Annotated in this window: 89 protein-coding genes, 1 tRNA gene and 3 pseudogenes (1 of these 93 cut by a window edge); 47 read left to right on the top strand and 46 right to left on the bottom strand. The window is 60.5% G+C overall.

The annotated features are described in order from the left end of the window. The first annotated feature begins 51 nt into the window (after positions 1-51). Positions 52-3,411: a YncE family protein gene (locus AC3WP7_RS03880; RefSeq protein WP_492599323.1), complete on the top strand. Its 3,360-nt coding sequence runs from the start codon at positions 52-54 to the stop codon at positions 3,409-3,411. Positions 3,412-3,528: 117 nt separating this feature from the next. Here AC3WP7_RS03880 and AC3WP7_RS03875 read toward each other — a convergent pair whose 3' ends face one another. Together AC3WP7_RS03875 and AC3WP7_RS03870 are read right to left on the bottom strand one after the other, a co-directional pair. Then, positions 3,529-5,787: an autotransporter outer membrane beta-barrel domain-containing protein gene (locus AC3WP7_RS03875; RefSeq protein WP_102593052.1), complete on the bottom strand. Its 2,259-nt coding sequence runs from the start codon at positions 5,785-5,787 to the stop codon at positions 3,529-3,531. Between the two features lie 252 nt (positions 5,788-6,039). Further along, positions 6,040-7,833, bottom strand: coding sequence for a hypothetical protein (locus AC3WP7_RS03870; protein ID WP_102593053.1), 1,794 nt, complete (start codon positions 7,831-7,833; stop codon positions 6,040-6,042). 483 nt (positions 7,834-8,316) lie between these two features. Here AC3WP7_RS03870 and tnpA point away from each other — a divergent pair, with 483 nt between their 5' ends. From tnpA to AC3WP7_RS03850, 4 genes and pseudogenes are all read left to right on the top strand, one after another. Next, on the top strand, positions 8,317-8,643 hold the full coding sequence (gene tnpA, locus AC3WP7_RS03865) for an IS66-like element accessory protein TnpA (RefSeq protein WP_092247174.1): 327 nt from the start codon (positions 8,317-8,319) through the stop codon (positions 8,641-8,643). Beyond that, on the top strand, positions 8,640-8,975 hold the full coding sequence (tnpB, locus tag AC3WP7_RS03860; protein ID WP_139212834.1) for an IS66 family insertion sequence element accessory protein TnpB: 336 nt from the start codon (positions 8,640-8,642) through the stop codon (positions 8,973-8,975). The genes tnpA and tnpB overlap by 4 nt, the downstream gene beginning before the upstream one ends. Before the next feature lie 59 nt (positions 8,976-9,034). Further along, a pseudogene (gene tnpC / locus AC3WP7_RS03855) lies at positions 9,035-10,560 on the top strand (IS66 family transposase). 184 nt (positions 10,561-10,744) lie between these two features. Further along, a pseudogene (locus tag AC3WP7_RS03850) lies at positions 10,745-12,075 on the top strand (IS4 family transposase). Positions 12,076-12,117: 42 nt separating this feature from the next. On the opposite strand, the gene AC3WP7_RS03845 reads toward AC3WP7_RS03850, so the two are convergent. Beyond that, positions 12,118-14,124, bottom strand: coding sequence for a hypothetical protein (locus AC3WP7_RS03845; protein WP_139212835.1), 2,007 nt, complete (start codon positions 14,122-14,124; stop codon positions 12,118-12,120). A 170-nt stretch (positions 14,125-14,294) separates the two neighbouring features. Next, a complete protein-coding gene (gene ung, locus AC3WP7_RS03840; RefSeq protein WP_092241372.1) occupies positions 14,295-14,987 on the bottom strand; it encodes a uracil-DNA glycosylase in 693 nt (230 codons plus the stop codon). Positions 14,988-15,123: 136 nt separating this feature from the next. Between ung and dspII the strand changes: the two genes are divergently transcribed. Next, positions 15,124-16,236, top strand: a complete 1,113-nt coding sequence (dspII, locus tag AC3WP7_RS03835; protein WP_102593054.1) for an enoyl-CoA hydratase/isomerase DspII — start codon at positions 15,124-15,126, stop codon at positions 16,234-16,236. 56 nt (positions 16,237-16,292) lie between these two features. Here dspII and AC3WP7_RS03830 read toward each other — a convergent pair whose 3' ends face one another. Continuing rightward, positions 16,293-16,658: a hypothetical protein gene (locus tag AC3WP7_RS03830; protein ID WP_083351549.1), complete on the bottom strand. Its 366-nt coding sequence runs from the start codon at positions 16,656-16,658 to the stop codon at positions 16,293-16,295. A gap of 262 nt (positions 16,659-16,920) precedes the next feature. Here AC3WP7_RS03830 and AC3WP7_RS03825 point away from each other — a divergent pair, with 262 nt between their 5' ends. The 5 genes from AC3WP7_RS03825 to AC3WP7_RS03805 all read left to right on the top strand — a co-directional run bounded on the left by AC3WP7_RS03825 (position 16,921) and on the right by AC3WP7_RS03805 (position 21,001). Further along, on the top strand, positions 16,921-18,543 hold the full coding sequence (locus AC3WP7_RS03825; protein ID WP_102593055.1) for a methyl-accepting chemotaxis protein: 1,623 nt from the start codon (positions 16,921-16,923) through the stop codon (positions 18,541-18,543). 74 nt (positions 18,544-18,617) lie between these two features. Next, on the top strand, positions 18,618-18,830 hold the full coding sequence (locus AC3WP7_RS03820) for a cysteine-rich CWC family protein (RefSeq protein ID WP_071488921.1): 213 nt from the start codon (positions 18,618-18,620) through the stop codon (positions 18,828-18,830). Beyond that, a complete protein-coding gene (locus AC3WP7_RS03815; protein ID WP_102593056.1) occupies positions 18,830-19,522 on the top strand; it encodes a pseudouridine synthase in 693 nt (230 codons plus the stop codon). Before AC3WP7_RS03820 ends, AC3WP7_RS03815 begins: the two co-directional genes overlap by 1 nt. 305 nt (positions 19,523-19,827) lie before the next feature. Further along, positions 19,828-20,712, top strand: a complete 885-nt coding sequence (locus tag AC3WP7_RS03810; protein ID WP_102593057.1) for an alpha/beta fold hydrolase — start codon at positions 19,828-19,830, stop codon at positions 20,710-20,712. Between the two features lie 215 nt (positions 20,713-20,927). Continuing rightward, a tRNA-Gly gene (locus tag AC3WP7_RS03805) sits at positions 20,928-21,001 on the top strand. A 404-nt stretch (positions 21,002-21,405) separates the two neighbouring features. Here AC3WP7_RS03805 and AC3WP7_RS03800 read toward each other — a convergent pair. Together AC3WP7_RS03800 and AC3WP7_RS03795 are read right to left on the bottom strand one after the other, a co-directional pair. Beyond that, complete coding sequence (locus AC3WP7_RS03800; protein ID WP_102593058.1) at positions 21,406-22,575, bottom strand: MFS transporter; 1,170 nt, start codon at positions 22,573-22,575, stop codon at positions 21,406-21,408. Further along, positions 22,572-23,735, bottom strand: coding sequence for an MFS transporter (locus tag AC3WP7_RS03795; RefSeq protein WP_102593059.1), 1,164 nt, complete (start codon positions 23,733-23,735; stop codon positions 22,572-22,574). The genes AC3WP7_RS03800 and AC3WP7_RS03795 overlap by 4 nt, the downstream gene beginning before the upstream one ends. Before the next feature lie 95 nt (positions 23,736-23,830). Between AC3WP7_RS03795 and AC3WP7_RS03790 the strand changes: the two genes are divergently transcribed. The 5 genes from AC3WP7_RS03790 (at position 23,831) to AC3WP7_RS03770 (ending at position 26,606) form a co-directional block, all read left to right on the top strand. Continuing rightward, positions 23,831-24,724 carry a LysR family transcriptional regulator gene (locus tag AC3WP7_RS03790; RefSeq protein WP_093119191.1) on the top strand — a complete coding sequence of 298 codons (894 nt, stop codon included), beginning with the start codon at positions 23,831-23,833 and terminating at the stop codon, positions 24,722-24,724. A gap of 168 nt (positions 24,725-24,892) precedes the next feature. After that, positions 24,893-25,075, top strand: a complete 183-nt coding sequence (locus tag AC3WP7_RS03785; protein WP_003189411.1) for a type II toxin-antitoxin system HicA family toxin — start codon at positions 24,893-24,895, stop codon at positions 25,073-25,075. Positions 25,076-25,097: 22 nt separating this feature from the next. Further along, positions 25,098-25,508, top strand: coding sequence for a type II toxin-antitoxin system HicB family antitoxin (locus AC3WP7_RS03780; protein WP_102593060.1), 411 nt, complete (start codon positions 25,098-25,100; stop codon positions 25,506-25,508). 90 nt (positions 25,509-25,598) lie between these two features. Next, the gene (locus AC3WP7_RS03775) at positions 25,599-26,099 is read left to right on the top strand and encodes a methylated-DNA--[protein]-cysteine S-methyltransferase (RefSeq protein ID WP_092241352.1); all 501 of its coding nucleotides are present in this window, start codon (positions 25,599-25,601) and stop codon (positions 26,097-26,099) included. An 81-nt stretch (positions 26,100-26,180) separates the two neighbouring features. Beyond that, complete coding sequence (locus AC3WP7_RS03770) at positions 26,181-26,606, top strand: low affinity iron permease family protein (protein WP_092241350.1); 426 nt, start codon at positions 26,181-26,183, stop codon at positions 26,604-26,606. A 55-nt stretch (positions 26,607-26,661) separates the two neighbouring features. Here the strand turns inward: AC3WP7_RS03770 and AC3WP7_RS03765 are convergent, their stop codons facing one another. The 6 genes from AC3WP7_RS03765 to AC3WP7_RS03740 all read right to left on the bottom strand — a co-directional run bounded on the left by AC3WP7_RS03765 (position 26,662) and on the right by AC3WP7_RS03740 (position 32,548). Continuing rightward, positions 26,662-27,189 (bottom strand): DUF4142 domain-containing protein, encoded by a 528-nt coding sequence (locus tag AC3WP7_RS03765; protein WP_071488912.1) that lies wholly within the window; start codon positions 27,187-27,189, stop codon positions 26,662-26,664. Between the two features lie 164 nt (positions 27,190-27,353). Beyond that, positions 27,354-28,685, bottom strand: a complete 1,332-nt coding sequence (locus tag AC3WP7_RS03760; protein ID WP_092241348.1) for an MFS transporter — start codon at positions 28,683-28,685, stop codon at positions 27,354-27,356. Positions 28,686-28,744: 59 nt separating this feature from the next. Then, positions 28,745-29,686 carry a hydroxymethylglutaryl-CoA lyase gene (locus AC3WP7_RS03755; RefSeq protein WP_093119197.1) on the bottom strand — a complete coding sequence of 314 codons (942 nt, stop codon included), beginning with the start codon at positions 29,684-29,686 and terminating at the stop codon, positions 28,745-28,747. Beyond that, positions 29,683-30,876 carry a CaiB/BaiF CoA transferase family protein gene (locus tag AC3WP7_RS03750; RefSeq protein WP_102593061.1) on the bottom strand — a complete coding sequence of 398 codons (1,194 nt, stop codon included), beginning with the start codon at positions 30,874-30,876 and terminating at the stop codon, positions 29,683-29,685. Before AC3WP7_RS03750 ends, AC3WP7_RS03755 begins: the two co-directional genes overlap by 4 nt. An 89-nt stretch (positions 30,877-30,965) precedes the next feature. Continuing rightward, positions 30,966-31,874: a LysR family transcriptional regulator gene (locus tag AC3WP7_RS03745; RefSeq protein ID WP_092241342.1), complete on the bottom strand. Its 909-nt coding sequence runs from the start codon at positions 31,872-31,874 to the stop codon at positions 30,966-30,968. Further along, positions 31,874-32,548 (bottom strand): NAD(P)H-binding protein, encoded by a 675-nt coding sequence (locus AC3WP7_RS03740; protein WP_093512101.1) that lies wholly within the window; start codon positions 32,546-32,548, stop codon positions 31,874-31,876. Before AC3WP7_RS03740 ends, AC3WP7_RS03745 begins: the two co-directional genes overlap by 1 nt. A 337-nt stretch (positions 32,549-32,885) precedes the next feature. Between AC3WP7_RS03740 and AC3WP7_RS03735 the strand changes: the two are divergent. Then, positions 32,886-33,638: pseudogene (locus AC3WP7_RS03735) on the top strand (PLP-dependent aminotransferase family protein); the annotation flags it as partial. A 178-nt stretch (positions 33,639-33,816) separates the two neighbouring features. Next, on the top strand, positions 33,817-34,974 hold the full coding sequence (locus AC3WP7_RS03730; RefSeq protein ID WP_093527587.1) for an MFS transporter: 1,158 nt from the start codon (positions 33,817-33,819) through the stop codon (positions 34,972-34,974). Here AC3WP7_RS03730 and yiaY read toward each other — a convergent pair. After that, positions 34,971-36,119, bottom strand: a complete 1,149-nt coding sequence (gene yiaY / locus AC3WP7_RS03725; protein WP_092241334.1) for an L-threonine dehydrogenase — start codon at positions 36,117-36,119, stop codon at positions 34,971-34,973. The genes AC3WP7_RS03730 and yiaY overlap by 4 nt on opposite strands. A gap of 123 nt (positions 36,120-36,242) precedes the next feature. Between yiaY and AC3WP7_RS03720 the strand changes: the two genes are divergently transcribed. After that, positions 36,243-37,259 (top strand): DUF4917 family protein, encoded by a 1,017-nt coding sequence (locus AC3WP7_RS03720; RefSeq protein WP_093119206.1) that lies wholly within the window; start codon positions 36,243-36,245, stop codon positions 37,257-37,259. Here the strand turns inward: AC3WP7_RS03720 and AC3WP7_RS03715 are convergent, their stop codons facing one another. Then, complete coding sequence (locus tag AC3WP7_RS03715) at positions 37,260-37,787, bottom strand: helix-turn-helix domain-containing protein (RefSeq protein WP_102593062.1); 528 nt, start codon at positions 37,785-37,787, stop codon at positions 37,260-37,262. Between the two features lie 159 nt (positions 37,788-37,946). On the opposite strand from AC3WP7_RS03715, the gene AC3WP7_RS03710 reads away from it, so the two are divergent. Both AC3WP7_RS03710 and AC3WP7_RS03705 read left to right on the top strand, forming a co-directional pair. Continuing rightward, positions 37,947-38,729, top strand: coding sequence for an aldolase (locus tag AC3WP7_RS03710; protein ID WP_071488901.1), 783 nt, complete (start codon positions 37,947-37,949; stop codon positions 38,727-38,729). A gap of 28 nt (positions 38,730-38,757) precedes the next feature. Next, positions 38,758-39,636: a dihydrodipicolinate synthase family protein gene (locus AC3WP7_RS03705; protein ID WP_092241328.1), complete on the top strand. Its 879-nt coding sequence runs from the start codon at positions 38,758-38,760 to the stop codon at positions 39,634-39,636. 51 nt (positions 39,637-39,687) lie between these two features. Here AC3WP7_RS03705 and AC3WP7_RS03700 read toward each other — a convergent pair whose 3' ends face one another. Then, on the bottom strand, positions 39,688-40,020 hold the full coding sequence (locus AC3WP7_RS03700) for a YegP family protein (protein WP_093119210.1): 333 nt from the start codon (positions 40,018-40,020) through the stop codon (positions 39,688-39,690). A gap of 175 nt (positions 40,021-40,195) precedes the next feature. Between AC3WP7_RS03700 and AC3WP7_RS03695 the strand changes: the two genes are divergently transcribed. From AC3WP7_RS03695 to AC3WP7_RS03680, 4 genes are all read left to right on the top strand, one after another. Next, positions 40,196-40,735: an RNA polymerase sigma factor gene (locus tag AC3WP7_RS03695; protein WP_102593063.1), complete on the top strand. Its 540-nt coding sequence runs from the start codon at positions 40,196-40,198 to the stop codon at positions 40,733-40,735. Next, entirely contained in the window at positions 40,732-41,700 is a 969-nt protein-coding gene (locus AC3WP7_RS03690) for a FecR family protein (protein WP_102593064.1), read from the top strand. The genes AC3WP7_RS03695 and AC3WP7_RS03690 overlap by 4 nt, the downstream gene beginning before the upstream one ends. Positions 41,701-41,828: 128 nt before the next feature. Then, a complete protein-coding gene (locus AC3WP7_RS03685) occupies positions 41,829-44,381 on the top strand; it encodes a TonB-dependent receptor (protein WP_102593065.1) in 2,553 nt (850 codons plus the stop codon). Positions 44,382-44,481: 100 nt separating this feature from the next. Further along, complete coding sequence (locus tag AC3WP7_RS03680) at positions 44,482-45,384, top strand: DMT family transporter (protein WP_071488895.1); 903 nt, start codon at positions 44,482-44,484, stop codon at positions 45,382-45,384. Here the strand turns inward: AC3WP7_RS03680 and AC3WP7_RS03675 are convergent. From AC3WP7_RS03675 to AC3WP7_RS03660, 4 genes are all read right to left on the bottom strand, one after another. Next, positions 45,372-46,574, bottom strand: coding sequence for a class I SAM-dependent methyltransferase (locus tag AC3WP7_RS03675; RefSeq protein WP_093119218.1), 1,203 nt, complete (start codon positions 46,572-46,574; stop codon positions 45,372-45,374). The genes AC3WP7_RS03680 and AC3WP7_RS03675 overlap by 13 nt on opposite strands. Before the next feature lie 174 nt (positions 46,575-46,748). Then, positions 46,749-47,366: a TPM domain-containing protein gene (locus AC3WP7_RS03670; RefSeq protein WP_071488893.1), complete on the bottom strand. Its 618-nt coding sequence runs from the start codon at positions 47,364-47,366 to the stop codon at positions 46,749-46,751. Between the two features lie 28 nt (positions 47,367-47,394). Continuing rightward, the gene (locus AC3WP7_RS03665; protein ID WP_092241318.1) at positions 47,395-48,123 is read right to left on the bottom strand and encodes a TPM domain-containing protein; all 729 of its coding nucleotides are present in this window, start codon (positions 48,121-48,123) and stop codon (positions 47,395-47,397) included. 18 nt (positions 48,124-48,141) lie between these two features. Then, entirely contained in the window at positions 48,142-48,753 is a 612-nt protein-coding gene (locus AC3WP7_RS03660; protein WP_058425190.1) for a LemA family protein, read from the bottom strand. 226 nt (positions 48,754-48,979) lie between these two features. Between AC3WP7_RS03660 and bglX the strand changes: the two genes are divergently transcribed. Then, the gene (gene bglX / locus AC3WP7_RS03655; protein WP_102593128.1) at positions 48,980-51,271 is read left to right on the top strand and encodes a beta-glucosidase BglX; all 2,292 of its coding nucleotides are present in this window, start codon (positions 48,980-48,982) and stop codon (positions 51,269-51,271) included. Between the two features lie 113 nt (positions 51,272-51,384). Here the strand turns inward: bglX and AC3WP7_RS03650 are convergent, their stop codons facing one another. The 9 genes from AC3WP7_RS03650 to AC3WP7_RS03610 form a co-directional block, all read right to left on the bottom strand. Beyond that, the gene (locus tag AC3WP7_RS03650; RefSeq protein ID WP_071488890.1) at positions 51,385-52,542 is read right to left on the bottom strand and encodes a phospholipase D-like domain-containing protein; all 1,158 of its coding nucleotides are present in this window, start codon (positions 52,540-52,542) and stop codon (positions 51,385-51,387) included. Between the two features lies 1 nt (position 52,543). Further along, the gene (locus tag AC3WP7_RS03645; RefSeq protein WP_092241316.1) at positions 52,544-53,134 is read right to left on the bottom strand and encodes a YceI family protein; all 591 of its coding nucleotides are present in this window, start codon (positions 53,132-53,134) and stop codon (positions 52,544-52,546) included. A gap of 52 nt (positions 53,135-53,186) precedes the next feature. Further along, positions 53,187-53,945, bottom strand: coding sequence for an IclR family transcriptional regulator (locus tag AC3WP7_RS03640; protein WP_092241314.1), 759 nt, complete (start codon positions 53,943-53,945; stop codon positions 53,187-53,189). Between the two features lie 64 nt (positions 53,946-54,009). After that, positions 54,010-55,452, bottom strand: a complete 1,443-nt coding sequence (locus tag AC3WP7_RS03635) for an amidase (protein WP_093119224.1) — start codon at positions 55,450-55,452, stop codon at positions 54,010-54,012. Beyond that, positions 55,449-56,759: a citrate-proton symporter gene (locus AC3WP7_RS03630; protein WP_102593127.1), complete on the bottom strand. Its 1,311-nt coding sequence runs from the start codon at positions 56,757-56,759 to the stop codon at positions 55,449-55,451. The genes AC3WP7_RS03635 and AC3WP7_RS03630 overlap by 4 nt, the downstream gene beginning before the upstream one ends. 59 nt (positions 56,760-56,818) lie before the next feature. Continuing rightward, a complete protein-coding gene (locus AC3WP7_RS03625; protein ID WP_092241308.1) occupies positions 56,819-57,994 on the bottom strand; it encodes a M20 aminoacylase family protein in 1,176 nt (391 codons plus the stop codon). A gap of 108 nt (positions 57,995-58,102) precedes the next feature. Beyond that, positions 58,103-58,417 carry an amidase gene (locus tag AC3WP7_RS03620; RefSeq protein ID WP_092241307.1) on the bottom strand — a complete coding sequence of 105 codons (315 nt, stop codon included), beginning with the start codon at positions 58,415-58,417 and terminating at the stop codon, positions 58,103-58,105. Further along, on the bottom strand, positions 58,414-59,487 hold the full coding sequence (locus AC3WP7_RS03615) for a serine hydrolase domain-containing protein (protein WP_102593126.1): 1,074 nt from the start codon (positions 59,485-59,487) through the stop codon (positions 58,414-58,416). The genes AC3WP7_RS03620 and AC3WP7_RS03615 overlap by 4 nt, the downstream gene beginning before the upstream one ends. Before the next feature lie 39 nt (positions 59,488-59,526). Continuing rightward, positions 59,527-60,324, bottom strand: coding sequence for a hypothetical protein (locus tag AC3WP7_RS03610; RefSeq protein WP_146012710.1), 798 nt, complete (start codon positions 60,322-60,324; stop codon positions 59,527-59,529). 250 nt (positions 60,325-60,574) lie between these two features. On the opposite strand from AC3WP7_RS03610, the gene olsB reads away from it, so the two are divergent. Next, positions 60,575-61,330 (top strand): L-ornithine N(alpha)-acyltransferase, encoded by a 756-nt coding sequence (gene olsB / locus AC3WP7_RS03605; protein WP_003172415.1) that lies wholly within the window; start codon positions 60,575-60,577, stop codon positions 61,328-61,330. Beyond that, complete coding sequence (locus tag AC3WP7_RS03600) at positions 61,330-62,121, top strand: lysophospholipid acyltransferase family protein (RefSeq protein ID WP_071488882.1); 792 nt, start codon at positions 61,330-61,332, stop codon at positions 62,119-62,121. Before olsB ends, AC3WP7_RS03600 begins: the two co-directional genes overlap by 1 nt. Positions 62,122-62,240: 119 nt before the next feature. Here AC3WP7_RS03600 and AC3WP7_RS03595 read toward each other — a convergent pair whose 3' ends face one another. After that, entirely contained in the window at positions 62,241-62,819 is a 579-nt protein-coding gene (locus AC3WP7_RS03595) for an acyl carrier protein phosphodiesterase (RefSeq protein ID WP_093512125.1), read from the bottom strand. A gap of 154 nt (positions 62,820-62,973) precedes the next feature. Here AC3WP7_RS03595 and AC3WP7_RS03590 point away from each other — a divergent pair, with 154 nt between their 5' ends. The 4 genes from AC3WP7_RS03590 (at position 62,974) to AC3WP7_RS03575 (ending at position 68,893) form a co-directional block, all read left to right on the top strand. Next, complete coding sequence (locus AC3WP7_RS03590; protein WP_016975101.1) at positions 62,974-63,300, top strand: ArsR/SmtB family transcription factor; 327 nt, start codon at positions 62,974-62,976, stop codon at positions 63,298-63,300. A gap of 13 nt (positions 63,301-63,313) precedes the next feature. Further along, positions 63,314-64,480: an MFS transporter gene (locus AC3WP7_RS03585; RefSeq protein WP_102593124.1), complete on the top strand. Its 1,167-nt coding sequence runs from the start codon at positions 63,314-63,316 to the stop codon at positions 64,478-64,480. 30 nt (positions 64,481-64,510) lie between these two features. Continuing rightward, positions 64,511-65,566, top strand: coding sequence for an alkene reductase (locus tag AC3WP7_RS03580; RefSeq protein WP_102593123.1), 1,056 nt, complete (start codon positions 64,511-64,513; stop codon positions 65,564-65,566). Between the two features lie 279 nt (positions 65,567-65,845). Beyond that, positions 65,846-68,893, top strand: a complete 3,048-nt coding sequence (locus AC3WP7_RS03575; RefSeq protein WP_158243793.1) for an autotransporter domain-containing protein — start codon at positions 65,846-65,848, stop codon at positions 68,891-68,893. 276 nt (positions 68,894-69,169) lie between these two features. Here the strand turns inward: AC3WP7_RS03575 and AC3WP7_RS03570 are convergent, their stop codons facing one another. Then, complete coding sequence (locus AC3WP7_RS03570) at positions 69,170-69,802, bottom strand: TetR family transcriptional regulator (RefSeq protein ID WP_071488878.1); 633 nt, start codon at positions 69,800-69,802, stop codon at positions 69,170-69,172. A 265-nt stretch (positions 69,803-70,067) separates the two neighbouring features. On the opposite strand from AC3WP7_RS03570, the gene AC3WP7_RS03565 reads away from it, so the two are divergent. The 6 genes from AC3WP7_RS03565 to AC3WP7_RS03540 all read left to right on the top strand — a co-directional run bounded on the left by AC3WP7_RS03565 (position 70,068) and on the right by AC3WP7_RS03540 (position 79,823). Further along, positions 70,068-71,216: an efflux RND transporter periplasmic adaptor subunit gene (locus AC3WP7_RS03565; RefSeq protein WP_058425202.1), complete on the top strand. Its 1,149-nt coding sequence runs from the start codon at positions 70,068-70,070 to the stop codon at positions 71,214-71,216. 3 nt (positions 71,217-71,219) lie between these two features. Then, positions 71,220-74,381, top strand: a complete 3,162-nt coding sequence (locus tag AC3WP7_RS03560; protein WP_071488877.1) for an efflux RND transporter permease subunit — start codon at positions 71,220-71,222, stop codon at positions 74,379-74,381. After that, positions 74,378-75,835 (top strand): AdeC/AdeK/OprM family multidrug efflux complex outer membrane factor, encoded by a 1,458-nt coding sequence (adeC, locus tag AC3WP7_RS03555; RefSeq protein WP_071488876.1) that lies wholly within the window; start codon positions 74,378-74,380, stop codon positions 75,833-75,835. Before AC3WP7_RS03560 ends, adeC begins: the two co-directional genes overlap by 4 nt. Positions 75,836-76,008: 173 nt before the next feature. Then, a complete protein-coding gene (locus tag AC3WP7_RS03550) occupies positions 76,009-77,259 on the top strand; it encodes an OprD family porin (RefSeq protein WP_102593121.1) in 1,251 nt (416 codons plus the stop codon). 91 nt (positions 77,260-77,350) lie between these two features. Beyond that, on the top strand, positions 77,351-78,805 hold the full coding sequence (locus AC3WP7_RS03545; protein WP_102642514.1) for a M91 family zinc metallopeptidase: 1,455 nt from the start codon (positions 77,351-77,353) through the stop codon (positions 78,803-78,805). Between the two features lie 118 nt (positions 78,806-78,923). After that, positions 78,924-79,823, top strand: a complete 900-nt coding sequence (locus AC3WP7_RS03540) for a polysaccharide deacetylase family protein (RefSeq protein WP_093512149.1) — start codon at positions 78,924-78,926, stop codon at positions 79,821-79,823. A 3-nt stretch (positions 79,824-79,826) separates the two neighbouring features. On the opposite strand, the gene pcaC is transcribed toward AC3WP7_RS03540, so the two are convergent. The 11 genes from pcaC to pcaR form a co-directional block, all read right to left on the bottom strand. Next, a complete protein-coding gene (pcaC, locus tag AC3WP7_RS03535; RefSeq protein ID WP_028619276.1) occupies positions 79,827-80,219 on the bottom strand; it encodes a 4-carboxymuconolactone decarboxylase in 393 nt (130 codons plus the stop codon). A gap of 10 nt (positions 80,220-80,229) precedes the next feature. Then, on the bottom strand, positions 80,230-81,021 hold the full coding sequence (gene pcaD / locus AC3WP7_RS03530; protein ID WP_092241285.1) for a 3-oxoadipate enol-lactonase: 792 nt from the start codon (positions 81,019-81,021) through the stop codon (positions 80,230-80,232). A 10-nt stretch (positions 81,022-81,031) separates the two neighbouring features. Then, positions 81,032-82,387, bottom strand: coding sequence for a 3-carboxy-cis,cis-muconate cycloisomerase (locus tag AC3WP7_RS03525; protein WP_092241283.1), 1,356 nt, complete (start codon positions 82,385-82,387; stop codon positions 81,032-81,034). 10 nt (positions 82,388-82,397) lie between these two features. Next, positions 82,398-83,693 carry an MFS family transporter gene (locus AC3WP7_RS03520; RefSeq protein WP_102591658.1) on the bottom strand — a complete coding sequence of 432 codons (1,296 nt, stop codon included), beginning with the start codon at positions 83,691-83,693 and terminating at the stop codon, positions 82,398-82,400. Positions 83,694-83,881: 188 nt separating this feature from the next. Then, positions 83,882-84,448, bottom strand: coding sequence for a protocatechuate 3,4-dioxygenase subunit alpha (gene pcaG / locus AC3WP7_RS03515; protein ID WP_093527630.1), 567 nt, complete (start codon positions 84,446-84,448; stop codon positions 83,882-83,884). A gap of 1 nt (position 84,449) precedes the next feature. Further along, entirely contained in the window at positions 84,450-85,154 is a 705-nt protein-coding gene (gene pcaH / locus AC3WP7_RS03510) for a protocatechuate 3,4-dioxygenase subunit beta (protein ID WP_102591659.1), read from the bottom strand. A 17-nt stretch (positions 85,155-85,171) separates the two neighbouring features. Beyond that, positions 85,172-86,374, bottom strand: a complete 1,203-nt coding sequence (pcaF, locus tag AC3WP7_RS03505; RefSeq protein ID WP_170856036.1) for a 3-oxoadipyl-CoA thiolase — start codon at positions 86,372-86,374, stop codon at positions 85,172-85,174. After that, a complete protein-coding gene (locus tag AC3WP7_RS03500) occupies positions 86,371-87,150 on the bottom strand; it encodes a CoA-transferase subunit beta (protein WP_092241272.1) in 780 nt (259 codons plus the stop codon). The genes pcaF and AC3WP7_RS03500 overlap by 4 nt, the downstream gene beginning before the upstream one ends. Further along, positions 87,150-88,007: a CoA transferase subunit A gene (locus AC3WP7_RS03495; RefSeq protein ID WP_102591660.1), complete on the bottom strand. Its 858-nt coding sequence runs from the start codon at positions 88,005-88,007 to the stop codon at positions 87,150-87,152. Before AC3WP7_RS03495 ends, AC3WP7_RS03500 begins: the two co-directional genes overlap by 1 nt. 193 nt (positions 88,008-88,200) lie before the next feature. After that, entirely contained in the window at positions 88,201-89,541 is a 1,341-nt protein-coding gene (pcaK, locus tag AC3WP7_RS03490; RefSeq protein WP_102591661.1) for a 4-hydroxybenzoate transporter PcaK, read from the bottom strand. A 144-nt stretch (positions 89,542-89,685) separates the two neighbouring features. Beyond that, complete coding sequence (pcaR, locus tag AC3WP7_RS03485; RefSeq protein WP_071488865.1) at positions 89,686-90,528, bottom strand: pca regulon transcriptional regulator PcaR; 843 nt, start codon at positions 90,526-90,528, stop codon at positions 89,686-89,688. Positions 90,529-91,087: 559 nt separating this feature from the next. Here pcaR and AC3WP7_RS03480 point away from each other — a divergent pair. Further along, entirely contained in the window at positions 91,088-91,288 is a 201-nt protein-coding gene (locus tag AC3WP7_RS03480; protein ID WP_093512157.1) for a hypothetical protein, read from the top strand. Between the two features lie 314 nt (positions 91,289-91,602). Continuing rightward, positions 91,603-93,078 carry an inorganic phosphate transporter gene (locus AC3WP7_RS03475; RefSeq protein ID WP_102591662.1) on the top strand — a complete coding sequence of 492 codons (1,476 nt, stop codon included), beginning with the start codon at positions 91,603-91,605 and terminating at the stop codon, positions 93,076-93,078. Between the two features lie 138 nt (positions 93,079-93,216). Here the strand turns inward: AC3WP7_RS03475 and ccoM are convergent, their stop codons facing one another. Further along, positions 93,217-93,333: a cytochrome c oxidase subunit CcoM gene (ccoM, locus tag AC3WP7_RS03470; RefSeq protein WP_010212341.1), complete on the bottom strand. Its 117-nt coding sequence runs from the start codon at positions 93,331-93,333 to the stop codon at positions 93,217-93,219. A 143-nt stretch (positions 93,334-93,476) separates the two neighbouring features. Next, complete coding sequence (locus AC3WP7_RS03465) at positions 93,477-93,638, bottom strand: hypothetical protein (RefSeq protein ID WP_092241264.1); 162 nt, start codon at positions 93,636-93,638, stop codon at positions 93,477-93,479. A 129-nt stretch (positions 93,639-93,767) separates the two neighbouring features. Here AC3WP7_RS03465 and AC3WP7_RS03460 point away from each other — a divergent pair, with 129 nt between their 5' ends. The 3 genes from AC3WP7_RS03460 to AC3WP7_RS03450 all read left to right on the top strand — a co-directional run bounded on the left by AC3WP7_RS03460 (position 93,768) and on the right by AC3WP7_RS03450 (position 96,373). Then, a complete protein-coding gene (locus AC3WP7_RS03460) occupies positions 93,768-94,634 on the top strand; it encodes a LysR substrate-binding domain-containing protein (protein ID WP_093527636.1) in 867 nt (288 codons plus the stop codon). A 90-nt stretch (positions 94,635-94,724) separates the two neighbouring features. Beyond that, positions 94,725-95,195, top strand: a complete 471-nt coding sequence (locus AC3WP7_RS03455) for a RidA family protein (protein ID WP_071488861.1) — start codon at positions 94,725-94,727, stop codon at positions 95,193-95,195. Then, positions 95,192-96,373 carry an aminotransferase class V-fold PLP-dependent enzyme gene (locus AC3WP7_RS03450; RefSeq protein WP_093512161.1) on the top strand — a complete coding sequence of 394 codons (1,182 nt, stop codon included), beginning with the start codon at positions 95,192-95,194 and terminating at the stop codon, positions 96,371-96,373. Before AC3WP7_RS03455 ends, AC3WP7_RS03450 begins: the two co-directional genes overlap by 4 nt. On the opposite strand, the gene AC3WP7_RS03445 is transcribed toward AC3WP7_RS03450, so the two are convergent. Continuing rightward, positions 96,370-96,711 (bottom strand): aspartate-semialdehyde dehydrogenase, encoded by a 342-nt coding sequence (locus AC3WP7_RS03445; RefSeq protein WP_092241258.1) that lies wholly within the window; start codon positions 96,709-96,711, stop codon positions 96,370-96,372. The two genes, AC3WP7_RS03450 and AC3WP7_RS03445, sit on opposite strands and share 4 nt — an antisense overlap. A 219-nt stretch (positions 96,712-96,930) precedes the next feature. Between AC3WP7_RS03445 and rapA the strand changes: the two genes are divergently transcribed. Continuing rightward, a complete protein-coding gene (gene rapA, locus AC3WP7_RS03440; RefSeq protein ID WP_071488858.1) occupies positions 96,931-99,777 on the top strand; it encodes an RNA polymerase-associated protein RapA in 2,847 nt (948 codons plus the stop codon). A gap of 168 nt (positions 99,778-99,945) precedes the next feature. Here the strand turns inward: rapA and AC3WP7_RS03435 are convergent, their stop codons facing one another. Continuing rightward, positions 99,946-101,292, bottom strand: coding sequence for a spinster family MFS transporter (locus tag AC3WP7_RS03435; RefSeq protein WP_093119266.1), 1,347 nt, complete (start codon positions 101,290-101,292; stop codon positions 99,946-99,948). Between the two features lie 251 nt (positions 101,293-101,543). Here AC3WP7_RS03435 and AC3WP7_RS03430 point away from each other — a divergent pair, with 251 nt between their 5' ends. The 3 genes from AC3WP7_RS03430 to AC3WP7_RS03420 form a co-directional block, all read left to right on the top strand. Beyond that, positions 101,544-101,909 (top strand): YkgJ family cysteine cluster protein, encoded by a 366-nt coding sequence (locus AC3WP7_RS03430; RefSeq protein WP_071488855.1) that lies wholly within the window; start codon positions 101,544-101,546, stop codon positions 101,907-101,909. A 139-nt stretch (positions 101,910-102,048) separates the two neighbouring features. Next, a complete protein-coding gene (locus AC3WP7_RS03425; RefSeq protein ID WP_092241250.1) occupies positions 102,049-104,313 on the top strand; it encodes a putative bifunctional diguanylate cyclase/phosphodiesterase in 2,265 nt (754 codons plus the stop codon). Positions 104,314-104,517: 204 nt separating this feature from the next. Further along, positions 104,518-106,620 carry the 5' portion of a hypothetical protein gene (locus tag AC3WP7_RS03420; protein WP_071488853.1) on the top strand. It continues 75 nt past the right edge of the window, so the window shows 2,103 of its 2,178 coding nt (coding positions 1-2,103); it begins with the start codon at positions 104,518-104,520; its stop codon lies beyond the right edge, outside the window.

The raw sequence follows: 106,620 nt of genomic DNA, 5'->3' as shown, positions 1-106,620 counted from the left end.
CCCAACCTCACCCCCATACCTGGCACCGACGGCGCCCTCAACAAAGCCGCCTTGACGGTCAGCGCACTCGGCGTCATCTACATCCTCTATGCCTGGTTCGAACAGGCCGAGAACGACTTTGTCTGGGTTGAGCTCAATGGTGAAACGGTCGCTCACTACACCGTCTCCGCTGATGATGCAGTCCTCGGCAAGGACATTACCCTGACGATTCAGTCCGTTCGGTTTATCGACCAGGCTTACAACAAATTGCAAGGCTTCGTCAAACGCTTGAGCGGCGTCACGGACGAGACCACAGCCTTGAACATCTGGGTAGACCAAAAAGAACCTGGAGGCGTTGACCCACAGGTCAGTACCCCCCTCATCAATGAAAACCTGGGGCGTATCCGCTTCGTAGACTCCAACATCGAAGCCTTCGGCATCATCACCCAGGCCGCCGCTCAAAACGGCATCAAAATATTCATTGATAGATACCCGGTGAATCCGCTGGTGGATCCGGTGCACGACCGCAAAGAAGGTGATGTGATCTTCGTGAGTATCGGCGGTGTGCTCGTCACCCATAAAGTCACCAGCTTTGAAGCCTCCAGCAATGCGCCTATCGTTATCACGATCAACTACGGTACTTGGCTGCAGGTAACGCTCGGTGTAAACATTTTTGAATGGTTTGTAAGGGATAAGGCAGGCAATCAATCCAACGGCTTTTCAGTTCCACGGCTCATACAAAACAACGTGAACGGGAGCACCGGCCCGTTGCTGCCTGCGGCACATGTACTTGAAGCCGATTACGATGGGGATTCAGACGAAGACTTCATTGATACAGATGTACAATCGAAGGACTTGAGAGTTGAAATACCCATCAGAATTTACGGTTGGCTTTCGTACGACAAGGCATTTGTCACCTACCTCGGGCTGACCGCAACAGGTGAGACCCTCAAACATACCGAAATGGCTGACGTGCCACAGCCCAACGCACTGCGCATTTACGTTCCCCTGCCATTGGAGTTTGCCAAAAAGCTGGCGGGCGGCCGCTTGTTGATTACTTACGAACGGGTACGGGAGGGCGAAGTGAATACTCCCTCCAATGCCGTCATTTACAGCATGCGAGGCACACCAGTCGACAACAGTCGGCCAGCCCCCATCGTCCACGGGCTCGAGGGCGGAGTCCTGCCGCTAGGTACCGATCCAGTAGAAATTACTGTGCGCTTCTTCGGACAGAATCCCAGTGACAAGCTCGACCTGATCATCGAAGGCACGGCGCTCGACGGCACCCCTGTGTATGCGAAATACACTGACAGCGCAGGTACTGGAGCAATCGATTTCTTTCTGGACTACCAAAGCGTATTCGCCCTTCTGGAGGGTTCCACTTTCAAGGCGTATTACGTAGTCAATAACGACACCTCCCGCCCCTCGAAATCGGTGACCGTCTCCGTGGGTGACATTACGGTGACACTACCCCCTCCTACATCAGACGATTTAAGGCCTGGACATGTGTTTGACGAACTCTTCAGCAAAGGCAACCTGAAGGCGCTTGTCCATCCACATTCAAGCATTGCCCTGAACGACGAGGTGCGAGTTGTTGCCACTGGCAGCAAACCCGGTGGCAGTTTCACCACCGCGTGGCTGGAAGTGACGTCCATCTGGTTTGGCTCTGCGCTGACGTTCACGATTCCACGCGCTATTGTGCTGGCAAACAAAGACAGCACCATGGCAATTCACTGGGAAGTCAGGACACTGCCTACCGATACTCCGCTCAAATCCCTGCCATTGATCGTCAATGTAGGCGCGAAATTAAAACTCACCGAATGCCCGAGTCTGCTCGAAGGCACCTACGTGTCACCTTGCCTCACACAACTTAACCCGCTGCACGTCTGGACGCCTTCCCCTCGTACGGTCACGTTCAGGATCAAATACCCGATGCTGGCCACAGACCTTGTGACACTGGTGATACAGGGCAAGCCAGGCCTGGGTATGCCCTCTATACCAGCGAAGCCTGGTGTTCCAGATGCGGGGCATGACTACATCACGTTTGCCTTGCTCAGTAACTTTGTCGCGGCTTATGTGGGTGACTCCTTCACGGCGTATGTTGAAGTGCTGCGTAACGGCGAGGTTTTCAAGTCGCCTGCACTGACCGTTAACGTGGATGCGCTGTCTGCGCAAACCCTTGATCTGGTCAGCGTACCGGAAGCACTCGGGGGCGTGATCGATACCAGCCAGTCGAACTCTGTGGAGGTCAAGGCGTGGCCCTTCTTCAATCGGCAACAAGCGGTTTTCATTCGCCTGAAAAGTTCTACTGACTTGTTCCTGCGCCCAGGCATCAAGGTGAGCGCCGCCGAGTTTACGGCACAGCGTACGCATGACTTGATACATGACTCCTATTTGAAAGGGCTAGCCAATGGCGCTACTGTGACCGTCGACACGAGCGTTTCACTGGACGAAGCGGGGATTGAAAACAGTGCGATCAAGCTGAAGTCGGTTGCTTACAGGATTAATCGCCAGCCTGTGGTGTCAAAACACATCATTGTGGGGGCCGGTGAGCACGAGATTGTGATAACTAAAGACAGCAAAACTGCGTTTGTAAACAATCGCCAGTCAAAAACAGTGAGTGTTATTGACATAGAAAAAGCACTGGTCGTACATACAATACAAACGCCGAAAAGCTTTGCAATCTCCTTAAACAATGACGACACTAAGCTTTTAATAACAGTAATAACAGGCTACACGTCAGCCTCTAATCTTGTTGCCGCTTACGACACCGCCTCCTACGCTTTGCTTAAACAAACTTTGCTACACTACAAAATGCCATATGGCATTACCGGAATCAAGGGTACAGGCACTTATGCTTACACTTCAACCCAGTACTTTAATGATAGTGGTGGTTCACTTTATGAAATTGCAAAAATCAATACGCAAACCGGCAACGTTGAAAAATACATTCCTACGGGCACGGGGGAGGCAAGTAGCCGGCTCTGGATATCGCCCGAAAATGTCATTTACAGTTGGCTCGGCAATTGGGGGGTACGTCGACTCGATACAAGCTCAGACGCATTCATTTCCAGTGCACCTTTCCCCTCTCCTGTCAGCGACATTGCCTTCTCTAACACCGACAATAAAGGCTTCTACGTGTCGGGTTCTAGCGTGGGCACCTTTGATCGCCTGCTCAACAAGATAATAAATACAAATCAAGGCTTTAACTACGCTGTAGGAGTAGCCACTCACCCTTTTGAGGCGCTACTTTATTTAACAGAGAACGGCACTGATAAAGTACACATCTTCGACACCTCAGAAGACCAACCGAAACTTGTGAACACGCTAAGCGGCTTCAACGGCCCCCAATTTTTACAAGTGACGCCCAACGGAAAGCATCTGCTAGTCTCAAACTACCGATCGAGTACCATTGCGTTGGTCGACCTCTGACCTCCTATATGCTTGTACTCCACAATAATAGCCCGCCCAGGACGGGACACCGCTAATAAATAAAGCCCCGTATCAAAAGATACGGGGCTTCTTTACAGGTGGTGAGTTTAGGCACTCTTAGAAGTCATATCGCACCCCCACATTCACCCCCCACGGCTGGTCAACGCTCTTGCCCATGCTGCGCTCTACATCGGCATGGACCTTCCAGTTCTTCGACACGGCCATGGCCAGTCCAGCTGCTATTTCAACCCGGGTACCCGACAGGTCGTTGTTGAAGCTGTTGCCGTTCACCGACACCTTGTTGCTCTGGTTGAACTCATGGGCAACGGCAGTCCGCAAGTACGGCTGCAGCACACTGCCTCCGTCCAGTTGGATGTCACGCCCGGCGGTCACACCGGCCTTGCCCACCACCGAAGCGGTACGCGCGCCCTTGGCTTGCAGGCCGTTATCCAGCTCGTAGCTCTGGCGCTGGATGATCGCCGTGGCCAACTGGCCGTAAGGTTCCACGAAGAAGCCGTCGTCCAGCTTGATGTGGCGGCCCACCTCTGCCGAAGCAGTCACTGCGTTTTGCGTGTAGTTGCCCTTGGCTTTCCTGCCGTCGCTCATCGCCACGTTGGACTCGTTGTGCAAGCGGTTGAACTTGAGCACGCCGTCGAAGTAGAAGCCGCTCTCAGCGTCCAGCCACGTGGCGTATCCACCGGCGTAGTAGCTGTTGACGGTGGCTTTGCTGCCACGGTTCAGGTCCAGGTCTGAGGTGCTGTGACCGGCCAGGAAGCCTGCCAGCCATTGGCCATCGCCACCGGACAACGGTACGTCGGCACCCAGGGTGAAACCACGCTGTGCCTGGTTGTACTGCACACCTTTATCGCGGTTGTTCACTTCAAACTTGTTGCCGTACGTTCGGCTCCACATGCCGCTCGACTTACCATCGCTGTGACGCAACTCACCCATGCGGGTACGCAGGTTGGTCATTTCACCGTAGAGCACGCTCGGCGCTGCGTTGGCCAGGGCCAGTACGGAGTGGGTGCTCGGGCTGATGACTTTATTGTCCGGGTCCAGGTACCAATCGTGGTCGCGGTTGTCACTGACCAGTCCGTAGGAATAGGTACCGACGTCCACACGACCACCGACCAGGCTGAAGCTCGCACCGCCATCGGCAGTGCGCACGACATGCAAACGATCATCGGACAACGGGTCAGCACCGGTGCTGGCGATCAACAACTGGTGCGCGCCGGAGGAAGTACCGGTGACATTGAGAAAATCGCCGGTCAACGTCGAGAAATCCGCCTTCATGATGAAGGTACCGCCGGTGCCATTCAGGTTCGTCACGTTCAGTTGGTAAAACGCACCCGAATCGCCGAACTTGACGTTACCGCCATTCATCGACAGTTCCTTGAGTTCATCCTGGCCATCCACCAACACCCAGGTGGCGTCGCTGTTGACCGACAGCTTGTCGACGTTTTCCAGGCGACCGGTCAGGACCGCACCGTTGTTCAGGCCCGCATTGGCGGTGCCACCGTTGTTGATGATGTCGCCTTTCATGGCGGCGAAATCCAGATTCAGGTCCAGGGCACTGCCGCTGCCTACCTGGATATTGCCGGCCAGGTTGCTGTTGTTGACCAGTACGTCAGCTGCGCCACCGTTGATCACCTCCAACATGTTGCCGTTGCCACCCTCCAGCGTGGTGCCATTGGCGATGGTGATAGGCGTAGTACCAACCCCCGGTGAATCCACCACGATGGCGGCACCGGTTTCCCCAACTACCCGGGTACCTTCAAGGTGAAAGCTGGCGGGTGTCGTGCCATCGGCAGTGCGGTACACATAGAGACCATTGGTGCCGCCAGTGATACTGCCGCCCTGGGCGGCCAGGTTGCCGTCGATGGCCAAAATACCGAATTCGCCACCAAGAACATCGGTACTCGTCATCTGCAGCGTACTTTCCCGCCCCAGGTTGACGCCATAGGTGGCACCTTCTATCCGGCTGTTGGACACTTGGGCGTGACTGCCTGCGGCAGCGTGCTCGCCCACGATCATCCCAATACCGCTCGCGCTGGAAATGTGAGCATCACGAATGGTTGCCTGGCTGCCGTACAATTGGACTCCGTGTTCGGAACCCGCTACGACCTCGCCGCCATTCATCTCAAAGGTCGAATTCTGCGAAGCGACGCTGAGAATCGCCGCCCCGTTGGAAATCAGTTGTGCACCGTCTTTCAAGGTGTAGCGATCAAAGTCGCTGCCTGCATCAATGACAAGCTTCTGACCTGCTCCAAGGTCCACGGCGGACACGTGAGTTGCCACCAGTGAAAAAGGCGCGATCGCCAGGATTTTGATTGCGGCAGACAAGCGCGAACGCTTGAAAAGTACATGGGTATTCATAGGGTAGAACCTCTAGTCGGATGACTGAACAAGCCAATCGATTACAGGACTCATCGACTCAGGCTTTCAGAGGCGCCGAGGTTACGTACCCGAGGAGGAACTTCATGTAGGCCGAATCTACGGCCTTGTAGGACTTTCCTTAATGAAGGATGGGCAAAGCGTTGACGCGAACCGTCAGGGCAAAACCAATAACCCCTGAGGCATTGACCTCAAGGGTTATTGGGAACGACTCAGTACATTCAGAACAGCTCGTCAGCCACAAGTACCACCGCCCAGGAGCTTACGGGTGATGTACAAAATGGAAGGATCGGACTCTCCCGGAGTGCCACCCGCTCCGACCACTTTGTAGTAAGCCTCGACACGCCCCTCGGTGACTGGGGAGATATAGGTGGCGAAAGGCACCGTAAACTCTTCGCCAGGGTGCCCGGCAAAGTGATCGATGGTGACCGTCACGGGAGGGAACTCGTATTCGTTTACTTTGACGTTCGAGTAGTAGTCATTAGGCCCATAGATCACCCACACCACGCTTACTTTGTCATCTTTCTTCAACTTGCCCGGGCTGATGATTTTGGTTTTGATACCTGACGCAACGCCATGTGCGCAATTCATGAAGCGGGTGTCGTCGCCGATACCGGAATCTATCGAATCTGGGTATTCAAGCAGTGCCAGATCTTCAATCACGAATGCTTGCACATCGATCTCGGTTGGCAATGAGTCGGTGACGTTATTGTTGGTTCCGTTATTGAGGCTGTAATGGGCGTCGTGCTCTCCATTACCGACCAAGGCAATGCCTGAGGCGGGAACCGTAATACTGAACTGTGTAGCCGTCTCATCCGGCAACGTGACGGTATAAGGCGGTGTCAACAGGGGGATGCCCTTCAGGTAGATCTGAATGCGATGACCCGCCGTTGCGCCGGTATACACATCAAAAGTGACCGTGGCATCACCCGTATCACCCGGGCCAATTTTGTTGGTCAGGCCGCCTGCCGAGGTGAGTGTGAGCAGGCCAAGGTTAGGGTTGACCGGCCCAGGGTCGCCCGGATCGGGTATCAGGCCCGGTGCTGTAAGGTCCACTGAAACGTCGATCGTGGTGGAGTTCGGAGAGGGAGTACCGTTTCGAACGACATAGTAAAAAACCGCGGCAACATAGGGGGCAGTCACGCCTCCAGACGACAAAGCGGCCCATGTTATTGGAACGTCTTTAGGGAAATTTAGGTTGTTCACGGTTAAATAGAGCAGCTGCCCGTTAAAGCTGACAACGAGTTGATCGCCAATTTCATAGTTGTCGTAGCCCGTGATTTGAACATAGGCGCGATTGAGCTGAGCATCTTCCCGATCCAGCGGCGCTTCGGGCACGACAGGGTCTTGCAGGTTTGCAGGGTTGGGCTCAAGGGAAAGCGTTACATCCGTGAGGTACGGGGGAAAGGTCGTTTCATTGCCGGCGCGGTCGAGGTAGGTATACGCCATCTGATAGACGCCTGAGGACTTGGTCATTATGTCCGCGAGGGGCACGGTAACGTCTACCGGTGAATGATTGACGGGCAAATTGGTGAGAGTGGCAATCGGCGTCGAATCCGTGTAATGCCAGTAGACACGCACGCTATCGCCCACTTGAGGATCAAGCCGACCGCTGCAGGTTGCAATGAATGTGTTACCCGGCACCGCGAGCAACTCAACCGTCACTTTGCCATCGACTACCCAGGGCGGAAGCGTCGCTTTCGAAGGCCGGATCCTGGCGTGTGTGTCGTATCGGTCAATTGTAACGTTCACCGGCTCCCTCGAACTGTTAGTCGCCGGATTAAAAAACACCTCATAGGTCAGACTTTTGACACCGTGATCACCCACTTGGGCTTGAGTGAGCGTGTAAGGACGAGGCCACTGCAGGCTGGGATCGTTCAGGTTCGTGCCGAGGTCTTCACGTGGCATGATGAGCACATTATTGAGCCTGACCTCCAGTTGGTGACGCGCTCCCGGAGCGCCACCCCCTATGGTCCATTTGGGGATCTCGAACTTCAATCCTTCCAGGTAAAGCTTCTCGATATTCATCAGATTGGACTGGCCACCGGGTACATCATCCTCCGCATTCAGCACCGTTATTGGCGCAAGTGTCCCTGCTCGCGGGGCTCGGCGCGTGGATCGGGGCTCTGTCAAAACCGAGCGAACAGCCGTTTTGGAGTTTTTAGCTGCGTTGGGTGCCTTTGTACTCTTGGGTTTCTTTAAACTTGCCATCTCGGTTGACTCCGGAAGTTTAGATAACTTGTCCGTCTTGCTAACAGGTGCAAGGCCATTTCTATTAGGCACCTCCAGCATCCTTCGCACACCTGTCAACATTGACAGTTTTGAGTGTTATCGACTCAAGCATCGTCGCTGATGTTTCGCCGCACACCTTCGCAAAACGCCAAAAACAATAAGAACGTGCGCTATTTCTTTGTAAGGGGCCGGCAAACACACCTACCGAACCCCAGCATTAAGGTCGATTGTGTCCGCGTAATTTAAGCGGACGCAATTACCCTTAATATCAGGATCGCCATGCGTGAACGTAAGTCCTACTCAAAATCCTTTAAAGCCCAAGTGGTTCACGAATGCCAACAGCCCGGTGTTTCCGTGGCGGCCATCGCGATGAGTCACGGCATCAACGCTAATGTCGTGCGCCGTTGGTTACCGCTTTTTCGTGATCAGCAGGCAGTCGTGCTGCCTGCGTTTGTTCCCGTGAACGTCGCACCGGTAAATCCCAAGCCAAAGGCTCAAGCGTCGGCGGTTATTGAACTGCCATTTGGCGAGCAAACCATCACCGTGAAATGGCCTGCTTCCGACCCTGAGGGCTGCGCTCAGTTTGTCCGTGGACTTGCCCTATGATCCGCATCGACAGCATCTGGCTCGCCACCGAGCCCATGGATATGCGTGCTGGCACCGAGACCGCTCTGGCCAGGGTGATTGCGGTGTTCGGTGCGGCGAAGCCGCACTGCGCTTATCTGTTCGCCAATCGCCGTGCTACCCGCATGAAAGTCCTGGTGCATGATGGAATTGGTGTCTGGCTGGCCGCACGACGGTTGAACCAGGGTAAGTTTCACTGGCCAGGTATTCGACAAGGTTGCGAAATGGAACTGGACGCCGAACAACTTCAGGCCCTGGTGCTTGGCCTACCTTGGCAGCGTGTCGGCGCTGGAGGCACCATCACGCTGCTTTAAAATGTAATTCGCGTCTTGGCGAGCTGTCGCCAGCGATCTGCTTTGGTAAAATCCAGGGCATGACTTCCTTACCCGACCTCGACCAAATGACCCCCGACCAACTGCGTGCGTTAGCAGCGCAGTTGATGTCGAAGGTCGACACCATGGGTAGGAAGATCCATCACGATCAGACCCTCATCGAACAGCTGACTCATGAAATCGCCGTCCTCAAGCGACACCGGTTTGCCAAGCGCAGTGAGCAGATCAGCCCGGAGCAAGGCCACTTGCTCGACGACTTGCTCAATACTGATCTTGAGGCTATCGACGCCGAATTGAGCGCACTCTTGCCGGCCCCGGCGCCAGAGCAAACACGTCAAAAACCCAAGCGTGCACCGCTGCCAGCGCAGTTTCCACGTACCGTGATTCATCACGAACAGGAAAACACGCAGTGCTCTTGCGGCCGCCAGCTTCAGCGCATCGGCGAAGATGTGAGCGAGAAGTTGGATTACACACCGGGCGTGTTCATCGTCGAACAGCATGTGCGTGGAAAATGGGCCTGCCGTCAGTGCGAAACACTGATCCAGGCGCCAGTTCCAGCTCAAGTGATCGACAAGGGGATTCCGACCGCAGGTTTGCTGGCTCATGTGATGGTGGCGAAGTTCGCTGATCACTTGCCGCTGTATCGGCAGGAGAAAATCTTTGGACGCGCCGGTTTAGCGATCCCGCGCTCAACACTGGCCCAATGGGTCGGACAGACCGGTGTACAGCTTCAAGCACTGGTTGATGCTTTGCGAGAAGCGGTTCTAGCGCAACGAGTTGTCCACGCCGACGAGACGCCGGTGCAGATGCTTGCGCCCGGTGAAAAGAAAACCCATCGAGCCTACGTTTGGGCTTACTGCACTACACCGTTTTCGGCACTTAAGGCAGTCGTCTATGACTTCAGCCCGAGTCGCGCCGGTGAGCATGCGCGTAACTTTCTGGGTTCCTGGAATGGCAAGCTGGTGTGCGATGACTTTGCTGGCTACAAAGCCGGTTCGAGAAGGGCATGACCGAAATTGGCTGCATGGCTCATGCGCGCCGCAAGTTTTTCGATCTGCACGCGGCGAATAAAAGCCAACTGGCCGAACAGGCACTGCACTCGATTGGCGGCCTGTACGAAGTTGAGCGCCAGGCACGTGAGATGAGTGACGAGGATCGCCGCCGAATACGGCAAGAAAAAGCAGCGCCGTTGGCGAAAGCACTGCACGAGTGGATGCTGACTCATCGCGATCTTGTGCCCAACGGATCAGCAACAGCCAAAGCCTTGGATTACAGCCTTAAACGCTGGGTAGCGCTGACGCGCTACTTGGAAGACGGTGCTGTGCCTATAGATAACAATGCCGTCGAAAACCAGATCAGGCCATGGGCTCTTGGGCGCTCCAACTGGTTGTTCGCCGGCTCGTTGCGCAGCGGTAAGCGGGCGGCGGCGATCATGACTCTGATCCAATCGGCGCGTATGAATGGGCATGATCCGTATGCTTATCTCAAAGATGTGCTGACGCGGCTACCGACACAGCGGGCGAGTGAGATTGACCAACTGCTGCCGCATCAGTGGGTATCTGCCTGAGTCATGCAAGGTGACTTCGGCAGACGCTTACATTTCTTTTATTAGCTCTAATGCTGCTAGTGCCGGCCCTGATTGATAACAACAAGGGGGCCTTAAGCCTAATGCCGATCAGTTAAGCCTTCTCGCTTGACCTTTGGCCGCAAGAAATCAAAATCCGATGCCTGTACTGGCATCGGATTTTTTTATGCGTCTCGCTCGGGCACTGGAACTGACCCACAACATCGCCTCCACTCCCCACTCAATCGAGGGTTTGGATTCTTTGCTCGATCCTTCTTTGGTCGAGCAGGCACTTGAGCAGGCCGGCGTAGCGACCCTGCGCAAGCGGCGCTTGCCGCTGGAAGTGATGCTTTGGTGTGTGATTTCCATGGCGTTCTTCCGGCGCATGTCGGCGTGGGATGTGGTCAGTCGCATGAACATCATGCTGCCAGGCCAGCGCCCGCTGGTTGCGCCCAGCGCCGTAGTCCAAGCCCGCCAGAGACTGGGCAGTGAGGCCGTACGACAAGTCTTCGATTTGACTCAGAAAAGTTGGCATGAGGCGGCTGGCCATCCCACTTGGGCCGGTTTGCGCCTGCTGGGTGTCGACGGGGTCGTCTGGCGAACGCCTGACACCCCCGAAAATCGAGCACGCTACGACTCGGCCAGCAACCAGCACGGCGACACCGGGTTCCCGCAGGTGCGTATGGTCTGCCAAATGGAGTTGACCAGCCATATGCTGATCGGCAGCGCGTTTGACGGTTACCGCAGCAACGAAATGAAGCTGGCTGAGCAATTGATCGAGACTACGCCAGATCACTCGCTGACTTTGTTGATCGCGGCTTCTATTCTTTGGGGCTGTTGCACCAATGGCAACAAGCGGGCACCGAGCGTCATTGCTTGATGCCACTGCGAAAAGGCGCGCAGTACGACGTTGTTCAGCGTTTGGGTCGTCAAGATGCGGTTGTCTCATTAAGCACATCGCCACAAGCCCGTAAACAATGGCCGGGGCTGCCGGAGCGTCTGATGGCGCGCCTCCTGAGCAAAACCGTCAAGGGCAAGGTATGTCAGATCCTGACGTCGATGGCCGATCCGCTGCGTTTTCCATCCGACGAAATCGTTGACCTGTACAGCCAGCGCTGGGAGATCGAGTTAGGGTTTCGGGAGATGAAGCAGACGCTGCTCAACAGCAGCTATACGTTGCGCAGCAAGACGCCCGAGATGATTGAGCAAGAGCTGTGGGGAGTGTTGCTGGGCTACAACTTGTTGCGCTATCAGATGGTGGAAATGAGTCGCCACTGTCCGGGAATCTACCCGTGTGAAATGAGCTTCACCGCATGCACCTGGGCAATTTTAGGCTTCATCAACAGTGTATCGGCCGACCGTTCCGGGAACATCCCAAAATACCTGGCCGAGCTGCATGCCTCTGCCCCGCATTATGTTCTTCCCCATCGACGGGAAGAGCGCATTTATCCTCGATCTATCAGGCTGAAATCGCCGAAATACCCGATCAAAAATAAAAATGCCAGTCAGCTTAACTGACTGGCATTAGGCCTTAAGCCCCCCTGTCATTCAACCTGTTTTCTATTGGGATTTTGATTTGCCAGGCTTCGACCGCTTACCTGCGGGCGGAGCGAGACACGTCGATCCACTAGGCCGGATAAGGTCAATCCGCGAGGGTCTGGCTGCTGACCTCCCAGTTGGGCCAGAGGCTTTATACAGGCGGTAGTAATGCAACCCAGAACCATTGGTTGGAATCAGCCCTGGCACCGTGATCAACGGGTCGAAAGGTTGGATATCCACCTCTACTACGCCGGCAATTCTGTGGGCGTCTGTCAGCTCCACTTCAAACCAGACCTGAGTCCCCGGAATAGGCGTCCCCCCACCATGGGTCGTGCGGTGACTGCTCCAGAACAACCTGACCTTATCCCCGACTTCAAAGTGAGTCGTGCTCCAGGGAATCCCCACAATGACCGCCTCATAGGGCTGAGGGACGGTGTCGCAGGTGATCCACTTATTCGGGTGATCGTTCAGCACGTTGGCTGCAAGCAGCCCCGTTAGCGTGTCCAACTCAACCCGCACTTCGGTGGCAGGGCTACGTTGATAATTGACGCCGTTGTAGGTCCAGTAATAAACGTCTACCAGTCCACCACCCGCTACGATCAAGGCCCATGGCACATACAACCGCACGTTCTGCCCGGCGACATCTCCGGGATCAACCACTTTGATATCGGCAAATGCACCGTCATTGCCCCAGAAAAGGCGCAGGTTTTCCCCCACCTCCGGATCGACGAACAAAGGCACCTCAACCAGAACAGGGCCGGGTGAGTCTGCCGGAGTGATCACGTTATCCTCAGTGACCCCTTTGACCGTTACACGCGGCAACATGGGGTTGATCGGATCGGGGCCGACCGGAGGATCACCTGCCACCGTAGCATCGACCTCAATGAAGGTGTCCGGTGAGTTTTTGGTGAGCGAACCGCGCGCAAACTGGTACCAGACCCGTACCGGGTACCGAGCGTCAAACCCGCCCGCCAGGAATATCGGCCACGCGACCTCCACAGGGATGGGCCAGATCTGTAGCGGACCTACGGTAATCGTCGCCAACACATGGGTGTTCCAACGCAGAGTAATGATATCTCCCTGCTCTGCGTCTACCACTTCGCGGATGGAGACGCTAACGCCTTGGCGGATATCATCCAGATCAATCAGGCCATCAGTTTCTGCCCGAGGCACCAAAGGCCGGAGCAAGTCTGGCAAGGAAACAAGGTTGATATCGAGCTTGACCGGATCGGAAAAAGGCCCAATGTTGCCGACACGGTCCATCAGCCGATACGACACCCACCGCTCACCGCCCCCACTGTTGCGAACAAAATCTTCGGGTATCAAGAACTGCAGCGGATCACCGTCTTCAATATGGCGCCGTTCAACGACCAAGCGGTCGACGTAATTGATATGGGGGAGGACTCCAAAGTAAACCATGACCACGTCCTCAGTGCGCATGATCATGTATCGCGGAACTTCACAGGGGATACCTGCGTCGGCGGTGAGTTCGGCATCACTCACGCCATCAAGCGTGTAGTCGTTGAATATCAATTCGGTACCCGGGTTATCCAGGTTGGGGGGGCTATCATCGACGTCAATCAGGGTTCGCTCAGACTCTCCCGTCGGCAACAATACCCCACTGATTTCGTAGTACAGCAGGCTGATACCGGGAGAATCCAACAACCATGCCGGCAGCTCTTGGGTGTAGGGGAACAGGACGGCAGGATCATAGGGACCGAAAATCTGCGCGGTATGCACATGATCGCCCTTCCAGAAGTATCGAATGTCGGTGCGCACGTTAGTGGCTGCATTATTGGGCATCCACACGCTTGGAATGGTAACTTTGAAGGGCTGGCCCCGAACTGAGAGGGGAATTTTGTGAGCGGCTTCGTCCCATAACAGCGGAAGGCCATCTTCCGGTAGTGGGCCGACCACCCCGGGTGAGGGAGCGGCACGTCCCGCTGCAGGAGTGTTCTTTTTTCTTTTGTTGGGACGGGTGTTTTTAGCGACGTTTTTTTTCTGTTGGCGCACCTTTGAGTCAGTCATCTCATTCTCCCAACGCAACCCATGATATGGCGACCTTGGGCTACTGCGCTGGCACGCACCCGCCGCCTACGGTCAGGAGAACAGTTAAAACAGAAATCGACGCCTTGGATACTGTCAGAACTAACAGGGTCCTACGGCGAAAACCTCGCTTGCGTCGTACCCAGGCGGACTCAAAGCTGCGGCACTACCCAATCAATTGCCGTTTCGCCATTCTGCTCAAGAAACTTGTTGGTCCGGCTGAAATGCCCGCAACCCAAAAACCCGCGATACGCCGACAACGGCGACGGGTGCACCGACGTCAGCACCAGGTGCTTGGTCGCGTCGATCAGCTTCTGCTTGCTCTGGGCATGCGCGCCCCACAGCAGAAACACCAGGTGCGGCTGATGTTCGCTGACCACTTCGATAATCCGATCGGTAAAGAACTGCCAGCCCTTGCCCGCATGGGCGTTGGCATTGGCGCGCTCGACGGTCATGGTGGTGTTGAGCATCAGCACGCCCTGGTCGGCCCAGCTTTGCAGGTAGCCGTGGTTGGGGATGTCGATGTTCAAGTCGCGCTTGAGCTCTTTGTAGATATTGAGCAGCGACGGCGGCGTCGGGATGCCCGGTTGCACCGAGAAGCACAAGCCGTGGGCCTGGCCGGGACCGTGGTACGGGTCCTGGCCGAGGATCACCACCTTGACCTTGTCCAGTGGCGTGGAGTTGAGCGCGTTGAAAATCAGCGGGCCGGGCGGGTAGATCTCTTTGCCGGCGGCATGTTCCTGGCGCAGGAACTCGCGCAACCGGGCCATGTACGGCAGCTCGAACTGATCCCGCAGGGCGTGTTTCCAGCTGGGTTCGAGTTTGATACGGTCGTCGTCGGTCATGGTTGAATGGTCTTGTCAAAAAGAATGAGGCGAACCCTAGGAAAGCCGACCCCGCTTGTCAATTGATCTGACACATCGACGCCACTTTCCTGCGAAGCGATCATACTCATCCTTCACCTTCTCGATTGAGGTCACGATGAACCTGCACTTCGAAGAGCTGACCGGCAGCGACGGTGCCCGCATCGGCATCGCCAGCCTCGACGCTGAAAAGTCCCTCAACGCCCTTTCCCTGCCGATGATCCTCGCCTTGAGCAGTCGCCTGGACACCTGGGCCAAAGACCCGAATATCGTCTGCGTGCTGTTGCGCGGCAACGGCCCCAAGGCCTTTTGCGCCGGTGGCGAAGTGCGCAGCCTGGCGCAGGCTTGTCGCGAAGAGCCCGGTGTGGTGCCGGCGCTGGCGGCGCAATTTTTTGCGGCGGAGTATCGCCTTGATTACCGCCTGCACACCTACCCGAAACCGGTGATTTGCTGGGGCCACGGCTATGTGCTGGGCGGCGGCATGGGTCTGCTGCAAAGTGCCGCGATCCGCATCGTCACCCCCAGCAGCCGGCTGGCCATGCCGGAGATCAGCATCGGCCTGTACCCGGACGTCGGCGCCAGTGAGTTCCTGTCGCGCCTGCCGGGCAAGCTCGGGTTGTTCCTCGGACTCACCGGTGCGCATATAAACGGGCGTGACGCGTTGGACCTGGGCCTGGCCGACCGTTTCCTGCGTGACGACCAGCAGGACGAATTGCTTGATGGCCTGCTGCAACTGAACTGGCAGGAACAGACCCCGATGCAGCTCAACAGCCTGCTCAAGGCGCTGGCCCAGGAAGCCGCCAGCCAGCAACCCGAAGCGCAATGGCTGCCGCGCCGGGCACAGATCGACGAATGGCTGGATGTGGGCGACGTGCGGTGTGCCTGGCGCGCCTTGAGCCTGCTGAGTGAGCATACCGATCCACTGTTCAGCCGTGCCGGCAAGACGTTGAGCGAAGGCTGCCCACTGACCGCCCATCTGGTGTGGGAACAGATCCAGCGCGCCCGTCACCTGTCGCTGGCCCAGGTGTTCCAGATGGAATACACCCTGAGCCTCAATTGCTGCCGTCATCCTGAATTCAGCGAAGGGGTGCGCGCGCGTTTGATCGACAAGGACCAGGCACCCCATTGGCATTGGCCGGATATCAACGCCGTTCCTGAGGCGGTGGTGCAGGCCCACTTCGACAAGGCGTGGGAAGGTCGCCATCCGCTGGCCGACCTGTCCGATTACTGACGGCTGCGCCCCCAAAAAAAAGCGGCGCTTCATGCGCCGCTTGCCGTACAGGCCCGTCAACGGTGACCGCCGCGGCCACCTCCATGGTCGGAACCGCGACCGTGTCCACCACCATTCCCCCAATGACCTCCGCCCCAGCCCTGGTTTGGATACGGCCGGTAACCGGCACGCGGCCCGTAGTAACGCGGCGCCGGCTGGTAATAACGCGGGGCCGAGTAGTAGCGCGGTTGTGGCGCGTAGTAGCGCGGCGCGGGGTAGTAATCACGGCGGTACTGATACGCCGTGCCGCCGCCGTAGTAATACACCGGTGCCGGTGAGGTATAGACCTCGGATCGATAGTAGCTCTGGCCTCCATCGTAATAGGGCACGCAAGCGGAAAGGGTTAGACCGAGTAAAGCGCTGAGCAGCAGTCGTCGATACATGGCGGCCTCCTGGACCGCGGAAGAGCGCCTCCAGCGACGCTGGAGGGCGGCACTCAACTTTCATTGAATGACGAAATATCTGACATCAAAAACTGAATCTGGTGCGTTTTCGTAATAGGTTGAAACATCTACGTGCGCTTTATCGATTCAGTAAATTTATCTGGCTCGCAACTTTCTCAATTGCGATGATGTCACTATGACATCGCCAAGGGCCAGGGAGGCTCTAGCGTGCACCCTTCGCTACCCTGCCCGGACCTGACTCATGAAAATCTCAACCAAACTGCTGCTCTCATTCCTACTGTGCGCGCTGGTCACCCTGGGGGTGGGCCTGCTGGGGATCAAAGGCGTGGTTCGCCTCTCCACGGCGTTGGAGTCGACGTTCTCCAACAACCTCGTCTCGGTAAGCACCACAGCCGCCACGCTCAACGGTCTGGTGGCCCATAACCGCGGCCTGTACCGCTTGCTGGACGCCAGCAACGGTGACGTTTCCACCCAGGATCGCGACCGTGTGCGCCAGGATATCGCCCAGGAACTCAAACGCAGCCAGTCGTCCTACTCCACCTACCGCGCAACCCCGCTGGAAGACGACGAACGGGCAGCCGGCGACAAACTCGACCAACTCTGGCCCACCTACATCAGCAGTTCGGACCGCATCATGGCGCTGCTCGACGGTGGTCAGCTCGATCAGGCCCGCACCGAGCTCAATACCACCAACAATGAGCTCTTCCGCCAGGCGCGCGAGCTGATCCGCGTGATGGTCGAATCCAATAACCGCCAGATCAAGGAAGGCGCCGCCGCTGCGGATGAACTGCGCAGCAGCGCGTTGACCTGGATGATCAGCGGCATTGTGCTGGCCTTCATCATCGCCCTGACCATTGGCGTGTTGATCACCCGCCTGATCACCCGCCCCATCGCCCAGGCCGTGGCAAGCGCCCAACGCATCGCCCAGGGTGACCTGACCCAAGCCATCATCACCGAACGCACCGACGAGGCCGGGCAACTGCTGATGGCCCTCTCGGATATGCAGGGCGGCCTGAAAAGCACCCTGGTGGAAATCGCCAACGCGTCCGACCAGCTTGCATCGGCGGCTGAAGAACTGAGTGCGGTCACCGATGAAAGCAGCCGTGGCCTGACCCGCCAGAACGATGAGATCCAACAGGCGGCCACCGCCGTCAACCAGATGACCGCCGCCGTGGACGAAGTGGCCAGCAACGCCGTCTCGACCTCTGAAGCCTCGCGCCAGGCCACCACCGAAGCCGAAGAGGGTCGCCAGCAAGTGGAACAGGCGGTGTCCGGCATGAGCTCGATGGTGGTTGAGATCAATGACTCCACGCAGTCGGTGGCAGACCTCGCCGGGCAGGTACGGGAGATCGGCAAGGTGATCGATGTGATCCGTGGCATCGCCGACCAGACCAACCTGCTGGCGCTCAATGCGGCCATTGAAGCGGCCCGTGCGGGTGAGCAAGGTCGCGGTTTTGCCGTGGTCGCCGATGAAGTGCGCGCCCTGGCCCATCGCACCCAGACGTCCACGGTCGATATCGAAAAGATGATTGGTGAAGTGCAGACCGGTGCCGACGACGCCGTCGCGGCGATGAACAAGAGCCTGACCTGGGCTAACAACACCCAGACCCTGGCGCAGAACGCCGGCGAAGCGCTGCAACGGATCACCACCAGCGTGGCGAAGATCAATGAACGCAACCTGGTGATCGCCTCGGCCTCGGAGGAACAGGCCCAGGTGGCCCGCGAAGTGGACCGCAACCTGCTGAACATCCAGGACCTGTCCACCCAGACGGCCGCCGGCGCCCATCAGACCAACGCCTCCAGCCAGGACCTGTCGCGCCTGGCCACCTCGTTCAACGTGCTGGTCAGCAAGTTCCAGCTCTGAGTGGCCTGGGCGGGGACGGCCCTGTATCGTACAGGGCCTGGCGGAATCATCCGCAACCTTGCCCGAACCAGCCCATGACCACACCCACCCTTTGCCCCGCCTGCGGTGCACGCAACGACTGCAGCCTGGCTGACCCACGTACGGTTGACCAGGCCTGCTGGTGCTACAGCGTCACCATCGACCCGGCGGTGCTCCAGGCCCTGCCCGATGAACTGCGCAACCAGGCCTGCCTGTGCCCGCGCTGTGCCCAGGTCGATGAGCAACTGCGTAGGGTTGAGCCGACGTAATGCGGGTGGATCGTTTCCTCAGTAACCTGCCGCGCTTCAATCGCAAGCAAGTGCGCCTGCTGTTGGTTGAGCGGCGTGTGGCGGTGGATGGCGTGGCCGTCAGCGACCCCCATCACGAGGTGCGGGAATTCAGCCGAGTGAGCGTTGACGATGAGGTGCTGCAGGCAGGCAAACCAGCGCGTTACTTCATGCTGCACAAGCCCCGGGGGTGCGTGAGCGCCACGTCTGATCCGCAACATCCGACGGTTCTGGATTTACTCGATGAGCCGGACAAAGGCGAATTGCACATTGCCGGTCGTCTGGACTTCAACACCACCGGCCTGATGCTGATCACCAACGACGGCCAATGGTCGCGGCGCCTGACGCAACCGCAGACCAAGTTGCCCAAGATCTATCTCGTCGAGACCGAACAGGCTATCGGCCCCGAGTACGCAATGACATTTGCCAAGGGGATGTACTTCGCCTTCGAAGACCTGACCACCCAACCCGCCGAGTTGGAGTTGCTCGGGCCGAGACGCGCTCGCTTGAGCATCATCGAAGGGCGTTATCACCAGGTGAAGCGCATGTTCGGGCACTTTGATAACAAGGTCATCGGCCTGCACCGCGAGCGCATGGGCCCCCTGGTGCTGGATGCGACCCTTGCGCCTGGCCAGTATCGGGCGCTGACTGACGACGAAATCCGACAGGTCTGACGACCGTTCAGCCGGTGATAGCAAAAAACCGCCAGGTCACCTTGCGAGGTACCGACTCGACTGCTTGAATCAGGATCACCAGTTCAAATATGACTGGCGAGTCGCCTATAACCTCCAAGAAATACCTTGCCCCGCCCGCGCTTGATCTACGGGCCTTCCAGGCAAACAGCCCGTCACAACAACACCCGTCGGCCAGCCGTCATCGGATCGACATGGGCCCTCCTTTTCCAGGCGTATGCCTACCTGTCACAAAGCTCGTGCAGAGTGATCTGCGCGCCCTACCCGCTTGCCAGGAGTCTTACGACATGAGGCCAGAAATCGCTGTGTTGGATATACAGGGTCAGTATCGGGTTTACACGGAGTTCTATCGCGCGGACGTTGCTGCAAAGACCATCATCCTGGTCAACGGCTCCATGGCCACCACGGCATCCTTCGCCCAAACCGTGAAAAGCCTGTACCCGCAGTTCAATGTGGTTTTGTACGACCAGCCCTACGCCGGTCGCTCCAAAATCCATAACCGCCATGAGCAGATGCTGACGAAGGAAGTCGAAGGCCAGCTCCTGCTGGAGCTCATCGACCACTTTGCCGCTGAACATGTGCTGTCGTTTTCCTGGGGCGGTGCCGCCACCCTGGTCGCCCTCGCCCACCGGCCACGTCGCGTGGAAAAAGCCGTGATCAGCTCGTTCTCCCCAGTGATCAACGCGCCCATGCGCGACTACCTGGAACGCGGCGTCGACTACCTCGGCAACCTCGACCGCGACCGCGTCGGCCACCTGGTCAACAGCACCATCGGCAAACACCTGCCGTCACTGTTCAAGCGCTTCAACTACAAGCACGTGAGCAGCCTGGCCGAGCACGAGTATGGGCAGATGCACTTCCACATCAGCCATGTGCTCAACAGTGACCGCCTGTGCTACCTCAAGGCAGCCAGGCAGATCGACATCCCGGTGTTGTTTTTGAACGGTGAATGGGACGAATACACCAGCGCCCAGGATGCCAAGCTGTTTGGCCAGCATGTGGCAAAAAGCAGCTTCAGCACGATCCAGGCCACGGGGCATTTCCTGGACATGGAGCACAAGGCCGCCTGTCGGGACAGCCGGGATGCGGTGGTGGGCTTCTTGAAACCGGAGCGCCAGGTCAGCCGATTGCGTTATCAGACCGGCCCGGCACAACATGCCTTTGCACTCTGAAACACGCCCCCTTGCAAGAGCGGGCTTGCCCGCGAAGAACGTCAACGATAACGCTCGTCTCCTGAGAGAACGTGGCGCTCTTGAGTCTTTCGCGAGCAAGCTCGCTCCTGCAATGGGTTCGCTTGTCGATGTGTGAGACATCTGTAACCCACACATTTTTTTGAAGAAAAACTTCAAATTCCGGCGAACTTCTGGTACAAAGTCAGCCGCTCTGAGCGGGTATAGTTTAATGGTAGAACAGTAGCTTCCCAAGCTTCCGACGAGGGTTCGATTCCCTCTACCCGCTCCACTCGGATTCTCGTTCCGCGTCAGGTTGTCTCTGACGAGGGATGCAAAAAACCGGTCCTTTGGTGGCCGGTTTTTTTATGCGTTGAATTTGATGGGAGGGTGGCAACTGCACGCAGGCGAGTGAACCGGGTAGCTTTCGGGATACCGGCACACTTTATGCGTTGCGTGCAGTTGCCATCGAGCATGTAGCGGCTGACAAACCATAAATAGCCTTCCCATGGTGTACAACCCAACGCGTTCCGATGAGCGTGTAGGCAACTTCGCAAGATCAGACTTCAGCCGTCAACGCGTAGATGCACATTGTGTTTTTCGGCTTTCCTCCCCCGTGGTATGGGCGGCCTGGAGTCTGTACAAGGCGTTGGCTCCTGGACCAACGCCGCCCGAGCTGGACATACCGCCAGACACTCAATCGCTTGAGTGAATTCCCCGCTGCACCACCCACGCCAACGGCAACGTCACCCCCAACATACCGGCCAGCAGCATCACCGCCACCGTCACGCCCAGCGCATCCCCCACCCCGCCGAACACCATCGGCGCCAATGCCCCGCCACCAATCGTGCCGGTGTAGAACACGGCGAACGCCTGTTCGCGTTTCTCTGCTGGTGCCAGATCGGGCACCGCACCGTACAACACCGAAGACGTGCCGTTGAGCACCAGCCCCAGCACCGGCAACATCACCATCAACCCGCTCAACGGCAGGTACACCGCCGCCACGATCAGCAGTGCCGTGCTGCCCTCCGTCAACCACACCGTCTTCATCATGCCGATGCGTGCGCCCAGGTAGCCGCAGAATAATTTGCCGAACGCGCCGCCGATAAACAGCAGGGTCAGGGCCAGGCCAATACCGGCGGTGCCGGCCCCCTTGGCCTGCAGCAGAAACGGCAGGAAGGTGAGAAAACCCATGCGCACGGCGCTGTCGAGGGTGCCGGTGAGGATCAGTGCGCGCAGACCGGTGACGGAGCCTGTTCCGGTGAAGGGTTTGGCTTTTTTGGTCGAGGACGCTTCGGATGTTTGCGCAGGAATAAGCCACCACAGCAACCCCGCCGCCGCCAACCCCAGCAACCCCAGCAACGTGGCACTGGCGCGCCAACTGATCAGCGTGAGCAACAGGCCGACCAGACCGGGGATCAGGGTTTTGCCGATGTCGCCGGAGAAGTTGTACTGGGACAACGCCTGCTTGATTCCGCCACCGTCTTCGTAGGCATCGCTGATCATCGAAGACGCCAGCGGGTGTTGGCTACTGGCCCCCAGCCCACCGAGCAGCAGCGCCAGCAATAGCATCACCAGCCCGGTGGCCTGGCCCACCAACAGGTAAGCCGTGCCGGCGAGCGCGGTTCCGCCGACCAGCATCGGCACTCGACCCCAGCGTTTTGCGGCGCGGCTGGCCATGAGCTGGAACACCGCCATTATCCCGGAATAGGCACCGCGCAACAGCCCGACCTGGGCGTAGGACAAGGCGAACTGTGTTTGCCAGATCGGCAGCAGCACGTAGATGACATCGGTCAGGCCATCATGCACGGCGTGGGCGCTGCAGCCGGCGATCAGCGTGCGACGGCGGGGTGGGATGGCATTCATGGCGTCGGGATCAGTTGAGGTTTGGCGGGCCTCCAGCCGGTCAGGGCGATCAGCAAGGTCAACACCTGGAAGGTGATAATCAGCGCCACACACCCGGCCCAGCCCCAGCGTTCCCAGATCAATGCCGGGACAATGGCGCCGCAACTGCCGCCCAGGTAGTAACACGTGAGGTACACCCCCACAGCGCCTGCCTTATTGTCACGGGCCGTTACCGTGGTGAACGCGTTGGCTGCCGACTGCGCGAGGAATACGCCGGTAGAACTGAGGGCCAGGCCCACCACGATGCACCACAAGGAAGGCACCAGCGTCAGCGCCGAGCCGCTGATGCCCAGCAGCGCTGCCACACTCAGCAGTTCGGCGTGGGGCCGGGATTTGCTGAGGCGCCCGGCAATGGGGATCACGATCAGCGCCAGCAAAAACACCATATACAGCGTGCCCAATGCCGCAGGCCCCAGGCTGAAGGGCGGTAATCCAAGGTACAAACCTGCGTAGGTAAACGCTGCGACCTGTGAGAACAACACACAAAATCCTACGGCGTAGGCAGCCAGCAAAGGCTTGCTAAAAACCGCCGAGAACGAGGGTTGAACCTTCTCTGATCGCGCACGACTCATCGGCAACAGAAACTGGATAAACCCACCCACCATCAGACTCAGCACCGCCAGCCATTCAAAGGCTTCGCGCCAGCCGACATATTCAGTCACGACGCCGGTGATGAAACGCCCGGCGAACCCACCCAGCACGGTCCCTGCCACATACAGGCTGGTGACTTCCGTCAGCGTACCGCCACGCCAGCGGTCGCCGATATACGCCACGCTGGTGGCGAACACCACCGGGATCAACACCCCCGCCACACACCGCCACACCAACACTTCGGCAAAGCTGTCGGCCCAGGCGGTCATCAGTGACGGCAGCGCCAACAGCAAAGCCGCTGTGCTGATCACCGTGCGTGGTTCGAAGCGCCCGGTCAGGCGGCTGACGAACGGCGCAGTGATCGCCACGGCCAGCGTCGTCACGGTGATGCTCCACCCCGCCGCCTTGGCGCTGATGTGAAACTGCGTAGCAAATGTCTGGAGAATGCTCTGTGTGGCATACAGGTTGAGGAACGCCGCGCAGCCACACAGGAACAGGGCAAGACGGGCACAATGCAGGCGCGGTTTCATGAAACCTCTCGTTTTATTTTGTGAGGTCTTTATAGAATGGCCGGCAGGTCTTGAACCAATACCGATTTCGGACCGATCGATACCCAAGGACCAGGATGCTCGACCTACGCAAGCTGCGTTACTTTCTGACCGTCGCCGAAGAATTGCACTTCGGCCGCGCAGCCATTCGTCTGCACCTGGCGCAACCGCCGCTGACGCGACAGATCTCGGCGCTGGAAACCGAGCTGGGCTTCAAGCTGTTCGACCGCACCAGCCGCACGGTCACCCTCACCGCGCAAGGCCGCTCATTCCTGCCCTATGCACGCGGCGTACTGGAGCAGGTGGAATTGGCACAGGTGATCGCCGGCAAACTCGCGGCAGGTACGGCCGGGCAACTGGCGTTAGGCTATGTCAGCTCGATCGCACTGTCGGACCTGTTCAGCCAGGCGATCCAGGCGTTTGCCCAACGCTTTCCCGATGTGCAATTGACCCTGGTGGAATGCGCCTCGGGCAGCCTGGGTGCGCAGGTGGCAGATGGGCGGCTGGATATCGGCCTGAGTCGCCTGTTGCCCCAAGGCGAAGCGGTGCAAGCGCTGTCCCTGGGTGAAGAACGCCTGGTGGCCGCTGTGTCCAGCGACAGCCCGCTGGCCAGCCTTTCTAACGTCAGCCTGGCGCAGCTCTGTGCCTACCCGTTGATTCTGTTTCCAGCGGATTATGGCTCGGGGCTCAACCAGTCCATCGAACAGCTTTACCGGCACCACGGCCAGCCGCTACGCCCAGGCCCGACCGGGCGGCAGATCACCTCGATCATTGCGCTGGTGGCCGCCGGACAAGGCGTGGCGTTGGTGCCGGCGTGTACGCAGAGCCTGATGAATAAAGGCGTGACGTACAGGCCGTTGGTGGAAGCGGATGCGTGTGCGCAGCTGTTGGTACTGACCCGAACAGAATCAAAAAGTGTACTGGTTGATGCGTTTCTCGCAGTCATTGCACAGACGCTAAAGGTCCGGTAACGCCGCTGCAAAACCTCGCAATACCTCCTTGCGGCGCCATTCCGCCGCGCTCATACACTCTCTTGACCACCTGCCAAAACGCCGGTCATCGACCACTGGTAGGTAGAGTGTTGATAATTTCATTTCAGTGGTTATAGTCGCCACCATCACACACCACACGGAGGTGTTGTGGATAGCCGATATTTGATAGGTCACATCGTTGCGGACGGTTGGTATCTGGTACGCATCAGAGGCAGCCATCACCACTTCAAGCACCCGACAAAACCGGGGCTGGTGACGATTCCCCATCCAAAGAAGGACCTGTTGGACAAGACCGCCAAGAGCATTTTGAAACAGGCTCTGCTGAGTTAACCGTCCGTGGAGGACAACAGACATGCTTTACCCGATTGCAATTTCAACCGGCGACGACGACCACGCCTGGGGCGTGGAAGTCCCGGATATTCCCGGCTGCTACTCCGCCGGCGATGACCTGGACGACGCCATGGCCATGGCCCGCGAAGCCATTGAAGGACACTTCGAGATCCTGGCGGAAGACGGTGCACCGATTCCCAGCGCGCAAAAGGTCACCTTGCACGCCACCAACCCTCAATATGCAGGTTGCACCTGGGCGGTGGTGGACATTGATGTCACCAAGTACCTGGGCAAGGCGCAGAAGCTGAACATCACGCTGCCCGGTTATCTGCTGAACCGCATCGATGAATATGTGCTGCACCACCCGGAAGAAAAAAGCCGTTCCGGCTTTCTGGCTTCAGCGGCACTTAAAGTGTTACAGCAGGACCACTGAACAAACCGAATTCAATCGCAAGAAACGTAGTTTCCAGTTGGGCGGCGTGGTCTAGATTCAACGCTACCCCGCCTACCCAGGAGCCCGCTCATGTCCTACGAATACAAGCTCATGCCTTCGCCTGTCGGCGTACTCACCCTCGTGGCGCGTGCTGGCAAACTCAGCGCCATCCTCTGGGCAGAAGAACGCGCCAACCGCGTGCGCCTGGGTGAACTGCACGAGGCCAATGACAGCCCGGTGTTGCTGGAGACCGAACGCCAGTTGCACGAGTACTTTGCCGGCAACCGTAACCAGTTCGAACTTGAGCTGGACTTTACCGGCACCGATTTTCAGAAGCAGGTCTGGCAGGCGCTGCTCACCATTCCCTTTGGCGAAACCCGCAGCTACAGCCAAATTGCCCAGCAGATCGGTAACCCTAAAGCCGTTCGCGCAGTGGGCGCGGCCAATGGACGTAACCCGATTTCGATCATTGCGCCGTGCCATCGGGTCATTGGCGCGTCGGGCGGCTTGACCGGGTTTGCCGGAGGGTTGAAAGCCAAGCAATATTTGCTCGCGCTTGAAGGTACTGGCCAGGTCGAATTGGCGTTTTAAGAAGCGTCGGTCAAATGTAAAAAGAAATTTCAAAGATTCCCTGCGGTCCATAACTTCATCACCCTTCCAAGGAAAACGGTCATGAAATTCTCCGCAGTCTCCCAATCCCTGTCCCGCTGGGCCGGCAGCCCGCGCACGTTCTACGCGGCAGTGGCGCTGATCCTGGCGTGGAGCTTGAGCGGGCCGTATTTCCACTACAACGACACCTGGCAACTGATCATCAATACCTCGACCACCATCATCACCTTCTTGATGGTGTTCCTGATCCAGAACACGCAGAACCGCGATAACGACATCCTGCATATCAAGATCGACGAGCTACTGCGTGTGTCCAAGGATGCACAGAATGCGGTACTTAGCCTGGATGGGCTGGATCGCAAGGAACTGGAAAAACTGCGCCAGGAATATCGCAGCATCGGCAACGCCGGCACGGTAAGCCTGAACAGCAGTTGTGGTCATGCCGCCGACGATGCGGCAGCGACCAAGACCGATTTGAACCAGGCATGAAAAAACGGCGGTTGGAGAAGATCCAGCCGCCGTTTTTTCAGTTCAGGAGACAGGCTCAACCGTCGCCTTGATGACCTTTGCCATAGGTCGACGCCAATTCACGGGCTTTTTGCAGACGCTCCTCCAGCTTGGGCAGCGTCTCATCGACCAGGGCTTTGATTTCCGGCACATCCGACGCCGCACCTTCCTGCTTGAACAGGGCGATGGCGTCTTCGTTTTCCTTCACTTGCTGCGCAGTGTAGGCCGCATCGAAGGAGTCGCCGTCCTTGAGTTCGGGCATCAGGGTTTCGGCTTTATCGACAATCTTCTCGCGCGGCGCCACGGGCAGGTCGAGCTTCTTGGCGATGGCCGCCAGGTGCTGGTTGGCCAGGGTGCGCTCGTTGATCACCTCGATGGTGTAGTCCTTGATTTCCTGGGACGAGGTCTTGGCGTGGGCCATGCGGCTGGTTTCGATATCGGCCATGCCTTTGGCCGAAGCCTGCTCGATGAATTCAGCAGGCGACTGGGCGAAAGCATTGCTGGCGCCGAGGCCCAGCAGCATCGCGAAACTGGCGGTGCGTAACCGGATAGCCATGCGGCTCATGATGGGTTCCTCCAGGGCAAAAATAGGGGCGAGGAATACACCCCGCCCTCATTTCGAATTTTGAGGGCGGTAAAGGTTTAGAAAAAACTTGTCAGTGCGACGAACGGTCGTCACCGAATCAGGCGGGCTTGCCACCGTTGCAGTGTTCGCCCTCAATGGGCCGATCAGCCTTTATCGAGGGTGCGCAACTTCTGCGGCAGCCCCCACAGCAACAGCGCCGCCGCCAACAGCGCGCACACGCCGATCACGTAAAGCGCCGGGGTGGTGCTGCCGGTGAGGTCCTTGATCCGCCCTACCATCACCGGGCTGACAATGCCGCCGAACTGCCCGAGGGTATTGATCACCGCAATGCCTCCCGCCGCGCCTGCACCGGCGCCGGCCAGCAACTTGGGTGGCAGGGTCCAGAAGGTCGGGATCGAGGCGATGATACCCGCGCCCAACATGCCCAGGGCGATGATCAGGAAGGTGGTGTGGTCGGCAAAAATCCCGGCACTGAAAAAGCCTATCGCCCCCAGCACCACCAGGCCGCAGACAAACTTGCGCCGCTCGCCGGTGGCATCCGACAGCCGCCCGATTACCACCATGCTGATGGCGCCGCACACATAAGGAATCGCCGTGAGCAGGCCGATCATCACCGGGCTCTGGGTGCCGGCGCTGCGGATCAATTGCGGCGCCCAGAAGTTGAGGCCGTAGGACGCCACCTGGATCAGGAAGTAGATAAAACCGAGCATCAGGAACCCGGGGATGCGGATCGCCGACAGCAGCGAACCGCCGTGCTGGTTCGGCTCGTGCTTGGCGATACGGCTTGCCAGCAACGTCTTCTCCGCCGGCGTCAGCCAATGGGCGTCTTCGATGCGATCCTTGAGCAACGTCAGCACCAGCAAACCCAGGCCAATGCAAGGCAAGCCGCCGAGCAGGAACAGCCAGTGCCAGCCGCGCATTTGCAACACGCCGTCGAGGTGTTCCAGCACCAGGCCGGAGAACGGTGCACCGACCAGACCGGCAAACGCCGAGGCCAGGAACAACATCGACGTGATACGCCCACGGAAGTGCTGCGGGAACCACAACGTCAGGTAATACAGCACGCCCGGCGCGAACCCCGCCTCCATCGCACCGATGATGAAACGCAGCCCGTAGAACTGCCATTCGGCCGTGACAAACACCATGGCCGCCGTGGCCAGGCCCCACGACATCATGATCCGCGCAATCCAGCGCCGGGCGCCGACCTTGTACAGCATCATGTTGCTCGGCACTTCGAAGATCACATAACCCACCACGAACAGCCCGGCCCCCAGGCCATAGGCGGTGTCGCTCAGGCTCAGGTCGGCTTGCAGCTGGAACTTGGCGAAGCTGATGTTGATCCGGTCAAAAAACGCGAACAGGTAGCACACCATGATCAGCGGCATCAGGCGCCAGGCGACCTTGCTGACCAGGGCTTTTTCGGCATTGATTTCTGCGGCCGGGCGCGCGCCGGCCTGCAACGTATGAGTGCTCATGGTTTCTCTCCAGCGGGCTGCTCAGCGGCGCCCGATTGTTTTTGTTGTCTGGTACGGCGTTACAGCGTGGCGATGTAGGCCGGCGGCGCATGCAGGTCGCCGTTGCGCCCGGCCTTGGCGACCTGGCCGGGCAGGTCGTGGCCCAGCAGGGCCGGCAAGCGGCGGGACATGTGCAGCAGGTGCGGCAGATCGATCCCGGTGTGAATCCCGACTTCGTCGCACAGGTTCACCAGGTCTTCGGTGCAGATATTGCCCGACGCCCCCGGCGCAAACGGGCAGCCGCCCAAGCCGCCGAGCGCCGCGTCAAAGCGACGGGCACCGGCCTCATAAGCGGCCAGCACATTGCACAAACCCAGACCGCGAGTGTTGTGGAAATGCAGGGTCAGGTCACGGGCGGATACGCGCTGCAACACGCGCTTGACCAGGCGTTCGACCTGACGCGGATTGGCCATGCCCGTGGTGTCGGCCAGGCTGATGCCCTGGATGCCCAATTGGAGATAAGCGTCAACGATGCGCAGCACGCGGTCTTCATCGATCCTGCCCTCGAACGGGCAACCGAAGGTGGTGGCGATGCTGCCGTTGAGCCTTACCGGATGGTCGGCGGCAAAGCGCGTGATATCGCCAAACGCCGCCAACGACGCTTCACAACGCATACGCATATTGGCCAGGTTGTGGGTCTGGCTGGCGGACATCACCAGGTTCAATTCATCGGCACGGGACTCGATGGCGCGCTGGGCGCCCTTGAGGTTGGGGATCAGCGCCACGTAGATCACACCCGGTTTACGGTCGATGCCCTGGAACACCTGCTCGCCATCACGCAACGCCGGGATGGCCTTGGGCGACACGAATGAACCGGCTTCGATCCGTGAGAAACCGGCGAGGGAAAGCTGATCGATCAAGGCGATCTTGTCCGCTGTTTCGACCCAGGTCGGCTCGATTTGCAGGCCATCGCGCGGGGAGACTTCCTGCACGATCAGCGGGTCGCAATAGTCTGAAATCATTGCACCACTCCCGAGGTTTTCAGGCGTTGGATATCGGCACCGGCCAGGCCCAGGCTGCCAAGAATTTCGTCGGTGTGCTGGCCCAGGGTCGGGCCTTGCCAGTTCACGCCGCCGGGGGTTTCCGACAGTTTGGGTACGATGCCCGGCATCTTCACCGATACACCGCCGGGCAGCTCGGCATTGAGCAACATCTCACGCGCCTGGTAATGCGGGTCGCTGACGATATCCGCCACGGAGTAGATGCGTCCGGCCGGCACTTCGGCGGCTTCCAGGGCGCTGAGCACCTGCTCGATGGGCAGGCTGCTGGTCCAGTGGGTAATCGCGGCGTCGAGCAAACCGCTCTTGGCGGCGCGGCCATCGTTGTGGGCGAACTCGGGCGCTTCGGCCAGGTCGGCGCGGCCGATGGTGTGCATCAGGCGCTTGTAGATCGGGTCGCTGTTGCCGGCGATCACCACGTAGGCCCCGTCGGCGGTCAGGTAGGTGTTGGACGGCGCAATGCCCGGCAAGGCGCCGCCGCTGCGTTCACGCACATGGCCGAGCATGTCGTATTCCGGCACCAGGCTTTCCATCAGGTTGAACACGCTTTCGGCCAGAGACACATCGACAATCTGCCCATTGCCCTGGCCGGTCTTGACCCGCAGCAGCGACATCAGTGCGCCGATCACGCCGTGCAGCGAAGCCAACGAATCCCCCAGGCTCACGCCGACCCGCGCCGGTGGCGAGTCCGGGTTGCCGGTGGTGTAGCGGATGCCGCCCATGGCTTCGCCGATGGCGCCGAAACCCGGACGGTCGCGGTAAGGGCCGGTCTGGCCATAGCCGGAGATACGCACCAGGGTCAGCTTCGGGTTGAGAGCGTGCAGCACGTCCCAGCCGAGGCCGAGCTTTTCCAGGCCGCCGGGGCGCAGGTTTTCGATGAGCACGTCGGCGTCGCCGAGCAATTGCTTGATCAGGTCCAGGCCTTCCGGGGACTTGAGGTCCAGCGCCAGGGACTTCTTGTTGCGCGATTGCAGGTACCACCACAGCGACGTGCCTTCGTGCAGCTTTCGCCATTTGCGAAGTGGGTCGCCCTGGCCCATGGCTTCGATCTTGATCACCTCGGCGCCAAACTCGGCCATCAGCCGGGCGGCGAACGGCGCGGCAATCAGGGTGCCGATCTCGATCACCTTGATACCGCTCAGGGGAGCCGTCATCGGGTGTACCTCTTATTCTTGGAATGTGCCGCCAAGACTAGAGGGCCGATGCAGGAGAAATCCAACCGTCAGTTGGCAAGCAGCGTTCGCTAAACGCGAACGCTCAAATAATCGAACAACAGTCGACTGACCGGTGACAGTTGGGTTTCATCGCGCACCACCAGGATCAGGCTGCGATCCGACCAATCGTCCGTCAGTGGTACGGCATGCAAACCCAGTGCGCGACCAAATAATTCATAGGCTTTCTGCGGCAGGATGCCGATGCCCATATTGGCCTGCACCATCCGGCACATCGCATCAAACCCCGGCACGTGAATGCGCAGGCGCAGCAGCTTGCCCGCCTCGCGTGCAGCCGCGTGGGTGCGCATATTGATGGAGCTGGCGGCGTGCAGGCCGACGTAGTCGCTGTCGAGGGTTTCGGCGAAGGCCAGGCTTTCGCGGCTCGCCAGTGGATGATCCTTCGGCATCAGCACCACCAGTTTGTCGTGGCGATAGGTCACGCTGGGCAGGCCTTTGGTGTCGGTGTCACTGGAGCAGATCCCCAGGTCCGCGACGCCATCCAGTACGCCCTGCACCACGCCTTTGCTGGGGCGTTCTTCCAGATCGGTTTTGACTGCGGGGTGCAGTTCGGAAAAGTCCCGCAGGTCTTCCGGCAGGAACTCAATGATCGCCGACAGATTGGCCAACATCCGCACATAGCCGCGCACGCCATGGCTGTGTTCGCCCAGTTCCAGGCCCATCTTCTCGACGTTGAACAGCATCTGCCGCGCATGGTGCAGCAGGGTTTCACCGGCAGCCGTCAGGTCCATGCCCTTGGCCCGCCGCACGAACAGGCTCACGCCCAGCACCTGCTCCAGTTCCATCAAGCGCTTGCTGGCGGCGGACACGGCGATGGCTTCGCGGTTGGCGGCACGGGTCAGCGTGCCTTCCTCGAACACCGCTACGAACAACTGCAGCGTGATCAGGTCCAGCCGACGCACCAGACTCTTGTGCAGCATCAGCGACGCTCGCTGGCCAGCCGGTTGATCCCGGCCTGTTCCACCACCGGCTGCGGTGCGCCGTGGCTGGCCGCCTGCAACATGGCCCGGCCCACCGTCTCGGTACTCACCACCCAACCCGGTTTCAGCCGCCGTACAAACGACAGCAACGGCCCAAGCACGGAATAAAACCACTGATACAACGGCGTCTTCGAGCGCACGCCATGCAGCGGCTGGATCACCCCCGGCCGAAACACATACACCGCCTTGAACGGCAGGCGCAGCAAAGCGTTCTCGGTCTTGCCCTTGACCCGTGCCCACATCGACTTGCCCGCCTCGGAACTGTCGGTACCGGCGCCGGACACATAGATAAAGGTCATCTGCGGGTTGAGCCGCGCCAGGGTGCTGGCGGCGACCAGGGTGAGGTCGTAGGTGAGGTGGGTGTACCTGGCTTCATTCATGCCCGCCGATGAAACGCCGAGGCAGAAGAAACACGCATCAAAGCCTTGCAGCAGGTTTTCCAGGGGTTGGAAATCCAGCATGTCGCTGTGCAACACCTGGTGCAGCTTGCCGTGTTCCTGGGTCAGGGGCGTGCGACCGACGGCGACCACTTCCTGCACGTCGGCGGCCAGCAGGCACTCCCGCAGCACGCCCTGGCCGACCATGCCGGTGGCACCGAATAACAGAACTCTCATCCACTACTCCCTTCATCCCGCTGGTTTTGACTACCTGAGAGACAGGTCTTCGGAGGCTATCGTCACATTAGGCCCTTGCACTACCACCTTACTCAATATGGTGACAGGTGACTTCATCAAATCGTACGACGCCTCTGGGTATAGCTCGAAACACCACGATAAAAAACGCCTTGATCTCGTTACCCATTCAGTGCAGATGAATACACGCCAATGAAAATTGTAGGAAGTTACACACATCAAAATATCCGCCGACTGTCACCTCAAAAAGAAAGTCCTGACTTAACCTTCAAAAAAATTCCCATTAGTGTTATTTCTCTCCATCGCCAAGGACAGAAAAATGGAAAGCTCCAGGTCAACCAACAAATTCTCAAACTATAAAAAAATCATTCAAACCTCCAACCAAGACTGGGAATCGGCCAAAGAAGGACTAACCTGTGAACTTAATGCAATCATCAAAAGCAACAACTGCTTTGTCGACCAATACGGCCGTGAACTTCAACATTTCTGCACCACCTCCTACCTCGGACTTGATTACAACCAGCAAATACTGGATGGCGCTATCGAAGGGATACTCAAAGCCAAGACCCTGCGAGTAGCGAACTCAAAAAATAGATGCAAGCTGGACATGCTCGAACAATATGAAACAGCGCTTTCAACGCTCTTCGACTCAATCTGTCTGAGCACCTTATCTTGCAGCGCGGCCAGCGCTGGATTACTGCCCTTACTTGCCAGCGGAGCGTTTACCAAAAACGTCCCCCCTACGATGATATTCGACAGACATTCTCACTATTCAATGAACTATATGAAGGCCTCGTGCGCGGATGAAACAGAAGTAATAACAGCGCCGCATAATGACATAGACTTCATTGAAGAATCATGTAAGAAACACAAGAAAGTCGCCTACGTAGCCGATGGCATCTACAGCATGGGTGGAAAGGCGGATATTGACGGTTTGATCTACCTTAAATCCCGCTATGGTCTATTTTTATATCTGGACGACTCGCATGCTCTGTCGGCTTTTGGGGAGAAAGGAAAAGGCTTCATCCGCCCTGATTTTCAAACGCTAGACGATCAAACCTTAATCGTTGCAAGATATGACCCATGAAACAATACGTTTATTTTGCTCAAGGCTCCTGAGTCTGATAGAAGAAAATAAACGTGCTCGCTGAATTACACACGTTTCAAAAATGAAGAGTTTCAAACGGCACGATTCATATAACCCGACTTCCGACGATTTGTTCAGAACTCACGCTGGCGGTTTCCTCGTCTTGAAAAATACCACCACCCTTGTCATAGCCTGCAGTGCCGCCTTCCTCGCCCAAGTCGGCATCAGCAGCTACCTGCCCGCCGTCCCCACGATTGCAAATGCACTCCCCGCCGCCGAAGACCACGTCGCGCTGGCGCTGGCGATCTACTTGGTCGGCATGGCATTGCCGATGTTGCTGTGGGGCAGCCTGGGCGAACGCTTTGGGCGTAAGCCGGTGCTGTTGGCGGCGCTCTGCGTGTATGCGCTAGCGAGTGCGGCGATTCCCTCGGCGTTCAGCGTTGAAGTCTTCTTGGCGTTGCGGCTGGTTCAAGGGTTGGGGGCAGGCGGTGTTTCGGTGATGGCGCGGGTGTTGGTGCGTGACAGCTTCAGCGGTGCATTGCTGGCAAAAGCGTTGACATGGCTGGGCATGACTTTCGTGATTGCTTTGGGCATCGGTCAATTCGTTGGGTCGTTGTTGCAGGTGGTCTTCGGCTGGGAGGCGATCTTCTACGGATTGGCGATTGGCGCAGTCGGTTTGATGCTGGTGTTGAACCGGGTGATATTCCCTGCACGGGTAAAGGTCGATACATCGGCATCTGCCTGGCGTATCTACGCCATGATCATGCAGCATCCGCCGTTTCTGCACGCGGCGTTGGTCGGTGGCCTGGGTTATGGGGTGATCATCGCCTTCAACACCTGTGCACCGTTGATTCTGCAAGGGCGTTTCGAGTGGAGCGCGGCGCAATATGGCTGGCTGGGTTGGCCAATCAGCGTGGCGTATCTGGCGGGGGCATTAATGGTCAATCGCTTCGTCGCTCGCACGGGGCGGCTGAAAATGATGGGTTGGGGCATGACCCTGGTTCTAACGGGAACGGCTGTGATGTTGCTGAGCAGTGTGTTTGCTGGCGGAATCGCTGTCTTGCTGTGGCTGCCTTACTGCGTGGCGGTGCTGGGCCAAGCGATGAGTTACCCGATCAGTTTGTCCCTGGCCAACGATGCCTCACCGGTGAGCGGCTCCTACGCCATGGCGTTGAGCGGCTTCATGCATCAGTTGATGGCCGCGTTGATCGGCGGCGTGGCGAGCCTGCTGGTGAGTCAACAGGCCTGGCCGTTGGCGGTTTTATGTGTGGTGTTGGCGGGCGCCGCATCGATATGCGTCGCCCGTTGTCGGATGGATTAAAACGCGCTGCGAAAGATCTCCTCGATCTGCCGCTGGTCCGCGCGGCGTGGGTTGGTGAGGCCGCATGCATCCTTCAACGCGTTGGTCGCCAGCAGTGGAATGTCCTGCAGTTTGGCGCCGAGTTCGCGCAACCCCGCCGGGATTTCGACGTCGTGGGCCAGGCTGCGAATCGCGGCGATGGCGGCCTGGGCGCCCTCTTCATCGGTGATGCCCTTGATGTCCGCACCCAACGCTCGGCCTACGTCGCTCAGGCGTTTGGCGCTGACGCTGGCGTTGAAGCTTTGTACGTGGGGCAACAACACCGCATTGCACACGCCGTGGGGCAGGTCGTAGAAACCGCCCAGTTGGTGGGCCATGGCGTGTACGAAACCCAGGGATGCATTGTTGAACGCCATGCCGGCGAGGAACTGCGCGTACGCCATGTTTTCCCGTGCGGCCTTGTCGGTGCCGTCGCGAACGGCCAGGCGCAGGTTGGCGCTGATCAGTTCGATGGCCTTGATCGCACAGGCGTCGGTGATCGGTGTGGCGGCGGTGGACACGTAGGCTTCGATGGCGTGGGTCAACGCGTCCATGCCGGTGGCGGCGGTGAGGCCCTTGGGCATGCCGACCATCAGCGCCGGGTCGTTGACCGACAGCAGCGGCGTGACGTTGCGGTCGACAATGGCCATTTTCACGTGGCGGCTTTCGTCGGTGATGATGCAGAAGCGGGTCATCTCGCTGGCGGTGCCGGCGGTGGTGTTGATGGCCACCAGCGGCAGTTGCGGTTTGCTCGATTGGTCGACGCCTTCGTAGTCGCCGATATGCCCGCCGTTGGTGGCGCACAGCGCAATACCCTTGGCGCAGTCGTGGGGCGAGCCGCCGCCCAGGGACACCACGAAATCGCAGGCGCTCTGCTGCAACAGCGCCAGGCCTTTCTCGACGTTGTCCACATTGGGGTTGGGCTTGGCGCCGTCGTAGATCACCGAATCGATGTCCTGCATCGCCAGTTTCTCGGCGATCATGCTGGCTACGCCGGCCTTGGCCAGACCGGCATCGGTGACGATCAACGCCTTGCGAAAACCATAGTTGCGGATGGCGATCATGGCTTCGTCGAGGCAGTCGGTGCCCATGATGTTGACGGCGGGGATGAAGAAGGTGCTGCTCATGGTCAATCCTCAGAGGCTTTATGCCTACAGAATCAACCGATGACGCGTTCTGCATCTTGATCAGGATCAACGCTCGCTCGTGATAAAGTCACCGTTCAGCCGATTTCGAGTAGACCCGCCCCGATGAAGGATTTCCAGGATATAGACGCCCACCTTGAAGACTGGAGCGCACTGCGCGCGAGCCTCGACTTCAGCGGGATTCTGATCGGCAACGGCGCCAGCCGCACGATTTGGGAAGACTTTGCCTACGACTCGCTGTTCGAAAACGCTCGCACCGTCGAAGAAAAACCCCTCGGCCAATCCGAACTCAGCGTGTTCGATGCCCTGCAAACCCGCAGCTTCGAGCAGGCCCTGGGCGCGTTGAAGACCACCAGCCGGGTCAACAAGGCCCTGGCCGTCAGTTCGGCGGCACCGCGCAACCGCTATTACGCGATCAAGGAAGCGTTGATCAATACCATCCACGCCGTGCATATCCCCTGGCGCCTGGTGCAACCGTCGACGCTGGCGACCCTCAACACGGAGTTGCAGCACTACGCGACGGTGTTCACCAGCAACTACGACTTGCTCAACTACTGGGCGACCCTGCACGCGCCGGGCATCGACGATCTGTTCCGCAGCGCCGACGCCAGCTTCGACCTGCGCAACACCCGTACCGACGCCACGCGTATTTTGTACCTGCACGGCGGCCTGCACCTGGTGCGCAACCTCGACGGCACCGCGCGCAAACTGCCGACCACCGACAGCACCTTGCTCAGCAGTTTTGCGATCAACAACACCATCAAGACCCTGGACGATGTGCCGCTGTTCGTCAGCGAGGGCAAGGTGCAAGAGAAGCTCAAGACCATCCGCAGCTCGGATTACCTGTCGTTCTGTTATGAGCAACTGCTGAACCACCAGGGCGCGCTGTGCATCTTTGGCCACGAGCTGGGGGAGCAGGATCAGCACTTGGTGGATGCGATTCGCCAGGCCGATGTGACAACCCTGGCAATCTCGGTGTCGGGGCGCAGCGATGGGTTTATTCGTCAGCAGAAGCGGCGGTATTCGCAATTGTTCGATGGGGCTGGAGTGGCGCTGAAGTTCTTTGCGGCGCGTACCCATCCATTGGGTAATCCGGCGCTGTCAGTTCCTGTCGAACGCTGATCACTCTTGGCCGCTGTGCACCACCACCAATAGCTGCGCCTGCACCGGCCCCACCGAACGCAACCGATGGGGCTTCTGCGCATTGAAGTGCAATGCATCGCCCCGCTTCAGGATCACCCGTTCATTCATGAAGTCCACCTCTACCTGGCCTTCATGCACGAACAGAAACTCTTCGCCCAGATGCTCCTTGAAGGTCTTGTCGGTGAACTCCGCCGGCGGGTAGATGATGAACGGCAGCAGGCTGCGTTCACTGACCTGATGGGCCAGCACCGCATAACCGGGCGAGGTGTCGGGCCGCTCATGGCTGCGCACCAGGCTGTAGCTGTCCAGGCTGACGCTGTCTTCGCTGAACAGTTCCTCGACCTTGACGTTCAATGCCTTGGCCAGTTTCAGCGCGGCGGCAATCGATGGCGTGTTGAGCCCGCGCTCGACCTTGGACAGATAACTCTTGGTCATCCCGGACTTTTCGGCCAGGGCCTCCAGGGTGACGCCAAGTTTTTTTCTCAATAATTTCAAACGGATAGACATGCGCTGCGGTTAATCCATGCAGTAAGCGATGAGCTGTGCTTGCCAATGACACAAAGTGTCATATAGCATCTTTAGTGTCATTTGCCTTCACCCAACGACCTTGCGAGCAGCGGGAGACAGCAAATCCGACGTCCATTGAACCCTCCAAAGGACACCGATATGGCCAAGACATTAGCACTCCCGAAAGACCAACTGGTCAAGCAAGCGCTGACCCAGATGCAAAACACCCTGGCGGATAATACGTGGACCGACCGGCAAAAGCTGGCGCTCACGTGTCGCATCCTGTTCGAGAACGGCCACGACTCCGGCCTGGCCGGGCAGATCACCGCGCGCGGGCCGGAACAGGGCACCTATTACACCCAGCAACTGGGCCTGGGGTTTGACGAGATCACCGCCAGCAACCTGTTGCTGGTGAACGAGGATCTTGAGGTGCTGGAAGGCCACGGCATTCCCAACCCGGCCAACCGTTTTCACAGCTGGGTGTACCGTGGGCGGCCGGATGTGAACTGCATCATCCACACGCACCCCACGCACATCGCCGCGCTGTCGATGCTGGAAGTCCCGTTGCAGGTGTCCCATATGGATCTCTGCCCGCTGTACGAAGACTGCGCGTTCCTGGAGACCTGGCCGGGTGTGCCGGTGGGCAACGAAGAAGGTGAAATCATCACCACGGCTTTGGGTGACAAACGCGCGATCCTGCTCTCGCACCACGGCCAGTTGTCCACCGGGGCGAGCATCGAGGAAGCCTGTGTGATCGCGCAGTTGATCGAGCGCGCGGCCAAGTTGCAGTTGCTGGCGATGGCGGCCGGCACCATCAAGCCGATCCTGCCGGCGCTGGGTCGCGAGGCCCATGCCTGGATTTCCCGGCCCAAGCGCCATGGCGCCGCGTTCAACTACTACGCACGGCAGAACCTGCGCCAACACGCCGATTGCCTGAACTGATCTGCCCTTTTTCGACCGGAGACTTTCCATGTCCAGCCCAACCATCCACGGCATCATCGGCTACACCATCACCCCGTTCAGCGCCGACGGCCAACGCATCGACCTCGACGCCCTGGGCCGTTCCATCGACCGCCTGATCGCCAGCGGCGTACACGCCATCGCGCCGTTGGGCAGCACCGGCGAAGGCGCCTACTTGAGTGATGCCGAGTGGGATGAAGTCAGCGCCTACAGCCTGGCCAAGATTGCCCGGCGCGTACCGACCATCGTCAGCGTGTCCGACCTGACCACCGCCAAGGCCGTGCGCCGCGCGCGCTACGCCGAGGCCAATGGCGCCGATGCGGTGATGGTGCTGCCGGCGTCTTACTGGAAGCTCAGCGAAGCGGAAATCCTCGCCCACTACGCCGCGATCGGCGACAGCATCGGCGTGCCGATCATGCTCTACAACAACCCGGCCACCAGTGGCACGGACATGTCGGTGGACTTGATCCTGCGCATCATCAAGCAAGTGGCCAACGTGACCATGGTCAAGGAGAGCACCGGGGATATCCAGCGCATGCACCAGTTGCATCGCCACAGCGACGTGCCGTTCTACAACGGCTGCAACCCGCTGGCGCTGGAGGCCTTCGTGGCGGGCGCCAAGGGTTGGTGTACGGCGGCGCCGAACCTGATCCCACAGCTCAACCTGGACTTGTACGATGCGGTATTGAGCAATGATCTGACCCAGGCCCAGGCGCTGTTTTACCGCCAGTTGCCATTGCTGGAGTTCATCCTCAAGGGCGGGTTACCGGCGACAATCAAGGCCGGGCTGCGGTTGACCGGGCTGGAAGCGGGTGATCCACGGTTGCCGGTGTTCCCATTGGCTGAAACAGCACGCAATCAATTGAAGGCGCTGCTGGACGTCGCCTGAAAAAACGCCCCGGTTCTTGCGAGCCGGGGCATTTTGGTTTTCGCGACACTTTCAAGTCTTGTCTTTGATCGTGGTCGTCGGGCCATTGGCCTTTACGCTTGCAATGCCATTGTCCCGTGCCGCTGTCGAGGAATACTGCTCGCTGGTACCAATCACTTGGTGATTGGCAGCCTTGAGGTTAAAAAACGGCTGGCCATTGCTGGCCACTTTTTTCTCATAGCGCTCGTCATGCGGGCTGTTGGTCTGCACGGAAACAATACCGTTTTCGGCTGCGTTGCGGGTGACGTAAAGCTCGCTGGTCAAAATGGTTTCTGCGTTCGCCGCCTTCAACTCGAAACGGAACTGCCCGTTGCCGCTTTTGCTCAACTCATACCATCCAGCCATGACTCTCTCCTTATTAAGTGGGATTTTGTTCACCTGCTTGTAGGATTAAAGGTCATACCCGGCTGATTACCAGCCATGGACTCAGTGAACTGTCATTTATCCGAATGACAAATGACAATAGTTCTCGATATCATTCACGACTTTTCCACGTCGTGCTTCGTCAAGAAGGATATCCATGTCTCGTCCCAAGCCCGACCCGTTGTCGGCCGATGCCTTTCGCGGGTTTTATACAGACATCCTGTATTTCCTGCGCAAACGCACGGGCAACGCCAGCGACGCGGCGGACATGACCCAGGATGTCTTCACACAGTGGCTGGACTACCGCGACCGGGCCAAGGTCGAGCAGCCACGGGCATTTCTGTTCCAGATGGCGCGCAACATGCTGCGTGATCACTGGCGCAAACAGAAGGTACGGCACACCGTCCACTCTGATCAGGCCGAAATGGATGCGGAGCCTGTCACCGACGAGCAAAACGACCCCATGGCCGCCGCGCAACGGTTGCAACGCCTGGAACAGTTGAAAGAAGTCCTCGCCGAACTCTCGCCCCGCAGGCGAGAAGCCCTTATGCTGCACCGCTTCGAAGGCCTGAGCCAGGCGCAGATCGCCGAGCGCATGGGCATTTCGACCAGCATGGTGGAAAAGCACATCGCTTTTGCCCTGCTGCATTGCAAGCGACGCCTTCAACACGAACCCGGCACGGAGCAGCCAGAATGAACCGCCTGAGCGACACTGACGTGCAGGACATCGAAGACAGCGACGCCATCGATGCCCAAGCCGCCAGCTGGTTTGCGCGCAACCGCAATGGCGTGGGGCGTGCCGAGCGAAAAGCCTTTGCCGCCTGGCAGGCCGAGCCCGCCCATGCCCGCGCCTATGCCGAATTCGAGCAACTATGGGCAGACCTGGCCCAATTGCAGCAACTGAACAAACCCATGGCGCTGCCCAAGCGCAAACCGTCGGTGTGGCGCCCTGCCCTGGCCGTGGCCGCCGCGTTGCTGTGCGCGGTGTTGGCTACCCCTATCGGCGCCCCCCGCGAGCTGTATCACACCCAGGTCGCGGCCCATGCCAAAGGCATGCGCACCCTCAACCTGCCCGATGGCAGCACCTTGTATGTGAATGCCAACACCCGCGTACGCGTGGATTTCACCGCGCACCAGCGCATCCTGCACCTGGACAAGGGCCAGCTGTACATCGAAGTGGCCGCCGACAAGGAACGGCCGCTGTTCGTGCAAGCCGGCGAGGCCAATGTGCGCGTGGTCGGTACCGGCTTCGATGTGCGCCGCAGCCAGCAGCAACTGGTGGTCAGCGTCGCCCATGGCCAGGTCGCCTTCGAGCCGGACGCGAAAAGCCCCATCACCCTGCTGGGCGCCCGGCAACGTGCGATCTTCAGCTACGCCAAGGGCACATTGCAGCAGCAGACCCTCGCCCCCGAAGAGGTCGCCGACTGGCGCAGTGGTCACCTGGCGTTTCGCAACCGCGAGCTGGCCAGCCTGGTCGATGAGTTGAGCCTGTATCGCCCCCAGGCGCCACTGCAGGTCAGTAACACCGTGGCGCATCTGAAAGTCTCGGGCAATCTGGATGTGAATGATCCCGACGCCCTGCTCAACGCCCTGCCCGCCTTGCTGCCGGTGAAAACGGTGATGTCGACCGACGGCATCGTGAGGATCGAACCGAGCAAATAACCCCACTGAATTCTTATTTGAGAATATTTTGCATTCGCAGGTGTGGATTTTTTCAGCTGCACCGTCTTCCTCCGGTCTGAGTTCGATACGCACACCTTTTCGGCCAGTTGGCCATACCGGGGGATTTCATGTTTCGCGCGCCTTGCCACGCTTCGCACCTGTTTCTTCGACCGACCCTCTTCGCCAGCTGCCTGGTATTGAGCCTCAGTGCCCAGGCCGAGGCATTCACGCTGCCAGCCCAGGCGCTGGCCACATCCCTGAGCCAGGTGGCGCAGCAGGCTCAGCTCCAGTTGCTGTTCGACGAAGAGCTGCTCAAGAACGTGCAGGCGCCCGCGCTCAACGGCGACTTTACGCCGGAAGTGGCGATTCGCACCCTGCTGAAAAACGGCGAGTTCACCCTGATCAAGGTTGGCAGCACTTATGTCGTGCGCCCCGATGAGGGCAAGACCACCAACAGCGGCGCAATCCAACTGGACGCCTTGAGCGTGATAGGCACTGGTACCGAGGTCGACTCCAGCACCGTCGGCCGCTCGACCCTGAGCCAGGAAGACATCGACCGCTACCAGTCCAACAACATCCCCAGCCTGCTGCAGACCCTGCCCGGCGTGAGCCAGGGCGGTTCGCTGAAGCCTGGCGGCCAGACCATCAACATCCGTGGTTTTGGCGATGCCGAAGACGTGCCGCTGACCGTCGATGGCGCCACCAAGAGCGGCTTTGAGCGCTATCAACAAGGCACCGTATTCATCGAGCCCGAGCTGATCAAAAGCATTGAGGTGGAGAAAGGCCCCAACTCGCCATTCACTGGCAACGGCGGTTTCGGCGGCACGGTCAACATGACCACCAAGGACGCCCCCGACCTGCTCAAGGACGGCCGCAACAGCGGTGCGATGCTCAAATACGGTTACTCCAGCAACGACCACGAGCAGGTCTACAGCAGCGCCGTGTATGGTCGCACCGACGACGGACGCTTTGATGCCCTGGCTTACCTGACCCAACGCGACGGCGACGACATGAAGGTGGCCGCCAAATTACCCAACGAGAACAACCAATACCCGATCAACCCCCAGCGCCTGCCGAACTCCGCCCAGAACGTCGACGGCAAGCTATTCAAGGTCAACGCCCACTTCACCGAAGAGCACGCCGTTGGCTTGTCCTACTCGCGTTCACACAGCGACCGTTGGACACCGTTTTCTGCCGCCAGCTATCCCACGCCGCCCACCCAGGCGAATATTGACCGCTATGGCTACGAAGCGGCACTCAAGCGATTTCTGGCCCACCGCGACACCGTCGACACCACCTGGTCCGGCAAATATGAATACACCCCGCTGGACAACCCGCTGGTGGACCTGACCGTCAAGTACTCCCAGTCCAACACCGACCAGACCGACGAACGCGACGCCACGGCGTTTTTCCAACTGGCCACCGGCGGGCGCAAGATGGACACCGCCTACACCGACAAGAACCTCGACATACGCAACGTCAGCCTGTTTGATACAGGTCCCTTGCAGCATGCCGTCACGGTCGGCGGCCAAATCCGCAAGCACATCCGCGAAACCGAGATGTGGATGCCGGGTACCACGTACAACACCCCACGCTATAACTATGGGCATTTCCAGCCAGGCTTCATGCCCCATGGCAAGGTCGATACCAACAGTTTCTTCGTACAGGATGCCGTCACGCTGGGCGACGTCACCATCACGCCATCGATGCGCTACGACCATGTCCGCAACCGTGGCGAAGCCAACGATGCGCCGTACTACAGCAATCCCGACCCGTCCTTCGGCCACGATTACAGCGACCGCACCTACACCGGCTGGTCGCCGCGCCTGGCGGTGTTCTGGACCGTCAACCCGAACCTGGGGCTATTCGCCAACTGGAGCAAGACCTGGCGTGCGCCGGTGATCGACGAGCAGTACGAAGTTCAAGGCCTGGGCAACCGCACCGCCACCAGCGTCGACCTCGACCCGGAACGCATCACCTCGATCAGCGTGGGCAGCGTCAGCAGCTTCGACAACCTGATCGCTCATGACGACAACCTGCAGCTGCGCACCACCTTCTTCCACAACAAAGTCGAAGACGAGATTTTCAAGGCCACGGGTGTCGGCTGCCAGAACCAGGCCATCAATGGCGGGACCATCTCCACCGCCTGCCCGCCGGGGGCCATGTCCAACTACCGCAACATCGGCGGGCTGACCATCAAGGGCTTCGAGCTCGAATCGTTCTACAACTCCACCTACCTGTTCGGCTCGGTATCGTTCGCTTATGCCAAGGGTGACCACGAAGGTGCGTACACCAACCCGTGGGGCCCGGACGTGGCCGCGCGCGATATTCCGCCGACCAAATGGGTGCTGGTGGTGGGCACCAATATTCCGGCGTGGGATGCCCAGGTCGGCTGGACGGGCCAGTTCATCGGGGCAACCACACGTTTGCCCAGTGATAAATACTCCGGCGGCCCTGGCAGTAGCGTGGGGGATCTGTTCTACGACCAGTACGGCAACAAGCGCTACAACACCCAGGGCCTGTTCGCCAAATGGAAACCCCAACAGGCTTATCTGAAAGGCACCGAGGTGAACTTCACCGTGGACAACCTGTTCAACAACAACTTCCGCCCGGCACTGAGCGGCGACCGCGCCTACACCAAGGGCCGTGATGCCAAGGTCAGCATCACCCGCTTCTTCTGAAAAACTGTACGGATAAATCCGCACTCAGCTGTAGGCCCGCAACCGGCGGGGGATGTGGCTAGATGGGCTTCCCTTGAAGCCCTCTCGTTTTGGTTGCCCCATGAGTTCGCGCGAAAATACCGGCATGGCCCTCGGCCTGCTGGGCGTCATCATCTTCAGCCTAACCCTGCCCTTCACCCGCATCGTGGTGCAGGAAATCCACCCGTTGCTCAACGGCCTGGGCCGAGCGTTGTTTGCGGCGATCCCGGCGGCGGCGCTGTTGCTGTGGCGCCGCGAACGCTGGCCGACCTGGCGCCAGGTGCGCGGGCTGTGCCTGGTGATCGCGGGGGTGATCCTCGGTTTCCCGGTGCTGTCAGCCTGGGCCATGCAGACCTTGCCGGCGTCCCACGGCGCATTGGTCAACGGCCTGCAACCACTGTGCGTGGCGCTGTATGCGGCGTGGCTGTCCCATGAGCGGCCATCGAAAGCTTTCTGGGCCTGCGCAGCGCTGGGCAGTGGATTGGTGTTGAGTTACGCGCTGATTACCGGCGCCGGTAGCATCCAGGCCGGTGATTTGCTGATGCTCGGTGCGATTGCGGTGGGCGGCCTGGGGTATGCAGAAGGCGGTCGATTGGCCAAGGAAATGGGCGGCTGGCAGGTGATCTGCTGGGCGCTGGTGCTGTCGACGCCGGTGCTGATCGGCCCGGTGTGGTACCTGGCGGCGCAGCATCAAGGCGCGATTTCGATGCGCGCGTGGTGGGCGTTTGGCTATGTGTCGCTGTTCTCGCAGTTCCTGGGGTTCTTTGCCTGGTACGCCGGGTTGGCCATGGGCGGGATTGCGCGGGTCAGCCAGATCCAGCTGTTGCAGATCTTCTTCACCATCGCGTTTTCGGCGCTGTTTTTTGGTGAACACATCGAGCCGATAACCTGGCTGTTTGCGTGTGGGGTGATCGTGACGGTGATGCTGGGGCGCAAGACGGCGGTGCGACCTGCGCCCGTAGCATTGGCCGATCAGGCCAGGTAACCCTCCGCGCGCAGCAGGGTTTCCAGGCAGTGTTCGGTGATGTGGTAGAACGCCTTGAGTTGCTGGATCTTCTCCAGCAACTGCGCGTTGTCCAGTGGCTCTGAGCGCTTTACGGCCAGGATCATCTTGTTCTTGTTGGTGTGCTCCAACGAGATGAACTCGAACACCTTGGTCTCATAACCGCAGGCTTCGAGGAACAACGCCCGCAAACTGTCGGTGACCATTTCGGCCTGCTGGCCCAGGTGCAGGCCGTATTGCAGCATCGGCTTGAGCAGCACCGGGCTCTGGATCTGCAGGCGGATCTGCTTGTGGCAGCACGGCGAGCACATGATGATCGACGCGCCGGAACGGATGCCGGTGTGGATCGCGTAGTCGGTGGCAATGTCGCAGGCATGCAGGGCGATCATCACCTCCAGTTCGCTGGGGGCCACGCTACGCACGTCGCCACACTTGAACACCAGCCCAGGGTGCTCAAGGCGGGCGGCGGCGGTGTTGCACAGGGCCACCATGTCTTCGCGCAATTCGACGCCGGTCACTTCGCCCTCGGCCTTGAGGGTGTTGCGCAGGTAGTCGTGGATGGCGAACGTCAGGTAGCCCTTGCCCGAGCCGAAGTCGGCAACGCGCACCGGCTGGTCCAGCTTCAGCGGTGACGAGGTCAGCGCATGGCTGAACACTTCGATGAACTTGTTGATCTGCTTCCATTTGCGCGACATCGACGGGATCAGCGCCTGCCGGGCATCAGTCACCCCCAGGTCGGCGAGGAACGGCCGGCTCAGGTCAAGGAAGCGGTTTTTCTCGCGGTTATGCTCAGCCGATGGCGCTTCGCGCAGTTGCTGCGGCTTGCTTCTGAACAGCGAGCTTTTGTTCTTCTTGCTGTATTCCAGCTGGGCTTCGTCGGTCAGCGACAGCAGGTGCGCGTTCTTGAACGGGGCCGGCAGCAACTCGGCAATCGCTGCCACACCCTCGGCCACCGGGAAGTTCTTGGTGATATCGCGGGTCTTGTAGCGGTAGACGAAGGACAGGCACGGCTGCTCCTTGACCGTTACCGGCTTGATGATCAGCCGTTGCAACTCGGCTTCATCGCCGACGTACTTGGCCAGCACCAGCTTGATAAAGGCATTCTGCGCGAGGCTTGCGCTCAGCAGTTCGATGAACTGGGCATGATGATCCGGTTGAGCAGTGACAGACATGAACAAAAACGCCTCGGGCAGGGAATGCCGGGCATTTTAGGGGGGATAGTGATTCAGGGCACGGGGTTATTTGATCAGTGGTCATTGGATGGAACACCACAGAACCCAATGTGGGAGGGGGCAAGTCGAACCGTCGCACCGCCCCTCCCACATTTTTTTGCCCAACACTGAGTTTTATTCGAGTACGACCAGGCGATTGGGCAGTTCATTGCGGGTTTGCGTCACCGGTACATGCACCTTCAACAACTCGCCACAGGCCTCGATGCACGCCACAAACCCCGCCAGCGTCTGCCCCTGCTTCACCTGCTGGGTAAACGCCTTGACGATCCCATCCCAGTTGCTGTCATCCAGGCGACTGGAAATGCCGTCATCCACCAGGATCTCCACGTACCGCTCGGCCTCGCTGACAAAAATCAGCACACCGGTGCTGCCCAGGGTGTGATGCAGGTTCTGCTCGAGGAACTGGCGTCGCGCCAGGTTGGAGGCGCGCCAGTGGCGCACCGAACGCGGGATCAACCGTGTCGTCACCTTGGGCAGGCGGAACACCAGGCACAGCACGATGAAGGTCGCCCATTGCGCCAGCAGCAAGGTGTACATGGTCAGGTAGCCCGACAGGTAATGCACCACTCCCGGCACCACCAACGCGATCAGGCTGGCCCACAGCAGCGGGATGTAGGCGTAGTCATCGGCGCGAGCGGCCAGCACGGTCACCAGCTCCGCGTCGGTGGTCTTTTCCACGCGGGCGATCGCCTCAGCGACTTGGCGCTGCTCGTGTTCAGTCAGTAATGCCATGGTTGTGCTTGCTCTCTCATTATTATCATCACCAGCCGCCTGAAGCCCCGCCACCGCCAAAGCCGCCACCGCCGCCGCGGAAACCACCGCCGCCGCCCCCGCCACCACCGCCGCGTCCGCTGCTGCTGAGAATCGCCAGCAGGATCGCGCCCACCGGCAGGCCCAGGCGATTGCACAGCCACAACACGCCGATCAGCAGGATAAACAGGCCGATGGAAAACCCGGGATTATCCTTGGCAAAGTTGGCGTCCGCCACATGGGCCGGCACGGCCAGCGGTTCGCCGCTCACCACCTGCACCATCGCCGCCACACCGTCGCTGATGCCCTGGCTGAAGTTGCCGGCCTTGAACTTGGGTGCAATCACCTGGTTGATGATCACCCACGACTGCGCATCGGTGAGCACACCTTCCAGGCCGTAGCCGACTTCGATGCGCAATTTGCGCTCATCGCGGGCGACAATCAACAGCGCGCCGTTGTCCTTGCCCTTTTGGCCGATGCCCCACTGGCGGCCCAGTTGATAACCGAAGTCCTCAATCGGCACACCCTGCAGGTCGGGTACGGTGACCACCACGATCTGGTCGCCGGACGTCTGCTCCAGCGCCTGCAATTGCTGGGTCAGTTGCGCACGCGTGGCCGGGTCGATCATCTGGGCGTTGTCCACCACCCGCCCGGTCAGCGCCGGGAAAGTCAGCGCAGCCTGGGCCACGCCCACGCAGGCCAGAAGCCACAGCGCCAGGCCTATCCGTAATAAACGCATCGACACCTCAGCGCAGCCTTATTTGAACTTCACTTGCGGCGCTTTATCGGCATCGGCACTGGTGGCTTCAAACGTGGCGCGGACCGGCAAGTCGCTGTACATCACGCTGTGCCACAGGCGGCCAGGGAAGGTGCGGATCTCGGTGTTGTAGGCCTGCACCGCCTGGATGAAATCGCGACGGGCCACGGCGATACGGTTTTCGGTGCCTTCAAGCTGGGATTGCAAGGCCAGGAAGTTCTGGTTGGCCTTCAGGTCCGGGTAGCGCTCGGACACCACCATCAAACGACTGAGCGCGCCGCTCAAGCCGTCCTGGGCCTGCTGGAACTGCTTGAGTTTTTCCGGGTTGTCGAGGGTGCTGGCATCCACCTGGATCGAGGTGGCCTTGGCCCGCGCTTCGATCACGGCGGTGAGGGTGTCCTGCTCATGGGCGGCATAGCCCTTGACCACTTCCACCAGGTTGGGGATCAGGTCGGCGCGGCGTTGGTACTGGTTCTGCACCTGGCCCCAGGCGGCCTTGGCCTGTTCGTCCAGGGTCGGGATGTTGTTGATGCCGCAACCGCTGAGCACCGTACCGATCAATAGCAAAACCGCGGCTTTCAAGCCCCAGCGGTAACCTTGTGCTGCTTGCATGGTGTTTCTCCTGGCGAACCTTGATGGAATTGGGCACCGGTAAGGCATAATCCGCTGCCACGACTGGATTGCATCGAATCAATCAGCTAAAAAGATGCCCACCGCTAATAAGAGTTCCGAAGTGTGCGGCATTTGTCGGTATAACACTCGAACAACAACATTACGTTCCCCACATTTTGGCAGAACAGCGCATTTTCGCTGTGCAGTGAGCCGAAAAAGGATATTCATGAAGAAGCTGTGTTTGCTCGGCCTTGTTGCCACGCTGGCCACCCACCCCGCCTGGGCAGAAACAAAGCCTGCTGCGCTCAAGGACAAGGACGCCTTCGTCAGCGACCTGCTCAAGCAGATGACCCTCGATGAGAAGATAGGCCAATTGCGCCTGATCAGCATCGGCCCCGAAATGCCCCGCGAGCTGATCCGCAAGGAAATCGCCGCCGGCCGCATCGGTGGCACGTTCAACTCCATCACCCGCCCGGAAAACCGTCCGATGCAGGACGCGGCCATGCGCAGCCGCTTGAAGATCCCGATGTTCTTCGCCTACGACGTGATCCACGGCCATCGCACCATCTTCCCGATCAGCCTGGCCCTGGCCTCCAGCTGGGACATGGACGCCATCGGCCGCTCCGGGCGCATCGCCGCCCAGGAAGCCGCCGCCGACAGCCTCGACATCACCTTCGCGCCGATGGTCGACATCTCCCGCGACCCGCGCTGGGGGCGTACCTCCGAAGGCTTCGGTGAAGACACCTATCTCGTTTCGCGCATTGCCGAAGTGATGGTCAAGGCCTTCCAGGGCGTCAGCCCCGCGAACGCCGACAGCATCATGGCCAGCGTCAAGCACTTCGCCCTGTATGGCGCGGTGGAAGGCGGCCGCGACTACAACGTGGTCGACATGAGCCCGGTCAAGATGTACCAGGACTACCTGCCGCCGTACCACGCGGCGATCAAGGCCGGTTCCGGCGGCGTAATGGTGGCGCTGAACTCGATCAACGGCGTGCCCGCCACCGCCAATACCTGGCTGATGAACGACCTGCTGCGCAAGGACTGGGGCTTCAAGGGCCTGGCCGTGAGCGACCATGGCGCGATCTTCGAGTTGATCAAGCATGGCGTGGCCAAGGATGGGCGTGAAGCCGCCAAGCTGGCGATCAAGGCCGGCATCGACATGAGCATGAACGACACGCTGTACGGCAAGGAACTGCCCGGCCTGCTCAAGTCCGGCGAGATCGAACAACGTGACATCGACAACGCCGTGCGCGAAGTGCTCGGCGCCAAGTACGACATGGGCCTGTTCAAGGACCCGTACCTGCGCATCGGCAAGGCCGAGGATGACCCGGCCGACACCTACGCCGAAAGCCGCCTACACCGCAGCGAGGCCCGCGACATCGCGCGCCGTAGCCTGGTGTTGCTGAAAAACCGGGACAACACCCTGCCGCTGAAAAAATCCGCGACCATCGCCCTGGTCGGTCCGTTGGCCAAGGCGCCGATCGACATGATGGGCAGCTGGGCCGCCGCCGGCAAACCCGAGCAATCGGTGACCCTGCTCGACGGCATGAACGCGGTGATCGGCGAAAAAGGCAAGATCATCTATGCCCGTGGCGCCAACATCACCAACGACAAGGCGGTGGTCGACTACCTGAACTTCCTCAACTTCGATGCGCCGGAAGTGGTCGATGACACCCGACCTGCCCAAGTGATGATTGACGAAGCGGTCAAGACTGCCAAGGATGCCGATGTGGTGGTGGCCGCCGTGGGCGAGTCCCGTGGCATGTCCCACGAATCCTCCAGCCGCACCGACCTGAACATCCCGCAAAGCCAGCGCGACCTGATCAAAGCCCTCAAAGCCACCGGCAAGCCGCTGGTATTGGTGCTGATGAACGGTCGCCCGCTGTCGATTCTGGAAGAGAACCAACAGGCCGACGCCATCCTGGAAACCTGGTTCGCCGGCACCGAAGGCGGCAACGCCATTGCCGACGTGCTGTTCGGCGACTACAACCCGTCGGGCAAGCTGCCGATCACCTTCCCGCGTTCGGTGGGGCAGATCCCGACCTACTACAACCACCTGACCATCGGCCGACCATTCACCCCAGGCAAACCGGGCAACTACACTTCGCAGTACTTCGATGACACCACCGGGCCGCTGTTCCCGTTTGGATATGGCTTGAGCTACACCACATTCGGCCTGTCGGACATGGCGCTGTCGTCCACCACCCTGAACAAGACCGGCAAGCTCGACGCCAGCGTGACGGTGAAGAACACCGGCAAGGTCGATGGCGAAACCGTGGTGCAGCTGTATATCCAGGACGTGGCCGGTTCGATGATCCGCCCGATCAAGGAGCTGAAGAACTTCCAGAAGGTCATGCTCAAGGCTGGCGAAGAGCGCACCTTGCACTTCACCATCACCGAGGAAGACTTGAAGTTCTACAACACCCAGCTCAAGTACGCGGCGGAGCCAGGCGAGTTCAATGTGCAGATCGGGTTGGATTCCCAGGACGTACAACAGCAAACCTTCGAACTGCTGTAAACATGTGGGAGGGGGCTTGCCCCCGATAGCGGTGGTTCAGTCAATATTTTCAGTGACTGACACCCTGCAATCGGGGGCGAGCCCCCTCCCACATTTGCCTCCCAGTGAACTGGCTAGCCACGTCTATCCAGCAGGTTCACCACCAACCGATCAATCCACCCCCACACCCGCTGCTTCACCCGCCGCCACAACGGCCGCGACTTCCACGCCTCCAGGCTCACCGCCTGGCTCTGGGCAAAATCCCGCTCGAAACTGCCCGCCACCGCCCGCGTCAACTCAGGGTCCAACGCCTCCAGGTTGGCATCCAGGTTGAAGCGCAGGTTCCAGTGATCGAAGTTGCACGAGCCCACACTGACCCAGTCATCCACCAGCACCATCTTCAGGTGCAGGAAACACGGCTGATACTCAAAAATCTGCACGCCCGAACGCAGTAAACGTGGGTAATAACGATGCCCGGCATAGCGCACGGACGGGTGATCGGTACGCGGGCCGGTGAGCAGCAAACGCACTTCCACACCCCGCCCCGCCGCCCGGCGCAGAGCACGACGCACGCCCCAGGTCGGCAGGAAGTACGGAGTCGCCAACCAGATACGTGTCTTGCTGCTGTTCAAGGCACGGATCAACGATTGCAAAATGTCCCGGTGTTGGCGGGCATCGGCATAGGCCACACGACCCAGACCCGGTCCGGTGGCGGGCATCCTGGGTAAGCGTGGCAAGCCGAAATGGGTGGCGGGTTTCCAGGCGCGGCGCGCGTTGTTGGCGTGCCATTGGCGGTCGAACAGGGCTTGCCAGTCGAGCACCAGGGGGCCGCTGATTTGCACCATCACTTCGTGCCAGTCGGCACTGTCGTTGCCCGGCGTCCAGAATTCATCGGTCACGCCGGTGCCGCCGACAAAGGCGATGTCCTGGTCGATCAACAGCAGTTTGCGATGGTCGCGGTACAGGTTGCGCATCCAGCGGCGCCAGCGCAGGCGATTGTAGAAGCGCAGTTCCACACCGGCATCGGTCAAGCGCCTGCGCAGCCCGAGGGTAAACGCCAGGCTGCCGTAATCATCGAACAGGCAGCGCACCTGCACACCGCGTTCGGCGGCCAGCACCAGCGCCTGCACCATGGCTTCGGCGCAGGCGCCGGCTTCCACCAGGTACAACTCCAGCTCGACTTGCCGCTCGGCGCGGGCGATACCCACCAGCATCTGCGGGAAAAAACTCGGCCCGTCGATCAACAACTCGAAACGGTTGGCGCTGCGCCACGGGAACACCGCGCCACTCACGTCAGCGCGCCGTAAAGATCAGCACCGCACCCACCGGCACCGACAGACTGATCGACTTGAGCCCCGCCGCCTTGCGCAGTGCGGCCACACCCGGCGCCAGGTCGAAGTCCTCGGCATGCACCACCAGCGGCTCCAGGGTGACCACCTGGAAACGCCGGTCATCCAGGCGCGTGGCCAGCAGCTCGGCGCTGTAGGTCTGGGTCTTGCCGTGCAGCGTCACCGATAACGGCAGGCGCAATTCAAGCTGCGCGCCGGGGGCCAGGTCGTTGATGGGTTGCAGGTTGATTTGCGCGTTGACCAGCGCCTCGGGGAACGTCTTGATCTCGAACAGCTGATTGCGCATGCGCTCGTCGCGCAGCGGGATGCCGCTGTTGACGGACTCCAGCTCCACCTCAAGCTGCGCCGCGCCCTTGCTGTCGACCTTGCCATGCAACACCAGGAAGCGATGCACTTCGGCGATTTCGGTGTTCTTGGTGGTGACGAACGACAGCCGCGAGGACTCGTTATCCAGGTACCAGTCGGCATGGGCAGGCACGGCAGCGGCGGCCAACAGGGCGAAAGCCAGGGGTTTGATCACAGAAGCGTTGAACATTGAAGACTCGTGGGGCGAAAAACCTGGACGAACCTTAACCGGATCGCGAGGGTTACGCCAATGCGCGCTGCACTTCGCGCACCGTCTCCTCCAGACTGGCCATGTGCAGGTTCAACACCCGCTCAACCGGCGCCTGATGCATCGGCCAATGCAGCGCCATGCTCCCAACCAAGCGACCATTGGCGCGCACTGGCAAGGCCACGGCACGAATCAGAAACGGCAGGCGCACCGGATACTCCCAATACCCCTCGGTGCGCTGGCCGAAGCCCTGATGCTGGGTTTGTTCGCAGGCCTGGTACTGCTCGTCCGCCGCCACCCGGTCACGGCCCGCCAAACGTTGAACCTCTTCGGCCGGCAATTGGGTCAGGCAGGCCTTGCCCATCGCTGAATGAAACAGGCTGGCGTGCTGGCCGACGATCTGGCAATTGTTCGGGTAGAGCTTGCGCAACACACTGGGAATCGCGCTTTCCATGACCTCCAGGCGCTCGCCATCAAAACAGGACAAATCCACCACCAACCCGGTGCGCTCACTGAGCTCCAGCAGCCAAGGCGCTGCGCTTTCCACCACCTGGCGCTTGAAGCGTTGCTGGGTGTCGCCGAACAAACGTTGGGCACGCAGGCGGTAACGACGATCGCTCAAGCCGCGATAGACCCAACCCTGCTCCTGCAACGTCAGCAACATGCGCGACACTGTGGCCTTGGGCAGACGTGTGAGGTAATGCAACTCCTCCAGCCCCAGGGCCTGGTGCTCGCCCAGCAACTCGACGATTGCCAGTGCGCGCTCGACCGAGCGTACGGTGCCTGTCTCCATGTTCGATCTCCCTGTTGCCGATGGATGATCATTGTTCACAGCAAGATACAGGCCCGGTCGTGGCTCAACCCGTCGATTCAAGGCACGTCGGCGGTCGACGCTGCACCCATTGCGTCAGCTGTTCATGAGCATAGGCCAATTGCAACACCGCCCGATCCGCCTGGGCCGGGCCGATGATCTGCATGCCCATGGGCAGGCCCTGGGGGTTGAAGCCCACCGGGATGCTCATGCTCGGCAGCCCCGCCAGGGTCGGGCCGATTACCACTTCCATCCAGCGGTGATAGGTGTCCATCTCACGCCCGCCAACGTGGCGCGGCCAGGGTTGTTGTGCCTCGAAAGGGAACACTTGGGCAGTCGGTAACAGCAGGAAATCGTAGTGCTCGAACAGTTTGGCGAGGGCGCGATACCACGCGCTGCGGTCCACCGACGCCTGGTACACCTGCTGGGCCGTCAGATTCAGGCCGCCCTCGACTTCCCATTGCGCTTCGGGCTTGAGCCGCGCACGTTTCTGAGGGTTGGCGTAGGCCGCGCCGAGGTTGCCGTGCACCAGCCAGTGGCGATGCACCAACCAGCTGCGCCACAGCCGCGCCATGGAAAAGTCCGGCTGACAGCTTTCCACCGTGCACCCCAACGCGATGAAATCATCGAGGGCTGATTCGCACAGGCTCAGCACACCGTCGTCCATCGGCAGGTAGCCGTTGTAATCCCCCAGCCAACCCAGGCGTGCGCCCTTGAAATCACGCTGCAAGGGCTGGCTGAACACCGTCGGATCGTCCTTGGACGACAATGGCACCCGAGGGTCATAACCCGCCTGGATACCCAGCAACCGCGCTACATCCGTCACGCTGCGGCCCATCGGGCCTTCGGTGCCCAACTGTTGCACGAACACTTCAGGCATAGGCCCGTGAGGTACGCGGCCTTGTGACGGACGCAAGCCAAACACATTGTTGAACGCCGCCGGGTTGCGCAGCGAGCCCATCATGTCGCTGCCATCGGCCACCGGCAGCATGCGCAGCGCCACGGCCACGGCCGCCCCGCCGCTGCTACCGCCGGCTACCAGGCTGGGGTCGTAGGCATTGACAGTGGTGCCGAACAGCGTGTTGTAGGTCTGCGAACCCAGGCCGAACTCCGGCACGTTGCTCTTGCCGATGATGATCGCGCCACTGGCACGCACCCGAGCCACGCTGATGGCGTCTTCAGTGGGCACGTGCTCGGCGAACAAGGGCGAACCCAGCGTCGTACGCAAGCCTTTGGTAGCCGCCAGATCCTTGATCGCCTGGGGCATGCCGTGCATCCAGCCACGTGACTGGCCCTGGTCCAACTCGCGATCACGTTCCCGCGCCTCGGCCAACACGTCATCGGCATCGCGCAGCGACACCAGCGCATTCACCCTCGGATTGAAGCGCTGAATCTGCGCCAGATAGGCCTGCACCACCTCTACGCACGACACTTGTCGCGCGTGGATTGCCCGCGACAGTTCGGTGGCATCCCAATCAACAATACTCAAGGCTTCACCTCTTTGGAAAACGGCAGTGGTCGCTTGGCCCGCAGTGCCTCATGCATGCAGTAAGTGCCCAGCAGCGTCAGCACGCAAGCGAACAAGACATAGAAGGATGGCGCGACGGGCGTGCCCAGCACTTTGGTCAGCCACGTGACGATCAACGGTGCGAAACCGCCGAACACCATGACCGCCACGTTATAGGCGACCGATACACCGGTCGAGCGAACTTCGATGGGAAACTGCTCGGCCAATGCCGTCGGTGCCGGCCCGAAAAAACCACCGATGGCTGTGCACAGCAGCACCTGCATCGCCAGCAGCCGCTCGATGGACGGTGCGGCGGCGACCCACACGTACAGCGGATAAACCATGACGAAGAATGCGAGGGTGAATGCCATCAACACCGGCCGCCGCCCCAGGCGATCCGAGAGCAGCCCGGACAGTGGAATCACCACGGTCATCAGCGCCACCGCAAACATCTGCACCATCAATACTTGGTCCAGTGGCAGACCAAGGCTTTTGTGGGCGAAGGTCGGCATGTTCACCAGCACCACATAGAACGACACCGTCGCACCACAGGCCAGGCCCATGGAGACGAGGATGCTGCGTCTGTGCTCGCGCACCACCTGCACCAGGCTCGGCGCCGGGCCGCTCGCCTGTTTGCGTGCCTCGATGAACTCCTCTGGATCTTCCATGTGCCGACGAATCCACAGGCCCACCGGGCCAATCAGCAAACCGAACACGAACGGCAAGCGCCACCCCCACAGGTCGAGGGTTTGCGGCGAAAAGAAATGCGTGACCGCCGCCACCATCGCTGCGCCGCCGAACACGGCCAGGCATTGCCCCACCAATTGCCAGGAGCCATATAAGCCCTTGCGATGGGCCGGAGCGCTTTCCACCAGAAACGCCGTTGCGCTCGCGTATTCACCGCCGGTGGCAAACCCTTGAAGCATGCGTGCCACCACGATCAACAACGGCGCGCCCATGCCGATGGCGGCGTAATTGGGCGCGAACGCGATCAATGCGATGGACACGGTCATCAGCCGGATAATCAACTGCATCGCGGCCTTGCGGCCTTTGCGGTCGGAATAGATCCCCAGCAGGATGCCCCCCACCGGGCGCATGAAAAAGCCCACGCCAAAAGTGGCCAAGGCCATCAACAGCGACGCGTACTCGTCATCCGAAGGAAAAAACTGCCGGGCAATGATGCTCGCCAGAAAGCCGTAGACAATGAAGTCATACCATTCCAGCGCATTGCCGATTACGGCCGCCACCACTTGGCGGGTGCGGGACACACCTGGTTTTGCAGTCTGCATGAGGAACACTCCATTCAACCGATCGAGGGAAAGGGTCCAGCGGCAGAAAAAGAAGATCGTCAGACAGGCTTGAGCCAGCTCTCGGCCAGCGCGCCCCAATAGGCGGCACCCGTCAGCAGGATATCGTCGTTGAAGTCATAGGCGGGGTTATGCACCATCGGCCGCGACACGCCATTGCCGATGAACAGATAGCTGCCGGGGCAGCGTTGCAGCATCCAGGCGAAGTCTTCGCTGCCCATCAGCGTGCGGGTGTTGCCGTCCACCGCATCGGCGCCTAGCAAGGCGACGCCAACCTGGCGAGCGAACTCGGTTTCTTCGGCGTGATTGACCAGCACAGGATAGGCCGGGCGGTGTTCGATCTGCGCCGTGCAGCCAAAGCTGGCAGCCTGGGTGTGGATGATGGCGAGCACGCGCTCCAGCATCTGTTCGCGCACCTTGGGGTTGAGCGCGCGCAGGCTCAGACGCAACAGCGCCTCTTGGGGAATCACATTGGCTGCCTGGCCCGCTTGCAGCGCGCCCACCGTGACCACGGCCGCTTCCTGAGTGTCGATATTGCGCGCCACCACCGTCTGCAACGCCATGACCAGGCTCGCCGCCGCTACCAACGGGTCCACCGTCAGATGTGGCATGGAGCCATGGCCGCCAACGCCTTCGAGGGTCACCGTGAGCAAGTCCTGCGACGCCATCATCGGCCCGACGCGCAACCCCAGATGCCCCGCCGGCAGCCCCGGCATGTTGTGCATGCCAAACAATCCATCGCAGGGGAAGCGCTCCAGCAAACCATCGGCCAACATGGCTTCGGCACCACCCTGGCCCTCTTCGGCAGGCTGGAAAATCAGGTTCAACGTGCCGTCGAATTGCCGCGTCGCCGCCAGGTAACGCGCGGCGCCAAGCAGCATGGTGGTGTGGCCGTCATGCCCGCAGGCATGCATGCAACCGGCGTGCTGGCTGGTGTAGGCCGCGCCGGTAGTTTCGATGATGGGCAACGCATCCATGTCAGCGCGGATGCCCAGGGTGCGCGAGCTGCTGCCATTGCGCAGCACGCCCACCACGCCGGTCTTGCCGATGCCGGTGTGCACCTCATAGCCCCATTCCCTCAGGCACTGCGCCACGAGGGCCGAGGTGCGGTTCTCTTCGAAACCGAGTTCAGGATGGGCGTGAATGTCGTGGCGCACGGCGCGCAAGTCGCCGGCAACGTCGCTGAGCCAATCCAGGATGTGCTGGTGTGGGCGCATGGTGATTCTCCTCACAGGCGGGTGTTCCCGTTCTTGTTTGCTGCACATCGCCAGATAACCGCGAAGTGCGCATGAGGACAATCAAAGGTGGTTCCACCCTGTGGAACCTCAGGGCTCCAGGCGACACCCCTGGCGGTCGCCCAGCCACCTCGCCGTGTGCGTGCGCCCCAACCCGCTCGCCGCTACCTCACTGCGCTCCGGGTTATCACTGAACGCACTGGTCGGCACGTACTGCTTCACATACCCCCGGCAATACGCTGCCGGATTGTTCTGCACATACCGGCACGAACAGTATTCCTTGGCCGTATACGCCGCGATGATGTCGGGGAAGGCTTGCAGGTTGACGCGTTCGTGCCAGCCCCACCCCAGCAAGGCGAGCAACAGCAACAGCAACAGGCTGGTAAACGGCCGACGACGAATCATGGTTGCACCGCCGCCAGCACGCGCTTGAGCAGTTCGTTATGGCGATAGCTGCCGTCGCGGTCATCGCCGTAGCGCACGATCACCAGGTGTTCATCGGGCATCACGTATAACGCCTGGCCCCAGTGGCCGAGGGCGGCGAAGGTGTCGGCGGGGGCGTCAGGCCAGGGTCTCGACGCGCCGGTATTGAGCCACCAATGCCCACCCGGGACGGCTTCATCCTGGCCGACCTTGTATTTGTCGAAGGGCTGGCGATTGAAGGCGACCCAGTCTTTGGGCAGCAGTTGTTGATCGCCCCAACGCCCGTCCCGCGCCATCAGCAGGCCGACCCGTGCCAGGTCGCGGGCGGTGAGGTAGGCGTAGGACGAGGCGACGAAGGTTTCGTCGGCGTCGGTTTCCCAGGTGGCGTTGTGAATACCCAGCGGCTTGAACAGCGCATCCCACGGGTAACTCATATAGGCCTTGTGGCCGAGCATGCCCTTGAGGGTGGCGGACAGGATATTGGTGTCGCCGCTCGAATAACGGAACACCTGGCCCGGCTCAGCCGTCGCGTCGGTGTCAGCGGCAAAGTCGGCCATGTCACTGCGACCACGGGTGTAGAGCATCGCCACCACTGACGATTTCAGCGGGGCGTATTCGTAGTCTTCCTGCCAGTCCAGGCCCGAGGCCCAGTTCAGCAGGTCGGCCATGGTCACCTTGGGGTGTTGTTTCATCGGCGGGTAAAAGCGCGCGGCGGGATCGGAGAGTTTGAAGCGGTTCTCGCCGTAGGCCACGCCGAGCACCGTGGCCATCAGGCTTTTGCTGACCGACCAGGTCAGGTGCGGGGTGCTGGCGGTGGTGGGCGCGGCGTAGCGCTCATAGAGGATCACACCATCGCGGATCACCAACAGCGCATCGGTGCGGATGCCTTTGCGGGTGGTGTCGTCACGCGGCGGGAACGCGTAGGCATTTAGGGCATCGACAGCAGGGCCTTCGAGCGGCGTGGCCTTGAGCCAGTCCTTGTCAGGCCAGGTTTCGGCATGGGTGGCAACAGTGACAAACAGCAGGGCAACATACAACAGGCCTCTGACCATGGACGCAGACTCAAGGAACGATCAAACCCGGGAGGCTAGTCAATGCCAATGACCGTTTGAAGACACCGCTCTGTTCTTGAAGGCATACGCCACGTCAATAACCTTTGTTGGTGAAGGCCCTCCCCGCTTGCCCCAACGCTCCTCTCGCCCCTTAAACACCAAAGCGGCGTGACCGTTTGATTCAAAGACGCCCATCCGACCCTGGGCCAACTGCTCAGGCGGCACAGCCTCCACCTCGTCCCAAACACCTAGCCGCCTGAATGTATATTCAAGGCGGCCGCCGCTATTCAGCACGTGCATCGCCTCGGTAAAGCTCGCCGGGCCAGACTCCTGATACCGTTTGGCGCTGACCGCGAACATGAAATTGGCATACAACACCGTCATCGGATCTTCGCCTTTAAGCTGCGCAACAGCTGCGGCCTGTTTCAATTCGTCCTTCGTCAAGAACGTCGATTCCCCGTTTCTCAGCGTGACATGGTAGCCATCGGCCGTTTCACGCACCGATTTGAATACGTCCGTAGGACGCTTGCCAAATTGCATCATCACCGCCTTGATCGCCGCAACAGTCGAGCAATTTGCTTTGTTCCACTGACTGAAATCGCCCCAGATATTTCCGACTTTCCCTCCACCGGTGGACGCCGCAGGTTTGTAGTCAAATAGTTTCTCTCCCGAAACATTGGGCTTTTGACTCATCTTTTCGCCATAGGTACGACCATCTTTAACCCGTGTGCCGGTATGCCCTTCCAGAGGCGCAGGGACTGAAAAGGAAGTCGGCGGGAAGGCCGATGGTGTCGTGTCAGGACGCGGGGGAAACTGCGTAGCAACGGGATTTGGCATAGGTGAGCGCTCTGAAAAGCGGAGCCTGTCTGAAGCTCCTGACAGCTTGAAGGCCCAACTGCCTTCAAACCCGGCCACTGGGTGACCAATACCCCTCATTGGGTTCCCGCGGTCTTCTGCCCTGCGGCTTGCAAGGCGCTGTCATCCAAGCGTCACCATAACTTCATGGAGATGACACCGAGCCTACATAGCCTGACTTTGGACAAACAAGTCGACCGGCCGAAAGGTGGCTGGCACTCGGAGATTCGCCATGACTCAGATCGCCCGCATCAGCGACACCGGCAATGAACGCCGTCTGCAAGCCGAACGCCTGGTTGGCGCGCAGGCGTTGCAGGAAGCCCAGGCCCTGCGGTTCAACGTGTTCAGCGGCGAGTTCAACGCCAAGCTGAAAGGCGCGGAACTGGGCCTGGACATGGATGACTATGATGTTCACTGCAGCCACATCGGTGTGCGGGACTTGAACAGCGGTCGACTGGTGGCCACCACCCGTTTGCTGGACCATCAGGCGGCCAGCACCCTGGGCCGGTTCTACAGCGAAGAAGAATTCAGCCTGCATGGCCTGCTGCACCTGCAAGGCCCGATCCTGGAGATCGGCCGCACCTGCGTCGACCCCGCTTACCGCAACGGCGGCACCATCGCGGTGTTGTGGGGCGAATTGGCCGAAGTGCTCAACCAGGGCGGCTACAGCTACCTGATGGGTTGCGCGAGCATCCCGATGCACGACGGCGGCATCCAGGCCCACGCGATCATGCAGCGCCTGCGCGAACGCTACCTGTGCAACGAACACCTGCGCGCCGAACCGAAAAAACCGCTGCCGGCGCTGGACTTGCCGTCCAACGTGATCGCCGAGATGCCGCCGTTGCTCAAGGCTTACATGCGCCTGGGTGCGAAGATCTGCGGCGAGCCGTGCTGGGATGAAGATTTCCAGGTGGCCGACGTGTTCATCCTGCTCAAGCGCGATGAACTGTGCCCGCGTTACGCGCGCCACTTCAAGGCTGCAATGTGATGAGCCGCCTGCGGGTTTACGGGCGCATTGCCCGCGTGCTGGTGGTGGTGGCGCTGGGCCTGAGCATGGCCAGTGTGTTTGGGGTGTTCGAGCGCTTGGGGATCGCCAATTCGATGGTGCGGCGCCAGCGTTGGTCGCGGTTTTTCATGGCGCGCCTGACCAACGCCCTGCCCTTTCGCGTGACGGTGCACGGCGAATTGCCAACGCAGCCGATGCTATGGGTGAGCAATCACGTGTCCTGGACCGATATTCCGCTGCTCGGTGCCGTGGCGCCGATGTCATTCCTGTCCAAGGCCGAAGTGCGCACCTGGCCGGTGGCGGGCTGGTTGGCGGCCAAGGCTGGCAGCTTGTTTATCCGCCGGGGTTCGGGCGACAGCCAGTTGATCCGCAAGCAGATGACCCGCCACCTGGAGCAACAGCACCCGCTGTTGATGTTCCCGGAAGGCACCACCACCGATGGGCGCAGCCTGCGTACGTTCCACGGGCGCCTGCTGGCCAGTGCGATCGATGCGGATGTGTCGCTGCAACCCGTGGCGATCCGTTACCTGCGTGATGGGCAAGTGGACCCGCTGGCACCCTTTATTGGCGACGATGATTTGCTCTCGCACTTGATGCGCTTGTTTGCCAATGACCAGGGCGATGTGGAAATCCATGTGCTCACGCCGATTGCCTGTGCCGGGCAGGAACGTGCGGCGCTGGCGTATCAAGCGCAGCAGGCAGTGCAGAAGGCGTTGTTCGGGCCGGTGCCGGAAGCGGAACATGTGGATGCTCGACCAGCATTCGCTGCCTGAACTCAAGTGAACACCGTTCAAATGTGGGAGGGGGCTTGCCCCCGATTGGGGTGTGTCAGTCACTGCATGCTTTGACTGAACCATTGCTATCGGGGGCAAGCCCCCTCCCACATTCAGCTTTACCGTGTCAGTTGGATCTGTGCGAATGCTTGCAGCTCGGGGTAGAACCGTCGGAAATCTTCACTCAGCGGCTCGTACAACTCTCGCAACTCGTGCATGGCATGCCCCAGTTCCTCAGGTTGTGTCAGCCGCCGCGAAATCCCCCGCAACACCTGATCCATCACCGCAAACTCTCGGTACGAACCCAGCCAATCATCCGCCGCCATATACGGCGCAATCTGCGCCAGTCGCCCCGGCAATTGCGGTTCGGCGGCAAGCACGCGGTACACCTGCGAGGTGAAGTGTTCCAGTGGCTGGTCGGCATACAGCGCCCAATCCCGCGCCAGGCAGTGGTCGAAAAACACATCGAGGACGATTCCGGCATAACGCCTGCGGGTCAGGCTGAAGCGTGACAACGCCTCCCCCACCAGAGGGTGGCTGTCGGTGAAGCGGTCGATGGAACGATGCAGCTGGATCGCCGATTCGATTTGGGGGCTGAACTGGCCCTGCAGGCGGCCTTTGACAAAGTCGCCATAGAGGCTGCCCAGCAGTTGCGCAGGAAGTTGGCCGCCCAGGTGCAGATGTGCGAGATAATTCATGGCGCGCAGTCTACCACTGCCGTCAACGTATCGTTATAACCCGATATACCGAATGAGCCTAGGCTCAGACCAAAATCATATTGGTATATCGGGATAGACCGATTTAAAGTTCGCCTCATCGCGATATAACGCTGTACGCAACCGAGCACCTGCCATGTCCATCGACCTCGACGAAATAATAAAAGCCCTGGCACACCCAGTACGACGAGACATCCTCACCTGGCTGAAAGACCCGAAAGTGCAATTCCCCGAGCAACTGCACAACCACGAATACGGCATCTGCGCCGGGCAGATCGACCAGCGCTGCGGCTTGTCCCAGTCGACGGTATCGGCCCACCTGGCCACCCTGCAACGCGCCGGGTTGATCAGCAGCCAGAAGGCCGGCCAGTGGCACTTTTTCAAACGCAACGAGGACACCATCCAGGCCTTCCTCGCGGCGCTCACCACCGAACTCAGCGCGCACGACAGCGCCGCGTTGTAACAAGGAAACGCCAATGCCCCTCTCGCTCCTCATACTGGCCCTCAGCGCCTTCGCCATCGGCACCACCGAGTTCGTCATCATGGGCTTGTTGCCCGATGTGGCGACGGACCTGGGTGTGTCGATTCCCGGCGCCGGCTGGCTGGTCACCGGTTACGCCCTGGGCGTGGCCATCGGCGCGCCCTTCATGGCATTGGCCACCGCCAAATTGCCACGCAAGGCGGCGCTGGTAGCGTTGATGGGCATCTTCATTATCGGCAACCTGCTCTGCGCCCTGGCCAGCGACTACAACGTGCTGATGTTCGCCCGTGTGGTCACCGCGCTGTGCCACGGGGCGTTCTTCGGGATTGGTTCAGTGGTGGCGGCCAACCTGGTGCCGGCCAACAAGCGTGCTTCGGCCGTGGCCCTGATGTTCACCGGCCTGACCCTGGCCAATGTGCTCGGCGTGCCGCTGGGCACCGCGCTGGGCCAGGCAGCCGGCTGGCGCTCGACCTTCTGGGCGGTGACGGTGATTGGGGTGGTGGCGTTGATCGGCCTGATCCGCTTCCTGCCGACCAGGCGTGATGAAGAAAAACTCGACATGCGCGCCGAACTCGCCGCCCTCAAGGGCGCCGGCATCTGGCTGTCGCTGAGCATGACCGCGCTGTTTGCCGCGTCCATGTTCACCCTATTCACCTACGTCGCGCCGCTGCTCGGCGATGTCACCGGCGTGTCGCCCAAGGGCGTGACCTGGACCCTGCTGCTGATCGGCCTGGGCCTCACCGTGGGTAACATCATCGGCGGCAAGCTGGCGGACAAGCGCCTGGCGGCCACTCTGATCGGCGTGTTCATCAGCATGGCGGTGGTTTCCACGGCACTGACCTGGACCAGCGTCGCCGTGATCCCCACCGAAATCACCCTGTTCCTGTGGGCCACCGCCTCGTTTGCCGCCGTGCCTGCGTTGCAGATCAACGTGGTGACCTTCGGCAAGGCCGCACCGAACCTGGTGTCCACCCTGAACATCGGCGCGTTCAACATCGGCAACGCCCTGGGTGCCTGGGTAGGCGGCAGTGTGATCGCCCACGGTTTCGGCCTGACCAGCGTGCCCTTGGCCGCAGCGGCCCTGGCGATTCTCGCGCTGCTGGTGACGCTGATTACTTTCCGTCAGGGCGGCGATGCCGACCTGGCCCCCGCGACTCACTGATCAACCACTTAAAGAGAAAGGTGTTATCCCATGACGACTATTTTCGATCCGATCAAACTGGGCGACCTGGAACTGTCGAACCGCATCATCATGGCGCCGCTGACCCGCTGCCGTGCCGATGAAGGTCGCGTGCCCAACGCGCTGATGGCCGAGTACTACGTGCAACGCGCTTCCGCCGGGCTGATCCTCAGCGAAGCTACTTCCGTGACGCCGATGGGCGTGGGCTACCCGGACACCCCAGGCATCTGGTCCAACGACCAGGTGCGCGGCTGGGCCAACGTGACCAAGGCCGTGCACGGCGCGGGCGGCAAGATCTTCCTGCAACTGTGGCACGTGGGCCGTATCTCCCATGAGTCGTACCTGAACGGCGAAAGCCCGGTAGCCCCGAGCGCGATCCAGCCTAAAGGCCACGTCAGCCTGGTGCGTCCACTGGCGGACTACCCGACCCCACGCGCCCTGGAAACCGCGGAAATCGCCGACATCGTCGATGCCTACCGCACCGGTGCCGAGAACGCCAAGGCCGCGGGCTTCGACGGCGTGGAAATCCACGGCGCCAACGGTTACCTGCTCGACCAGTTCCTGCAAAGCAGCACCAACAAGCGCACCGACCAGTACGGCGGCTCCCTGGAAAATCGTGCACGCCTGCTGCTGGAAGTGACCGACGCCGCCATCGAAGTCTGGGGCGCTGGCCGCGTGGGTGTGCACCTGGCACCACGCGCCGACTCCCATGACATGGGCGATGACAACCTGGCGGAAACCTTTACCTACGTTGCCAGCGAACTGGGCAAGCGTGGCATCGCGTTTATCTGCTCCCGTGAGAAAGAAGGTGCGGACAGCCTTGGCCCACAACTGAAGAAAGCCTTTGGCGGCACCTACATCGCCAACGAGCGCTTCACCAAGGACAGCGCCAATGCCTGGCTGGCCTCGGGCAAGGCGGATGCGGTGGCCTTCGGTGTGCCATTCATTGCCAACCCGGACCTGCCGGCGCGCTTGAAAGCCGATGCACCGCTGAACGAAGCGCATCCGGAAACCTTCTATGCCAAAGGCCCGGTCGGCTACATCGACTACCCGACGCTGGCGCTCTGATGTAATCCGCTGTTTGAGAGAGTCACGGCTTCAATGCCGTGGCACTCTTACTCCACCCTGCGTGCAGCCTCGTATACACAACTCTCCAACGGCCTTGCGCCTTCTTCAGACAGGTAATATCGAACATATCCCCGCACACGCGGATCTGACTTACACGCAGCGCGCACTTCATTATTCAGACTGGCATCCGCCTCGTAATTAAATGAAGGTTCGCTGCGGATGCTGAATATAAAAAGTCGCCCTCCTGCTTCACAAAAGACAAAAAAGCCGTCACCAGCCTTGAGCGTAGCCAACATCCTGGCCATGCTGGCAATTGTGTCGTTGATGCCGATTCAAGCTCAGGCTTATGCCGAACAGGGCCGCCTGAATGACGCCGCCAGTTGGCGCAGCGATGAGTTCAAGCTGAACTGGGGACTCGGCGCGATTGGGGCGGACTATGCTTACGCCCGTGGGTTAAGTGGCAGCGGCGTGCGCTTGGGTGTTTTTGACACCGGAACCGACTTGCGCCATGGCGAGTTTTCGGGGAAAGAGCATTACGGCTTACGCCTTTCCGAGCGAGGCTGTACCAGCGAGACGGCCTCTCGCATTGGTGATGGTTGCTATTTTACCGAAGGCGATCGCGCTCAAGTCCTGTACTTGGACAGTGCTGTCAGATACGAAGACCACGGCACTCATGTGGCTGGAACGATGGTTGCCAATCGAGACGGCAACGGCACGCACGGTGTGGCCTACGCAAGTGATTTGAGCGCAATACGGCTAACCATGAATCTATTCTATGTCGGGGGAGAGTTCCTGGGCGGACGTGAGGTGCAATCCGCCCAGATACACGCTGCCTATGCGCAACTACGCGAACAGAATGCAAGGGTTGTCAACCACAGCTGGAGCTCAGGTTCGCCGCTGACTGAAGCTGAACTTGATGAAGAGCTGGCTCAGGTATACAACGCTGGTAACGATCTCGGCCAGGGTTCCAGGGACTTTGGAATCCTGCAAATCTGGGCAGCGGGCAATACCAATATTGCGAACGTATCACCTGAGAACGCGCCGCTTGCCAGCACCGAGGCCAGCCTGCCGAGGATACTGCCGGAATTGGAGCGGTACTGGCTGAGTGTGGTCAATCTGCGTCAGGACCTCACTCTGGATCTCAGCTCCAATCGTTGTGGATTCAGCAAAGAGTGGTGCCTGGCTGCCCCCGGCACAGACATCACCTCCACGACAGTCAGCGGTGACATACAGACAACATTGAGCTACGGAGCAGATGGCAAACCAAACGAACTGAAAGTCACAGGAGATCGCCCAGACTTTGATTACGCAGAGGGTACCGGTACCTCGTTCGCCGCCCCGCAGGTCAGCGGCGGCCTCGCCCTGCTGATAGAGCGTTTCCCCTACCTAGACAACCCACAAATCCGTGACGTGTTGCTCACCACCGCCACCGACCTGGGCGCGCCCGGTGTCGACGACGTGTACGGCTGGGGCTTGATGAACCTGAAAAAAGCCATCGATGGCCCCGGCCAGTTGCGGGTCGACACCGACGTGAATATGGACCGTTACGCTGGTGGTACAAAAGTCTGGCAAGGCAGCGCCTGGGACGATTGGCGTAACGACATCGGCGGCCCTGGCCGTCTTGGCAAGTCCGGTGTGGGCTGGTTGCGTCTGAGCGGTGAAAACAGCTTTGCCGGGGCTACGCTCACGCAGGGTATTCTGGAGCTGGACGGCGTCAATCGCTTGAGCAGTGACGTCAAGGTAGAAGGCGGCGCGCTCATCCTCAACGGCACTCTGCACAACACTGACCTTAACGTCAGCGCGGGTCTTGCCCAGATCAACGGCAGCCAAACCGGTGCCAATACGCTGGTCGGCGCAAAAGGCACGCTAATGGGTGCCGGCACGCTGGCCAGCACTCGGGTTGAAGGCACGATCATGCCAGGTAGTGATCGCCAGGCCTTGAACATCAATGGTGATTATCAACAAGTCACCGGCTCGACGCTGGTTGCCTTGTCCCACGCGAACCCAGAGCAACCGGCGCTAAGCGTGACCGGCCAAGCCCGAGTCGACGGCGGCACGCTGCGCATGGTGCGCCAGGACGGCGCCCTGCCCTTGGGCCAGCGCTATACCATCCTGTATGCCGACAACGGTGTGAACGGTGGGTTTACGTCAATTGATCACAGCACACTTTCACCCTTCCTCAGCTTCAACCAACTACTGGACGCCAACAACCTGTGGGTCGATGTCGGGCGTGGCCGCTCACTGGCGTCGGCCGCCAACACGGCAAACCAGCGTGCCGTGGCGGATGCCGCTGACCGTGAGGCGATATCCGGGCCCTTGCCTCAGCGCCTCACTGCGCTGTTTGCTGAGCAAGCGCCGCACGCCCTGGATCAACTCAGCGGCGAATTGCATGCCAGCAGCCAGGCGGTGTTGATCGACAACAGCCGTATCGTGCGCGACGCGGCCTTGGATCGGGCCCGCAGCACGCCCGGTATGCGCAGTCGCGAGCCGCAGGCGCAACGGTCGAGCGCGTGGGTACAACTGCCTCGTCAATCAGGCGCAGCCGGCGGCGACGGCAACACAGCCCGAACAGCGCACACCACGACCGCCCTGCTGGTGGGTGTGGATCACGCCTTGGAACAAGGCACGAGGATGGGCGTGGTGCTCGGCAGTGACAATACAGACGTGAAAGCGGGCTCTCGAGGCAAGGCAAGTATTGACAGCTACCAGATCGGCCTGCACGTGGGCCATGCCTGGGACGCGTTCGGGCTGTATGCCGGCACGGCCTACGGCCAGCATGCGATTCAGACCAGACGGCGGGTCAACTTCCCCGGCATCAACGAACGCCTTTCGGCCGACTACAGTGCCCGCACCCTGCAACTGTTCACAGAAGCCAACTATCGTTTCGACCAAGGTGCCTGGGACTGGCAGCCGTATGTGCAACTGGCTCAGGTGCGCCAGCGCAGTGACGGTTTCAGTGAGCGCGGTGGCGTCAGCGCACTCAAAGGCAAAGGCTCAAAAGAAACCGTCAACCTGACCACCGGTGGCATGCGGTTCAACATTGACTTGGACAAAACGCAAATCGGCCCGTCATGGCTGAGCCTGCACGGTGGCGCAGCCTACACCCTGGCCAGCGGCGACCTGCAACCCACCACCGAGGCAGCCTGGGCCGGCGGGGCAAATCTGCAAGTGGGCGGTGCGCCGCTCAATCGCCGTACCACCCACCTCGAACTGGGCGCCACCGCCAGCCTGACCCGCGACAGCTCGCTGGAGCTGCGTTTGAGCCAGGAACGGGGCGAACGCTTGCGCGATCAAAACATCACTGCGCGGTACTCATTCAATTTTTAAGCAGCACGACTGCGCTCTAGAGTCTCAGGTCACGGTCAACGTCGCAAAATGCTGAAACGAAAAAGCCCCGGCTCGCAGGAACCGGGGCTTTTTCATGGGGCCTAGGAAACACTCCTTCACAGCCCTGCAACAAAATCGCTACAAAATACTTAGGCGGCTACCTATCAACCGCCCGCCAGCCCGTATATAAAGTCACCCCACCCATCAGGCAGAAGGACGATTGACAGTCCTTGGGCTTTACTGTTGACACAACCTGATGCAATTACGCATTTTGTCTCAATTGCGCAGGCTGGGGCTCCAGCGCAGCATGTCCAGCCCGGCGTCCACCCAGCGTTCGGCTTCCTGATGCAGTTGGAAGCTGTCGGGTACCAGCAGCCACTGGCCGATCAGCCCGTTGATGTAGGCGTGGATGCACACCGCGCCACGGGTGGTATCGAGGTTTTCCGGAAGTTGCCCGCGATGGACCGCATTACGCAATGTCAGGCCGATGCGCAGGTTGCATTCCTGGCTGTGGGTCTGGCGCTGGCGACGCATGTCGCACATTTCATCGGTGAATTCGCACTTATGGAACAAGATCTCGTTGATGCGCCGGGTTTTCGGGTCCAGGGCCACTTGATGGAACAAATGAATCAACAACTTGCGCATACAGCCCAGCGGGTCGAGTTCATCCTCGCTTTCACTGGCCCTGGCCAACTCGTCCAGCGGCTCATGCAGCGTGTCGAGCAGCGCCTGGAGCAAATCGGATTTATTGCTGAAATGCCAGTAGATAGCGCCCCGCGTCACACCGGCCAGCGCGGCGATATCCGCCAGCGTGGTCCGCGCAACGCCACGTTCATAGAAGGCTTGCTCGGCGGCCTGGAGAATCTGGCTGCGCGTTTCCTGAGCTTCCTCTTTGGTGCGACGAACCATGGCAGTAAAACCTCAATCGGGACACGGTGGGTGGTGGTTGGCCACCGTCTGAATCATTGTGGGACGACACCGTCATGGGCGCCGAACGTACTAAAATCGAGGCTTTGGGCGTTGCTTTGTCAACATTCCGCGAAGCCTGTCAAGAGTTTACAAACAACCATGAACGTAAGTATATTGCGTAGCAAGCTACTTATCTACTCACAGCTTGTTTTTTACCCTTCCACACTTCTTGTGCGCACCTTGCGCGCCTGACCCGAGGATCTTCATGCAACTTAAGCCAGCTGTTACCGCTCTGGTCACTGCCGTCGCCCTGGCATCGCTGCTCAGCGGATGTAAAAAGGAAGAAGCGGCTCCGCCCGCCCAAACCCCTCAGGTCGGCGTGGTCACCATTCAACCGCAAGCCTATACCCTGACGACCGAGCTGCCAGGCCGCACCACCGCCTACCGCATCGCGGAAGTTCGCCCACAGGTCAACGGCATCATTCTCAAGCGCCTGTTCAAGGAAGGTGGCGACGTGAAGGAAGGGCAACAGCTCTACCAGATCGACCCGTCGGTGTATGACGCCACCCTGAAAAGCGCACAGGCCAGCCTGACCCAGACCAAGTCCATCTCCGACCGCTACAAGCAGTTGGTCGATGAGCAGGCCGTCAGCCGTCAGGAATACGACACCGCCGTCGCCAACCGCATGACCGCGGAAGCCAACGTTCAAACCGCCCAGATCAACGTGCGCTATACCAAAGTGTTCGCGCCGATCTCCGGGCGTATCGGCCGTTCTTCGGTAACCGAAGGCGCGCTGGTCAGCAACGGCCAGGCCGATGCCATGGCCGTCATCCAGCAACTGGACCCGATCTACGTCGACGTCACGCAGTCTTCGGCCGAAATGCTGAAACTGCGCCGCGACCTGGAAAGCGGCCAGCTGGAAAAAGCCGGCGCCAACGCGGCCAAGGTCAAGCTGACCCTGGAAGACGGCACTGCCTATGGCCAGGACGGCAAGCTGGAGTTCTCCGAAGTATCGGTCGACCAGACCACCGGCTCCGTGACCCTGCGCGCCGTGTTCCCCAACCCTGACCACACCCTGCTGCCGGGCATGTTCGTGCACGCCCAGTTGCAAGCAGGCGTGAACAGCAAGGCCATCCTGGCACCGCAACAAGGCGTGACCCGTGATATCAAAGGTATCCCGACCGCCATGGTGGTGAACAAGGACAACAAGGTCGAGCAGCGTCAACTGGTGGCCAACCGCACTGCCGGCGCCTACTGGCTGGTGGAAAAAGGCCTGGACGCCGGTGACCGCGTGATCACCGAAGGCCTGCAATTCATCAAGCCGGGCATCGAAGTCAAGGTCAAGGACGCCGACAACGCCAAGCCTGCCGGTTCTGCTCCCGCTCCTGCCGCCGCTGCTGGCCAGGGGGAGTAACCCATGTCGAAATTTTTTATCGACCGTCCCATTTTCGCCTGGGTAATTGCCCTGGTGATCATGCTGGTCGGGGCATTGTCGATCCTGAAGTTGCCCATCAACCAATACCCGGCCATCGCGCCAACCGCCATCGACATCCAAGTGACCTACCCAGGCGCGTCCGCACAAACCGTGCAGGACACCGTGGTGCAGGTGATCGAGCAACAGCTCAACGGTATCGACAACCTGCGTTATGTCGCCTCGGACAGTAACTCCGACGGCAGCATGACCATCACCGCGACGTTCAACCAGGGTACCAACCCGGACATCGCCCAGGTCCAGGTGCAAAACAAGCTGAACCTGGCGACCCCGCTGCTGCCGCAAGAAGTGCAGCAGCAGGGTATCCGCGTGACCAAGTCGGTGAAGAACTTCCTGATGGTGATCGGTCTGGTGTCGGAAGACGGCAGCATGACCAAGGACGACCTGTCCAACTACATCGTGTCCAACATCCAGGACCCGATCTCGCGGACGGCAGGTGTAGGTGACTTCCAGGTGTTCGGTTCGCAGTACGCCATGCGTATCTGGCTCGACCCGGCCAAGTTGAACAACTACCAGTTGACCCCGGTCGACGTCAGCACCGCCATCGCGGCGCAGAACGTCCAGGTGGCCACCGGCCAATTGGGCGGCCTGCCTGCCCTGCCCGGTACCCAGCTGAACGCAACCATCATCGGCAAGACCCGCCTGCAGACCGCTGAAGAGTTCGGCAAGATCCTGATGAAGGTCAATACCGACGGTTCCCAGGTTCGCCTGCGTGACATCGCACGGATCGAACTGGGTGGCCAGAACTACAGCATCAGCGCACAGTTCAACGGCAAGCCGGCGTCGGGTATGGCGATCAAGCTCGCCTCGGGCGCCAACGCCCTGGACACCGCCAAGGCCATCCGTGCCACCGTGGCGTCCCTGGAACCGTTCTTCCCGCCAGGCATGAAGGCAGTGGTGCCGTATGACACCACGCCGGTAGTGACCGAATCGATCTCCGGTGTAGTCCATACCCTGGTCGAAGCGATCGTGCTGGTGTTCCTGGTGATGTTCCTGTTCCTGCAGAACTTCCGCGCCACCATCATCACCACCATGACCGTACCGGTGGTATTGCTGGGTACCTTCGGGATCCTGGCCGCGTTCGGTTTCACCATCAACACCCTGACCATGTTCGGCATGATCCTGGCCATCGGCCTGCTGGTGGACGATGCCATCGTCGTGGTGGAAAACGTCGAGCGGGTAATGGCCGAGGAACACCTGTCGCCCAAGGAGGCGACGGTCAAGTCCATGGGCCAGATCCAGGGTGCCCTGGTCGGTATTGCCCTGGTCCTGTCGGCGGTACTGTTGCCGATGGCATTCTTCGGTGGCTCCACCGGTGTGATCTACAAACAGTTCTCCATCACCATCGTTTCGGCCATGGCGTTGTCGGTACTGGTTGCCCTGATCTTCACCCCGGCCTTGTGCGCCACCATGCTCAAGCCGATCGACCCTGAGAAGCACGGCCAACCCAAGCGGGGTTTCTTCGGCTGGTTCAACCGCACCTTCGACCGTGGCGTACTGAGCTACGAGCGCGGCGTGGGCAACATGATCAAGCACAAGTTTCCAGCATTCTTCGTGTACCTGATCATCTTCGCCGGCATGATCTGGCTGTTCACCCGCATCCCGAGCGCGTTCCTGCCGGAAGAAGACCAGGGCGTGATCTTTGCCCAGGTGCAGACCCCGGTCGGTTCTTCGGCCGAACGTACGCAGAAAGTCATCGACGACATGCGTGCCTTCCTGCTCAACGACAAGGAAGGCGAGCCGGGCGAAGGCAAGGCGGTGAAGTCGGTATTCACCGTAAACGGCTTCAACTTCGCCGGTCGTGGCCAGAGTTCGGGCCTGGCGTTCGTGATGCTCAAGCCGTGGGATGAACGGGATGCGTCCACCTCGGTATTCGAAGTGGCCAAGCGTGCCCAGGGTTACTTCTTCGGAGCGTTCAAGGACGCCATGGTGTTCGCCATCGTGCCGCCTTCGGTACTGGAATTGGGTAATGCCACCGGTTTCGACGTGTTCCTGCAAGACCAGGGCGGCGTTGGCCACCAGAAGCTGATGGATGCACGCAACCAGTTCCTCGGGGCCGCCGCGCAAAGCAAGATCCTGGCGGGTGTGCGCCCCAACGGCGTGAACGATGAGCCGCAGTACGAGCTCACCGTCGACGACGAGAAGGCCAGTGCCCAGGGTATTTCGCTGTCGAGCATCAACCAGACCCTGGCGATCGCCCTGGGTGGCAGCTACGTCAACGACTTCATCGACCGTGGTCGGGTGAAGAAGGTGTACGTGCAGGGTGAAGCCGCTGGCCGCATGTCCCCAGAAGACCTGGACAAATGGTACGTGCGCAGCGACTCCGGGAAGATGGTGCCGATGTCGGCGATTTCCTCGGGCAAATGGATCTACGGTTCGCCCAAGCTCTCGCGCTACAACGGTGTAGCGGCAATGGAAATCCTCGGTACCCCGGCCCCGGGCTACAGTACCGGCGACGCCATGGCCGAAGTCGAACGTATCGCCAAGGAACTGCCGGCCGGTATCGGCTACGCGTGGACCGGGCTGTCGTACGAAGAACGTCTGTCCGGCTCCCAGGCGCCTGCGCTGTACGCGTTGTCGCTGCTGGTGGTGTTCCTGTGCCTCGCGGCCCTGTACGAAAGCTGGTCGATCCCGATTGCCGTGGTGCTGGTCGTGCCGCTGGGTGTGGTAGGTGCGTTGATCGCCACCAGCATGCGCGGGTTGTCCAACGACGTGTTCTTCCAGGTGGGCCTGTTGGTGACGGTGGGCCTGGCGGCGAAAAACGCCATCCTGATCGTGGAGTTCGCCAAAGAACTTCACGAACAAGGCAAGGGCATCGTCGAGTCGGCCATCGAAGCCTCGCGGATGCGTCTGCGCCCGATCATCATGACCTCCATGGCGTTCATCCTCGGCGTATTGCCGCTGGCGATCTCCTCGGGCGCAGGTTCGGGCAGCCAGCATGCCATCGGTACCGGTGTAATCGGCGGTATGATCACGGCCACCGTGCTGGCGATCTTCTGGGTGCCGCTGTTCTTCGCAACCGTATCCGCCGCTGGCGAACGTAAAAAGACTGACACAACTGAAACCCCTAAAGAGGCTGGCCAATGAGCAAGTCGCTACTTTCCCTAGCCGTCACCGCATTCGTGCTCAGTGGCTGCTCGCTGATACCTGACTATCAGCGCCCCGAAGCGCCGGTGGCCGCACAGTTCCCGCAGGGGCCGGCGTATTCGTCGGCCCAGGCGCCGAGCCAGGCCGCTGTCGAGCAGGGCTGGAAGCAGTTTTTCCATGATCCTGCCCTGCAACAGCTGATCCAGACCGCGCTGGTGAACAACCGTGACTTGCGTGTCGCGGCCCTGAACATAGACGCCTATGCCGCGCAGTACCAGATCCAGCGCGCCGACCTGTTCCCGGCCGTATCGGCCACGGGCAGCGGCAGCCGTTCGCGTACCCCGGCCCGCTTGTCGCAGACCGGCGAATCGACCATCAGCAGCCAATACTCGGCCGGTCTCGGGATCAGCTCGTATGAGCTGGACCTGTTCGGTCGCGTACGCAGCCTGAGCGAAGAAGCCCTGCAGAAGTACTTCGCCACCGAAGAAGCACGGCGCAGTACCCAGATCAGCCTGGTGGCCAGCGTGGCCAACGCCTACCTGACCTGGCAGGCCGACAAGGAACTGCTCAAGCTGACCCAGGACACCCTGGACGCGTACGAGCAAAGCTTCAAGCTCACCTCGCGCAGCAACGAAGTCGGCGTGGCCTCGGCCCTCGACCTGAGCCAATCGCGTACCTCGGTGGAAAACGCCCGGGTTGCCCTGGCGCGTTATACCCGCCAGGTGGCCCAGGACGAAAACAGCCTGACCCTGCTGCTGGGCACCGGCCTGCCGGCGAATATCGTCAGCAAGCCGCTGTCGGATAACCTGCTCAGCGAAGTGCCGGCCGGCTTGCCATCGGACCTGCTGCAACGTCGTCCCGACATCATGCAAGCCGAGTACAACCTCAAGGCCGCCAACGCCAACATCGGTGCGGCCCGTGCCGCGTTCTTCCCGAGCATCAGCCTGACCGCCAGCGCCGGTACCGCGAGCCCTAACCTCGGCGGCCTGTTCAAAGGCGGTTCGGGCACCTGGTCGTTCGCCCCGCAGATCAACATCCCGATCTTCAACGCCGGTAGCCTGCGCGCCAGCCTGGACTACTCGAAGATCCAGAAAGAGATCAACGTGGCCAACTACGAGAAGGCGATCCAGACCGGCTTCCAGGAAGTCTCCGACGGCCTTGCCGCACGTGAGACCTACAAGCAGCAACTGGACGCCCAGCGCGGCTTCGTCGCGGCCAACCAGGATTACTACCGCCTGGCCGAGCGTCGCTACCGCATTGGTGTCGACAGCAACCTGACGTTCCTCGATGCCCAGCGCCAACTGTTCAGTGCCCAGCAATCGCTGATCACCGACCGCCTGGCGCAACTCACCAGCGAGGTCAACCTGTACAAGGCCCTCGGCGGTGGCTGGAGCGAGCAGACCGCGAAGAACGAGCCGTTGAAAGAAGAAGCACCGCCACTGAAGTTGTTCTGATAACACCCGCGTCAACGAAGCCCACCTTTTGGTGGGCTTTTTGCTTTTCTGCACCGGACAACTTGCGTTCGATCATCGCCCACAACCCGCTCTCCCCCACTTTCATCGCCCCCGCGCAGCCGCGCACCATGGCCGCCACCTGCATAAACCCAATAACAACAGGTCCTTACGCCATGAGCACTTTCCACCCGCGCCAGCTTTTGCTGGCAACCGCTGTCGCCAGTCTTTCCCTGCCCGCCCTCGCCGAGGAACACGGCTTCCTGGAAGACGCCAGCGCCAACCTCAACCTGCGCAATTTCTTCTTCAACCGCAATTTCACCAACCCCACCAAGACCCAGGGCGGCGCGCAGGAGTGGACGCAGAGTTTCATCCTCGACGCCAAGTCCGGCTTTACCCAGGGCACGGTGGGTTTCGGCGTGGATGTGTTGGGGCTGTACTCGTTGAAGCTCGATGGCGGGCGTGGCACCGGGGGGACCCAACTGCTGCCGCTGGACCACGACGGCCGCCCGGCGGATGAATTCGGGCGTCTGGGCGTGGCGTTCAAGGCACGTATTTCCAAGACGGAAGTGAAAGTTGGCGAATGGATGCCGGTGCTGCCGATCCTGCGCTCGGACGATGGCCGTTCCCTGCCGCAAACCCTGCGCGGTGGCCAGATCACCTCCAAGGAGATCGACGGCCTGACGCTCTACGGTGGCCAGTTCCGCGCCAACAGCCCGCGTGACGACAGCAGCATGAGCGACCTGTCGATGTTCGGTAAAACCGCATTCACATCGGACCGCTTCAACTTCCAGGGCGGCGAATACCTGTTCAACGACAAACGCACCCAGATCGGCCTGTGGAATGCCCAGCTCAAGGACATCTACAGCCAGCAGTTCGTCAACCTGACCCACAGCCAGCCGTTGGGCGACTGGACCCTGGGCGCCAACCTCGGCTTCTTCTATGGCAAAGACGATGGCAGCGCCCGCGCCGGCGAGCTGGACAACAAGACCTGGTCCGGCCTGCTCTCCGCCAGATACGGCGGCAACACCTTCTACGTCGGCCTGCAAAAGCTCACCGGCAACAGCGCCTGGATGCGGGTCAACGGCACCAGCGGCGGCACCCTGGCCAACGATAGTTACAACAGCAGCTACGACAATGCCCAGGAGAAATCCTGGCAGGTGCGCCACGACTATAACTTCGCCGCCCTCGGCGTGCCCGGCCTGACCCTGATGAACCGCTATCTCAGCGGCAGCAACGTGCACACCGGCACCATCACCGATGGCAAGGAATGGGGCCGCGAAAGCGAATTGGGCTACACCGTGCAGAGCGGCAGCCTGAAGAACCTGACCGTGCGCTGGCGCAATTCCAGCATGCGTCGCGACTACAGTAACAACGAGTTCGATGAGAACCGGTTGATCGTCAGTTACCCGATCAGCCTGCTGTAAAGCCGCATAACATTTATCCTGGGAACGATCTGAAGCGTCCGGACAACTTCATGAGACAGGGCCAGCGCTGGCTCTCTCATAGGGATTACACATGGACACTTCAAATCGCATTGCATGCCCCCAGATCTTCAGCAACAGCCACTACACACCCGACCCACCGCCTCAACTGGCGTTCACGTCCGACAGCCCGGTTCAAGCTCATCGGCATCCCTTTCTGGATGACGGCAATTTGAAGGCCTGCGGGCAATCAGTCTGGGAGCACGACCATGGCGAAAGCATCAGCAACAGCCTGATCCTTGAAACCGGTGACAACGCGGACCAGGTCCACATCAGCCAGACCCTGCCAGGCCAGTTGGACGTGAAGGTCAATGGCCGGCTGTATCGCTTTGACAGCCACGATAAAAACGGCGAGCCACTGACCTTTCACCTCAAGACCCACGGCGGTAACGACAACATCCGCATTGACGCCAACGTGACCCAACCCATCACGGTGGATGCCGGGGACGGCAATGATCGGGTGCGCGCCGGCAGTGGCTACACCCGCCTGTTCGGCGGTCCTGGCAACGACGTACTTCACCTCGGCAGCGGCCTTGGCTACGCCGAAGGCAACGACGGCGATGACATGATCTTTGGCGGCAGCGGCGACAACGTGATCTATGGCAACAACGGCAATGACCGCCTTTACGCTGGTACCGGGCCAAAAAGCAAAACCAGCTACCTGGACGGCGGCAATGGCAATGACCGCCTGTATGCCGGCAACGGCCATACGGTGCTGCATGGCGGCGCCGATAATGACCGCTTGATCGGCCACGACCGTAGTACGTTCTATACCGGCAGCGGTCGCGACGCAGTGGTTGCCAATCACCCCGGCGACCTGATCTACGCTCAATCCGGCGATACGATCCGGCACCTCAACGACTCGATATTAACCACCGTCACACCTGACCACGCGCCGCTTGAAGGGCTTGTCATAAAAGGCTCGGCCGACTTTATCCAACGGGTCGAAGACGATCTGGCCTTGCTGCGCAGCTCCCCCCAGGGCAAACAGATGCTTGCCGAAATGAACGCGATAGCCAGGCGCAACGGCGCACCGGTGACCGTGGTGGAGGACCAGTTCGACACGGGAAGCGGCTACACCTATGGCAGCCAGGAACTTAAAACCTTGTTGCAAAACGAACGCCCGCCGGTGGTCGGCGACGATCCCAAGTGGGGTTTCATGGTGGACGGCATACCGGGGTCGCGGGCGGACCGGGCTGAAATCGTCTATAACCGCTCAGCCTTGGAAGTACTGTCCCGCAGGACATACTCACCTATCACCGTTCTCTATCACGAAATGGTCCACGCCTATAACGCCGGAAACGGCACCGCGTTGACGGGCTCGACCGTAGAGGTGGTCAACGGGGAGTCAGTTGATGTCTCCAACAGCGAACGTCAAGCCGTGGGGCTGCCGACCACCCCAGAGTCCCCCCCCAACCCCAAGCCCTTCACTGAAAATGCCTTGAACGAAGAAATGGGCAAGCCGCTGCGTACCCACTATTTCGACTGAGCCTGAACACCGCTCGTTGGTCAGACGGTAACTCAACACCCGCCATCTTGCTGTATCGTGCGCGCCTGCCGCTGCTGATCCACCCAGCAGTGGCCTCCTATTCGAGCCCGCGCCCATCATGAAACCCTTCGCCATCGCATCCGCCGTGCTTGCCCTGGCCCTGAGCCTCAGCGGCTGTATTGGCGCACCTGTCGCCCTGACACCCCAGACCGAGCAACGCCTGCAAGGCCAGGCGCCGATCCGTTTTCTGCTGACCTTCGATGACGGCCCCAGCGCATCGGGCTACAACAACCCGAGCCGCTCAGTGGTGGCTGACCTGGCACAAAACCCGGTACTGCCGGGGATCAAGGCGGTGTTCTTCCTGCAAACCGAAGCCTCACGCTCCGGGGGCAGCTCACGAGGCCGCAAGACCATGCAGCGCGAGTATGCGGCGGGTCACATCCTCGCCTTCCACACCGCTACGGCGTTTCATACCAACCATCGCTGGCTGAACGACGCCGAACTGGAACGCACCCTTACCCAAGGTGCCGCTGACATTGCGTCGATCACCGGCAACCCGCCGGTGCTGGTCCGCCCGCCGTTCTGGAATTACGACCGCCGCACCTTCGCCGCCTACCAGCGTCACGGCATGCAGGTGCTGCTCACGGATTTGAGTGCCAATGACGGCAAGATCTGGGGCTTCAACGGCAGCCCACGGCGCCGGGCCAATTTGTATCGGCAACTGTCGGTGGTGCGCGAACACATTGCGTTGGGCGAGTTGCCGACGGTGGATGGCGTGATCCCTGTGGTGGTGACCTTCCACGACATCAACCGCTACACCGCGCGGCATATGCAGGAGTACTTGCAGATCCTGCTGGACAGTGCACGGATGACCGGTATGAAGACCGCCGCTGAACCGTTCTACACCGACACGGCCGCCCTGCAACGTGCGGCGCTGGCACGCACGGTGAAGGACGTGAATGAACCGGTGCGTCTGCCGGGCGTGTGGAATTGGGTGTGGGATGCCGATTCCCACTGACCCCTATTCCCGCGACTCAACCCCCAACTCATCCCACACCGACTCGGCCAGATGAAAAGTGGCGTTCGCCGCCGGAATCCCGCAGTAGATCGCGCTCTGCATCAGCACTTCCTTGATCTCGGCGCGGGTCACGCCATTGCTGGCGGCGGCACGCAGGTGCAGCTTGAGTTCTTCACTGCGGTTCATGCCGATCAGCATCGCGATGGTGATCAGGCTGCGGGTATGCCGTGGCAGGCCGGGGCGGGTCCAGATATCACCCCAGGCGTGGCGGGTGATCATTTCCTGGAACTCGCTGTTGAACTCGGTCAGGGCATTGAGGCTGCGGTCGACATGGGCATCGCCCAGCACTTCGCGGCGCACTTGCAGGCCTTCGGCGTAACGTTGTTTCTCGTCCACAAACAGCTCCTCAGCGGGCCAGCAGGAATTCGATTACGCAGTCGCTGAACGCAGCGCCGGCCTGCACATTGGACAGGTGCGCCGCATAGAACTCGGCGTACTCGGCGCCCCGCACATGGTTCTGGATAAAGTGACCGCCAGCCGGTGGGGTGACCGCATCGTCGGTGCCGGCAATCACTAACGTCGGCACCTTGATCAAGGCCAGTTGCTCACGAAAATCCGCATCGCGCACCGCCGCGCAATTGGCGGCGTAACCTTCAGGCGAGGTCGCCGCGAGCATGTCGGTAATCTGCTTGGCCTGGTGCGGGTTGGCGGCTGCGAAATCAGCCGTGAACCAGCGTGCGATGGACGCATCGCGCAGCGCCACCATCGCCGCTGCGCCGTCACGCAACACCATCTCGATGCGAGGGTTCCACACCTCGGGCGTGCCGATCCTGGCGGCGGTGTTGCATACCACCAGGCGGTTCAGGCGCTCGCCCGTGTTGATCCCCAGCCATTGGCCGATCAGGCCGCCCATGGACAAACCGCAGAAATGCGCGCGTTGGATATCCAGCGCATCCAGCAGCGCGATCACGTCGCGGCCGAGCTGTTCGATGCTGTACGGCCCCGGGGTGACCAGGGATTTGCCATGGCCACGGGTGTCGAAACGCAGCACGCGAAAGTGCTGGGTGAAGGCCGCGATCTGGATGTCCCACATATGCAGGTCGGTGCCCAGTGAGTTGGACAACACCAGCACAGGCGCATCCACAGGCCCGTCCAGTTGGTAATGCAGGTCGCCTTCGGCGAGTTGTACAAATGCCACGGTGGTCTCCTCAAGCAAAGTGTTCGGCTACGGCGCGGGCGACCCAGGTGCAGGCCTGGCCCAGGTAGTGGGCCGGGTCGAGCAGGCGGTCCAGTTCGGCCGCCGACAGCTCGGCGGTGACTTGCGGCTCATCCGCCAGTACCGCACGCAAATGCCGTTGCTCGGTAACGGCACGCTTGCAGCAGTGTTCCAGCAAGTGGTGCGCCGTTTCCCGGCCCAGGCGTTGGGCGAGCACGCTGCTGACGGCTTCGGCCAGCACCAGGCCTTGGGTCAGGTCGAGGTTTTTGCCCATGCGCTCGGGGTCGACTTCCAACCCTTCGCTCACCAGCAGCGCCTGTTGCAGCGCGCCGGAAACCAGGCGGCAAATCTCGGGCAGGGTTTCCCATTCGGCATGCCACAGGCCCAGGCTGCGTTCGTGCTCCTGGGGCATGGCGCTGAACATCGTCGATACCAGGCCCGGCACGCGGGTGGCGGCGCCGATCAGCACGGCCGCGCCCACCGGGTTGCGCTTGTGCGGCATGGTGGACGAGCCACCCTTGCCCGGTGCCGACGGCTCGAACACCTCCGCCGCTTCGGTCTGCATCAACAGGCTGATATCGCGGCCCAGTTTGCCCAGGCTGCCGGCGATCAGGCCAAGCACGGCGGCGAACTCTACCAGTCGATCCCGCTGAGTGTGCCAGGGTTGTTCGGGCAGGGTCAGTTGCAGCTCGTCTGCCAAAGCTTCAGCCACCGGCATCGCCTGTTCGCCCAGTGCGGCCAGGGTTCCGGAGGCACCGCCGAACTGAAGCACCAGCAAGCGCGGCTTCAACTGCGCCAACCGTTGTCGACTGCGAGTCACCGCCCCCAGCCAACCGGCGATCTTCATCCCCAGGGTGACCGGCGTCGCATGTTGCAACCAGGTGCGGCCGGCCAAGGGCACGGCTGCGTAACGCTGGGCCTGGGCGGCCAGGATGTCGCCCAGGCGCGCCAGGTCGCTTTCGATCAACGCCAGCGCCCGGCGCAGTTGCAACACCAGGCCAGTGTCCATCACGTCCTGGCTGGTCGCGCCCAAATGCACATAACGTTCGGCCCCGGCGTCTTCACTGGCAATCAGCTTGCCCAGCGCCTTCACCAACGGGATCGCCGAATTCCCCGCCGTGGCAATCGCCACGCCGAGGGCATCCACGTCGTACAGCGACGCCAGGCAGGCCTGGGCAATCGGTGCGACAGCGGCCTGGGGAATCAACCCGACCCGGGCCTGGGCCCGGGCCAATCCGGCTTCGAAATCCAGCATGCCCTGCAGGCGTCCGCTGTCGCAGAACACCTCGGCCATGCTGTCCGCCGTGAAGTAAGCGTCGAACAATTGATTGCTCGTGCGCAGTGTCATAACGCGTCCCTTATAGATCGTGGTGCAGGTACGCCGCCTGTTTCGGCAGACGCAGGCTGAACAGGAAAGCGATGGACATCATCGCCGTCACATACCAATAGAAACTGTTCTCCATGCCGATGGATTTCAGGCTCAGGGCGACGAATTCCGCCGAGCCGCCGAAAATCGCATTGGCCACCGCATAGGCCAGGCCCACGCCCAAGGCACGCACCTGAGGCGGGAACATCTCCGCTTTGACCAGGCCACTGATGGAGGTGTAGAAGCTGACAATTGCCAAAGCCAGGGTAATCAGCACAAAGGCCAGGAAAGGGCTGCTGACGGTTTTCAGGGTGAGCAGGATGGGCACGGTGAACAGCGTGCCGAGGCCCGCAAACCACAACATCGAGTTACGCCGGCCGATCTTGTCCGCCAACATGCCGAACACCGGCTGCATGCACATGTAGAGGAACAACGCACCGGTCATGATGTAGCTGGACGTCTTGGCGTGCATGCCCACCGTGTTCACCAGGTACTTCTGCATGTAGGTGGTGAAGGTATAGAAAATCAGCGAGCCGCCGGCGGTGTAACCCAGCACCGTGATGAACGCGGCCTTGTGATCGCGAAACAGCGCGGCAATGCTGCCGGCGTCCTTGTCTTCGCGGGTTTCCTTGCTGGTGGTTTCCTTCAACGTGCGCCGCAGCAACAGGGAGATCACCGCCGCAATGGCGCCGATCACGAACGGAATCCGCCAGCCCCAGGCGCGCAGTTCTTCTTCGGTAAGAAACTGCTGCAGGATCACCACCACCAGCACCGCCAGCAACTGGCCGCCGATGAGGGTCACGTACTGGAAGGACGCAAAGAACCCGCGCTGGCCCTTGAGAGCCACCTCACTCATGTAAGTCGCGGTAGTGCCGTACTCGCCACCCACGGACAAGCCTTGGAACAGTCGCGCAATCAGCAGCAGGATCGGCGCCCAGACGCCGATGTCGTTGTAGGTCGGCAAAAAGGCGATGACCAGGGAGCCGGCGCACATCATCAGCACCGAAATCATCATTGAGTTCTTACGGCCATGCTTGTCAGCCACCCGGCCAAACAGCCAGCCGCCGATGGGGCGCATCAGGAAACCGGCGGCGAATACCCCCGCCGTATTGACCAACTGGACGGTAGGGTTGTCCGACGGAAAAAACGCCGGGGCAAAGTAAATGGCACAGAAGGCGTAGACGTAGAAGTCGAACCATTCGACGAGGTTGCCGGAGGATGCCCCGACAATCGCAAAAATCCGTTTGCTGCGTTCTTCTCCGGTGTAGTGACTCGTTGTTGTTGTCATGTGGTTTCACTCAGTGGGAACGGTTATAGCCTAGACATACTTTGCAACAACCATGTTCCGCAAGAAGACTTTTGGGTAGGTGGTGCCTGAACCGGCCCCATCGGGGGCAAGCCCCCTCCCACATGTTGACCGCACCGCCTATCAAATGTGGGAGGGGGCTTGCCCCCGATGGGGCCCGGAAAAACCACTCAATAATCGAAGAACACCGTTTCCTTATCCGTCCCCTGCAAAATCACATTCCACTGATACACCCCCGCCGCATCCTGCCGGGCGATCAAGGTGCCACGACGCTCCGAGGGCACACACGCCAGCAACGGGTCCTGCCCATTCAGCGCCTCGCCCTCGAAATAAATCCGCGTGAGCAAGTGCTTCACCAACCCACGGGCAAACACCAGCACCACCAGGTGCGGCGCCTGGGTGGTGCCCTTCAGTCCCGGTACGGCGCCCGGCTTGATGGTGGTAAAGCGGAACCGCCCTTCGGCATCCACCGGCACCCGGCCGAACCCTTCGAAGTTCGGGTCCAGTGCCTTGTCCTGATCATCCTCCGGGTGATCGTACTTGCCGGCGGCATTGGCCTGCCAGACTTCGAGCATGGCGTCGTTGACGACATCACCATTGCCATCCACCACCTGCCCGCTGATCGCCACGCGCTCGCCAAGGGTGGCAGCCACGGTGAGGTCTTCACGGTTCAGCCAGGTCAGGCCGATGTGGTAATACGGCCCGACGGTGTGGGACGTGGTCGCATTGAGTGTCATCTCATTTCTCCATCGGCGTGGCGTCGCGGCCGCGCAGGACGATGTCCCAGCGGTAGCCGAGGGCATAGGAAGGAATGGTTTTTTCCAGGTCGAAACGGGCGATCAAGCGTTCCTTGGCCGAGGTGTCCGGCACGCAGTTGTAGATCGGGTCGTATTCCAGCAGCGGGTCTCCAGGGAAATACATCTGCGTGACCAGGCGCGTCAGCACGCTAGGGCCGAACAGCGAAAAGTGGACATGCGCCGGGCGCCACGCGTTGTGGTGGTTGCCCCAGGGATACGCGCCGGGCTTGATGGTCTGGAACTGGTACCAGCCGTCGGCGTCGGTGACCGTGCGGCCGGTGCCGGTGAAGTTCGGGTCCAGCGGTGCGTCGTGCAGGTCGCGCTTATGGTTGTAGCGGCCGGCGGCGTTGGCCTGCCAGATTTCCACGAGGATGCCCGGCACCGGCAGGCCGTTTTCGTCGAGCACGCGGCCGTGAATGATGATGCGTTCGCCTTGGGGCTCGCCTTCATGCTGGGCGGTAAGGTCGTTGTCCTTCGGGTTGACCCGCCCGGCGCCGATGGTCGGGCCGGTGATTTCCGACAAGGAATGGGGCAGGAACACCAAGGGCTGCGACGGCGAACGCAGGTTCGTCGACTGGTAGGCCGGGTGCAGGTAATCCGGTTGAGTGCCCGCTTGCGGGCGCCGGTATCCGGGCTTGTCACTCATGGAGCAATCCTCTCTTGTTAGATGCGTTCAATCGCCAGGGCCAGGCCTTGGCCGACGCCCACGCACATGGTCGCCAGGCCTTTGCGGCCGCCGGTTTTTTCAAGCTGATGCAGCGCCGTCAGCACCAGCCGCGCGCCGCTCATGCCCAGCGGATGGCCAAGGGCAATGGCGCCGCCGTTCGGGTTGACCTGGGGTGCGTCGTCGGCAATGCCCAGCTCACGCAAGACGGCCAGGCCTTGGCTGGCGAAGGCCTCGTTGAGTTCGATCACGTCAAAGTCGGTGACGGCCAAGCCAAGGCGCTCGACCAGTTTGCGCACGGCCGGCACCGGGCCGATGCCCATCACCCGTGGCGCGACACCAGCGCTGGCCATCCCCAATACGCGAGCGCGAGCGGTCAGGCCATGTTTCTTGACCGCTTCGGCGGAAGCCAGGATCAGCGCCGCCGCACCGTCATTCACACCCGATGCATTGCCGGCGGTAACGGTCTTGTCGGGGCCATTGACTGGCTTGAGTTTGGCCAGGGCTTCCAGGGTGGTGTCCCGTGGATGCTCGTCCTGCTCTACCACGGTTTCGCCTTTTTTATGGGCGACCCGCACCGGCACGATTTCTTCGGCGAAGAAACCGGCGGCTTGCGCGGCGGCAGTGCGTTGCTGGCTGCGCAGGGCAAAGGCGTCCTGGTCGGCACGGGACACCTTGTAATCGTCGGCGACGTTATCGGCGGTCTGTGGCATCGCATCCACGCCGTACTGCTCTTTCATCAACGGGTTGATAAAACGCCAGCCGATGGTGGTGTCTTCCAGCTTCATGTTGCGCGAGAACGCCGCGTCGGCCTTGCCCATCACGAACGGCGCGCGGGACATCGACTCGACGCCGCCGGCAATCGCCAGCTCCATTTCGCCGCTGGCAATTGCACGGAAAGCGGTGCCAATCGCGTCCATCCCCGAGGCGCACAAACGGTTGAGGGTCACGCCCGGAATGCTTTCCGGCAAGCCCGCCAGCAACAGCGCCATGCGCGCCACGTTGCGGTTGTCTTCACCGGCCTGGTTGGCGCAGCCGAGGAAGACCTCATCGACTGCCGTCCAATCCACCGACGGGTTGCGCTCGATCAAGGCCTTGATCGGCAGCGCCGCCAGGTCATCAGCCCGCACGGTGGACAGGCCACCGCCAAAACGGCCGATGGGGGTACGAATGGCGTCACAGATAAATACATCGCGCATCAGGCTTCTCCCGGTGCTTGGCCATGGGCGGCCGCGGTGCGTGCTTCAAGGTCACGCAGGGCGGTCAGCTCTACATCAGTGGGTTCGGCGGTGGTGTCGACCTGCTCGGCAAACCGAATCGCCCAACCGGTGGCGGCCACCACTTGCTCGCGGGTCACGCCCGGATGCAGCGCGGTGACTACGAACTCATTTGTACCGGCTTCCGGCTCCATGATGCACAGGTCGGTAATGATCCCTACAGGCCCTGCGCCCGGCAGGCCCAGGCGCTTGCGCGAGTCGCCGCCTTCGCCGTGGCCGACCGAGGTGATGAAGTCCAGCTGGTCGACAAACGAACGCGCCGACTGCTTGAGGATGATCAGCACGCTCTTGGCCGAACCGGCGATCTCCGGCGCGCCACCGGCACCCGGCAGGCGCACTTTGGGCTGGTGGTAGTCACCCACCACGGTGGTGTTGATGTTGCCGAAGCGGTCGACCTGGGCGGCGCCAAGGAAGCCCACGTCGATGCGCCCGCCCTGCAGCCAGTAGCGGAAGATCTCGCCGGTCGGCACCACGGTGTCGGCGGTTTCCGCCAGTTCGCCATCACCGATGGACAGTGGCAGTACCGATGGCTTGGCGCCAATCGGGCCGGACTCGTAGATCAGCACCACATCTGGCGACGACGTCAGGCGCGCCAGGTTGGCCGCCTTGGACGGCAAGCCGATGCCAACGAAGCACACGGAGCCGTTCTTGAGGCGGCGCGCGGCGGCAACGGTCATCATTTCATTGGTCGAGTAAGCCATTACTTGGCCTCCTGCGCGGTGGCCAGCCTGGCCTGGAATTCGGTGAAATCGGCGGTGCCGTGGATGTATTCGTTGATCCAAGCGGTAAAGGTCCCGCGGTCGCGGGCGATCGGGTCCCACGCCTGGTAGAAGCGGTTATCGCGCTCGTTGTAACCATGCGCGTAGGACGGGTGCGCGCCACCAGGTACATGGCACACCGCCGTCAGGGCCCAGGTCGGCAAGACGCAGTTGTTCATCGGTGCATTCAGGTCATCGACGATTTCTTCGACGGTGACGATGCAGCGCTTGGCCGCCAGGGCCGCTTCCTTCTGCACACCGAGGATGCCCCACAGCAGCACATTGCCCTTGCGGTCGGCTTTTTGCGCGTGGATCACGGTGACGTCCGGTCGCACCGACGGCACCGCCGCCAGCACTTCGCCGGTGAATGGGCAGGTCACGGTCTTGATCAGCGGGTTGACCTTGGGCAGGTCGGAACCGGCGTAGGCACGCAACACCGCAAATGGCAGGCCCGACGCACCGGCGACGTAGGCATTGGCCAGGTCGGCGTGGCTGTGTTCTTCGATTTCCAGCGGTTGCGGCCATTGCTTCTCGACCGCGTCGCGCAAGCGATGCAGGGAACCCACGCCGGGGTTGCCGCCCCAGGAGAAAATCAACTTGCGGGCACAGCCGGCGCCGATCAACTGGTCGTAGATCAGGTCAGGCGTCATACGCACCAGCGTCAGGTCTTTCTTGCCCTGACGAATGATTTCATGACCCGCTGCCGTAGGGATCAGATGGGTAAAGCCTTCGAGGGCGACGGTGTCGCCGTCGTTCACAAATTGCTTCACCGCGTCACGCAGCGCGAGGATTTCAGCCATGGGGTTCGGGCTCCCGGTGTGGATCGAAAAAGGCGCTGAGGTGGCGCCGAAGTGCTTGAAGATTAAGCCGGGGAAATGGGCCAAACAATCCGATAATCGACTCAGCGTTCGATTATCGAACGGATTGTTGCTTGGCTAAGCATTAGGCAAAACTCGATAACTGTGGGAGTGGGCTTGCCCCCTCCCACAGGCCTCAGGTGGCGTCGGCATGGCTGACCATGCCTTTGATCACCACGGCCGTGGTGGCCAATGCGGCGGGGATCACCAGAGCGGTGAGCACTTGCTCGAAGTTCCAGCCCAGGCCCAGCAAGGTCGCGCCCATCCACGCGCCGAGGATCGCGCCGAAACGGCCGATGCCGAGCATCCACGACACACCCGTGGCACGGCCTTGAGTGGGGTAGAAACGTGCGGCCAGGGACGGCATCGCCGATTGCGCACCGTTGACACACATCCCGGCAATCAGCACCAGGGTCGCCAGTAAGGTGATATTCCCCAGGCTCTGCCCTACCGCGTAGGCAAACACCCCGGCCAGCAGATAGAACGTGCCGATGACCTTGTGTGGATTGAACCGGTCCATCGCCCAGCCCACGCCCACCGCGCTCAACACACCACCGAACTGGAACAACGCGCCGATAAACGCGGCCTGCTCCATGCTCGCGCCGCTGTCGCGCATCAGGGTCGGCAGCCAACTGGTGAGCAGGTACACGATCACCAGGCCCATGAAGTAGGTGAGCCACAGCAACAACGTACCGGCGCTGTAGGTGCCGGAGAAGATCACCGCAAACACGTTGCGTGCCTTGACGGTTTTTTGCTCGGGCACACTGAAACTGCTGGCTTGGGCGACGATGTTCGGCTCAATGGGCGACAAGGTTTTGCGCACCTTGTCCGTACCCCGATTGCGCACCACCAGGTAGCGCGCCGATTCCGGCAGCCATACCAGCAACACCAGCGCCAGGATCAACGGCAGGATGCCGCCGATCAGCAGCAGGCTGTGCCAACCGAACGCCGGGATCAGCTTGGCCGAGATAAACCCGCCACCGGCCATGCCCAGGTTGAAGCCACAGAACATGCTGGTCACCAGCAACGACTTGTGGCGCTCAGGGGTGTATTCGGACAGCAGCGTGGTGGCATTCGGCATGCCGGCGCCCAGGCCGAGCCCGGTCAGGAAGCGCAGCACCAGCAGTTGATCGACGTTGCTGCTGTAGGCCGACGCCAGGCTGAACGCACCAAACACCAGCACCGCGCCTACCAGCACCACTTTGCGCCCGAAGCGATCCGCCAGCGGGCCGGAGCCGAGTGCGCCGAAGACCATGCCGATCAACGCGGCGCTCATCACCGGACCGAGGCTGGCGCGGTCGATGCCCCAATCCTGGGACAGCGCCGGCGCGATAAAGCCCATGGCGGCAGTGTCGAGGCCATCCAGGAAAACAATCAGGAAACACAGGATCACCACGCGCCACTGGTAACGGGACAGTGGCTGGGTGTTGATAAAGGACTGCACGTCCAAGGAAGTACCGACAGAGGGCTGATTCATTGTTTTTATTTCCACACCGATGGCGGGCTGACGACCTTGGGTCGTCGTTATTATTGAGCGCTCCCTGGAGCGCTGTCGCACAGTAATAAGCCAGGGAAAACAGCGCAATCGACCCAACCGGGATCTGTGCGGTCACCGAACAGCTTAGGCAAACAGCTGCGCACTCAACTCGCGGCTGGCACTGAGCATGCTCGGCAGGAAGCGCTGCTCCAGCTCGCTGCGGCTGACACGGCCGGCGTGGGTGCTGACGTTCAGCGCGGCCAGCACCTGGCCCGAGGCGTCATACACCGGCACCGCGATGGAGCGCAGGCCCTGCTCCAGTTCCTGGTCGACAATGCACCAGCCTTGCTGACGCACCTGTTGCAGGCAGTCGAACAGCGCGGCGGGCGTGGTCAGGGTGCGGCTGGTCTTGGTCTGCAGGTCGGCGTGGTCGAGATAATCCTGCAGCGAGGCGTCATCCAGCGCCGCGAGCAAGATGCGGCCCATGGAGGTGCAGTAGGCCGGCAGCCGTCCGCCCACCGACAGGTCCACCGAAATCAGGCGCTGGGTGGTGGCCGAACGGGCGATGTAGAGAATGTCGTCGCCTTCGAGGGTCGCCATGTTGCAGGCTTCGTGGAGTTGCTCGCTCATGCGGTCCAGATAAGGCTGGGCGGACACCGCCAGTGGCGTGGACGACAGATAGGCATGGCCCAGGGTCAGGACTTTGGGCAACAGCGAATAGGTACGCCCATCGGTAGTCGCGTAGCCGAGCTTGATCAAGGTGTGCAGGCAACGGCGCACGGCGGCGCGAGGGATTTCGGTGCGGTGGCTGATCTGGGCGATGGTGAGGTGGCGCTTGCGCTCCTGGAACGCCTGCACCACGGCCAGGCCACGGGCCAGGGAGGTCATGAAGTCCGGATCACCGGTAAACGCCTGGATACGCTTGGCCGGGGACGCAACGATCGGCGGCGCCACTGACGCGAAAGAGTTGCGCAATTGATCGTTCATGTCGAGATCCTTTGTCTTATTGTCAACCGCAGGGGAGGATTGGCCACTATTACAATCTGCGTCAGCCGAGATGTACAAGGCAGGGCCGACAACATTGTGCGATTATCGGACGATCATTCGATTATCGCAATTTGCTCGCAACCTCCCCCTTCACCCACGACGGATTGAAAAAAAACCAGAGGCCTCTTATTAAGGTTTGAAGTTTGGATGGATTCATGACACCCGAATGTGTGCAATTACCAATAGGCGCGTGTAACAAAACACTCATACAAAGTTGACGGTTTTTAACTTTATACCGATAGTGTTATTCAAATGCGCCGCTATAATGCACCCTGTGTACTGGTCCACCCGGTTTCATTATCGGCAACGGAGCTGGCCGCATGATGCACAGGCCGTGCATCGTCGATAGCAACTACCTGCCTTGAATGACGGCACTAGCAGTGTTCACCCATGTCTGTTTCAAACTTGAACGCTATGGCGGTTCGACTTGAAACACCCTGAGGGCGCATTCCGGCATAACGCTGCAACGTATTGACACTCAACTCAATTAGGTAACGATGTGACGAAAGATGAACTGCGCGCGGAACTTGAGCGCCAGGAGCAACGTTACAAGGACGTTTACGGCGGGGAAGTCACCACCTACGCCGCCCAGCCTGAACCTGAGCGCAAACCATGGCGCAAGCGCGCCAGCCTGCTTGACCAGGCCTTTGCACAGGAAATCCAAAAGATTGAACAGGAACTCAAAACCGAAAAGCCCTAGGCGATTCGGTTTGAGCCTCAAGGTCATGGCTCAGGTTGATGGCACTCAGCCATCATCCAGAAATCTTGCACCCTACCAAGAACGGTAAAATTTCATACAAATGTTTCAGTCGTGACGTTTTTGTGACAATCCCCCGCTTCTGGCGCCCTCTGCCATATAAATCAAAGACTTGCCCAAGCCCCGAAAACCCTGGGATGCACGCCCTTTCCGGGATTTTTTTCAGGGAAGATTGATACCGATGAGCAGCTAGTGCATCGATTACTGAGGTTTTCTGGCATAATCGCGCCCCCTTACGACCGGGTCAGAAAACCTTCATGATCGATTTATTCAGCGGACTGGATGCTTGGGTTCTCGTGAGCCTGTTGCTCGCCCTGGCCTTTGTCCTCGCCTTCGAGTTCATCAATGGCTTTCATGACACCGCTAACGCGGTGGCCACAGTCATCTATACCAAAGCCATGCCGCCGCACCTGGCCGTGTTCTTCTCCGGGGTGTTCAACTTCCTCGGCGTGTTGCTCGGTGGTGTCGGTATCGCCTACGCCATCGTGCACTTGCTGCCGGTGGAGTTGCTGATCAATGTGAACACCGGCCATGGCCTGGCGATGGTCTTCTCTTTATTGGCGGCGGCGATCACCTGGAACCTGGGCACCTGGTACTTCGGTATCCCGGCCTCCAGCTCCCACACCCTGATCGGCTCGATCCTCGGGGTCGGCCTGGCCAACGCCCTGATCAACGACATTCCCCTGGCTGACGGTGTGAACTGGCAGAAAGCCGTGGATATCGGCGCTTCGCTGGTGTTCTCGCCGATGGCCGGCTTCCTGGTTGCAGCCCTGGTGCTGATCGGCCTGAAGTGGTGGCGTCCGCTGTCCAAGATGCACAAGACCCCGGACCAGCGCCGCAAGCTCGATGACAAGAAACACCCGCCGTTCTGGAACCGCCTGGTGCTGGTGATTTCCGCCATGGCCGTGAGTTTCGTGCACGGCTCCAACGACGGCCAGAAGGGTATCGGCCTGATCATGCTGGTGCTGATCGGTATCGTGCCGGCGCAGTTCGTGCTCGACCTGGGCAGCACCACCTACCAGATCGAACGGACCCGCGACGCCACCGTGCATTTGAGCCAGTTCTACCAGCGTAACAACGCCACGCTCGGCGAGTTCCTGGCCCTGGGCAAAAGCGTGCAGAACGACCTGCCTGGCAAGTTCCAGTGCAATCCACAGCAGACCGAGCCGACCATCAACGCGCTGGTCGACACACTCAAAGGCGTGTCCGACTATCACGCGCTGACGGCGGACCAGCGTATTGAAGTGCGCCGCTATCTGCTCTGCCTGGACGACACCGCGAAGAAAGTCGGCAAGCTGCCAGGCCTGGATGCCCGTGAGAAATCCGACCTCGACAAACTGCGCAAAGACCTGACCGCCACTACCGAATACGCCCCGTTCTGGGTGATCCTTGCCGTCGCACTGGCCTTGGGCCTGGGCACCATGGTGGGCTGGAAGCGTGTGGTACTGACCATCGGCGAGAAGATCGGCAAGCAAGGCATGACCTATGCCCAGGGCATGTCGGCACAGATCACCACCGCGACCATGATTGGCTTTGCCAACATCTTCGCGCTGCCGGTGTCGACTACCCACGTGCTGTCGTCGGGCGTGGCCGGTACCATGGTCGCCAACAAAAGCGGCCTGCAGGGCGGCACCGTGAAGACCATCCTGATGGCCTGGGTACTGACCCTGCCGGCAACCGTGGCCCTGTCGGCCGGGTTGTTCTGGTTGGCTTCCAAGGCGCTGGGCAGCTGATAAGCCGCCTGCGATAAAAAAGGTGCGATCCGCGAGGGTCGCACCTTTTTTATGATCACTATTGCGTTAATTCAGGCGCAAAAAAAGGGCGACCGAAGTCGCCCAAAATGCCTTGCGTGCTCATGTAACCTGGAAAAACTATGGTTTTTTCCGCTTGTTCGCGTCTTTCCAGATAAAAATTCCAAATCCTACAAAAAACATCACCATCAGGCTTACCGTCAGCACTCCGGCGAACACCACATTATCGATAAACATGACCGGCCTCCTGCGCTTGCCCTGTTGCGATAGGGCTAAGTTAATGGAGAAGGCGGATTGGAAAATTGACGGGGATCAATGTCGCCCGCGACGGGGCGTAAAGAAGAGCAATAACTGACCTGCATCAATGGATGCAGGTACTTTCAACGCTTTTTTGGCTTGTTCTTCGATTTCTTTTTAACTTTGCCGAGTGGCATTGCCTGTTCAAATGCCTGGCGGACTTCATTCAGGCGTTTGTCATTGAGGTCGTGAACGCGCTTGGCGCGCTCGGCATTCAGGTCGATCAGCTTGTCGTCTTCACTCATGGCTTGGCTTACGTCGTGGAGGGAATGACCCAATAATGCGGCCTCCCCCGCTCAACGGCAAATCAGCGGGCGACAAAAGGCAGGTCATCGCACAAAATCGCTGTTTTCCCGAACAGGAGATTCACCCAGGTGGCACTGCACAAGGACCTTCCGCCGCTGCTGGCGCTGCGCGCCTTCGAAGCTGTGGCGCGGCACTTGAGTTTTATCAAGGCCGCCAGCGAGTTGTCAGTGACCCAGAGCGCGCTGAGCCATCAGGTGCAAAAGCTTGAGCAGCACCTGGGCAAACCCTTGTTTATCCGACGCACCCGTGCGATCGATCTGACCACCGACGGCCAACAGTACTACGACGAAATCCGCCCAGCCCTCGATGCCATCGCCGCCGCCACACGCGCCCAACGGGTCACCCCCAGCGCCACCGTGCTGCGCATCGGCTTGCTGGCCTCCTTTGCGACCCTGTGGCTGGCGCCCCGCCTGGCAGGCTTCCTCAATCGCTACCCACATATCCAGGTGGAATTGTTGCCGGCCATTCAACTGGCAGACGTGGCAGGTGCGGAGGTCGACCTGGCCATCCGTTATGGCAAAGGCGACTGGCCCGATGTGCAGGCCACGCGACTGATGCCGGAAATCATCTCGCCGGTGTGCAGCCCGACGTTCAAGGCAACGCAAGACAGCCCATTGCTGATGGCCACTTCGCACCGCCCCTTTGAATGGACCGACTGGTCCGAGCACTATCAGGTCGACCTCGGTCACCACCCCCGCGTGATGCTGCACGACTACAACATCGTGGTCGAAGCCGCCGTGGCCGGCCAGGGCATCGCCATGGGCCGTCATCGCCTGATCGAGCGCAGGCTGCAGGACGGCAGCCTGGTGGAAGCCTTCGATTGGCCGCCCTATCACAGCGACATCGGCTACTGGTTGATCGCACCTCAAGGCACCACCAGCGAAGCCGCCGCGTGTTTCAGCCAATGGCTGAAGGAAGCCTGCACCGATACGTGAGTTTTTTCGATACATCGCGTGAGATCTATCCGTTTGTCGCGCCTCGATACAGCCAACATGCTGAAGCCTCCCGACCCAAGAGGATTCATCATGAGCGACTCCCTCCGCCAACGCGTGCAAGCCCTTGGCCTCACGCTGCCAACCCCCAGCCAGCCGATCGCCAACTACATCAACCACGTGGTCAGCCAGAATCACCTGTTCGTCTCCGGGCAAATCCCACTGGTGGATGGTAAACCCGCCTATGTGGGCCGGTTGGGCGAGTCGCTCAGCGATGCAGAAGGTGCTCAAGCAGCGGAACTCGCTGCGCTGGGCCTGCTGGGGCAGTTGAGCAATGCCCTCGGCGATGACCTGTCGCGCCTGGTGCGCACCGTGCGCCTGGGAGTATTCATCGCCAGCAGCGGCGACTTCACGCAACAGAGCGTGGTGGCCAACGGTGCCTCCAACCTGCTGGTCAATGCGCTTGGCGAAAAAGGCCGACATGTGCGCACCGCCGTTGGCGTGTCCAGCCTGCCCGCCGGTGTGGCCGTGGAGGTTGATGCGATTTTCGAGCTGCACCCATGAGCCCGCTTGAAGTCCAGCACCTGCGGGATGACACGCCCGGCTGCCAGTCCGGCATCGTGCACTTCAACCATGCCGGCGCCTCGCTGCCCAGCCAGGCAACCCTCGACGCGATCTTCGAACAACTGCAACGGGAGGCTCGCGACGGCCCGATGGAAGCCGGCGAACATGGCGCCGTGCTGGTGGAAAGAGCTCGCCGCGCCGCCGCACAACTGCTCAACGCTCCTGCCTCATCCATCGCGTTTGCCAGCAGTGGTTCGACCGCCTGGAGCCTGGCGTTCCAGGCCCTGGGCCCCTGGCAACCCGGCGACCGCATTCTGGTAGGCCGTCACGAATGGGGCGGCAACCTGGCCAGCATGGAACTGGCGGTGCAAGCGGGTGCCCGCGTGGAAGTCATCCCCTGCGATGCAAGCGGCGCGGTCTGCCCGGTGGCGTTGGAGTCGATGCTCGATGCCAGGGTAAAGCTGATCGACCTTACGTGGCTCCCGGCCAACGGCGGCCTGATCAACCCCGCCCAGGCCATCGGTGACCTGGCCAGGCGTCACGCCATCCCCTACTTCATCGACGCCGGCCAGGCCGTCGGCCAGGTGCCGGTGGACGTACAAGCATTGCAGTGCGATGTGCTCAAGTCCGCCGGAAGAAAGCATCTGCGCGGTCCACGCGGGACGGCGCTGTTGTATGTGCGGCCGGATTTCCTCGGGCGCCTGAACCCGGCCCAACGCGATGTGTTTTCGGCGCCCTGGACCGCCCAGGGTTTCGACCTGCGCAATGACGCACGGCGCTTTGAAACCAGCGAGGCATCCTTCGCCTTGCTGGCCGGGCTGGGCAATGCGCTGCAGGAGATGAATCGGCTGGGGGTCGAGCGCGCCTGGGAGAGGGTTTCGCAGACCAGCGCGCAAATCCGTGAAGCGTTGCGTGGGATTGCGGGCATTACCCTGCATGACCTGGGCACTTGCCAATCCGGCTTGATCGCCTTCAACCTCGCCGGCTGGGATGCCTTTGAACTCAAGCGGCGCCTGGGCTTGAAACGCATCAATATCGGCGCCAACGGCGTGGCCTACACCCCGCTGGATATGCAGGCGCGTGGCCTGGAGAGCGTGGCGCGGATCTCGGTGAGCCCGCTCAACAACGAGCATGATATCGAGCTGCTGATAGCGGCTCTGCGTGAGTTGCGCGACTAAACCTCGACGTCCACCCAAAGGCCCTGGCGCGGTGCATCTTCGATCAGCGGCGCCACTGGCACGGTGTTGTCGGCATTCAACAAATCGCCCGGAATGGCCAGGTGCTGCTCCGGGTCTTCATCGGCTTCACGCCGGCGTCTCTGCTGTTCCTGCTGGCGGCGCTGTTCTTCGCGCAGCAAAAAGGTCGACGTCTCGGCATCGCCTTTTTTCAGGTCGATGGTGCTCTCGTTGGAGCCCGGCTGGACGGGCACCACGGGCGGTATGTCCGGCTTCTGGCGCACCGGATCGAGTTGTGACGTGACCGGCACAACGCTGACGGGCAGCATGGGTGGAAGCATAGTGATTATTCTCCTGATCAACAGGCTGTCGGCGGGTTGCAGGGTGACTTGAGCACAGGCTCGCCAACCTGTGACCCAGTCGACACTCCCAAGTGCCCGCCACCCGTCGATTCGGTTTCCGGCCCCCCACGCAAACGGAGTAGTTTTTGTCAGAGTCCTTGGGCGTGGGGGCTTGTTCCGTTAAGATAGTCGGCTTTTTCACGGCGGGAGTCAGGCAGCATGGCGCAGCAGTATCAACCGGGGCAACGCTGGATTAGTGACAGCGAAGCAGAGCTGGGGTTAGGCACCGTTCTGGCACAGGACGGGCGCTTGTTGACCGTGCTCTATCCGGCCACTGGCGACACTCGTCAGTATGCGCTACGGAATGCGCCCCTCACCCGCGTGAGGTTCTCGCCGGGCGACAGCATCACCCATTTCGAAGGCTGGAAAATGACCGTGCAGGAAGTCGACGACGTCGACGGCCTGCTGGTGTACCACGGCCTCAATGGGCAGAACGAGCAGGTCACCCTGCCGGAAACCCAACTCTCCAACTTCATCCAGTTCCGCCTGGCCAGCGACCGTCTGTTCGCCGGGCAGATCGACCCGCTGGCCTGGTTCTCGCTGCGCTATCACACCCTGGAACACACCAGCCGCCAGTTGCAGTCCTCGTTGTGGGGCCTGGGTGGCGTGCGTGCGCAGCCTATCGCGCACCAACTGCACATCGCCCGTGAAGTCGCCGACCGTATCGCGCCACGGGTTTTGCTGGCGGACGAAGTGGGCCTGGGCAAGACCATCGAAGCCGGCCTGGTGATCCATCGCCAACTGTTGTCGGGCCGCGCCAACCGCGTGTTGATCCTGGTTCCGGAAAACCTGCAGCACCAATGGCTGGTGGAAATGCGCCGCCGTTTCAACCTGCAGGTGGCGCTGTTCGACGAAGAACGTTTTATCGAAAGCGATGCCACCAACCCGTTCGAAGACACCCAGCTTGCGTTGGTCGCCCTGGAGTGGCTGGTCGACGACGAGAAGGCCCAGGACGCGCTATTTGCCGCCGGCTGGGACCTGCTGGTGGTCGACGAAGCCCACCACCTGGTGTGGCATGAAGACAAGGCCAGCCCCGAGTACGCACTGGTCGAGCAACTGGCCGAAGTGATTCCCGGCGTGCTGCTGCTCACCGCCACCCCGGAGCAATTGGGCCAGGACAGCCACTTCGCGCGCCTGCGCCTGCTCGACCCGAACCGCTTCCATGACCTCGCCGCCTTCCGCGCCGAGAGCGAGAACTATCGCCCGGTGGCCGAAGCCGTGCAGGAGCTGCTGGACAAGGGTCGCCTGTCCCCTGCCGCACACAAGACCATCCAGGGTTTCCTCGGCGACGAAGGTGAAGCCCTGCTCACCGCCGTCAACGATGGCGACACCGAAGCCAGCGCGCGCCTGGTGCGTGAGCTGCTCGACCGCCACGGCACCGGCCGTGTGCTGTTCCGCAACACCCGCGCCGCCGTGCAGGGTTTCCCGGAGCGCAAGCTGCATGCCTACCCGCTGCCGAACCCGGACGAATACCTGGAGCTGCCGCTGGGCGAACACGCCGAGCTGTACCCCGAAGTCAGCTTCCAGGCGCAGCCGGACGTCGAAGAAGAAAATCGCTGGTGGCGCTTCGACCCTCGGGTCGAATGGCTGATCGACCAGCTGAAAATGCTCAAGCGCACCAAGGTCCTGGTGATCTGCGCCCACGCCGAAACTGCCATGGACCTGGAAGACGCCCTGCGCGTACGCTCCGGCATTCCGGCCACGGTGTTCCACGAGGGCATGAACATCCTCGAGCGTGACCGCGCCGCCGCCTACTTCGCCGATGAAGAGTTTGGCGCCCAGGTATTGATCTGCTCGGAAATCGGCAGTGAAGGCCGCAACTTCCAGTTCTCCCATCACCTGGTGCTGTTCGACCTGCCGTCCCACCCCGACCTGCTGGAACAGCGCATCGGCCGCCTGGACCGGATCGGCCAGAAACACGTGATCGAACTGCACGTGCCGTACCTGGAAACCAGCCCGCAAGAGCGCCTGTTCCAGTGGTACCACGAAGCGCTGAACGCGTTCCTCAACACCTGCCCGACCGGCAACGCCTTGCAGCATCAGTTCGGCCCGCGCCTGCTGCCGCTGCTGGAAAACGCCGACGACGGCGAGTGGCAAGCCCTGATCGACGAGGCCCGTGCCGAGCGCGAGCGCCTGGAAGAAGAGCTGCACACCGGTCGCGACCGCCTGCTGGAACTCAATTCCGGCGGCGCAGGTGAAGGTGATGCCCTGGTCGAAGACATCCTCGAGCAAGACGACCAGTTCGCCCTGCCGATCTACATGGAAACCCTGTTCGACGCGTTCGGTATCGACAGCGAAGACCATTCGGAAAACGCGCTGATCCTCAAGCCCAGCGAAAAAATGCTCGACGCCAGCTTCCCCCTGGGCGACGACGAAGGGGTGACCATCACCTACGACCGTAACCAGGCACTGTCCCGTGAAGACATGCAGTTCATCACCTGGGAACACCCGATGGTGCAGGGCGGCATGGACCTGGTGCTGTCCGGCTCCATGGGCAACACCGCCGTGGCGCTGATCAAGAACAAGGCGCTCAAGCCGGGCACCGTGTTGCTGGAACTGCTCTACGTCAGCGAAGTGGTTGCCCCGCGCTCCCTGCAACTGGGCCGTTACCTGCCGCCGGCCGCCCTGCGCTGCCTGTTGGATGCGAACGGCAACGACCTGTCCAGCCGCGTGTCGTTCGAAACCCTCAACGACCAGTTGGAAAGCGTGCCACGCGCCAGCGCCAACAAGTTCGTGCAGGCCCAGCGCGATCAACTCACGCCACGGATCAATGCCGGTGAAGAGAAGATCACTCCGCGCCACGCCGAGCGTGTGGCCGAAGCCAAGCGTCGCCTGGCGGCGGACACCGACGAAGAACTGGCGCGCCTGACGGCGTTGCAGGCGGTCAACCCGACCGTGCGTGACAGTGAGCTGGTGGCCCTGCGCAATCAGCGCGAGCAAGGTTTGGCCATGCTGGACAAGGCGGCGCTGCGGTTGGAAGCGATTCGGGTGTTGGTGGCGGGTTGATCACCGCCCTGCCCTGTTAAATGAAAAAGACCCGCGCAATGCGGGTCTTTTTCATTGGCCTTGGAGGCCCCATCGGGGGCAAGCCCCCTCCCACAACTGATCGGTGATCGACATGACAGCACCGTCAAATGTGGGAGGGTTCTACACCCCGATGGCGTCACCTCACTATCAGGCCGTTGCAGCAGCAGCCGGCACCTCAACCGCCCCCAACCCATCCTTCATCCGCTTGGAATCGCGCACAAAACTGCGCGACGCCTGGAACAGGAACAGCATGGTCAGGAACAACGCCACCGGAATCAGGTACATGGCATCGTGCAATCCCACCGCCTTGTAAGCCTCGGTCATCTGCTGCGCCCCCGCTGCATACATCGCCGAATGGGCAAAGTAGTCAGATAAGCCACCCACCACGATCGGCCCCATCCCGCCGCCCAGCAAATACAAGCCTGCGAAGAACAGCGCCATCGCCGTGGCCCGCAGGCGCGGCTCGACCACGTCCTGGATCGCTGTGTACACGCAGGTGTAGAAGTTGTAGGCAAACAACCAGCCCACGCTGAACAGCGCCACGAACACACCAATCTCGATGCGCCCGGCGTGCAATGCCCACGCGGTGGTCACGGTAGAGATGATCAGACTGAACGCCGCAAACAAGAGACGGCCATTGGCGACCCGCTGATGGATCTTGTCGGCAACCCAGCCGCCCAGGGTCAGGCCCACCAGGCCGGTCAGGCCGACGATCACCCCGGTGGCGACCGCAGCGTCCTGCAAGGGCATCAGGAAGTAACGCTGCAACATCGGCACCAGGAACGAATTGCAGGCGTAGGTGGCGAAGTTGAAGCACAACCCCGCCAACACCAGCCACAGGAAGGTCGGCACCGCCAGCACGCGACGGATCGGGCGGTCGACACGCTCCTGGGAAACTTGCACGGTTTCTGCCGCGCCGCGCTTGGGCTCCTTGATATAGAACATGAACACCGCCAGGATCAACCCCGGCACAGCGGCGATAAAGAACGGAGCGCGCCAGCTGTCGAACGCCTTGACCATCCAGCCGATGGTGAAGAATGCCAGCAGCAACCCCAACGGCAGGCCCAGCATGAAAATCCCCATGGCCCGCGCACGGCGGTGTGCCGGGAACAGATCGCCAATCAGCGAGTTGGCGGCCGGCGCATAGCTGGCCTCACCAATACCGATGCCCATGCGCACCAGCAGAAACGTCCAGAAACTGCCGACCAGGCCATTGACCGCCGTCAGCCCGCTCCAAGCGAACAGGCCCCAGCCCATCAGTTTGCTGCGTGAGCCGGTGTCGGCCAGCCGCCCGAGCGGTAGCCCGGCAATCGCGTAGACGATGGTGAAGGCGGTGCCGATAATCCCGAGCTGAAAGTCGCTCAGGTGCCATTCCATGCGGATTGGCTCGATGATGATCGCCGGAATGGTGCGGTCGAAGAAGTTGAACAGGTTGGCGAGGAACAGCAGGAACAGAATGCGCCAGGCATTCGCCGCTTGGGTCGAGTTCTGCATGGGTCCGTCTCTTTTATTGTTATGAGAGCTGCGATGCCCGATGCATCCTGCCCGGTACCAGCAACATAGTCAGGCAGGGCCCGGTTGTCTGTAATGATTCGTAAAGCTGATAGGGCATGATTTCGCCCGGCAACACGGGACTTTCCCCACAAAAATATAAGTGCGCGCCCCCCTTCCCAACGGCCATGGCACGGATAGAATGGCGAGCCTTCCGTAGCATCCCCAACCTACTTTTCTTATTGATGACGCCCATGTCCGAAGCCAGTCCGTGTCTGAATTGCGGTGCCTGCTGTTCACACTTTCGTGTGTCTTTCTTCTGGGGTGAGTGCGCCTCGTCGGGGGGCACGGTGCCCGATGACCTGGTGGTGCAGATCAACCCGACCCGCGTTGCAATGATCGGCACCGACCAGAAACCCGCGCGCTGCTGCAGCCTTGAGGGCGAAGTGGGCCAGGGCACCCGTTGCACGATCTACGAACAGCGCTCAAGCGTGTGCCGCGAGTTCGAGTCCTCGTGGTACGAGGGCGTGCACAACGCCGATTGTGATGCAGCCCGTGCCGCCTTTGGCCTGGCACCGCTGGAACAGCCTTTGGAACTGGCGTTGCCGATCAGCGCTTAGCATCAAACGCTATGGACGGCATGCCAAAATCGTAGCAAAGCAAAATGCCATTATTCCTTGCGCATTCTCCTATGCTTCTATACTCGACCTCATAGGTCATCGCCTCAGGCAGTGACGTGACTCTATGACGGGACATGCTATGGAATGGCTAGGTCTGCATTTTTTTACCGAGCTTCCAGAGAGCGGGCACTTATTACTCAATTGCAGTCATAACCCCTTCCTGGTGCTGCTCGCCTATCTGGTTGCTTGCGCGGCCGGCTTCGGTACGCTGGACATGGCCGAACGTGTCGGCCATGTCGAGGACGCTACCGCCAGACGTCATTGGCGCTGGCTCGGCGCCGGTTGCCTGGCAGGCGGGATCTGGTCCACCCATTTCATCAGCATGCTGGCCTTCCAGGCCCCCATCGCAATCCACTACGAATTATTGATGACGTTTGCTTCGCTGTTGATTGCGTTGGTCGCCTCGTTGTTCGCCATGCAAACCCTCAGTCATTCCAACCTGCGTTTCCACCAGTACCTGCTGGCGTCGGTGTGGATGGGCATCGGCATCGCATTGATGCACTACGTCGGCATGTCTGCCATGCGCTCACAGGCCCAGGTCTATTTCGAGTCCGGACTGTTCATGGCCTCGGTGGGCATCGCCATCGGTGCCAGCCTGTCTGCGCTGTTGCTGTCGAGCTACCTGCGTACCGGCGCCGGTGTGTTCCATCAACTGCTCAAGTACGCTGCCAGCCTGGTACTCGGCGCCGGGATCCTGAGCATGCACTTTACCGGCATGGCGGCCATGCGACTCATCGTTCCCACCGGGGCCGACCTTTCGTTACCCCTGGATAACAACCCCATTCAACTGGGCCTGTCGGTGGCCGTTATCACCCTGCTGGTGATCGGCAGCAGCATCAGCGCCGCCCTGGCGGACAAGAAACTGCAGCACAAGGAACGCGACCTGCGGCGGGTCAACGCCCTGCTCAGCGAACTGGACCAGGCCCGAGCATCGCTGCAACAGGTGGCGCATTACGACGCCCTCACCAGCCTGCTCAATCGCCGCGGCTTCAACCAGATCTTTGCGGAGAAGCTCGCCGAAAAAACCGCGTCCAACGGCATGATGGCGGTGATCTTCCTCGATATCGACCACTTCAAGCGCATCAATGACAGCCTCGGGCATGACGCCGGCGACCAGTTGCTCACCGTGCTGGCCGGGCATATCAAGGGCTCGGTACGCAGCCACGCGGATGTGGTGGCGCGCTTTGGCGGCGATGAATTCTGCATCCTGATCAGCATCCACCACCGCGACGAAGCGCGGCACCTGGCCCAACGCATCATGCAGCAGATGAAAGAACCCATCGAACTGGCCGGCCGGCGCATGGTGATGACCACCAGTATTGGCATCAGCCTGTTCCCCGACGATGGCCTGACCTGCGAAGAGCTGCTGAAAACCGCCGACCTGGCGCTGTACCAGTCCAAGGACGCCGGGCGTAACAACCTGAATTTCTTCAGTTCCAACCTGAAGACCCGCGCGTTCCTCGAACTGCAACTGGAGGAAGAACTGCGCAGCGCCCTGCGCACCCGCAACCAACTGGTGTTGTTCTATCAACCGATCTTTGACATGAAACTCGGCAAGGTCACACGCCTGGAAGCCTTGGTGCGCTGGCAACATCCCCAGCATGGGTTGCTGGCGCCGGACCGGTTTATCGGTATCGCAGAAAGCAACGGGCTGATTGCCGAACTGGACCACTGGGTATTGCGCCAGGCCTGTCATGACCTGAGCCTGCTGTCTGACCGGGGCTACACCGATCTGACCATGGCGGTGAACTGCTCGGCCCTGAACCTGGCCCGTGACGAGCTGGCGGACGAAATCGAAGACGCCTTGCGCTTCAGTGGCATCGGCGCGAACCGCCTGGAACTGGAAGTCACCGAAAATGCACTGATGGGCAACATCAGCAGTACCCTGGCGTTACTGCGGCAAATCCGCGCGCTGGGCGTATCGCTGGCCATCGACGACTTTGGTACCGGCTACTCTTCCCTTGCCTACCTCAAGCGCCTGCCACTCAACACGTTGAAGATCGACCGCTCGTTTATCCAGGATATTCCCAGGTCCACCGCCGATATCGAGATTGTCCAGGCGGTTATCGGCATGGCCCATACCCTGCACCTGGAAGTCGTGACCGAAGGCGTGGAAACCCAGGCCCAGTTCGAGGTGCTGCTCAAGCATGGCTGCGATTTCGTCCAGGGTTACCTGCTGAGCCCGGCGGTGCCGGCCAGTGACATCGTTGGTGTGATGCAAGGCATCAACATGCGTAACCCGCTACACACAACCAGTACGCTGGCCGCCAAAGACATCAGTGCACCAAAGGAACCTGCCCCGGGTCGCGGTGGGTCCACGTCCATCGTCAGGCCAATTCGCTGACGCCGAATCTTTGGCATTTCGCCATCATTTGCCTAAAGAACCCCGACGAACGGCCGATTCACCAGAGTCCGGCCGTGTTTTCCCTGAAATCACAGGGGTAAAACCCAATCGTCCAGGACAAGGACGCACTGCAAAGTCGCGAACACCCATTCCGTGATGGCCCCTTGATCTGTTTCAGCCATCCGCCCAGGCACATGGCGCACAATGACTTCTAAAAATAACTCTGCCACCGTGGTATCCGACGTATTGCTCCCAGCTCCTGCGGACACACCCCCAGGTTCAAAGTCATTGAGCACCGCCCGCCCGCTGGCCACCCAGCAATACCTGTACTTCACCGAAACCAATACCGACCGCATCCTCGACAACCTCGACGGCCTGCGCGACATGGTGTTCCCGCGCCCGCCCCACCTGGAAGGCGACAGCGACCCGCGCAACGAACAGGAATTCCCCTCGGTATGCCTGATCGGCCTGGGCCGCTGCGGTTCGAACATCGCGCTGGACGTAGCGGAACTGGTGTACAACGCGCGCAAGTTCTACCTGAACGAATTCAGCAATGAAGATAAGTCACAGGACAAGGGTTACAGCCCGGCCCAGTGGATCCGCAACAACCTGCGCCTGGGCAGCGGCAAGGCCAGCAAACCGGTATTCCTGGTCGAGCCGCTGGTGATGCTGGGCGACCTGGACAAGGACATCGCCGGACGTATCCGCTTCTCGCGCAAGGGCGAGAAAAGCGGTTTCCTGCGCGACTACAGCAAGATGAAAATCATGGACCTGTCGGAAGTCCATGCTGGCGGCGCCGGTAACGCGCCAATCCTCGGCCAGTACCTGGCCAAGATCATCCTGAACAAAGACACCCAGCGTTTTTCCAGCCCCGACTGGAAGATGATCCACTCGTACCTGATCGACTCCTGCGGTATCAAGGCCAACCAGTCGCGCCTGTACTTCTCGATCTTCAGCGCCGGCGGCGGCACGGGTTCAGGCATGGCCTCGGAATTCGGCCTGGCCCAGCAACACTCGTACATGAACAAGACCTTCGACACCAAGCCCGCCGATGAGCACGACAGCAAGAGCGGTCACGCCTTTGTGTTCGAGCCGATCTTCACCAGCGGTATCTGCGTGCTGCCGAACATTTCCGACCACCGCAGCGAAATGTCCGAGGCGCTGCACATCAACGCCGGGCGACTGCTGTGCAAATACCTGTCGGAAGAATGGGATTTCTCGTACAACTTCGCCAATGAAGACAGCAGCGAAGCCAGCGTGAAGGGACGGATCCGGCCGTGGAACGCGATGATGCTGATCTCCAATGACATCATGCGTTATGCCGAAGAAAGCGATGACGGCAATATCCAGAACATTGACGTCAATGCCATGGAAAAACACGCCAACCAGTATATTTCCCAGCAGATCTTCAACATCCTCACCGCCCAGGCCGTGACCACCGACTACGACCAGAACTACTTCCGGCGCGCTGGCATCGACATCGGCGAAACCATTCGCCTGGATGCCAACGACCTGTTCATGAGCCTGGCCGGCCCGGTGGCGATTGCCTACGCCGAGTCCGTGGTCCCGGAAACCCCGGCGCCGTCGAACGACAAGTTCAAGGTGTTCGAGAAAGAGCCGCAGCGCCTGAACATCGACGATCTGTTCTTCCGTTCCATCGACCTGCCGCACTTCAACAAGGTCACCCAGGCCATCGAAGGCATCAGCCTGTTGCCGATCGAATCCAAGCGCTACAAGGCGTCCCTGGAACAGTACAAGAACTCTGGCTACGACGCCGCCGCGCTGCATGACCTGCACTTCTTCAAGAACTGCTCGTCGGTGGTCTCGATTGTGTCGCTGCCCAAGGACTACAAGCTGTCCTACATGGACCTGAATCGGCTCAAGACCCACCTCAACAGCCTGTTCCCCAACACCACGCTCAAGCGCTACGCCCTGGTGATCGGCGCCTCGGCCAACCTGTCGCTGACCACCCTGATCGCCAAGAGCCCGTGCCTGTCGGATGACTTCCTCACATTGATCGTGGCCTTCATCAAACGCTGTTTTGCGCGCAACCCGTACCGCTTCGATGACACGCTGGATAACTCGATCCTGGACTTCATCATCCACGAGGACTTCGACGAAGATCGTATCGACGAGTTGCTCAACGAGTTCGAGAACCCGGCGAAGATCCTCGATACCAACTGGTACGCGATCAAGCCGATGTATGAGAAGAAGTACCGCGAGCTGATCAACGACAAGGAGAAGTTCGTGTCGATCAATGACATTCGCCTGTCACGGGATTGCGTGAAGAAGGCGATCAAGTACCTG

It is taken from the genome of Pseudomonas sp. FW305-3-2-15-C-LB1, assembly GCF_058787615.1.
This window is presented reverse-complemented; position numbering and strand designations above follow the sequence as displayed.

Excerpts from the sequence above, each read along its gene's own strand:
- AC3WP7_RS03875 (WP_102593052.1), bottom strand. The coding sequence starts at position 5,787 with ATGAATACCCATGTACTTTTCAAGCGTTCGCGCTTGTCTGCCGCAATC.
- AC3WP7_RS03870 (WP_102593053.1), bottom strand. The coding sequence starts at position 7,833 with ATGAATATCGAGAAGCTTTACCTGGAAGGATTGAAGTTCGAGATCCCC.
- tnpA (WP_092247174.1), top strand. The coding sequence starts at position 8,317 with ATGCGTGAACGTAAGTCCTACTCAAAATCCTTTAAAGCCCAAGTGGTT.
- tnpB (WP_139212834.1), top strand. The coding sequence starts at position 8,640 with ATGATCCGCATCGACAGCATCTGGCTCGCCACCGAGCCCATGGATATG.
- AC3WP7_RS03845 (WP_139212835.1), bottom strand. The coding sequence starts at position 14,124 with ATGACTGACTCAAAGGTGCGCCAACAGAAAAAAAACGTCGCTAAAAAC.
- ung (WP_092241372.1), bottom strand. The coding sequence starts at position 14,987 with ATGACCGACGACGACCGTATCAAACTCGAACCCAGCTGGAAACACGCC.
- dspII (WP_102593054.1), top strand. The coding sequence starts at position 15,124 with ATGAACCTGCACTTCGAAGAGCTGACCGGCAGCGACGGTGCCCGCATC.
- AC3WP7_RS03830 (WP_083351549.1), bottom strand. The coding sequence starts at position 16,658 with ATGTATCGACGACTGCTGCTCAGCGCTTTACTCGGTCTAACCCTTTCC.
- AC3WP7_RS03825 (WP_102593055.1), top strand. The coding sequence starts at position 16,921 with ATGAAAATCTCAACCAAACTGCTGCTCTCATTCCTACTGTGCGCGCTG.
- AC3WP7_RS03820 (WP_071488921.1), top strand. The coding sequence starts at position 18,618 with ATGACCACACCCACCCTTTGCCCCGCCTGCGGTGCACGCAACGACTGC.
- AC3WP7_RS03815 (WP_102593056.1), top strand. The coding sequence starts at position 18,830 with ATGCGGGTGGATCGTTTCCTCAGTAACCTGCCGCGCTTCAATCGCAAG.
- AC3WP7_RS03810 (WP_102593057.1), top strand. The coding sequence starts at position 19,828 with ATGAGGCCAGAAATCGCTGTGTTGGATATACAGGGTCAGTATCGGGTT.
- AC3WP7_RS03800 (WP_102593058.1), bottom strand. The coding sequence starts at position 22,575 with ATGAATGCCATCCCACCCCGCCGTCGCACGCTGATCGCCGGCTGCAGC.
- AC3WP7_RS03795 (WP_102593059.1), bottom strand. The coding sequence starts at position 23,735 with ATGAAACCGCGCCTGCATTGTGCCCGTCTTGCCCTGTTCCTGTGTGGC.
- AC3WP7_RS03790 (WP_093119191.1), top strand. The coding sequence starts at position 23,831 with ATGCTCGACCTACGCAAGCTGCGTTACTTTCTGACCGTCGCCGAAGAA.
- AC3WP7_RS03780 (WP_102593060.1), top strand. The coding sequence starts at position 25,098 with ATGCTTTACCCGATTGCAATTTCAACCGGCGACGACGACCACGCCTGG.
- AC3WP7_RS03775 (WP_092241352.1), top strand. The coding sequence starts at position 25,599 with ATGTCCTACGAATACAAGCTCATGCCTTCGCCTGTCGGCGTACTCACC.
- AC3WP7_RS03770 (WP_092241350.1), top strand. The coding sequence starts at position 26,181 with ATGAAATTCTCCGCAGTCTCCCAATCCCTGTCCCGCTGGGCCGGCAGC.
- AC3WP7_RS03765 (WP_071488912.1), bottom strand. The coding sequence starts at position 27,189 with ATGAGCCGCATGGCTATCCGGTTACGCACCGCCAGTTTCGCGATGCTG.
- AC3WP7_RS03760 (WP_092241348.1), bottom strand. The coding sequence starts at position 28,685 with ATGAGCACTCATACGTTGCAGGCCGGCGCGCGCCCGGCCGCAGAAATC.
- AC3WP7_RS03755 (WP_093119197.1), bottom strand. The coding sequence starts at position 29,686 with ATGATTTCAGACTATTGCGACCCGCTGATCGTGCAGGAAGTCTCCCCG.
- AC3WP7_RS03750 (WP_102593061.1), bottom strand. The coding sequence starts at position 30,876 with ATGACGGCTCCCCTGAGCGGTATCAAGGTGATCGAGATCGGCACCCTG.
- AC3WP7_RS03745 (WP_092241342.1), bottom strand. The coding sequence starts at position 31,874 with ATGCTGCACAAGAGTCTGGTGCGTCGGCTGGACCTGATCACGCTGCAG.
- AC3WP7_RS03740 (WP_093512101.1), bottom strand. The coding sequence starts at position 32,548 with ATGAGAGTTCTGTTATTCGGTGCCACCGGCATGGTCGGCCAGGGCGTG.
- yiaY (WP_092241334.1), bottom strand. The coding sequence starts at position 36,119 with ATGAGCAGCACCTTCTTCATCCCCGCCGTCAACATCATGGGCACCGAC.
- AC3WP7_RS03720 (WP_093119206.1), top strand. The coding sequence starts at position 36,243 with ATGAAGGATTTCCAGGATATAGACGCCCACCTTGAAGACTGGAGCGCA.
- AC3WP7_RS03715 (WP_102593062.1), bottom strand. The coding sequence starts at position 37,787 with ATGTCTATCCGTTTGAAATTATTGAGAAAAAAACTTGGCGTCACCCTG.
- AC3WP7_RS03710 (WP_071488901.1), top strand. The coding sequence starts at position 37,947 with ATGGCCAAGACATTAGCACTCCCGAAAGACCAACTGGTCAAGCAAGCG.
- AC3WP7_RS03705 (WP_092241328.1), top strand. The coding sequence starts at position 38,758 with ATGTCCAGCCCAACCATCCACGGCATCATCGGCTACACCATCACCCCG.
- AC3WP7_RS03700 (WP_093119210.1), bottom strand. The coding sequence starts at position 40,020 with ATGGCTGGATGGTATGAGTTGAGCAAAAGCGGCAACGGGCAGTTCCGT.
- AC3WP7_RS03695 (WP_102593063.1), top strand. The coding sequence starts at position 40,196 with ATGTCTCGTCCCAAGCCCGACCCGTTGTCGGCCGATGCCTTTCGCGGG.
- AC3WP7_RS03690 (WP_102593064.1), top strand. The coding sequence starts at position 40,732 with ATGAACCGCCTGAGCGACACTGACGTGCAGGACATCGAAGACAGCGAC.
- AC3WP7_RS03685 (WP_102593065.1), top strand. The coding sequence starts at position 41,829 with ATGTTTCGCGCGCCTTGCCACGCTTCGCACCTGTTTCTTCGACCGACC.
- AC3WP7_RS03680 (WP_071488895.1), top strand. The coding sequence starts at position 44,482 with ATGAGTTCGCGCGAAAATACCGGCATGGCCCTCGGCCTGCTGGGCGTC.
- AC3WP7_RS03675 (WP_093119218.1), bottom strand. The coding sequence starts at position 46,574 with ATGTCTGTCACTGCTCAACCGGATCATCATGCCCAGTTCATCGAACTG.
- AC3WP7_RS03670 (WP_071488893.1), bottom strand. The coding sequence starts at position 47,366 with ATGGCATTACTGACTGAACACGAGCAGCGCCAAGTCGCTGAGGCGATC.
- AC3WP7_RS03665 (WP_092241318.1), bottom strand. The coding sequence starts at position 48,123 with ATGCGTTTATTACGGATAGGCCTGGCGCTGTGGCTTCTGGCCTGCGTG.
- AC3WP7_RS03660 (WP_058425190.1), bottom strand. The coding sequence starts at position 48,753 with ATGCAAGCAGCACAAGGTTACCGCTGGGGCTTGAAAGCCGCGGTTTTG.
- bglX (WP_102593128.1), top strand. The coding sequence starts at position 48,980 with ATGAAGAAGCTGTGTTTGCTCGGCCTTGTTGCCACGCTGGCCACCCAC.
- AC3WP7_RS03645 (WP_092241316.1), bottom strand. The coding sequence starts at position 53,134 with ATGTTCAACGCTTCTGTGATCAAACCCCTGGCTTTCGCCCTGTTGGCC.
- AC3WP7_RS03640 (WP_092241314.1), bottom strand. The coding sequence starts at position 53,945 with ATGGAGACAGGCACCGTACGCTCGGTCGAGCGCGCACTGGCAATCGTC.
- AC3WP7_RS03630 (WP_102593127.1), bottom strand. The coding sequence starts at position 56,759 with ATGCAGACTGCAAAACCAGGTGTGTCCCGCACCCGCCAAGTGGTGGCG.
- AC3WP7_RS03625 (WP_092241308.1), bottom strand. The coding sequence starts at position 57,994 with ATGCGCCCACACCAGCACATCCTGGATTGGCTCAGCGACGTTGCCGGC.
- AC3WP7_RS03620 (WP_092241307.1), bottom strand. The coding sequence starts at position 58,417 with ATGATTCGTCGTCGGCCGTTTACCAGCCTGTTGCTGTTGCTGTTGCTC.
- AC3WP7_RS03615 (WP_102593126.1), bottom strand. The coding sequence starts at position 59,487 with ATGGTCAGAGGCCTGTTGTATGTTGCCCTGCTGTTTGTCACTGTTGCC.
- AC3WP7_RS03610 (WP_146012710.1), bottom strand. The coding sequence starts at position 60,324 with ATGCCAAATCCCGTTGCTACGCAGTTTCCCCCGCGTCCTGACACGACA.
- olsB (WP_003172415.1), top strand. The coding sequence starts at position 60,575 with ATGACTCAGATCGCCCGCATCAGCGACACCGGCAATGAACGCCGTCTG.
- AC3WP7_RS03600 (WP_071488882.1), top strand. The coding sequence starts at position 61,330 with ATGAGCCGCCTGCGGGTTTACGGGCGCATTGCCCGCGTGCTGGTGGTG.
- AC3WP7_RS03595 (WP_093512125.1), bottom strand. The coding sequence starts at position 62,819 with ATGAATTATCTCGCACATCTGCACCTGGGCGGCCAACTTCCTGCGCAA.
- AC3WP7_RS03590 (WP_016975101.1), top strand. The coding sequence starts at position 62,974 with ATGTCCATCGACCTCGACGAAATAATAAAAGCCCTGGCACACCCAGTA.
- AC3WP7_RS03585 (WP_102593124.1), top strand. The coding sequence starts at position 63,314 with ATGCCCCTCTCGCTCCTCATACTGGCCCTCAGCGCCTTCGCCATCGGC.
- AC3WP7_RS03580 (WP_102593123.1), top strand. The coding sequence starts at position 64,511 with ATGACGACTATTTTCGATCCGATCAAACTGGGCGACCTGGAACTGTCG.
- AC3WP7_RS03570 (WP_071488878.1), bottom strand. The coding sequence starts at position 69,802 with ATGGTTCGTCGCACCAAAGAGGAAGCTCAGGAAACGCGCAGCCAGATT.
- AC3WP7_RS03565 (WP_058425202.1), top strand. The coding sequence starts at position 70,068 with ATGCAACTTAAGCCAGCTGTTACCGCTCTGGTCACTGCCGTCGCCCTG.
- AC3WP7_RS03560 (WP_071488877.1), top strand. The coding sequence starts at position 71,220 with ATGTCGAAATTTTTTATCGACCGTCCCATTTTCGCCTGGGTAATTGCC.
- adeC (WP_071488876.1), top strand. The coding sequence starts at position 74,378 with ATGAGCAAGTCGCTACTTTCCCTAGCCGTCACCGCATTCGTGCTCAGT.
- AC3WP7_RS03550 (WP_102593121.1), top strand. The coding sequence starts at position 76,009 with ATGAGCACTTTCCACCCGCGCCAGCTTTTGCTGGCAACCGCTGTCGCC.
- AC3WP7_RS03545 (WP_102642514.1), top strand. The coding sequence starts at position 77,351 with ATGGACACTTCAAATCGCATTGCATGCCCCCAGATCTTCAGCAACAGC.
- AC3WP7_RS03540 (WP_093512149.1), top strand. The coding sequence starts at position 78,924 with ATGAAACCCTTCGCCATCGCATCCGCCGTGCTTGCCCTGGCCCTGAGC.
- AC3WP7_RS03525 (WP_092241283.1), bottom strand. The coding sequence starts at position 82,387 with ATGACACTGCGCACGAGCAATCAATTGTTCGACGCTTACTTCACGGCG.
- AC3WP7_RS03520 (WP_102591658.1), bottom strand. The coding sequence starts at position 83,693 with ATGACAACAACAACGAGTCACTACACCGGAGAAGAACGCAGCAAACGG.
- pcaG (WP_093527630.1), bottom strand. The coding sequence starts at position 84,448 with ATGACACTCAATGCGACCACGTCCCACACCGTCGGGCCGTATTACCAC.
- pcaH (WP_102591659.1), bottom strand. The coding sequence starts at position 85,154 with ATGAGTGACAAGCCCGGATACCGGCGCCCGCAAGCGGGCACTCAACCG.
- AC3WP7_RS03500 (WP_092241272.1), bottom strand. The coding sequence starts at position 87,150 with ATGGCTTACTCGACCAATGAAATGATGACCGTTGCCGCCGCGCGCCGC.
- AC3WP7_RS03495 (WP_102591660.1), bottom strand. The coding sequence starts at position 88,007 with ATGGCTGAAATCCTCGCGCTGCGTGACGCGGTGAAGCAATTTGTGAAC.
- pcaK (WP_102591661.1), bottom strand. The coding sequence starts at position 89,541 with ATGAATCAGCCCTCTGTCGGTACTTCCTTGGACGTGCAGTCCTTTATC.
- pcaR (WP_071488865.1), bottom strand. The coding sequence starts at position 90,528 with ATGAACGATCAATTGCGCAACTCTTTCGCGTCAGTGGCGCCGCCGATC.
- AC3WP7_RS03475 (WP_102591662.1), top strand. The coding sequence starts at position 91,603 with ATGATCGATTTATTCAGCGGACTGGATGCTTGGGTTCTCGTGAGCCTG.
- ccoM (WP_010212341.1), bottom strand. The coding sequence starts at position 93,333 with ATGTTTATCGATAATGTGGTGTTCGCCGGAGTGCTGACGGTAAGCCTG.
- AC3WP7_RS03465 (WP_092241264.1), bottom strand. The coding sequence starts at position 93,638 with ATGAGTGAAGACGACAAGCTGATCGACCTGAATGCCGAGCGCGCCAAG.
- AC3WP7_RS03455 (WP_071488861.1), top strand. The coding sequence starts at position 94,725 with ATGAGCGACTCCCTCCGCCAACGCGTGCAAGCCCTTGGCCTCACGCTG.
- AC3WP7_RS03450 (WP_093512161.1), top strand. The coding sequence starts at position 95,192 with ATGAGCCCGCTTGAAGTCCAGCACCTGCGGGATGACACGCCCGGCTGC.
- AC3WP7_RS03445 (WP_092241258.1), bottom strand. The coding sequence starts at position 96,711 with ATGCTTCCACCCATGCTGCCCGTCAGCGTTGTGCCGGTCACGTCACAA.
- rapA (WP_071488858.1), top strand. The coding sequence starts at position 96,931 with ATGGCGCAGCAGTATCAACCGGGGCAACGCTGGATTAGTGACAGCGAA.
- AC3WP7_RS03435 (WP_093119266.1), bottom strand. The coding sequence starts at position 101,292 with ATGCAGAACTCGACCCAAGCGGCGAATGCCTGGCGCATTCTGTTCCTG.
- AC3WP7_RS03430 (WP_071488855.1), top strand. The coding sequence starts at position 101,544 with ATGTCCGAAGCCAGTCCGTGTCTGAATTGCGGTGCCTGCTGTTCACAC.
- AC3WP7_RS03425 (WP_092241250.1), top strand. The coding sequence starts at position 102,049 with ATGGAATGGCTAGGTCTGCATTTTTTTACCGAGCTTCCAGAGAGCGGG.